At 43.5% G+C, this 115,343-nt stretch carries 107 protein-coding genes and 2 tRNA genes (2 of these 109 cut by a window edge); 61 read left to right on the top strand and 48 right to left on the bottom strand.

All coding sequences use genetic code 11. The features are described 5' to 3' along the window. Both NG798_RS17610 and NG798_RS17605 read left to right on the top strand, forming a co-directional pair. Window positions 1–1,096, top strand: the 3' portion of a protein-coding gene (locus NG798_RS17610; protein WP_261224999.1) for a GTPase family protein. It extends 788 nt beyond the left edge of the window; the window shows 1,096 of its 1,884 coding nt (coding positions 789–1,884); the start codon falls outside the window, past its left edge; the stop codon is at window positions 1,094–1,096. Window positions 1,097–1,253: 157 nt separating this feature from the next. Next, window positions 1,254–2,561, top strand: a complete 1,308-nt coding sequence (locus NG798_RS17605) for an inorganic phosphate transporter (RefSeq protein ID WP_261224998.1) — start codon at window positions 1,254–1,256, stop codon at window positions 2,559–2,561. Window positions 2,562–2,667: 106 nt separating this feature from the next. On the opposite strand, the gene NG798_RS17600 is transcribed toward NG798_RS17605, so the two are convergent. Then, entirely contained in the window at window positions 2,668–2,838 is a 171-nt protein-coding gene (locus NG798_RS17600) for a hypothetical protein (RefSeq protein WP_261224997.1), read from the bottom strand. 365 nt (window positions 2,839–3,203) lie between these two features. On the opposite strand from NG798_RS17600, the gene NG798_RS17595 reads away from it, so the two are divergent. Both NG798_RS17595 and NG798_RS17590 read left to right on the top strand, forming a co-directional pair. After that, window positions 3,204–4,979, top strand: a complete 1,776-nt coding sequence (locus tag NG798_RS17595) for a DMT family transporter (RefSeq protein WP_375338975.1) — start codon at window positions 3,204–3,206, stop codon at window positions 4,977–4,979. 198 nt (window positions 4,980–5,177) lie between these two features. Beyond that, window positions 5,178–6,287, top strand: a complete 1,110-nt coding sequence (locus NG798_RS17590; protein WP_261224995.1) for an endonuclease NucS domain-containing protein — start codon at window positions 5,178–5,180, stop codon at window positions 6,285–6,287. Window positions 6,288–6,479: 192 nt separating this feature from the next. Here the strand turns inward: NG798_RS17590 and NG798_RS17585 are convergent, their stop codons facing one another. Further along, window positions 6,480–6,614: a hypothetical protein gene (locus NG798_RS17585; protein ID WP_261224994.1), complete on the bottom strand. Its 135-nt coding sequence runs from the start codon at window positions 6,612–6,614 to the stop codon at window positions 6,480–6,482. A 77-nt stretch (window positions 6,615–6,691) separates the two neighbouring features. After that, window positions 6,692–6,778: transfer RNA gene (locus NG798_RS17580), tRNA-Ser, on the bottom strand. Window positions 6,779–6,952: 174 nt separating this feature from the next. Between NG798_RS17580 and NG798_RS17575 the strand changes: the two genes are divergently transcribed. From NG798_RS17575 to NG798_RS17530, 10 genes are all read left to right on the top strand, one after another. Next, window positions 6,953–7,321: a 2Fe-2S iron-sulfur cluster-binding protein gene (locus NG798_RS17575; protein ID WP_261224993.1), complete on the top strand. Its 369-nt coding sequence runs from the start codon at window positions 6,953–6,955 to the stop codon at window positions 7,319–7,321. A gap of 16 nt (window positions 7,322–7,337) precedes the next feature. Next, the gene (locus NG798_RS17570; protein ID WP_261224992.1) at window positions 7,338–7,886 is read left to right on the top strand and encodes a thermonuclease family protein; all 549 of its coding nucleotides are present in this window, start codon (window positions 7,338–7,340) and stop codon (window positions 7,884–7,886) included. Between the two features lie 56 nt (window positions 7,887–7,942). Continuing rightward, window positions 7,943–8,758, top strand: a complete 816-nt coding sequence (locus NG798_RS17565) for an inositol monophosphatase family protein (RefSeq protein ID WP_261224991.1) — start codon at window positions 7,943–7,945, stop codon at window positions 8,756–8,758. A 160-nt stretch (window positions 8,759–8,918) separates the two neighbouring features. Next, entirely contained in the window at window positions 8,919–9,989 is a 1,071-nt protein-coding gene (locus NG798_RS17560; RefSeq protein WP_261224990.1) for a J domain-containing protein, read from the top strand. Further along, entirely contained in the window at window positions 9,989–11,191 is a 1,203-nt protein-coding gene (locus tag NG798_RS17555) for an ATP phosphoribosyltransferase regulatory subunit (protein WP_261224989.1), read from the top strand. The genes NG798_RS17560 and NG798_RS17555 overlap by 1 nt, the downstream gene beginning before the upstream one ends. 95 nt (window positions 11,192–11,286) lie before the next feature. Beyond that, entirely contained in the window at window positions 11,287–11,511 is a 225-nt protein-coding gene (locus NG798_RS17550; RefSeq protein WP_261224988.1) for a ferredoxin family protein, read from the top strand. A gap of 56 nt (window positions 11,512–11,567) precedes the next feature. Beyond that, complete coding sequence (locus tag NG798_RS17545) at window positions 11,568–11,834, top strand: hypothetical protein (protein ID WP_261224987.1); 267 nt, start codon at window positions 11,568–11,570, stop codon at window positions 11,832–11,834. Next, window positions 11,821–12,219: a DUF6334 family protein gene (locus NG798_RS17540; protein ID WP_261224986.1), complete on the top strand. Its 399-nt coding sequence runs from the start codon at window positions 11,821–11,823 to the stop codon at window positions 12,217–12,219. Before NG798_RS17545 ends, NG798_RS17540 begins: the two co-directional genes overlap by 14 nt. Before the next feature lie 50 nt (window positions 12,220–12,269). Next, the gene (locus NG798_RS17535) at window positions 12,270–12,518 is read left to right on the top strand and encodes a type II toxin-antitoxin system MqsA family antitoxin (RefSeq protein ID WP_261224985.1); all 249 of its coding nucleotides are present in this window, start codon (window positions 12,270–12,272) and stop codon (window positions 12,516–12,518) included. 41 nt (window positions 12,519–12,559) lie between these two features. Further along, window positions 12,560–12,910, top strand: a complete 351-nt coding sequence (locus tag NG798_RS17530) for a DUF4864 domain-containing protein (protein ID WP_261224984.1) — start codon at window positions 12,560–12,562, stop codon at window positions 12,908–12,910. A gap of 11 nt (window positions 12,911–12,921) precedes the next feature. On the opposite strand, the gene NG798_RS17525 is transcribed toward NG798_RS17530, so the two are convergent. The 5 genes from NG798_RS17525 to fraC all read right to left on the bottom strand — a co-directional run bounded on the left by NG798_RS17525 (window position 12,922) and on the right by fraC (window position 17,116). After that, window positions 12,922–13,605, bottom strand: coding sequence for an SAM-dependent methyltransferase (locus NG798_RS17525; RefSeq protein ID WP_261224983.1), 684 nt, complete (start codon window positions 13,603–13,605; stop codon window positions 12,922–12,924). Window positions 13,606–13,720: 115 nt separating this feature from the next. Beyond that, window positions 13,721–14,533: an ATP-dependent sacrificial sulfur transferase LarE gene (larE, locus tag NG798_RS17520; RefSeq protein ID WP_261224982.1), complete on the bottom strand. Its 813-nt coding sequence runs from the start codon at window positions 14,531–14,533 to the stop codon at window positions 13,721–13,723. Window positions 14,534–14,647: 114 nt separating this feature from the next. Then, a complete protein-coding gene (locus NG798_RS17515) occupies window positions 14,648–15,421 on the bottom strand; it encodes an ABC transporter permease (RefSeq protein ID WP_261224981.1) in 774 nt (257 codons plus the stop codon). Between the two features lie 2 nt (window positions 15,422–15,423). After that, a complete protein-coding gene (locus NG798_RS17510) occupies window positions 15,424–16,536 on the bottom strand; it encodes a DUF5357 domain-containing protein (protein ID WP_261224980.1) in 1,113 nt (370 codons plus the stop codon). A gap of 4 nt (window positions 16,537–16,540) precedes the next feature. Then, entirely contained in the window at window positions 16,541–17,116 is a 576-nt protein-coding gene (gene fraC / locus NG798_RS17505; protein ID WP_261224979.1) for a filament integrity protein FraC, read from the bottom strand. Between the two features lie 115 nt (window positions 17,117–17,231). On the opposite strand from fraC, the gene NG798_RS17500 reads away from it, so the two are divergent. From NG798_RS17500 to NG798_RS17485, 4 genes are all read left to right on the top strand, one after another. Continuing rightward, window positions 17,232–18,365: a cob(I)yrinic acid a,c-diamide adenosyltransferase gene (locus NG798_RS17500; RefSeq protein ID WP_261224978.1), complete on the top strand. Its 1,134-nt coding sequence runs from the start codon at window positions 17,232–17,234 to the stop codon at window positions 18,363–18,365. Between the two features lie 70 nt (window positions 18,366–18,435). Next, the gene (locus NG798_RS17495) at window positions 18,436–19,557 is read left to right on the top strand and encodes an AAA family ATPase (RefSeq protein ID WP_261224977.1); all 1,122 of its coding nucleotides are present in this window, start codon (window positions 18,436–18,438) and stop codon (window positions 19,555–19,557) included. Beyond that, window positions 19,554–20,237: a DUF4276 family protein gene (locus NG798_RS17490; protein WP_261224976.1), complete on the top strand. Its 684-nt coding sequence runs from the start codon at window positions 19,554–19,556 to the stop codon at window positions 20,235–20,237. The genes NG798_RS17495 and NG798_RS17490 overlap by 4 nt, the downstream gene beginning before the upstream one ends. Window positions 20,238–20,876: 639 nt before the next feature. Beyond that, window positions 20,877–23,546 (top strand): PAS domain S-box protein, encoded by a 2,670-nt coding sequence (locus NG798_RS17485; RefSeq protein ID WP_261224975.1) that lies wholly within the window; start codon window positions 20,877–20,879, stop codon window positions 23,544–23,546. A 79-nt stretch (window positions 23,547–23,625) separates the two neighbouring features. Here the strand turns inward: NG798_RS17485 and NG798_RS17480 are convergent. After that, window positions 23,626–23,696 (bottom strand) — tRNA-Cys (locus tag NG798_RS17480). Between the two features lie 258 nt (window positions 23,697–23,954). On the opposite strand from NG798_RS17480, the gene cpdA reads away from it, so the two are divergent. Continuing rightward, complete coding sequence (gene cpdA, locus NG798_RS17475) at window positions 23,955–24,752, top strand: 3',5'-cyclic-AMP phosphodiesterase (protein WP_261224974.1); 798 nt, start codon at window positions 23,955–23,957, stop codon at window positions 24,750–24,752. 83 nt (window positions 24,753–24,835) lie between these two features. On the opposite strand, the gene cofG is transcribed toward cpdA, so the two are convergent. Continuing rightward, window positions 24,836–25,795 carry a 7,8-didemethyl-8-hydroxy-5-deazariboflavin synthase subunit CofG gene (gene cofG / locus NG798_RS17470; protein WP_261224973.1) on the bottom strand — a complete coding sequence of 320 codons (960 nt, stop codon included), beginning with the start codon at window positions 25,793–25,795 and terminating at the stop codon, window positions 24,836–24,838. Window positions 25,796–26,031: 236 nt separating this feature from the next. On the opposite strand from cofG, the gene psbA reads away from it, so the two are divergent. The 3 genes from psbA (at window position 26,032) to NG798_RS17455 (ending at window position 27,814) form a co-directional block, all read left to right on the top strand. Continuing rightward, the gene (gene psbA, locus NG798_RS17465) at window positions 26,032–27,093 is read left to right on the top strand and encodes a photosystem II q(b) protein (RefSeq protein WP_261224972.1); all 1,062 of its coding nucleotides are present in this window, start codon (window positions 26,032–26,034) and stop codon (window positions 27,091–27,093) included. 118 nt (window positions 27,094–27,211) lie between these two features. Then, window positions 27,212–27,421 (top strand): DUF2281 domain-containing protein, encoded by a 210-nt coding sequence (locus NG798_RS17460; RefSeq protein WP_261224971.1) that lies wholly within the window; start codon window positions 27,212–27,214, stop codon window positions 27,419–27,421. Further along, the gene (locus NG798_RS17455) at window positions 27,422–27,814 is read left to right on the top strand and encodes a PIN domain-containing protein (protein WP_261224970.1); all 393 of its coding nucleotides are present in this window, start codon (window positions 27,422–27,424) and stop codon (window positions 27,812–27,814) included. It abuts the gene before it with no gap. Between the two features lie 190 nt (window positions 27,815–28,004). On the opposite strand, the gene NG798_RS17450 is transcribed toward NG798_RS17455, so the two are convergent. Further along, entirely contained in the window at window positions 28,005–28,151 is a 147-nt protein-coding gene (locus NG798_RS17450) for a hypothetical protein (protein WP_261224969.1), read from the bottom strand. A gap of 28 nt (window positions 28,152–28,179) precedes the next feature. On the opposite strand from NG798_RS17450, the gene NG798_RS17445 reads away from it, so the two are divergent. Together NG798_RS17445 and NG798_RS17440 are read left to right on the top strand one after the other, a co-directional pair. After that, window positions 28,180–28,389 (top strand): hypothetical protein, encoded by a 210-nt coding sequence (locus NG798_RS17445; RefSeq protein ID WP_261224968.1) that lies wholly within the window; start codon window positions 28,180–28,182, stop codon window positions 28,387–28,389. Window positions 28,390–28,391: 2 nt separating this feature from the next. Beyond that, complete coding sequence (locus tag NG798_RS17440; protein WP_261224967.1) at window positions 28,392–28,514, top strand: hypothetical protein; 123 nt, start codon at window positions 28,392–28,394, stop codon at window positions 28,512–28,514. Between the two features lie 230 nt (window positions 28,515–28,744). Here the strand turns inward: NG798_RS17440 and NG798_RS17435 are convergent, their stop codons facing one another. Next, window positions 28,745–32,428, bottom strand: a complete 3,684-nt coding sequence (locus tag NG798_RS17435) for an NACHT domain-containing NTPase (RefSeq protein WP_261224966.1) — start codon at window positions 32,426–32,428, stop codon at window positions 28,745–28,747. A 205-nt stretch (window positions 32,429–32,633) separates the two neighbouring features. Between NG798_RS17435 and NG798_RS17430 the strand changes: the two genes are divergently transcribed. Further along, window positions 32,634–32,846: a hypothetical protein gene (locus NG798_RS17430; protein ID WP_261224965.1), complete on the top strand. Its 213-nt coding sequence runs from the start codon at window positions 32,634–32,636 to the stop codon at window positions 32,844–32,846. A gap of 177 nt (window positions 32,847–33,023) precedes the next feature. Here NG798_RS17430 and NG798_RS17425 read toward each other — a convergent pair whose 3' ends face one another. The 3 genes from NG798_RS17425 to NG798_RS28185 are packed head-to-tail and all read right to left on the bottom strand — an operon-like array spanning window position 33,024 to window position 34,216. Then, a complete protein-coding gene (locus tag NG798_RS17425) occupies window positions 33,024–33,737 on the bottom strand; it encodes a Uma2 family endonuclease (RefSeq protein WP_261224964.1) in 714 nt (237 codons plus the stop codon). A gap of 54 nt (window positions 33,738–33,791) precedes the next feature. Beyond that, a complete protein-coding gene (locus NG798_RS17420) occupies window positions 33,792–34,016 on the bottom strand; it encodes a DUF4926 domain-containing protein (RefSeq protein WP_261224963.1) in 225 nt (74 codons plus the stop codon). A 20-nt stretch (window positions 34,017–34,036) separates the two neighbouring features. Then, window positions 34,037–34,216 carry a DUF6883 domain-containing protein gene (locus tag NG798_RS28185; protein WP_375338976.1) on the bottom strand — a complete coding sequence of 60 codons (180 nt, stop codon included), beginning with the start codon at window positions 34,214–34,216 and terminating at the stop codon, window positions 34,037–34,039. 105 nt (window positions 34,217–34,321) lie between these two features. Between NG798_RS28185 and NG798_RS17415 the strand changes: the two genes are divergently transcribed. The 6 genes from NG798_RS17415 to NG798_RS17390 all read left to right on the top strand — a co-directional run bounded on the left by NG798_RS17415 (window position 34,322) and on the right by NG798_RS17390 (window position 42,276). Beyond that, the gene (locus NG798_RS17415) at window positions 34,322–35,137 is read left to right on the top strand and encodes a protein-glutamate O-methyltransferase CheR (protein ID WP_261224962.1); all 816 of its coding nucleotides are present in this window, start codon (window positions 34,322–34,324) and stop codon (window positions 35,135–35,137) included. A 167-nt stretch (window positions 35,138–35,304) separates the two neighbouring features. After that, window positions 35,305–38,211 carry a glycerol-3-phosphate acyltransferase gene (locus NG798_RS17410; protein ID WP_317619611.1) on the top strand — a complete coding sequence of 969 codons (2,907 nt, stop codon included), beginning with the start codon at window positions 35,305–35,307 and terminating at the stop codon, window positions 38,209–38,211. 264 nt (window positions 38,212–38,475) lie between these two features. After that, the gene (locus NG798_RS17405) at window positions 38,476–38,877 is read left to right on the top strand and encodes a hypothetical protein (protein ID WP_261224961.1); all 402 of its coding nucleotides are present in this window, start codon (window positions 38,476–38,478) and stop codon (window positions 38,875–38,877) included. 193 nt (window positions 38,878–39,070) lie between these two features. Then, window positions 39,071–40,243 carry a cysteine desulfurase family protein gene (locus tag NG798_RS17400; RefSeq protein WP_261224960.1) on the top strand — a complete coding sequence of 391 codons (1,173 nt, stop codon included), beginning with the start codon at window positions 39,071–39,073 and terminating at the stop codon, window positions 40,241–40,243. 330 nt (window positions 40,244–40,573) lie between these two features. After that, complete coding sequence (locus tag NG798_RS17395) at window positions 40,574–41,314, top strand: DUF1995 family protein (RefSeq protein ID WP_261224959.1); 741 nt, start codon at window positions 40,574–40,576, stop codon at window positions 41,312–41,314. Window positions 41,315–41,496: 182 nt separating this feature from the next. Beyond that, window positions 41,497–42,276, top strand: coding sequence for a metallophosphoesterase family protein (locus NG798_RS17390; RefSeq protein WP_261224958.1), 780 nt, complete (start codon window positions 41,497–41,499; stop codon window positions 42,274–42,276). Window positions 42,277–42,418: 142 nt separating this feature from the next. Here NG798_RS17390 and NG798_RS17385 read toward each other — a convergent pair whose 3' ends face one another. Then, window positions 42,419–43,288: a M48 family metallopeptidase gene (locus tag NG798_RS17385; RefSeq protein ID WP_261224957.1), complete on the bottom strand. Its 870-nt coding sequence runs from the start codon at window positions 43,286–43,288 to the stop codon at window positions 42,419–42,421. A 195-nt stretch (window positions 43,289–43,483) separates the two neighbouring features. Here NG798_RS17385 and NG798_RS17380 point away from each other — a divergent pair, with 195 nt between their 5' ends. From NG798_RS17380 to NG798_RS17365, 4 genes are all read left to right on the top strand, one after another. Further along, window positions 43,484–44,035: a DUF4330 domain-containing protein gene (locus NG798_RS17380; protein WP_261224956.1), complete on the top strand. Its 552-nt coding sequence runs from the start codon at window positions 43,484–43,486 to the stop codon at window positions 44,033–44,035. A gap of 60 nt (window positions 44,036–44,095) precedes the next feature. Further along, window positions 44,096–44,494, top strand: a complete 399-nt coding sequence (crcB, locus tag NG798_RS17375; protein WP_261224955.1) for a fluoride efflux transporter CrcB — start codon at window positions 44,096–44,098, stop codon at window positions 44,492–44,494. Window positions 44,495–44,524: 30 nt separating this feature from the next. Continuing rightward, complete coding sequence (locus NG798_RS17370) at window positions 44,525–46,834, top strand: tetratricopeptide repeat protein (RefSeq protein WP_261224954.1); 2,310 nt, start codon at window positions 44,525–44,527, stop codon at window positions 46,832–46,834. 75 nt (window positions 46,835–46,909) lie between these two features. Then, window positions 46,910–47,956 (top strand): HEAT repeat domain-containing protein, encoded by a 1,047-nt coding sequence (locus tag NG798_RS17365; protein WP_261224953.1) that lies wholly within the window; start codon window positions 46,910–46,912, stop codon window positions 47,954–47,956. 87 nt (window positions 47,957–48,043) lie between these two features. Here the strand turns inward: NG798_RS17365 and NG798_RS17360 are convergent, their stop codons facing one another. From NG798_RS17360 to NG798_RS17350, 3 genes are all read right to left on the bottom strand, one after another. After that, window positions 48,044–49,030: a M48 family metallopeptidase gene (locus NG798_RS17360; protein WP_261224952.1), complete on the bottom strand. Its 987-nt coding sequence runs from the start codon at window positions 49,028–49,030 to the stop codon at window positions 48,044–48,046. Between the two features lie 114 nt (window positions 49,031–49,144). Then, complete coding sequence (locus NG798_RS17355) at window positions 49,145–50,203, bottom strand: hypothetical protein (protein ID WP_261224951.1); 1,059 nt, start codon at window positions 50,201–50,203, stop codon at window positions 49,145–49,147. Window positions 50,204–50,271: 68 nt separating this feature from the next. Beyond that, window positions 50,272–51,264 (bottom strand): hypothetical protein, encoded by a 993-nt coding sequence (locus tag NG798_RS17350; RefSeq protein ID WP_261224950.1) that lies wholly within the window; start codon window positions 51,262–51,264, stop codon window positions 50,272–50,274. 710 nt (window positions 51,265–51,974) lie between these two features. On the opposite strand from NG798_RS17350, the gene NG798_RS17345 reads away from it, so the two are divergent. From NG798_RS17345 to NG798_RS17335, 3 genes are all read left to right on the top strand, one after another. Next, the gene (locus tag NG798_RS17345; protein WP_261224949.1) at window positions 51,975–52,211 is read left to right on the top strand and encodes a hypothetical protein; all 237 of its coding nucleotides are present in this window, start codon (window positions 51,975–51,977) and stop codon (window positions 52,209–52,211) included. A gap of 84 nt (window positions 52,212–52,295) precedes the next feature. Then, complete coding sequence (locus NG798_RS17340) at window positions 52,296–53,795, top strand: WD40 repeat domain-containing protein (RefSeq protein WP_261224948.1); 1,500 nt, start codon at window positions 52,296–52,298, stop codon at window positions 53,793–53,795. Between the two features lie 65 nt (window positions 53,796–53,860). Next, window positions 53,861–54,958 (top strand): hypothetical protein, encoded by a 1,098-nt coding sequence (locus NG798_RS17335; RefSeq protein ID WP_261224947.1) that lies wholly within the window; start codon window positions 53,861–53,863, stop codon window positions 54,956–54,958. Between the two features lie 24 nt (window positions 54,959–54,982). Here the strand turns inward: NG798_RS17335 and NG798_RS17330 are convergent, their stop codons facing one another. Then, window positions 54,983–56,440, bottom strand: a complete 1,458-nt coding sequence (locus NG798_RS17330) for a DUF4335 domain-containing protein (protein ID WP_261224946.1) — start codon at window positions 56,438–56,440, stop codon at window positions 54,983–54,985. Next, complete coding sequence (locus NG798_RS17325) at window positions 56,437–57,063, bottom strand: DUF3038 domain-containing protein (RefSeq protein ID WP_261224945.1); 627 nt, start codon at window positions 57,061–57,063, stop codon at window positions 56,437–56,439. Before NG798_RS17325 ends, NG798_RS17330 begins: the two co-directional genes overlap by 4 nt. 122 nt (window positions 57,064–57,185) lie before the next feature. Between NG798_RS17325 and NG798_RS17320 the strand changes: the two genes are divergently transcribed. From NG798_RS17320 to NG798_RS17305, 4 genes are all read left to right on the top strand, one after another. After that, window positions 57,186–57,323 (top strand): hypothetical protein, encoded by a 138-nt coding sequence (locus tag NG798_RS17320; RefSeq protein WP_261224944.1) that lies wholly within the window; start codon window positions 57,186–57,188, stop codon window positions 57,321–57,323. Window positions 57,324–57,455: 132 nt separating this feature from the next. Next, entirely contained in the window at window positions 57,456–57,971 is a 516-nt protein-coding gene (locus tag NG798_RS17315; protein WP_261224943.1) for an adenine phosphoribosyltransferase, read from the top strand. 109 nt (window positions 57,972–58,080) lie between these two features. Next, window positions 58,081–59,121, top strand: a complete 1,041-nt coding sequence (locus NG798_RS17310; protein WP_261224942.1) for an ABC transporter permease — start codon at window positions 58,081–58,083, stop codon at window positions 59,119–59,121. A gap of 18 nt (window positions 59,122–59,139) precedes the next feature. After that, a complete protein-coding gene (locus tag NG798_RS17305) occupies window positions 59,140–59,421 on the top strand; it encodes a hypothetical protein (protein ID WP_261224941.1) in 282 nt (93 codons plus the stop codon). A 140-nt stretch (window positions 59,422–59,561) separates the two neighbouring features. Here the strand turns inward: NG798_RS17305 and NG798_RS17300 are convergent, their stop codons facing one another. Both NG798_RS17300 and NG798_RS17295 read right to left on the bottom strand, forming a co-directional pair. Further along, complete coding sequence (locus NG798_RS17300; RefSeq protein ID WP_261224940.1) at window positions 59,562–60,635, bottom strand: hypothetical protein; 1,074 nt, start codon at window positions 60,633–60,635, stop codon at window positions 59,562–59,564. Continuing rightward, on the bottom strand, window positions 60,632–61,750 hold the full coding sequence (locus tag NG798_RS17295) for a DNA cytosine methyltransferase (protein WP_261224939.1): 1,119 nt from the start codon (window positions 61,748–61,750) through the stop codon (window positions 60,632–60,634). Before NG798_RS17295 ends, NG798_RS17300 begins: the two co-directional genes overlap by 4 nt. 215 nt (window positions 61,751–61,965) lie before the next feature. On the opposite strand from NG798_RS17295, the gene NG798_RS17290 reads away from it, so the two are divergent. From NG798_RS17290 to NG798_RS17280, 3 genes are all read left to right on the top strand, one after another. Next, complete coding sequence (locus NG798_RS17290; protein ID WP_261224938.1) at window positions 61,966–62,763, top strand: hypothetical protein; 798 nt, start codon at window positions 61,966–61,968, stop codon at window positions 62,761–62,763. A gap of 32 nt (window positions 62,764–62,795) precedes the next feature. After that, window positions 62,796–65,213, top strand: coding sequence for a WD40 repeat domain-containing protein (locus NG798_RS17285; protein ID WP_261224937.1), 2,418 nt, complete (start codon window positions 62,796–62,798; stop codon window positions 65,211–65,213). Between the two features lie 64 nt (window positions 65,214–65,277). After that, complete coding sequence (locus NG798_RS17280; RefSeq protein ID WP_261224936.1) at window positions 65,278–66,792, top strand: N,N-dimethylformamidase beta subunit family domain-containing protein; 1,515 nt, start codon at window positions 65,278–65,280, stop codon at window positions 66,790–66,792. A gap of 125 nt (window positions 66,793–66,917) precedes the next feature. Here the strand turns inward: NG798_RS17280 and NG798_RS17275 are convergent, their stop codons facing one another. The 3 genes from NG798_RS17275 to NG798_RS17265 all read right to left on the bottom strand — a co-directional run bounded on the left by NG798_RS17275 (window position 66,918) and on the right by NG798_RS17265 (window position 70,912). Continuing rightward, window positions 66,918–67,172, bottom strand: coding sequence for a hypothetical protein (locus tag NG798_RS17275; protein WP_261224935.1), 255 nt, complete (start codon window positions 67,170–67,172; stop codon window positions 66,918–66,920). 201 nt (window positions 67,173–67,373) lie between these two features. After that, window positions 67,374–67,784 (bottom strand): hypothetical protein, encoded by a 411-nt coding sequence (locus NG798_RS17270; RefSeq protein WP_261224934.1) that lies wholly within the window; start codon window positions 67,782–67,784, stop codon window positions 67,374–67,376. Between the two features lie 41 nt (window positions 67,785–67,825). Next, entirely contained in the window at window positions 67,826–70,912 is a 3,087-nt protein-coding gene (locus NG798_RS17265) for an ATP-binding protein (RefSeq protein ID WP_261224933.1), read from the bottom strand. Window positions 70,913–71,006: 94 nt separating this feature from the next. Between NG798_RS17265 and NG798_RS17260 the strand changes: the two genes are divergently transcribed. Beyond that, window positions 71,007–71,669 (top strand): Uma2 family endonuclease, encoded by a 663-nt coding sequence (locus NG798_RS17260; RefSeq protein WP_261224932.1) that lies wholly within the window; start codon window positions 71,007–71,009, stop codon window positions 71,667–71,669. A 5-nt stretch (window positions 71,670–71,674) separates the two neighbouring features. Here the strand turns inward: NG798_RS17260 and NG798_RS17255 are convergent, their stop codons facing one another. The 4 genes from NG798_RS17255 to NG798_RS17240 are packed head-to-tail and all read right to left on the bottom strand — an operon-like array spanning window position 71,675 to window position 74,290. Beyond that, the gene (locus NG798_RS17255; protein WP_261224931.1) at window positions 71,675–72,355 is read right to left on the bottom strand and encodes a DUF4351 domain-containing protein; all 681 of its coding nucleotides are present in this window, start codon (window positions 72,353–72,355) and stop codon (window positions 71,675–71,677) included. A 25-nt stretch (window positions 72,356–72,380) separates the two neighbouring features. Then, window positions 72,381–72,809 (bottom strand): tetratricopeptide repeat protein, encoded by a 429-nt coding sequence (locus NG798_RS17250; protein ID WP_261224930.1) that lies wholly within the window; start codon window positions 72,807–72,809, stop codon window positions 72,381–72,383. Window positions 72,810–72,826: 17 nt separating this feature from the next. Next, entirely contained in the window at window positions 72,827–73,096 is a 270-nt protein-coding gene (locus tag NG798_RS17245; RefSeq protein WP_261224929.1) for a hypothetical protein, read from the bottom strand. 24 nt (window positions 73,097–73,120) lie between these two features. Further along, window positions 73,121–74,290, bottom strand: coding sequence for an FHA domain-containing protein (locus NG798_RS17240; protein ID WP_261224928.1), 1,170 nt, complete (start codon window positions 74,288–74,290; stop codon window positions 73,121–73,123). 285 nt (window positions 74,291–74,575) lie between these two features. Between NG798_RS17240 and NG798_RS17235 the strand changes: the two genes are divergently transcribed. Further along, the gene (locus NG798_RS17235; protein ID WP_261224927.1) at window positions 74,576–76,030 is read left to right on the top strand and encodes an IMS domain-containing protein; all 1,455 of its coding nucleotides are present in this window, start codon (window positions 74,576–74,578) and stop codon (window positions 76,028–76,030) included. An 85-nt stretch (window positions 76,031–76,115) separates the two neighbouring features. After that, complete coding sequence (locus NG798_RS17230) at window positions 76,116–76,832, top strand: M15 family metallopeptidase (RefSeq protein ID WP_261224926.1); 717 nt, start codon at window positions 76,116–76,118, stop codon at window positions 76,830–76,832. 138 nt (window positions 76,833–76,970) lie between these two features. On the opposite strand, the gene NG798_RS17225 is transcribed toward NG798_RS17230, so the two are convergent. The 5 genes from NG798_RS17225 to NG798_RS17205 form a co-directional block, all read right to left on the bottom strand. Continuing rightward, window positions 76,971–78,143 (bottom strand): M20 family metallopeptidase, encoded by a 1,173-nt coding sequence (locus tag NG798_RS17225; protein ID WP_261224925.1) that lies wholly within the window; start codon window positions 78,141–78,143, stop codon window positions 76,971–76,973. Window positions 78,144–78,203: 60 nt separating this feature from the next. Continuing rightward, the gene (locus tag NG798_RS17220) at window positions 78,204–80,297 is read right to left on the bottom strand and encodes a DUF3352 domain-containing protein (RefSeq protein WP_261224924.1); all 2,094 of its coding nucleotides are present in this window, start codon (window positions 80,295–80,297) and stop codon (window positions 78,204–78,206) included. 152 nt (window positions 80,298–80,449) lie between these two features. Continuing rightward, a complete protein-coding gene (locus NG798_RS17215) occupies window positions 80,450–81,127 on the bottom strand; it encodes a hypothetical protein (RefSeq protein WP_261224923.1) in 678 nt (225 codons plus the stop codon). A gap of 422 nt (window positions 81,128–81,549) precedes the next feature. Then, the gene (locus NG798_RS17210; protein ID WP_261225039.1) at window positions 81,550–83,118 is read right to left on the bottom strand and encodes a serine hydrolase; all 1,569 of its coding nucleotides are present in this window, start codon (window positions 83,116–83,118) and stop codon (window positions 81,550–81,552) included. Window positions 83,119–83,328: 210 nt separating this feature from the next. Further along, the gene (locus NG798_RS17205; RefSeq protein WP_261224922.1) at window positions 83,329–84,102 is read right to left on the bottom strand and encodes an RNA methyltransferase; all 774 of its coding nucleotides are present in this window, start codon (window positions 84,100–84,102) and stop codon (window positions 83,329–83,331) included. Between the two features lie 246 nt (window positions 84,103–84,348). Here NG798_RS17205 and NG798_RS17200 point away from each other — a divergent pair, with 246 nt between their 5' ends. Beyond that, window positions 84,349–84,513 (top strand): DUF2256 domain-containing protein, encoded by a 165-nt coding sequence (locus NG798_RS17200; protein ID WP_261224921.1) that lies wholly within the window; start codon window positions 84,349–84,351, stop codon window positions 84,511–84,513. Between the two features lie 33 nt (window positions 84,514–84,546). After that, window positions 84,547–85,464, top strand: coding sequence for an isoaspartyl peptidase/L-asparaginase (locus NG798_RS17195; protein ID WP_261224920.1), 918 nt, complete (start codon window positions 84,547–84,549; stop codon window positions 85,462–85,464). 76 nt (window positions 85,465–85,540) lie between these two features. On the opposite strand, the gene NG798_RS17190 is transcribed toward NG798_RS17195, so the two are convergent. From NG798_RS17190 to NG798_RS17175, 4 genes are all read right to left on the bottom strand, one after another. Continuing rightward, window positions 85,541–85,963, bottom strand: a complete 423-nt coding sequence (locus NG798_RS17190) for a DUF29 domain-containing protein (protein ID WP_261224919.1) — start codon at window positions 85,961–85,963, stop codon at window positions 85,541–85,543. 71 nt (window positions 85,964–86,034) lie between these two features. Further along, a complete protein-coding gene (gene glmU, locus NG798_RS17185) occupies window positions 86,035–87,384 on the bottom strand; it encodes a bifunctional UDP-N-acetylglucosamine diphosphorylase/glucosamine-1-phosphate N-acetyltransferase GlmU (protein ID WP_261224918.1) in 1,350 nt (449 codons plus the stop codon). Window positions 87,385–87,655: 271 nt separating this feature from the next. Further along, window positions 87,656–88,720: a two-component system response regulator gene (locus NG798_RS17180; RefSeq protein WP_261224917.1), complete on the bottom strand. Its 1,065-nt coding sequence runs from the start codon at window positions 88,718–88,720 to the stop codon at window positions 87,656–87,658. A gap of 284 nt (window positions 88,721–89,004) precedes the next feature. Then, complete coding sequence (locus tag NG798_RS17175) at window positions 89,005–89,925, bottom strand: tRNA (5-methylaminomethyl-2-thiouridine)(34)-methyltransferase MnmD (RefSeq protein WP_261224916.1); 921 nt, start codon at window positions 89,923–89,925, stop codon at window positions 89,005–89,007. Window positions 89,926–90,087: 162 nt separating this feature from the next. On the opposite strand from NG798_RS17175, the gene NG798_RS17170 reads away from it, so the two are divergent. The 3 genes from NG798_RS17170 to NG798_RS17160 all read left to right on the top strand — a co-directional run bounded on the left by NG798_RS17170 (window position 90,088) and on the right by NG798_RS17160 (window position 93,924). After that, on the top strand, window positions 90,088–91,356 hold the full coding sequence (locus NG798_RS17170; RefSeq protein ID WP_261224915.1) for a hypothetical protein: 1,269 nt from the start codon (window positions 90,088–90,090) through the stop codon (window positions 91,354–91,356). A gap of 102 nt (window positions 91,357–91,458) precedes the next feature. Beyond that, window positions 91,459–92,274 carry a sulfurtransferase gene (locus NG798_RS17165; protein ID WP_261224914.1) on the top strand — a complete coding sequence of 272 codons (816 nt, stop codon included), beginning with the start codon at window positions 91,459–91,461 and terminating at the stop codon, window positions 92,272–92,274. A gap of 144 nt (window positions 92,275–92,418) precedes the next feature. Next, a complete protein-coding gene (locus NG798_RS17160; RefSeq protein WP_261224913.1) occupies window positions 92,419–93,924 on the top strand; it encodes a pentapeptide repeat-containing protein in 1,506 nt (501 codons plus the stop codon). 63 nt (window positions 93,925–93,987) lie between these two features. Here the strand turns inward: NG798_RS17160 and NG798_RS17155 are convergent, their stop codons facing one another. Together NG798_RS17155 and NG798_RS17150 are read right to left on the bottom strand one after the other, a co-directional pair. Beyond that, window positions 93,988–95,613: an MBOAT family protein gene (locus tag NG798_RS17155; RefSeq protein WP_261224912.1), complete on the bottom strand. Its 1,626-nt coding sequence runs from the start codon at window positions 95,611–95,613 to the stop codon at window positions 93,988–93,990. 125 nt (window positions 95,614–95,738) lie between these two features. Beyond that, window positions 95,739–99,026 carry a DUF1574 domain-containing protein gene (locus NG798_RS17150; RefSeq protein WP_261224911.1) on the bottom strand — a complete coding sequence of 1,096 codons (3,288 nt, stop codon included), beginning with the start codon at window positions 99,024–99,026 and terminating at the stop codon, window positions 95,739–95,741. Window positions 99,027–99,161: 135 nt separating this feature from the next. On the opposite strand from NG798_RS17150, the gene NG798_RS17145 reads away from it, so the two are divergent. Both NG798_RS17145 and NG798_RS17140 read left to right on the top strand, forming a co-directional pair. Next, the gene (locus NG798_RS17145) at window positions 99,162–99,437 is read left to right on the top strand and encodes a hypothetical protein (protein WP_261224910.1); all 276 of its coding nucleotides are present in this window, start codon (window positions 99,162–99,164) and stop codon (window positions 99,435–99,437) included. A gap of 427 nt (window positions 99,438–99,864) precedes the next feature. Then, complete coding sequence (locus tag NG798_RS17140) at window positions 99,865–101,349, top strand: M48 family metallopeptidase (protein ID WP_261224909.1); 1,485 nt, start codon at window positions 99,865–99,867, stop codon at window positions 101,347–101,349. 204 nt (window positions 101,350–101,553) lie between these two features. Here the strand turns inward: NG798_RS17140 and NG798_RS17135 are convergent, their stop codons facing one another. After that, on the bottom strand, window positions 101,554–102,231 hold the full coding sequence (locus tag NG798_RS17135; protein ID WP_261224908.1) for an ATP-dependent Zn protease: 678 nt from the start codon (window positions 102,229–102,231) through the stop codon (window positions 101,554–101,556). 140 nt (window positions 102,232–102,371) lie between these two features. Beyond that, window positions 102,372–103,187, bottom strand: coding sequence for a D-alanyl-D-alanine carboxypeptidase family protein (locus tag NG798_RS17130; RefSeq protein ID WP_261224907.1), 816 nt, complete (start codon window positions 103,185–103,187; stop codon window positions 102,372–102,374). Window positions 103,188–103,511: 324 nt separating this feature from the next. Between NG798_RS17130 and NG798_RS17125 the strand changes: the two genes are divergently transcribed. Beyond that, window positions 103,512–104,474 carry an AEC family transporter gene (locus NG798_RS17125; protein ID WP_261224906.1) on the top strand — a complete coding sequence of 321 codons (963 nt, stop codon included), beginning with the start codon at window positions 103,512–103,514 and terminating at the stop codon, window positions 104,472–104,474. A 62-nt stretch (window positions 104,475–104,536) separates the two neighbouring features. Here NG798_RS17125 and NG798_RS17120 read toward each other — a convergent pair whose 3' ends face one another. After that, window positions 104,537–105,043, bottom strand: a complete 507-nt coding sequence (locus NG798_RS17120) for a phosphoribosyltransferase (protein WP_261224905.1) — start codon at window positions 105,041–105,043, stop codon at window positions 104,537–104,539. Between the two features lie 192 nt (window positions 105,044–105,235). Here NG798_RS17120 and NG798_RS17115 point away from each other — a divergent pair, with 192 nt between their 5' ends. The 4 genes from NG798_RS17115 to NG798_RS17100 all read left to right on the top strand — a co-directional run bounded on the left by NG798_RS17115 (window position 105,236) and on the right by NG798_RS17100 (window position 108,796). Further along, window positions 105,236–106,663: an MFS transporter gene (locus tag NG798_RS17115; RefSeq protein WP_261224904.1), complete on the top strand. Its 1,428-nt coding sequence runs from the start codon at window positions 105,236–105,238 to the stop codon at window positions 106,661–106,663. A gap of 42 nt (window positions 106,664–106,705) precedes the next feature. Further along, window positions 106,706–107,329, top strand: coding sequence for a TPMT family class I SAM-dependent methyltransferase (locus NG798_RS17110; protein WP_261224903.1), 624 nt, complete (start codon window positions 106,706–106,708; stop codon window positions 107,327–107,329). A gap of 105 nt (window positions 107,330–107,434) precedes the next feature. After that, the gene (locus NG798_RS17105) at window positions 107,435–108,109 is read left to right on the top strand and encodes a HEAT repeat domain-containing protein (RefSeq protein ID WP_261224902.1); all 675 of its coding nucleotides are present in this window, start codon (window positions 107,435–107,437) and stop codon (window positions 108,107–108,109) included. 174 nt (window positions 108,110–108,283) lie between these two features. Then, window positions 108,284–108,796 carry a phycobiliprotein lyase gene (locus NG798_RS17100; RefSeq protein WP_261224901.1) on the top strand — a complete coding sequence of 171 codons (513 nt, stop codon included), beginning with the start codon at window positions 108,284–108,286 and terminating at the stop codon, window positions 108,794–108,796. A gap of 83 nt (window positions 108,797–108,879) precedes the next feature. On the opposite strand, the gene NG798_RS17095 is transcribed toward NG798_RS17100, so the two are convergent. From NG798_RS17095 to NG798_RS17080, 4 genes are all read right to left on the bottom strand, one after another. Then, complete coding sequence (locus tag NG798_RS17095) at window positions 108,880–109,611, bottom strand: hypothetical protein (RefSeq protein WP_261224900.1); 732 nt, start codon at window positions 109,609–109,611, stop codon at window positions 108,880–108,882. Window positions 109,612–109,734: 123 nt separating this feature from the next. Beyond that, window positions 109,735–112,029 carry a DUF3769 domain-containing protein gene (locus NG798_RS17090; RefSeq protein ID WP_261224899.1) on the bottom strand — a complete coding sequence of 765 codons (2,295 nt, stop codon included), beginning with the start codon at window positions 112,027–112,029 and terminating at the stop codon, window positions 109,735–109,737. Between the two features lie 125 nt (window positions 112,030–112,154). Continuing rightward, the gene (locus NG798_RS17085; protein WP_261224898.1) at window positions 112,155–112,274 is read right to left on the bottom strand and encodes a photosystem II reaction center protein I; all 120 of its coding nucleotides are present in this window, start codon (window positions 112,272–112,274) and stop codon (window positions 112,155–112,157) included. Between the two features lie 287 nt (window positions 112,275–112,561). Beyond that, complete coding sequence (locus NG798_RS17080) at window positions 112,562–114,097, bottom strand: hypothetical protein (RefSeq protein ID WP_261224897.1); 1,536 nt, start codon at window positions 114,095–114,097, stop codon at window positions 112,562–112,564. A 63-nt stretch (window positions 114,098–114,160) separates the two neighbouring features. Between NG798_RS17080 and NG798_RS17075 the strand changes: the two genes are divergently transcribed. After that, a protein-coding gene (locus NG798_RS17075; protein ID WP_261224896.1) for an alpha-mannosidase crosses the window boundary here: on the top strand, window positions 114,161–115,343 show its 5' portion. It continues 2,402 nt past the right edge of the window; 1,183 of the gene's 3,585 nt are visible here — the first part of the coding sequence; it begins with the start codon at window positions 114,161–114,163; its stop codon lies beyond the right edge, outside the window.

The raw sequence follows: 115,343 nt of genomic DNA, 5'->3' as shown, positions 1-115,343 counted from the left end.
CAAAGCCGAAACCCAAACCCTCAAAGACATCCTCAGCCAAGCCGAACCCATCACAGAAGTCGAACAAAAACCCCTTAACATCATGCTTGTCGGACGCACCGGCGCCGGTAAAAGCAGCCTCATAAACAGCCTCTTTCAAGCCGACAAAGCCGAAGTAGACATCCTCCCCAGCACCGACAAAATCAAAAACTACCACTGGACACAAAACGACCAAACCCTCACCCTCACTGACACCCCCGGTTACGAACAAGTTAAACGCGACGACCTCCGCGAGACAGTGCTAGAGTATGCTACCAACGCTGACTTGCTCTTACTTGTCACCCCCGCCCTTGACCCTGCTTTGCAAATGGACGTAGACTTCCTCAAAGAAATTTATACAGATGTAGAAGACCTCCCCGCCATCGCCATCGTCACACAAGTAGACCGCTTGCGTCCCATCCGGGAATGGGAACCGCCCTACGATTGGGAATGGGGCAACCGGCCCAAAGAAATCTCCATCCGCGAAGCAACAGAATATCGCACAAAAACCTTTGGCGAATTATGTGAGTTTGTTTTACCCGTTGTCACAAGTGATATCAAAATAAATCGCACTTCCTGGGGCATTGATGCCTTATCTTTAGCACTTTTAGACGCCATTGAGCCGGTCAAAAAACTCCGCCTTGCTCGCTTTTTACGCAACCTTGAAGTCCGTACTGTTGCTGCTGCTAAAATCATCGATAATTACACCTTTCAAATGGCAACAACCCAAGGCTTAACCGCACTTTTAAAAAGCCCCGTTTTGCAATTTATTTCAACCTTAACCACCGGCTCTCCCACCCTCGCAAATTTACTCGCCACCCAAATCCCCGTAGAACAATTACCCGTCGTTATTGGCAAACTGCAAATGGCCTATGAACTCTACTCACTTTTAAATAACGGCGATGAAAAAATGCCCAATTTTGACTTATTGACTTTGTGGCCTTTGCTCTTAGAAAATCAAGCCACCCCAGAGCGAAATGCTTGGGCCTTTGGTCACGCTTTGATTGAGTTTTGGACGCAAAATTTAACCGTTCAGCAATTGCGAGAGCGTTTTGAGTCTTATCTTCAACAGCAATAATATTTTTTACGCAGAGAAACTGGCAGATAAGGTGCGATAAAAAGCTATCTTCCTACTCTGTTAACCTCTGCGTAAAAAACTCCCTCTTTTAGAGGATTTCACAGGCTCTTATTTTTCGCTAAACTTTAACCTTAAACTTTTTATTTCCCTACTCACCATGATCATTTTTGCAGCAATTCTCGCTTTTTACGTTGCCTGGAATTTAGGGGCAAATGATGTCGCGAATTCAATGGGAACCTCCGTCGGTTCAAAAGCGCTTTCCTTAAAGCAAGCTTTGCTAGTAGCCGGCATTTTAGAGTTTTTGGGTGCCGTGCTTTTTGGCAAAGAAGTCTCCTCTACCCTTGCCACAGAAATTGTCAATCCAGAAATGTTTATTAATAAACCCGCAGTCTTGATCACCGGCATGATGGTAGTGATGGTAGCCGGTGCTTTATGGGTTCAGGTTGCAACGCTTAAAGGTTGGCCGGTTTCTTCTTCTCATGCCATTGTTGGCGCTATTGCCGGCTTTAGTTGGGTAGCGGCAGGCAAAAGTTCCGTAGATTGGTCAAATATTGGCATCATTTCCATTACTTGGATTCTCACTCCGGTGGTGAGTGGAATTGTTGCATCAGGTTTTTATGCTTGTATTAAAAAATGGATTTTGCAGCAAAATGAGCCGATTAAACAATTGCAAGAATGGATACCTTGGTTGAGTTCTGCGTTGGTCGGAGTCTTTGGTTTTTTAGTTTTGCCTTCGGTTTTGGCACCGGCTCATTTGTGGCTCATAAATCACACGGGTTTAAATTTTCCTGCTCACGATCTTAGCGTGTTGGTGGGGGCCGGTGCAGCAGTCTCTATAACCTTCTTTACCTGGCACAAACTCAAAACTCTCTCCTCTCATTCTGTCGCTGAGTCAAGTAACTCTGGAGAGTTTGAATCTCCAATGGAAAATGTAAATTTTAAAATCGAAAAAATATTAGGCCGCTTTCAAGTTTTAAGCGCTTGTTTTGTGGCATTTGCACATGGTTCTAATGATGTGGGAAATGCTATCGCACCTTTGGCGGCTATAAATTATATAAAAAATACCGGCACCGTTCCTCTGGAGTCTTTTAACTTGCCTTTCTGGGTTTTGGTATTGGGAGGACTGGGTATTGTTGCCGGTTTGGCAGTTTTGGGAAAACGAGTCATTACGACGGTGGGTGAAAAAATTATTGAGTTACAACCAAGCGCCGGTTTTTCTGCGGAGTTGGCGACGGCGACGACGGTTTTGGTAGCCTCGCGGTTGGGGTTGCCGGTTTCCACTTCTCATGCGCTGGTTGGCGGCGTCGTAGGAGTTGGAATTGTGCGGAGTTTGCTCGAAGGCAAAAAGCAGCTTGAGGTGAGTGGCGCGACATTGCGAGGCATTTTGTGGGCGTGGGTAGTGACAGTGCCCATAGCAGCCGGTTTGAGTGCCCTAATATTTACAATTGTGAGCCGGTTTATATAACCCCCCAACCCAAAAAAACACACCCCCGCAAAAATCCCTAAACCCATCCTATTCATCTGTGGGGCGGGCATCCTGCCTGCCTTACCTCTGCGGTTAAATAACCCCATCACCAATCACCAGTTCCCTCCCGATTACCCTTACTAGGATAATCCCGTTGAGGCAAAAACCCCCAACCGGCAGCTTCAGCCCCCCAATTGCGAAATATTTTGATGGCGGCAAAAATTTTTGTAAAATGCCAGTTATAGGTTTGTTTCCAAGCAGCCGGCCAGTTGGGCATTTCATCCGCTGTGCAGCCCGGATCTCTGCTTCCAGTGCTTGAGTGTGCTGGTGAAAAATAGCTTCTAAATCTTTGAAATGTTCTTCTGGTGAGCGCATAACCGAATTTCTTGGCTTGTGACGCCCCAAAGCAGGGATAGAATAATAGCGCTGGGGTGCAAAAGGTTTCAAAGACGCATTTAGCACGAATTTGGAAAAATTTATTTCAAAATCATAGAAAAATGCGTCCAGTGGTAAATTATCACATTTCTTTATGGAGAATTGCAGCAATTGATTAACGCAATTTGCCAGAATACATAGCAAGATTGACGAACGGATTCGATTTGATTAGAACCCAGATAGCAACTAACTAGAGGATAGATACTAATGGGGCCTTTGGACAATAGACCAGATAACTTGGGTGCCGGTGATTCAAAAGCGGCAGAAGCGGCTTTGAAAGCTGTCACTCAGGAGCTCAAACATTTACAGCAAGATTTGATTTTGCATTTGGCGCAAGATTTCACTCGCCTTGTCGGTGAAAAATACCGGCTGAGTGAGGATATTGATAGGCTGCGAGTTCAGCAGCAGCAATTGAGATTGCAGCAAATGGATAGCCTCTCACAACGCGGTTCAGCCGAGCAGCAAGCTCTGGCGCAGCAAGTCGCGGAAATGGTTGCAAGTCAAATGCAAGCGAAGTTGATGTCCCGCTTGGATGAGATTGCCGACGGAATGCGCGGCTCACAGATCGTAAGTGAGACACAACCAACCCCGCGTGATCGTCGGGGTGCGGGGGTATATTTGGCGTCAATTGATGGGACGCTGATGGCTAATTATGAGGAGGTAAAGCAGGAAATCCAGCACACTCAAAGTGTGATGATAGAGCAGCTTAACCGGCTTAATAGTTTGCAGCAACAAGGTGAGGTGATTATTGAGCGGCTGGTTAATCGTTTGATTGAACAGTTGGAGATGGATGCAAGTGCGGTAGATATTGCTCATCTCTCGCCCGAAGATATACAAAGGTTGATGGCGGCTGAGCCGGCTACTCAGTCTGGGGGGTTGGTGCATACGCCGCAATCAGTGCCGGTGGTGCAGCCTCAACCTGTGCAAACACCGGCAACTGCACAGGCACCGGCAAAATCAGCTTCAATGGTGCAAATTGGGGTGCTTTTGGCGTTTTGTTCGGCGGTGGTTTTGTCGCTGTTTAATGTCTGCATCAAAATTATCATCAAGAGCAAAGCTCCTCGGACAATTTTAGGTCTTTTTCAGTTGGAGGGGATTGTTACTCCGGGGTTTGGAAACTCTCTGTTAATTTTGCTATTTCGCACGATTGTTGTTTTAACAATTCTGCCGATTTTAGCAACTTTTTTGTATCCCAATGTTTGGCAAGATTTGAAAAAGTTTGTCACTTCCAAAGATCCGGATCAGTGGTTAAAAGTGGTTGGTAGTGGTTTCTTTTTGTTTTTGTCTCAGGTTTTAATTTATATTGCACTTGGGAATATTCCGACTGGCATTGCCATTACAATTTTCTTTGTTTATCCCATTGTTACGGTATTTGCTTCTTGGGTTCTATTTGGCGACCGGCCTACAACTCTGCGTTATATCTCGATAGGGGTAATTGTGGCTGGGTTAATTTTGGCAACGGTGCCGGCTTTTGGTCAAAAAGCTTTTGGTGATGTTGGTCTTGGGGTAGCGAGTGCTTTAGGTTCTGGTATGACGTTTGCGGTTTATATTTTAACTGCTGCTTTGGGTCAGAAAAAGTTACACCCCATCCCGTTTACTTTTGTTGGTTTTGTAACGATTTTGGTTTTGTGTTCGGTAAGTTTATCATTACCTTTACCAAAGAATTTAGCTGTGCAAATTGCTCCGAATATTTGGCCTCAGTTAATTGCTGGCGGTGCGGTTTTGGGGGTGTTGACTTTGGCGAGTTATTTGCTGAATAATTTTGCGATTCGTTTTGCAGGGCCGGCTTTGGCTTCGATTATTGGTGCAAGTGGGCCGGCTTTAACTGCTTTGTTTGGTTTTCTGATTATTAAGGAGATGATTTTGCCGGTTCAAATTCTTGGTTTGTTGGTGGTTACTTCTGGGGTGGCGGCGATGAGTGTTGAGAAGTTATTGGCTCAGAAAAAGCCTGCTCCTGCACCGGCACCGGCTGCTTCAAGATAACGTTTTGGATGGTTTTTAAAAAGCCGGTTTCTTTAAGGAGCCGGTTTTTTTACCCAGTTCTAAGTGGCAAATTTTTAACCATTCCCGCACAGCAAGGCTTAAAAAATTTTACACAATATCTGGCCGGGTCAAAAGCCCTTGTCATGGTACAATCAGTCTCACACTACAAAGGCAAGCTTTTTTTAAGGCAGGGTCAAGATGGAAAAATACGTCAGTTTAAGAAAAACAGGAGCAGCGTGGGTATTTGAAAGCGAAGCAACACTAGAAGATTTTATCTGGGCGAATTTAGCACAATTATTTAATTTAACTCCTTTAAAGCGGCAATTTTCTATTAGCGGGCAATATTGCGATATTTTAGCTGTTGGAGAAAATAAACAGTTAGTGGTGCTTGAACTAAAAAACACTGAAGATCGATATGTTGTTCAGCAACTCACCCGTTATTATGACGCCTTGCAAGACGAAAAACCTTTCTCCGAACAAATAGACTACTCTCTGCCTGTCCGCCTTGTCGCTGTTACACCGGCTTTTCACCGAGATAATTTTACAGATCGAAAGTATCACCATTTATCTATTGATTTTTGGCAATTTCAAATCTTAGAATCCGCCGATCTTTTTAATTTGCACATCAAAAACATTGATAGTGGCGAAGAAGTATTAAAAGCCGAACTTTTCAAGAAAGTGAAGGATGCCGATGCTAATCTGCCTGAGCCTCCTCGGTTACTTTTTAAATTTATAGACAAGTGTAATGAGGAAGAAAAACAGGCAATATTGAAACTACGCCGGCAGATTCTCAGCTTTGACAAACGAATCAAAGAAATTACCGAATCCGGCAGTATAAAATATGGAAGAGGTAAAACAAAGCTATTTGCTGAGTTGCGTTTTGATAATCAGCGAAACAGTCCAGCACTTTTCTTGTGGCTACCTTATATGAAAGGATTTAACACAAGATTTACTGCTAGGATGAGAGTCTGGACTGATTGGGAAAACGTCTCGGATGTTGCTTATGTTCGTAAGGGAATGGGCATAATTATAAGTGAAACCGAGTTTAGATTAGGAACCGTTTCTCCGCCAGCAAAGTTACTTCCTTCCCGCTATTATGGTCAACAAGCTAGGGATGCTTTTTTAAACGATATAACGTTCCGCGAAAACCACATTAATGCAATTTTAAGACAACCACAAGATTTACGTTACAATGGGGATTTTCCATTAGCACTGAGCATTTCATACTATCTAAAATTGATAGAATCGTCTACCGATTTTAATTCTTTAGAAAAGATAGTTGAGATGGCTTTAGAAACACGACGCTAAAACATAACTCAGCCGTGTTATTCTTCACGGCTGGCGCTTATTTCGAGCGTTTGAAGCGTCTCAAACCGACCCCCATCAACGCACTGGTCAAAATGCTACACTAACAAAAAACAGCGTTTAGGGCTTAAATATATGCCTTTTTCCTATACATAAATTTTAGGCCGGTTTTGTTGAAGAATTCCTACGGCTTTTTCAAACTACATTTGCTTTCACCGGCACCCCATCCCATCCCCACATTTCAGCCAACCCCACCGCCTCAAAATCCTTACAAAAAATATCTTGTTTCTTTACCCGCATGGCTATGACGTTTACTACCAACATACCCATCCTAACGATTTCATAATTCCTTACTTAAAAACCCGGCCTCTTGACGAAACCGGGTTTTTAAAAACTATTTTTTTCAACGGAGAGGGAGGGATTCGAACCCTCGTTGAAGTTACCCCCAAACAGCATTTCCAGTGCTGCGCCTTCAACCACTCGGCCACCTCTCCAGGCGGAAACTAGCAAATTAATTTACTAGCCACAAGATAAATACGTTAGCAGAACTTACCCCATCTTGGCAAGAGCTTTTCCAAAAAAACTTTTTCACCCCCACCGGCAGCTAGACCCAGACCCCCGTTTTATCGTACCCTCTACAAAGTGAACCATCCTTGCCATAACTCAACATGACCCCAACCCATAAAATCACCATCCACCACCGGCAGACCGGTAAAACCTACACCGTCACTGTCCCCGAAGACCGCTACATCCTCCACAGTGCCGAAAATCAAGGCGTAGACCTTCCCTTTTCCTGTCGTAACGGCGCCTGTACCGCCTGTGCTGTGCGTGTCAAAACCGGCGAACTTTACCAACCTGAAGCTATGGGACTCTCGCCCCAACTGCGCGAACAGGGTTATGCTTTACTCTGTGTGAGCTATCCGCGTACAGATTTGGAGGTGGAAACTCAGGATGAGGATGAGGTCTATGAGTTGCAGTTTGGCCGGTATTTTGGTAAGGGTAAGGTGCGGTTTGGTTTGCCGCTTGATGAGGATTAAGAATTTTTAACCGCAGATGAACGCTGATAAACGCAGATGGGTTTACTGTTTGTTGCTGATGTTTTTGTTTTTGGTGGGGGGGTGTCAAAAGCAGGTTAAGCCACAAGGAATCACGGTGCCGGTGCAACGAGTTTTGTCTGGTCAAAGTTTGGAAGTTTCTGGCAGTTTGGAAGTTTCTAATCGAATTCGTCTCATTGGTGTTGATGCACCTGATTTTAGACAAGAACCTTGGGGCGAACAAGCTAAACAACGGCTGCAAGAGTTGATTAATAATCAGCAGGTTTTATTAGAGTCTGATGTGGAAAGTAAATATTGTTTTGAGAACCGCTGTACTCTGCTTGCTTATGTTTGGGTAAATAACAAACTGTTAAACGAAGAACTGGCTAAAGAAGGCTTGGTACTCGCATCCCCACGAGACCCTAACACCAAATATCAAAAACGCCTTGAAAGTGCCCAAGAATACGCAAGAATAATGGGTTTAGGAATTTGGAACCCCGAAAACCCCATGCGACAAACACCGGCAGAATTCCGTAAACAAAGAGAAAATAACACAGGAACAATGTAGGGTCATTACCCCCCTATCGGCCCCTATTTTCACAAATAACAAAGGACAAATAACAAATGACAAATGACCAACTTCAGATATTTTTAGACATCGCTACAGAAGCCGCCTTAGCCGCCGGCACAGTTTTGCAAAGTTATCTGGGAAACCTCAAAAATATTCAAGAAAAAGGCCGCCCTGGCGACTTAGTAACCGAAGCCGATAAAGCCTCGGAAAAAGCTATTTTGGAAGTCTTAAACCGGCATCTTCCCCAACACGGTATCCTTACCGAAGAAAGCGGCAGTCTCGGCAACACCACCGGCCCCTATCTTTGGGCCATTGACCCCCTCGATGGTACCACCAATTTTGCCCACCAATACCCTTTTTTCTCGGCTTCTATTGGTTTATTAATTGATGGCATACCGGCAGTAGGAGCAATTTTTGACCCCTTCCATAACGAACTTTTCCGCGCCGCCAAAGGACTAGGCGCCACCCGCAACCGGCAACCTATTAACGTCTCTCAAACCTCTGATCTGGCAAAAAGCCTCCTCGTCACCGGCTTTGCCTACGACCGCCGCGAAACCTCCGATAATAACTATGCGGAATTTTGCCATCTTACCCATCTTACCCAAGGGGTGCGACGCAGCGGCGCGGCTTCGATTGACTTAGCTCATATCGCCTGTGGGCGCCTTGATGGATACTGGGAAAGAGGTTTACAACCTTGGGATGTGGCTGCCGGTGTGATATTGATACAAGAAGCTGGGGGTAAAGTGAGCGCTTATGATGGCAATAAATTTGATATTCATTCTGGCAGAATCTTAGCCACCAATGGACATCTACACAACAGCCTCAGCCAAGCATTATTAGAAACTCCGCCCCTCAATTCTTGGCAATAAGCCTCATTTACCACCAGTGGGACAGCCATATTGGCTGTGATTGCTCGCCGGCGGGACACCCGCGCCACTGGGGAGGGGGTTAGCAAGAGAGTTTTAATGTCAATCAGGCCACAACCAAGATAAATTAGAAACAACCGGCACCGCACTGGAATAGCGTACTATGTCATTTCAACTCAACCGAGGCTTATTTCAACTCGACTTTACCGATCACCACGCCATTTTAGGCGTTCCTGTCACCGCTGAACCCAGCGAGATCCGCAAACGCTATCTAAAAATAGCCCGCAACCTCCACCCAGACACTTGTAAAGCATCCAGCGAAGAAGAAAAAGAACTTGCCAAGCAACTCTTAGCAAAGTTGGTCAGTCCGGCTTATGATAAATTGCAAAATGAGGGGGAACGTACAGAACATTCTATTCTTTTAGGCCAAATGGCAAAGCGCTGTGTCCAAGACCTGAGCAAAGCGCAAATTCAAAGCGAAACTGCTAAACAATTATTGCAGGCGCATGATTATGAAAATTTCTACAAAACTGCCTTAACAAAACTGGCAGAAAATCAATATCAAAACTTATCGCAAACTCTGGATATCATTACACAAATAAGCGAGTTAAATCTTGTTTATTTGATGAGAAAAGAAGGCAAAGGTGCAGTGGTTGGCGCTCAAGCAGCTGCGCCAAAACCCCCAACTCCGGGGGCTGCGCCAGCGGCTCAAAAAGCGGCTCCACCACCACCGCCGCCACCGCCAGTAAAATCCGCTTCCCAGGTTGAGCAATATTATCAAAGGGCTGAACAATGGATGGGAAATAATGATTTTGATAAGGCGATTTTGGAATTAAAAGATGCGCTGAAGATTGAACCGAAAAATAGCCACTGCCATGCTTTGTTGGGGATGGTTTATCTCAAGAAAAAGCAGCAAGCAATGGCAAAGGTTCATATTAATAAAGCGCTGGAATTAAACCCGCAAGAAAAAGTTGCTTTGGATGCTAAGAAAATTATAGAAAAACCGGCCCAAAAAGCGGGTGCGGCTGGAAAAAAAGCCGCTGGTAAATCACCAAGTCTATCAGAACAAGCGGGGGATTTATTCGGTGGATTGTTTGGCGGTGGCAGCCAACCGGCACAAAAAGGCGGCCAGTCTTCGCAGAAAAAAACGCCTCCTAAACCGGGAAATAAACCAGAGAATCCGGGCGGTGGTATATTTGGTGGGTTGTTTGGAGGTGGCGGGAAAAAGAAATAATGGTTTATCAACCCCCTACAGGTGCTAGAGATTTATTGCCGGTTGATGTTGCTCAAAAATATTGGATTGAGGAGCGGCTGAGAACGGTTTTTCGCCGGTGGGGCTACCACCAGATTATTACTTCAACTTTGGAACGGTTGGAGACTCTGACGGCTGGGGGGGCTGTTCAGCCCTCTGCTGTGATTCAATTGCAGGATAAGGATGAGGTGCTGGGGTTGCGCCCGGAGTTGACGGCTTCGATTGCTCGTGCTGCGGTGACGCGGATGGTAGGGTCATCTCAGCCGCAGAGGTTATACTATGTGGCGAATGTGTTTCGCAGGGCTAGTGAGGGCGTTCACGGCGGGCAACAAGAGTTTTTTCAGGCTGGGGTTGAGTTGCTTGGTGCCGGTGGTTTGATGGCGGATGCGGAGGTTTTGCTTTTGCTGTCAGACTGTTTGCAGCTTTTGGGGTTAAGCCGGTGGCGGTTGCTTTTGGGTGAGGCCGGTTTGATGCGTTCGCTTTTGGCTGAGTTTCCGCCGGCTTTGCAAGATAGAGTTCGTTATGCTATTGCTCACCTTGACCGGCTCAGCCTGGAGATGTTGCCTCTTTCGCCTGAGTTGCGTTCACGGGCTTTGTTTTTGTTTGATCTGCGAGGACGTCCGGCGGATGTTTTGCAGCGAGTTAGTAATTTGGAATTGAATGCACATCAGCGGGAAATTGTCAATAGGTTAAAATCTTTGGTGGAGTTGTTGGCTGAGTGTTCGCCACAGTTGCCGGTGATTTTGGATTTGAGTTTGTTGCAGACTTTTGATTATTACACCGGCCTGGTTTTTGAGGTTGTGACGGATACAGGTAATTGTGTTTTGGGGCAAGGCGGAAGGTATGATCAGTTGTTGGGTTTGTATCACCCTCAAGGTGAAGATGTGCCTGGAATTGGGTTTTGTTTGAATATTGAGGAGTTACAGGGGTGTTTGTTGCCGTCTGGGGTGTTGCCACAGGAGACGGTGCCTTGTGATTGGTTGGTGGTGCCGGTGGATGGTGCCTCGCAGGCGTTTGTTTACGCGCAAAAATTGCGTGCTTCTGGGGATTTGGTGCGTGTGGAGGTGGATTTTGGGATGCGGGAAACGCGGGATGCTGTACGCGAATATGCGCGGGAACGGCGAATTAAAAACATTGCTTGGGTGAAGGATGACGGGGAGGCGGAAATTGAGAGCGTGAATTAGAGATAATGAAGTTATGTAAAGATGCTAGGGGCCGGTAATTTTGATGAGAAATTGCCGGTGGTTTTTAGCGCGATGTTTTGAGAGGAGAGAAGACTATGCCGCATACAATTGTTACGAATGTTTGTGAGGGGGTTGCTGATTGCGTAGAGGCTTGTCCGGTTGCTTGCATCCATGAAGGGCCAGGAAAAAATACGAAGGGTACTGATTATTATTGGATTGATTTTGCAACTTGTATCGACTGTGGAATTTGTTTGAATGTTTGTCCGGTGGAAGGGGCAATTCTTCCTGAAGAAAGACCTGAGTTGCAAATGACTCCTTAGTGAAAAAAAGCCTCCCTTTTTGGGGGGTTTTTAAGTTTTATATAAAAGTTAAATCAATGAATGAGGAAGAAGGAATTGCACTTACACGAGATGCAGAAAGGAAGCTAGGTAATCTTGTTAATATAAAAGATGAGATTATTGCGGATGCTATTCGACAACGGGGGGGCGGGCAAGGTCAAGTTTCACAACTGCGAAGCGATTACCAAAATCTTAGAGTCGGTGAAATTGCTAATTTGGCGGCTGAGGGTGATGAAGATGCAATAACTGCGATTAAAATTCTAAAACAAGCAAGGAAAAAACGTGAAAAATATGGCAATCAATGAATTTCCGATAGGGGAACCTCTAAAAGCTGTATCAATTGTTGAATATAAAGAAGATGGCGGCGATAATTTATGCTTGGATAAAGTTCAACTCTTTTTTGAAAAGACATCTGTTACTCTCTTACCTCTTGCTGATAGCGATGAGATAGAGATTATTCAGGAACACTTAGCTTATTTTGAACCGGCAGTAACTCCCTCTTGGTGTAGGAATTTTTTGGGTAAAAAACTGATGACTGTGTGGGTATGTAAAAATGACCAAGGTTATCAAGATCAAGTTATTTTTGCTTTTGAATATCTGCGTCCTAGTTTGAGTTTTATTGCTGAATGTTCATCTATTTTGGTGTTTCAATGTCAGCCGATTAAACAGGAAGTTTTGCAAGTTGGATAAAACTATGAAAAGTCAATAATTTATAGATCCTAGAACTAGAGGCTAAATTTATGCAAGAAGTGAAATGTAATTTTTGTGGAACTAACTGTTATGAAGAACGAATTATCGAATACCTTTACAGCTATGAAGGTAAATATTTGCTTGTTCCGAATATGCCGGTGGAGGTTTGTCTCGACTGCGGTATGATTTATTATCCAGCTAGTGTTCTTAAAGAAATTGAAAAACTTTTTTTTGCAATTCACAACAACAAAGAAAAACCCGACTCCTACCTGCAAATTCCCATGAAAACTCTTAGTTAGCTGAAGGTTTGATTAACTCTTATACAAGTTTAAATACAATTATGCAGATTACTGAAAATGATCGCAGTGAGATCCGTTCAATAATTGAAAGTCAATTAATCGCTTTTCAAAATGATGATGCGGAAGCTGCTTTTGCTTTTGCCAGTCCGGGGATACAGGCACAATTTAAAACACCGGCCCTTTTTATGCAAATGGTAAAAACGGCTTATAAAGCTGTTTACCGGCCCCGTTCTGTCATTTTTGAAGAAATGACGATTTTGCAAGGGTTGCCGGCTCAACCAGTGCTATTAATGAGTGCAGGAGGTGTGCCGGTGAGGGCGCTTTATATGATGGAAAAACAAGCCGATAACAGTTGGAGAATTAACGGCTATTTTTTGGTGCCGGTGGAATAGAAAAGAATTTTTTAAGCCGGCCGGCAAACTAACATTTGATTGCCATTTTTTTGAAATTCATAAGGTACAAACCTTTTCTCAACTTGATAACCTCGTGCTTTTAATTCTTGCATGGCCGGTTCTACCATTGGGGAGGGTTCATTGTTGATTTTCAACAAAGGAAAAATCCGCACTTCTGCTGCAACTCTGCACAATTCCAAAATTGAGGCAATATGAAACTCTTGCGAGAAAAAATCCGAATAGGAAAATAGAAAATGTCCGCACAAAGCTAAATCAAATTGTTGATTGTTGAAAGGCAAAACCGGCAACTCTGCGGGAATATACCGGCCTTGTTCTATTCCCACCGGCAAATCTTCTAAAAATTGCCGCATTGCCATCATTCTAATTTCTCCTAGATGGGCCGGTGATTTTACATCTTTCCACACATAATTTTCTTTATTTGCCTCAACACCTTCGATAACAGTTGGGTAGGTTTCTTCAATACGTTGGGCAATTTCTGCCGTAGAAAATTGATAAATTGGGTCGCAAGAAATAACTCTATAACCTAACCTTGTCCTTTCACAATTAAAACTGGCAGGCCCACCGGCACAATCTAAAATAGACAACTGCCGGTCTGCGGAAGATAAATCAAACATTCGGAGATATTCTTCCAACCTGCGACCCCAAGGAATGACATTTTGTAATTGAAGTCCCATAAATTTTTTCTGCTTTTATGTATTTTTTTAAAAGCCGGTTTTTGTAGGGCTTAACCCCCAGTGGCGCGGGCATCTTGCCCGCGATTAAACATTACCCGCCCAATCCAGATTTTTCTTAAGCCATTAAACTTAAAACTTGATTAAGTTTACCACTGCGGTAGCCTTCCAAATCCAGCGTCACATACATAAAACCGAAGTCTTGAAAAGCCGCAACCAAAACCGGCAACTCAGTAGTTAACACAAACTGCTTAATTTCTTCTGCCGGCAATTCAATTTTTGCGGTATCTTTTTCTGAACGAACCCGCAAATTTTTCAATCCTAATTGACGCAGATACCTTTCTGCACGTCCGACTCTTTGTAACTTAGCAACCGTAATTTCTTCACCATAAGGAAAACGCGAACTCAGACAAGGTTGGGCCGGTTTATCCCACCAAGGTAAACCTAACTCTTTTGCCAACTGTCTTACTTCAGCTTTACTAACACCAACCTCAGCCAAAGGAGAACGAGCACCGCGTTCTTTTGCCGCTTGAATACCGGGCCGGTAATCGTGTAAATCATCAGCATTTACCCCATCCACAACATAAGGATATCCCCGTTCAATTGCCAGAGGTTTAAGCGTATCGTGCAACTCACTCTTGCAGAAATAACAACGATTAACCGGATTAGAAGTATAATTTGGATTATTCATTTCATGGGTTTCTACCTCCTCATGTAAAATCCCAATTTCTGCTGCTTGAATGCGCGCATCTTCCAAATCTTCAGGCAATAAAGAAGGAGAAACAGCAGTAATTGCCAAAGCACGACTACCTAAAACATCATAAGCAACTTTTGCCACCAAAGTGCTATCAATGCCCCCCGAATAAGCAATCAAAGCCCGATCCATCTCAGCAAAAATCCCTCTTAAGCGAACCAACTTCTCATTCAGCATAAAACCCCATCAAACAAAAAAACAACCCATTTACAACATTACTACATCTGCATTCATCTGTAAACCAGACATCCTCCCTGCGTTTATCTGCGTTTATCTGCGGTTAAAAAACTCCTAAAACTGCCGTCTTGAAAAAATTAAATTAGCAAAAGCCAACAACAAAACCACATAAATCAAAGCATAAAAAGCATTCAAAAACAAATCAGTAACCGGCGGCAAAATCCCATAAACAGCAAGATTTTTCAAATCCAACCGGCCCAAATCAGGCAAAACTAAATACAATGCTTGAGTAACATTTTTGATATTGCTATTTTTGCTAATTTCCCCCAATTGTAATAAATCCTTACTAAGGTGTCCCATCACATACACAGCAGAGGTGAGTAAAGTAGCCAAAAGCGTATTAGTAAAAGCCCCAAAAAATAAAGCCACCGCCGCTAAAAGAGACAATTCAAAAAACAGAAAAACAATCGCCAGTAAAATACTGCCAAAGGAAAATTGTACTTGTCTCAGAATCAGCAAAGCAAAATAAATGGCACTCATCGCCACTAACATCAACCCCAAGACAGCCGATAAACCTAAATGCTTGCCAAGCAAAAATTCTGTGCGGCTGATCGGCTTAGCAATTAACACTAAAATCGTGCGTTTTTCGATTTCCTTGTTAATCAGGGATGTTCCTATAAAAACAATAACAACTAAACCAAGGATTCCCATTAAACCCAAACCAAAATCTATAAAAATTTTATTTTCCGTTCCTACAGAAATTTCTTTTAAAAGGGGGAAGCTAACCAGTAAGACAATCCCATAAAAGAGGATGATATAGAGAACTCGCTGGCGAATGAGTTCGGAAAAGACATTTTTAGCTATCGTTAAAACTCGATTGATATTCACGGCTAATCTCCTAAAACATTGCGACTATTTACTAATTGATTTGGTGAGGTTTCCTTGGGTTTTAATTCTGGCGCTGAACAACTTACCTCACCAACAGAAACTTGTTTCATTTGAGCTTGTTTCTGGCCGGCAGGCGGTGTTACTATACGATAAATTTCCTCCAGTCTGCAAATTTTTTCAATTTCATACCCCCAGGCGGAGGAACTCGGCCCACGCCATAGGGCTTGTAATTTTAGGGTATATTCTAATTGTCCGATTTTCCGGTCGGCTCTGATATACCAAAAAACATCTTCTTCTAAGTCTGGAGTCGTTAGTTGTTGATTTTTTAAAAGCGTTTTTTTCACCTCTAGCCAAGGTTTGCCGGTGAGTTGTTCTCCTGTTTGGGGGTTATTTCCTTTAAGCTCTTTTTCTAATTTGGCAAACACTTCTTGTCCTTTTGCTAAAGGTTCTCCATCCGCTGCGTTTTTCAAAAAAGTGCCTAGCGAATTGAGCATATTTTCTCCCCGTGCTGCATTATTTGATAAGGGGTTCACTTCCACGAAACTCACAAACCCGCTGCGATCAAAGTTATCCCCTCGCAGACTGGGATATTCTTTTAACCAATCTTGAATCATAAAATGAAAGTTTAACCAGCAACTTATGGTAAGATGTAGTAAAATTAAAATTATAATTTTAGGCGGATCTAAAAGAGATTTATACTTAACAGAAGCCGGATAAAGCCGGTGTAATACAGCAATAGTTGCAGAAAATATCGGCCAACACACATAGGGTAAAGGCTCATATAAAATCGAGACTCTTTCAAATAAGAACCCAAAAATAAAGATACACACCACCGCCCCAGTCAGCCATGCTCCTAATAAAAAATTGGCGAAAGAAGTAGAATTTTCGACTGTCCACCAATCCAAACTTAAAACTAAAAAAATCCAGCCCCATAACGTTAAAAGCTCTCGAACAAAAGGACTATAAGTATTATTGCTTCCTTGAGAGAAAAGAAAAGACATGAAAGCCATAAACCAAGAAAACAAGCTAATTATAAATAATGTTTGCCACGAAAAAGGACGCGGCGGTTTGACACGGGTTAAAACTTGTTTGATAAATTCAAGAATTCCTTTCATATTTTTAGCTCAGGATATTTCGTAAAAATAACAGCAGTAAAATAGTGGTATGACTGGTTGCATGACCCCATAATATTGCAATAGCTTGCCGGCGTCCTAACAAAATTTTTTGGCTCTTGCTTTTTTGTTTGAGAGTCTTGCTTTTGATGCCGGTCATTGATAAAATAGGCTCGGCAAGGCTCAAGGGAGTGCCTGGTTGAAAATCATCTCTGACGAGTTCTGGTTTGAGTAAATAACGCAAAATTTCTAAAAGGCGAATTTTGACAAACAAAGAAACAAAAAAACTTATAACTGCTGCAACCACTAACCACAACACAGGCTGGAAGTCGCTGGGATAGAAAAACTTGTTAAAAAAAATATAACTGATAATTTGTGCTTTTAAATCCCTACTAAGCAAGGGAACAAAAAGAAAAAAAACAACCCAGCCAAAAATCGCTGCAAATAAATTCATAGCTGCCGAATATTCAACGCTTTTTTTGCGGCCAATTTTTAAGCGCCAGTACAAAATTGACGCTTCGATGGCGATGACAATTAGTAAAAAAAAAGCTTGAAACAAGATAGCGCGTAAAGGTATGAGCATTTGTGCTTTAAACGGTTAAATAAATAGGCAGATTTTGTTTTTTTGTGTGGGGAGCTACATACAAAGGTACAATACCTTAAGAAAATTGAAAGCGCACCTAAACACAGTTGAAACCATGAGCAGGATAGGGATTGGCATTCGCACCGCTGTTGTCCGTCAGGAGCGGATCGTCGGTCAAATTCACGTTTATGATGGAGCAGGCAAGGGCAAGTCCCAAGCGGCTTTAGGCGTGGTTTTGCGCTCCATTGGCTTAGGGATAAATACAGAACAGCCTACGCGAGTCCTGCTGTTGCGGTTTCTCAAAGGGCCCGAACGGGATTACGATGAGGATGGCGCAATTGAGGCTTTACAGCGCGGTTTTCCGCATTTGATCGACCAGGTACGCACCGGCAGAGCAGAATTTTTTGGCCCAGATGAAATTACTCGGTTTGATCGCTTAGAAGCTCAACGCGGTTGGGATGTCGCCAAAGGTGCCATCGCCTCTGGTTTGTACTCGGTGGTGGTTTTAGATGAATTAAACCCCGTTCTCGACTTGGGATTGTTGCCGGTTGAGGAGGTCATTCATACTCTCCAGCATAAACCAGAGCATCTCGAAATTATTGCCACAGGCCGGTCTGCTCCCCCGGCGTTGTTAGAAATTGCCGATTTGCATTCAGAAATGAAGCCGCATTATCACGAACTTTCTCAACACAATGGTCTGGAGGGAATAGAGATATATACCGGCGCCGGCAAAGGCAAATCAACCAGCGCTTTAGGCAAAGGTTTACAAGCCATTGGACGCGGAATTAGTCAAGATAAATCTCACCGAGTTTTAATTATGCAATGGCTAAAAGGTGGGAGTGGATATACAGAAGATGCAGCCATTGCAGCCTTGCAACAAATTTATCCGAATTTAGTTGATCATCACCGTTGCGGACGTGATGCAATTGTCTGGCGTGGTCAACAGCAAGAACTAGATTATGTAGAGGCTGAGCGTGGTTGGGAAATTGCCAGAGCGTCGATAGCATCAGGGTTGTATAAGACGATTATATTAGATGAATTGAATCCGACAGTGGATTTAGAATTGCTGCCTGTAGAACCCATTGTTGAAGCCTTGTTACGGAAACCTCGTGATACCGAAATTGTGATTACAGGCCGGTGTGTAAAAATTCCTGCTTATTTTGATTTGGCAAGTGTGCATTCTGAGGTTTATTGTCATAAACACTATGCAAATCACGGCGTAGAATTGAAACGCGGTGTAGATTTTTAACGTAATTTATAATAGGCTTTTTAAAAAACCTGGTCTTTTTGAGAAACAGGATTTTTAGAAAATCGTTTTTTTGGACTATAAAATAACTATGCTGAAAAGAATTAAAATAAAAGGTTACAAATCAATTAAAGAACTTGACTTAGTTTTATCACCAATCAATGTTTTAATAGGGGCAAATGGAGCCGGTAAATCTAACTTTATTTCTTTTTTTAAATTACTCCGTTGGATGATACAAAACCCCGGACAATTACAAATATTTATAGGTCAATCTGGAGGAGCAAATGCTCTTTTGTTTGATGGTGCAGCAATCACTCCCCAAATTCAAGTAGAATTGAAGTTTGAAACAGATGTCGGTAAAAATGATTATTTTTTTAGGCTTTTTCATGGAGCAGCCGATACCTTTATTTTTGCTGAGGAAAAATATCGTTTTTCTCGTTCAACTTTTCCGACTTTAGCATCTTGGCAATCGTTAGATGCAGGTCATAAAGAAGCAGCATTAATTAATCAAGCAAATTTAGGAGATTCTACTGCTAAAATAATTTTTAAATTAATTCAAAATTGTGCAGTTTATCAGTTTCATAACACTTCAGAAACGGCTCGAATTAGGCAAAGATGGAATACAGACGATAATCGTTATTTACGAGAGGATGGAGCAAATTTAGCACCATTACTTTTAAGGTTAAGAGAAACAGAACCTATTTATTACCAAAGAATAGTAGAAACTCTCAGACAAATTGCTCCCTTTTTCCTTGAATTTGTTTTAGAGCCTATAAATTATTCTGTAATTATACAATGGAAAGAAAATAATACCGACTTAATTTTTAGCTCGCATCAAGCCTCAGATGGTACATTAAGAACGATGGCATTAGTGACTCTTTTATTACAACCAGAAAGCGATTTACCTGATGTCTTGATTTTGGATGAGCCAGAATTAGGGTTACATCCTTATGCCATTAATATTCTTGGTGGTTTGATTAAAAGTATCTCTCATCATACACAAGTCATTTTAGCAACTCAATCTACCTTGTTAATTGATTGTTTTGAACCGGAAGATATTATTGTCGTTGAAAGAAAAAATCGTGAATCTACTTTGAAACGGTTAGATTCAGACACTCTTCAAGATTGGTTAGAAGAATATTCCCTCTCTGAATTATGGAATAAAAATATTATTGGAGGAAGACCTAGCAAATGATTCGTTTACATATTATTGCTGAAGGCCAAACAGAAGAAGAATTTGTAAACTCCGTTTTAGCTCAACATTTAGCTGATTTTAACGTGCTTACTGATGTCCATTGTGTTACAACTAAACGGACTAAAACCCGCGTCTATCGAGGTGGATTAGTTAATTATGAAAAAACTAAAAACGATATATTGATTTGGCTAAAAGAGGACAAAGCTAAAGAGGTAAGATTGACAACTATGCTTGATTTATATGCTTTACCAAATGAATTCCCTCAATTTGATGAAGCAAAAAAAATATCTGATCCATATCAAAGAGTTACACAATTAGAAATGGCTTTTGCTAACGATATTAATGATTATCGTTTTATTCCTTATATTCAACTCCATGAATTTGAAGCCTTGATTCTAAGTAATCCAAATCTATTAATAGAAAGGTTCCCCGAATATTCAATAAATATAGAGCAATTATCGGAATTTTGTAACAACTATACATCTCCCGAATTAATCAATGATGGAATAACAACTGCACCTTCTAAGCGAATTATTGAATTTATTCCCAGTTATAAAGGTGCAAAAGTTTCTGTAGCACCTTTAATGGCTCAAAAAATTGGTTTAGAAACCATTAGAAGTAAATGTCGTCATTTTAATGAATGGCTGATTAGTTTAGAAAACTTAAATAAAGCGATATAAGATAAAACTTTTATATAGCATTTTCCAATGAAGCATAAAAAAGCATTATATTTTTTGATATCAGCAAAAGAGAACAACTTGAAATCAACTAAAAGCTTAAACAATCGTTCACTTGATAATGGTAAAGTTTTTACAGAAGCGGTAACCCCGTCTAAGTAAGCTTTTCAATGATAACCAAACTGCTTCGATAGGATTTTCTTGACTGAGCATAAGGAGCAAATAAATATAGCGGTTTTCATATTGGTGAGGTACGTTCCGGAACGGGCTGGCACGGGGGCACCGCCCCTACAATAATCGGGGGTGTACTTCATCTGCCTGAAAAGGCTATATATCAGAAGGGTGTCTTTCTAAAAAGAAATCGGCAACATATAAACCATCAGAGTACATCAGCACTTCCATAAAAAGGAGAGTTTATCTTGACAATAACTCCAAGAGGAGGTGAAAATCATTCTACCGCAAGAGCCGGTCTTACCCACCGACCACCCCAACAACCATAAGACTACCCTCGTCTACTAAACACTCAATATTATTTCCAAAAATCTACTTTTCGAGCGGTGCGCCTTTGAATTGCTATCCACTAGAGATAGATTGCTGGCCTCTTCCCACAAGTATTAAAAGTCGCTCAATCAAACACGATCCATGAAAATAAACATCGTCTCTGGCAATTGGGAAAAGTGGACGAATGCCCCCACCGGCCAATCGCCCTCTTTCTTCCGCTGGCTTCCCCTCTTGGTAGGCGCTGGAACCCTTTTAGCCACGTTAGGGCTTTGGCAAGTAGCAAAGCAACAGGTACGCAGCCAAATTGACGGGAAAGTTCAGATCGCAGCGGAGGCTGTCAGAAACGAAGTTCGTGGCCGTCTGGCTACCCGAATTGACGCACTCCAACAACTCAGCAGTTCCTTGGCTAAGTACGATCAACTCAGCGCCTCCGAATGGCAGTTAGCAGCAAAAACTTACTTAAATTTTTATCCCAATTGCCAGACTTTGCAGTGGGTAAGCACCGAGTTTGAACCGCGCTGGACAACATCGCGGCCTGAAATTGAGGCACCCCAAACCCAAGCCCATCAGCAAGTTCTCGCCCCCAAGCCGTCAAAGTGGCGAGATATTATTGTAGTCCCCTCCCTCTCCGCCGAAGGCAGCAGGGAGTTGTGGGCCTATGTGCCGGTACTCCGCAATAATCGTTTGGAAGGGTTCGTCTTCGCCAGCTTTCGCACCGAAGGACTATTCAAAACAATTTTGAATACGCAAATTCTCCCCGACTATCGGTTGAGCGTGTTTGAGGGTCAAACCAAAATTTACAGCCGCGACGAAGCCAATAGCCAAAACGCAGAGATTTGGGGCCAGGAAGAGTCTTTTCCTCTTGACGGTATTACGTTGCGAGTGCGCGTCTGGCCTTCTGCTGAGTTGCTCGCAGATGAACAATCATCAGTTCCCGAATTGGTACTGCTGGCCGGTTCGGTAGTGGCTGGGTGTCTGACGCTGGCGGTTTATCAAGCGCAAAAGGCACAAGCCAAAACAAAACAAGTCGAGGCGATGAATTGGGCTTTAAACACAGAAATTTCTGAGCGAAAAGAAGTGGAGGCGGCGCTGCAACAACACAACCAAATGATTGACTTGGCAAACGATTCTATTATGATTCGCTCCCTAGATGATGTGATTATTTACTGGAATCAGGGGGCAGAAAAGCTTTACGGTTTCACTAAACAAGAAACCATCGGCAAGTATATCCACAGTTTTTTAGAGACAGTATTTCCCCAGCCCCTCGAAGAAATTTTAAAAAGATTTTTGCAACAGGGCTTCTGGCAAGGGGAATTGATTCACACTCTGCGCGATGGCGGGAAAATTACAGTGGCGAGCCGGTGGACGCTGCTGCGCGATGAGGCCGGTCAGCCTTCGGCAATTTTGGAAATTAATAATGATATTACCGAGCAAAAACAATCACAAGAAGCTTTACAGCAAAGCGAGGATCGTTTTCGTCGTGCGGTTTTATACGCTCCTTTTCCGCTGATCGTTCATGCCGAAGATGGAGAAGTTATCGCCCTTAACCAAACTTGGACAGAGTTGAGCGGTTACACCCTAGAAGATATCCCAACAATAGCTGACTGGACACAAAAAGCCTACGGGGAAAGAAAAAACTCTGTGTACGATTATATTGACAAACTTTACAGCCTCGCTGGTAGGGTGGAAGAGGGGGAATATGAAATTAGGACAGCCAGCGGGAATATCAAAATTTGGGAGTTTAGTTCCGCGCCTTTAGGGGAACTACCGGATGGCCGGCGTCTGGTGATGAGCATGGCTGCCGATATTACGGAACGCAAACAGGCTCAGGAGGTGATGCGCCAGTCGGAAGCACAGATCAGAGAAAAAGCTATGGAACTAGAGAAAGCTTTGCAAGAGCTACAACGCACCCAAGCCCAGTTAATTCAAAGTGAAAAAATGTCTTCTCTTGGTCAACTTGTGGCGGGGGTGGCGCACGAAATTAATAATCCGGTTAATTTTATTTTTGGTAATTTGGTTCATACTAAAGAATATACTCAAAATATTTTGAGATTGTTGCAAATGTATGAGGAAAAATACCCTAATCCAGGGCAAGAAATAGAGTTTAAAATTGAAGATATAGATTTGGAGTTTTTGAAAGAAGATTTGCCAAAAATGCTGGATTCAATGAATGTGGGCGCAGATCGTATCCGTGAAATTGTTGCTAGTTTGAGGAACTTTTCACGGATTGATGAGGCGGAAATGAAAGAGGCTGATATTCATTCTGGCATTGAAAGCACTTTAATGATTTTGCAAAACAGGATAAAAGCAAAACCGGAACATTTTCCTATTGAAATCCTCAAAGAATATGGAAATCTGCCTTTGGTTGAATGCTATCCGGGGCAGCTTAACCAGGTGTTTATGAATATTCTTACAAATGCGATTGATGCTTTAGACGATTTCAACAGCCACCGCTCAAAAGAAGTAATTAAAGCCAATCCTCCTACGATTACTATTCAGACGGCGCTGCATATTGGCACAATTGAAAGTGATTGTAAAACTGATAATCAAGTTGTTGAGCCTAACTGTCAATTTGTTCGCATTGAAATCGCGGATAATGGTGCGGGGATGAGGGAATCTGTGCGGCAAAAACTTTTTGATCCGTTTTATACAACAAAGCCGGTGGGTAAGGGTACTGGTTTGGGGCTGGCAATTAGCTATCAAATTGTTGTGGAAAAACACAAGGGTAGTTTGCGCTGTATTTCTGCACCAAATCAGGGGGCGAAGTTTGTGATTGATATTCCGCTACGACACGCCAATTTTGTTAGCTAGGGGGTTTGGCAGTAGTGGCTAGAGACTATAGACGTTCCAGCGGAACGTCTCTACTTAGATTTGGAAGTTTTTGCTTAAAAGGCGGCACCCAGATTTGAACTGGGGGTGAAGGTTTTGCAGACCTCTGCCTTACCACTTGGCTATGCCGCCGGCCTTGTTTTTAACAGCAAAACCTATCATAGCAAATTTTTACTCAATTGCAATAGACCGGCAGAAGTTTTTACAAAAATTTTCCTGACACCGGCCCTCGGCTTTTCCCCAAACTAAATTTACGCAAAAATAGGTGATGCAGATCACTTACAACTCTGTCCTAAATCGCCTATTGATGGCTCTTTTAAAGCTAACCTAGAGAACAAAGGCGTTTAATTCACGTCCAGCCCAATAACCTCTCAACTCGATAGATCAGCTATGAGCCAAGCGTTACCCTTGCTTGTTGCACAACTTACCGATATTCACCTCTTCGCCACTCCTCAACAGGAATTAGTCGGTTTTCCAACCAGTGAATCCTTCCTAGCGGTTTTGCAAACCCTTAAAGAGCTACAACCATCTCCTGATTTATTATTGCTCACCGGCGATCTTTCCCAAGACCATACAAAGGAATCTTACCAACACCTACAACAGTTAATTTCTCCCTTGGGAATTCCCACTTATTGGCTCCCTGGCAATCACGACAGTTTGCCTTTTATGGACGAAGTTTTAACGAAATTTCCTTTTTTACCTGAAAAATCTTTTCAGCAGGGAAACTGGAATTTTATATTGCTGAATTCTGGTGTCCCCGGCTATGTTCACGGTTATTTGTCTGGGTCAACTTTAGAATGGTTAGACCGGCAACTTTCCCAACTTCCACCCCAGCCTACCCTTGTGTCTCTGCACCATCCGCCGTTTTTGGTTAATTCTGAATGGTTAGATAGCAGCACTCTCCAAAACCCTGAAGAATTGTTTACTGTTTTGGCCCGCTATCCTCAAGTTAAGCTGGTTTTGTTTGGTCATATTCATCAAGAGTTTGACCGCGAGTTTCAAGGTATTCGCTATTTGGCTTCTCCTTCTACTTGTATTCAGTTTAAACCAAAAAGTGAGAAGTTTGGTTTGGATGTTGTGGAACCGGGTTTTCGGGTTTTGAAGCTTTATCCTGATGGCAAAGTTGAGACGCGGGTTGAGCGGGTTGCTTTTGCGGGTAGGTTTGATTTGGCTGCTAAGGGTTATTGATTTTTTAACCGCAGATATAAGGCAGGCAGGATGCCCGCCCCACAGATTAACGCAGATGGGCTTTTGGGGGGTTGCGTTAGGTACTATTTATGCAAGTTTAATGTTTGGCTGATGGCTTTTTGGAGGTGGCTGGGTAATGTGTTGATGTGTTGGGGGTACACCGGCAATCTCTGCACGAGTTGCCAGCCAGCAGTTTGTAATATATCTGCAAGTTTTTGATGAGGTGGGTGCGGATAGTCGGGGTTGACTTCATCCCAGGGGCCAATCCCTCCTAAGTCTCTGGCACCGGCTTCTATACAGGCTATTAATAGGGCCGGTTGGCTGATTAAATTCGGCGGAATTTGGATCGTGATTTCCGATGGCAGGATTTGGCGGGCTAGTGCAATAATTTCGGGAAGCTTTTTGATGGGAAATGCTGAAAGCTTATATTCTTCATTGGTTCCTGGGCTATAGGGTTGCAATATCACTTCTTGGATGTTTCCCCACCGGCCATGAATTTCTGCAATTGCTTGAAGGGTGTTTTGCGAGTCGGCGAGGGTTTCGCCTATTCCCAGTAATAGGCCGGTGGTGAAGGGAATTTGCAGTTGACCGGCCCATTGTAGTTGTTGCAGTCGTAGTTGGGGCTGTTTGCTCGGTGCGTGTTTATGAACGCTTTGCAAGAGGGCCGGTGTTAGTTGTTCTAGCATTAACCCCATTGATACATTGACTTGTTTTAATTGCGTCATTTCTGCAAAACTCAGTGGCCCTACATTGGTATGGGGTAAAAATCCCATCTCAAGGGCTAACTGACATATATCATAGATGCGCTGAAACCAGGCAGCCCGTCTCTGGCTTTGGGGGTGGACTTCGCCGCTGAGAATGAGTATTTCGAGGGTGCCGGTGTTTTGTAAGGAACTCAGCAGCTTTTCCGCTTCATCGAGTTCTAGCCAGGGGCTTTTGCTTGGTTCTGTCCGAAAGTTGCAGTAGCTACAGCGGTTAAAGCATTCGTAGGTGGGGACGATGGTGTAGGCGGGGCTGTATGTAACTTTTTGTAAAGATTCCATGAGTGTTTATTTTTAGGAATGTTAAGGGCTGGCTGGGGTTTTGATAGGTTTGCTTCTTTTATAAAAGCTTACTGTTTGGTCATCGGGAATCTTATATAACAAAAACTAATATCTTATATAAGTAAAAATCGAATAAAAAAAGCTTTACATTACTTTACAAATGCTGTAAGGTATTAATCAAGGTAAGAAAAACAACTTACCTGAACCTTGAAAAACAAATAAGCACTCATAAAACGATGACCACCACCTTACAGCGCACAGAGCGCTCTAACGTTTGGGAACGGTTTTGTAGCTGGGTTACAAGCACCGAAAACCGCCTTTATATCGGCTGGTTCGGCGTCTTGATGATCCCTACCCTCTTAACCGCCACCACCTGCTTTTTAATCGCCTTTGTCGCCGCTCCGCCGGTTGACATCGACGGTATCCGCGAACCCGTTGCCGGTTCCTTGCTCTACGGAAACAACATCATCACTGGTGCAGTTGTTCCTTCCTCTAACGCCATCGGTCTTCACTTCTACCCCATCTGGGAAGCTGCTTCCTTGGATGAGTGGTTGTACAACGGTGGCCCTTACCAGTTGGTAATTTTCCACTTCCTCATTGGCGTATTCTGCTACATGGGTCGTGAGTGGGAATTGTCTTACCGCTTGGGTATGCGTCCTTGGATCTGCGTAGCATACTCTGCACCAGTTGCAGCCGCTTCCGCAGTATTCTTGATCTACCCCTTGGGTCAAGGTTCTTTCTCCGATGGTATGCCTTTGGGTATTTCTGGAACCTTCAACTTCATGTTGGTGTTCCAAGCTGAGCACAACATCTTGATGCACCCCTTCCATATGTTGGGAGTTGCCGGTGTATTTGGTGGTTCTTTGTTCTCTGCTATGCACGGTTCTTTAGTTACCTCTTCTTTGGTTCGTGAAACCACCGAAGTTGAAAGCCAAAACTACGGCTACAAATTCGGTCAAGAAGAAGAAACCTACAACATCGTTGCAGCACACGGCTACTTCGGTCGTTTGATCTTCCAATACGCTTCTTTTAATAACAGCCGTTCTTTGCACTTCTTCTTGGGTGCTTGGCCGGTTATCGGCATCTGGTTTACCGCTTTGGGTATTTCCACGATGGCTTTCAACTTGAATGGTTTTAACTTCAACCAGTCTGTTATCGACTCTCAAGGTCGTGTTATTAATACCTGGGCTGATGTTATCAACCGTGCTAACTTGGGTATGGAAGTAATGCACGAGCGTAATGCTCACAACTTCCCTCTTGATTTGGCTTCTGTTGAGGCTCCTGCTATCAAGGGCTAAGGTTTTATGAGGGCTTGTTCCTCGAAAACTAAATAATTACAAAAGGCGCTCTCCAGAATTGGGGGGCGCTTTTTGCGTTTGAGATTTGCTATGCTTTTAATAACGAGGAGGTAAAGCCATGAATGAAACGAAACCTATGCTGGAACTGTGGCAAGAATTGCCGCCAAACTTACAACAAGAAGTTAGAGATTTCGCTGAGTTTTTATTAGAAAAACACGCTAAATCAACTCAATCTTTACAGTTAAAATGGGCGGGAGCATTGCGTGAGGAAAAAGGTGTTACTGCTGCCGATTTGCAACGGGAAGTTTTAGAGAACTGGAGCGATTAAGTGTTTTTAGTCGATACAAATGTTTTTTTAGAGGTGCTGTTGCAACAACAACGTGCGGACGAAGCCCAGAGGTTTTTATTAAATGCACCGGTAGGAAGTATCCATATCACAGATTTTCGTCTTTATTCTATTGGCATTTTGCTTGTGAGACGGAATTTAGGAGATGTTTTTGAATTGTTTGTGGAAGATATGGCTGCTATGCGTTTAGTGAGGCTAAATTTGGAAGAGTTGGCGAGTTTGGGTGAAACTGCACGGAATTTAAATTTGGATTTTGATGATGCTTATCAGTATGTGTTAGCTCAACGTCGTGGTTTGCGTTTGGTTAGTTTTGATGCTGATTTTGACAGGACTCCACTGGGAAGAGTGACACCGGCTCAAGCGTTGGGCAATTAATAGGCTTAGGCAACCAGGCTGCATTCCAGCACACTTAGTTAATATCTGTCAAATTTTAGCTTCCGGTGATTGAGTTTGATAAAGGGTTATTAAAAGATGTACGGCGAATAATAGACGAATTCAAGAAATCATCACATAGCATAAAGCCGGTTTCTTGGCTTGGATTCAGAAACCCGGCTTTCTCAATTTCTTAAATTTCTTTTAACCATGTTTCAATAACTGATATCAAATTAGGTTGATTGGGGGGAAAGTTTTTTAAGGGGGCTTCTAGGGGTTCGCCGGTGAGGAAGGCTATGGCTACGGTGTCGGTAAAGTGGTGAAATAGGATATCATTCAAAGTAAAGCAGTACCGTGAGGCTTAGTCAATGATGACATTTAATGATGTAGTTGAGGTAATCAAAGGTCTTTCTACGGATGAAAAAGAAGAAATTCAAGCCTTGTTGCAGCAGTATCTCCGTGAAGAACGTCGTGACAATATTTATGATAATTTCCAAGCAGCGCAGATGGAACAACAACAAGGAAACCTCAAGTTTTCTAGCCAGATTAAGGAATTGAGACAACTGATTGAGGAATAATCATGGAAGTTAGTTTTAGTTCTGGTTTTAAACGCGCTTTTAAAAAAAGGATTAAAGGGAATGAAGATTTAGAGTTAAAATTTTGGCAGAAATTAGAAATGTTTACTTTAGACCCTTATGATTAGAGATTGAAAACCCATAAACTATCTGGCAAGTTGAAGGATTTATGGAGTTTTACTGTAGATTATGACGAGAGAGTATTATTCTATTTTACAGAAGATGAAAAGGCTGTATTTGTTGATATTGGCAGCCATGATGAGGTTTATTAAGGTAGTAAGAGTCAGCAATGGGGTTTTGTAATTGCATCTTGGATCAGCCGGCAAAATTTTGCCAGAAACCCGGCTTTCTCAAATTCTTAAATCTCCTTTAACCACGTTTCAATCGCTGATATTAAATTAGGTTGATCGGGGGGAAAGCCTTTTAAGGGCGCTTCTAGGGGTTGGCCGGTGAGGAAGGCGATCTTTTCTATTACCCCAGTCAGTTTTTCGCAAAAGGCAATGAGTTCTGGGGTGGGTTGAATAGGTTCCAAAAATATTTGGTCGCCGCTACGGCGATGTTTCGAGAACAGGATGGCGCAGTGGGGGAGGCTGAGGGTGAATTTGAGTTTATCGAGGCAATAACATAGATCGGCGGGGGTGGAAACTCTGGGATACATTTGCTGAGGACAGACTTGTGTCCAAATCAGCCGGCAGAGGGTTTGGGCGATTTCACTTTCGCGGGTTTCGTTGGCGAGGAAGCCGGCGTTGAGGCAATAAATGGGCAGGTGTTGCAGGGATTCGCGGGTGATGGGAGAGGCGAAAGTTTGTCCGCCGCTATGGGGGGTTTGTTCGGTGACTTCACGATTGGGAGTGGTGGGGGGATGATGCCATGCTTGATAAAATTTGGGATAGGGGAGGTTGCCGGCACAGTACCATAATGTAGCATTTAGACGAGGTAAAAATTCCCAGAAATCTTGAAAATTTTCATCCGTAATGGGGGACTTTAAAATACTTGACATCCAATATACTATTTCCTCTGGAGTGAAACCCAACTGTTCTGAGTTATGTAAAATTATTTCTGTCATTGATAAGGAGTCCAGTTTCAATATTCTAAAATTTTCTATACTTAAGATTTTTTTAAAGTATTTGCGTAGTTCATATATATCTATTTCTGTCCTGAAATTACTAAAGTATGTCTGATTTACATAAAGAATCACCATTTGCATAAATAATTTTGTTGAAAAATCGTGTTTTCGGGTTAGCAGTTGCTCAGTCAAAAAATCAATTACTGAGCCCTCATTAATTTTTACGTTTTTAATTTCTAAATTTGCCGATCTGTTAGCCTTCAACTCGGCAATCTTTAACATCACTTCAAACTTGCGATCTGGGAGACAATTGTCTACTAGATTTTCTAGGGTTTTCAATTCTTTAAAAACACTAGCCGCTCTAATTATAATCAATTCATTTTGATGATTTAGTAATCTTTGACTATATTTTACAGGTAACAATTCTTTTGCATTTTGATAGCCCAGTTGAGACAAAAAATTTAATGCCAATATCATTGTATTATCAAAAAAATCTTTTTTGATAAAAAAGTTAACTACATCGTTATAAAAATTTTGTGTAGTTTTCATTTCTATATCAAAAAGATTAAAAGAAGGCTCTAAGACAATTAAAGCATCAATAATATTAGTAATTATAGTAAGCCAGTAGAAGTACAAATAAGATTCTAATTGGCTGTTGATTTGTGAAAATTCTATATCTAATTCAAAATTGCACTCTATCAAATCACTTATTATAACGATTCGGTTAATGTAATCAACCAGCAATTCCACTACTCTAGTTGTATTGGTTTTAAACAAAATTTTAGTGGCTGACTCTCTTATTGCGAACCAGAAAATATTTGTTTTGATTTGTGAGTCATTTCCTAAAATTAGATTATACCCATACACTAAATTTATTCGTTGCTCATTGAAAATATTTAAACGGAATCCAAAACTTAACTCAAGAAGCCAGCCAATAATATCATCGGCAAACTCACTATCAGGAAATTGTGCAATTCCTTCTGCTGCCAACAGAAATGCTCTATAGCTGTAAAATCCTCCACAATCATCTTGAAAGTTTAATAAATTCTTAATTAATTTATCCTTTTGGCTTTTTTTTCTTTGAGTCTGTCCCAGCCAAAGTAAAAAAACCTCTTTCCAGTGTTTTTCAAAAATACGGTAACTGCGACTTAAAAATCCTCTCCATTTTTGAGGCTCGATATGCTCTAAAAAGAACTCAGGTTTATCGATACTACAAGCTGCAAAATACTCCTGAAACGTCGCATGATAAAACGTATAGACCTGTTCGCTGCGATTTTCCGCCGCCACCCCCACCTCATTTAACCAGCCTAACGTTAACGCCTTATCAAACAGGGAATCCTCATCGCGTTCTCCCAAATATTCACACACCAACCGATGAGTTAAGCGAAATCGACTTGTTTCCGCCTCTAGGGATGCCTTCGCCAACTCTCCCAAAGCTGCATTTAACTGTTTCTTTTCCTCCTTGTTCACAGTAAATGCTTTTTTCTTCCACTTATATATCGCCTCCACAAACTTCGCATACAACTTCGCCATCGTTTCCGGTAACGCCTGATCCACTTTCCAAGTCGCACATAACAAGGTTAACCGCAGGGGATTGCGGCATAAATCCTTAATTCGTTCCTTCCCCGCAGCTTGCAATTCTGAGCACAACAATTCTGCTAACTTGACATCCTCTCCCTCCTTAACCAAACCCCGAAACCACCGCCGGATAAACTCCTGCATTTTTTCATCATCAAACGGTTGGGTGAGATAGGTTTGAAACCCCTGTAACTGGCTGGGGTTGGCTTGCCACAAATTCAAGCGACAGGTGACAATCATCCGAGCATCCATCACCCAACCTCGGAAATTTAAAGCCTGTTGGTCGGTCGGGCTCATCTCATCAAAGCCATCCAACAGTAACCAGGCTGCACCCCCTTCAAATTTCTGCTCCCAGTCGGCTTTAATTTCCTCTCTGGACAGCCCTACCGCATCTTTGAGCCATTTTTCTTCTAAATACTCTCCGAGGGGTTTACTGCCCAATTCTGCCAAGGATACCCAAATCACTAAATCATCGGTTTCTTGTAATAACCAAAAGGCTAATTTCTGGAGTAAGGTGGTTTTCCCCGCCCCCGGTTCTCCAATAATAGCAATATTTTTATCAGTGCGTTTCCTAATAACTTTTTCGAGAAACTCTTTGTAAGGAAATTGTTTCTCCACAGTTTCTTCCTGCCTAGTGAACAAGTCGGAACCTTTTTCTGGGTTAATATCTTGGGGCTGTTTTGCGTTCTCACTCCGTTTCGGTTTCACCAGTTCCAAATCGACAAATAAATCTTCATCAATTAAGTTGCGATTTTCTCTATTTCCAACCGCCTGAGTTACGACTGTATTACTGGTTAAGGGTTGCCGGTCAATCAACATCCGCCGGCAGATATCTTGCCATTCATCAATGACATATTCCACCGAAAACTCTTCAATAATTTTTTCACCAATCAGGCGTTTAATTTCCTCATAGCCGGTTTGGGAACTCTGGACAATCAGGATAATACTGCCTTTTTCAACTTTGGCAATAGACAGGGTTTTATCGTTGAGAAGGTTTTGCAGATGTTGGGTAATTTCGGTGAGTTTCTCTTGCGCTTGTTGATAGTTGCCTTTGAGTCCTAGGATGCAACGGTTGAGGGGTTTAAGGCCAATACTAACTTTATCAAATTCATCAATTAGCCATCGACGTAAAATTTCTAACTTCCCACGAGATGGCTGTTGTAGTTCTGCACAATCTGCCTGAAACTTTTTATAAATTTTTTGCATTTGTTTGGTGATTGCCTCAACACCAATCTGATATTTTTTATCAGAAATACCCTCATTAATTATTGTGACAAATTGGGCTTCATTTTTAATATAACGGTCTTTCTCTGGAAATCGCTTCAATAAAGTGTCTGTCTCTTCTGCTGAGAGATCGTGATTTTTTGCTTGTTCGCGGAGAAAGGTTTGCCAATCCATTGCCCTAACCTTGACTCAGTTAATTCTGTTGATAGTCTAGCTTATTTGAAGATAAAGGTCAACAAAAAGCTATTCAAATCATACCTTTACACCATTTTCTACTTAATTACACTTGCTTACAGTTCTGCTTCCAATTCACAGCTTTAGCCTACCTATAGTCTAGGTTTTGTACTTCAAAACCAGGCTAAAAGCAAGGTAATTAGCTATGTCAAATATCGAAAATAAAATCAAACAACGGGAAGCCTTAGAAAATATGTATGGCAATTTTGTAGAACCTCATATTAATCGGTTGATTGAAGTTAACTCCCAGCCTTTACCGAGTAATCCTGTCGCGCTTCCTTGTTTTTGCAGTACATCGGTATGGTTGTTGGTGACGCTGTTATATTGCCGGTGGATGCGTTGGCGGAAAGCAAATTAATATTAAGTTGCCGCAGGGGTACAATCGCCTTTTATTAAGCGATGACTCCCCTGTTATACGGCGGATGCCGGTGAAGGGCGAAACCGTTGCACGGTACAATGCTTTCCGCATCCTACCTGCTTAGCGGGCAAGATGCCCGCTCCACAGATAAGTTACCTTTTTAAACCGGCTTTGGTATTACTCGTCTCGATGGCGATCACCTTCTAATTCCCGTAAACGCGCCTCTAATTCCCGAAGCCGTGCTTCTGCTGACTCAGCCCGCTGCCGTTGTTGTTCAGCCTCCAGACGTTGTTGTTCAGCCTCCAGACGTTGTTGTTCAGCTTGTTTAGCTAACTCTGTGGGGGTGAGAAATGGCCGGCCATCGGGACGGTAGATGGTAAACTGTTCGTCTTGGAGTTCAAAGCGAATCCCTAAACGGGGACTCGTCCAATTTTCCGGCTGCTCAATCACCTCTAAGGAGCCGGCTTCATCGCGTAGCCACCCATTGAAATCCAGACGATCTGGGTCGAAAATATAATATTCTTCAACTCCATAACAGTCATAAAACTTCTCTTTCTTCGCCATCTCCTTGAGGCGATTTCCTGGGGAGAGAATTTCAAATACAACTTGAGGGGCGATGTTTCCTTCTTCCCATTGTTTATAAGAGCCGCGATCACCCTTCGGTCTTCCAATTGCTACCATTACATCAGGAGCTTGACGTATTTTATTATTTCCTTCCTGGGGATACCAGAGTAAATCGCCGGCTACAAAGACATTAGGATCATCATCAAAGAGAATTTCTAGGTTTTCTTTTATGACTACAATCCAACGAAACTGGCGAGTATTATCTGAGATGGGATTTCCGTCACAATCTGGGTAGATTACCTTTGTGGGTTGAGGGGTAGTTACCATAAATTAAACCTGCTTTTTTTCCCAAAACTTTTTTTCTCATTCCACCATTAATGATTATGCCATAACTCGCGCTTGAGCAATTTCTCTGTCACCAATCGCTCGAACTTGAGAACTAAATAGAGAAACAATTGCAATAGTTTCTCCCGTGAGTGTCATAAATTCTACTTCATAGCCTAAACCTTCTTGATGGACTAAAACAACCGTGCCAATATCGCCCGGTTTTAAATCATATTCAGGTAAATCTGCGGTTAAAACAACTCTGTCTAATTCAATAATCATTTTACTTAATTTAAATAATGTTATTCGAGTGGATAGGCGCTGACGAGTTTAGGGGTATCATCGCCGGTAGAAATAAACCAAACAGAACGCACTTCTGGGTTTCTGCCATCGGGGGTGATGACTCTACCTTCAATAACATACCGTGTCCCGAAAGGGGATGCTTCTATTTTAGCTAATTCATGGTCAGCCGCATGATTGATGAAAGCATTATTAAATTAATTTAACCGGCCCGTTTAGTCGAATTGCAGCTAAAATTGATCTGGAAGTTAGAACTAAATTCATAACTTAAAGACCCTTTATAAAAAATGCTTCTCAGTAACGATGATTTTGAATATATCCGCGACTTAGTGCGAACACACACCGGCATCTCGTTAAACAATGCAGAAGCAACTAAACTTCCCCTTCTGTTGGCGTCACTAATCGAACGAACCGGCCTTAATTCCATCACAGAATTAATGATAATTTTGCGGTCTTCTGCTTATAGCCAAATTCATATTCAAGTTATCGAGTCTCTATTGGTTTGCGAAACTTATTTTTTCCGTGATATTTACCCCTTTGAAGCCTTGCAAAACTTCATTTTACCCCTATATTTAAAACAGCGACAACGACCTTTAAATATTTGGTCTGCTGCTTGTTCTAGCGGTCAGGAAGCCTACAGTTTGGCGATGTTAATTCATAAATGTTTTCCTATTCTATGTTCGCGGGGTCTGCAAATAATTGCCAGCGATGTTTCCAGCGAAATGCTCTCCCGTGCAGTGGCCGGTTGCTACAGTCAAAAAGAAGTAGAAAGAGGACTACCGGCCATTTTTTTAAAGCGCTATTTCCAAAAAAACGAGCAGAGTTGGGTTGTCAAAGAAGAAATTAACAGATTAATTGATTTCCGCCAGCTAAATTTAGTAGAAAATTGGCCTATATTACCCCAGATGGATGTTATTTTTATGCGAAATGTGCTTATTTATTTTGATCTGGAAACAAGAAAAGCGATTTTAGAGAAAGTCCGCCAATTGTTACGTCCTGATGGTTATTTATTTTTGGGTGTGGCGGAAACTACAACTCATATTATAAGGGAATTTGAGCCGGTGCAGTTTAATAAAACGGTGTGCTACCGGCGCAAGAAATGACAGCTTACAAACTTTAACCCATTTTTTAGGAAGCTAGAAACCGGATTTATTCTTCGATATCTCCAAATCAAATCTTCAACTTTTATAAAAAACCCCTTCCTTTGCGGCATTGCAGTTTCTCTCCAAAGTTATTAAAATTTAACCCATAGAATAACCTTCGCTTTTCCATGATGACTTTAACTCAGGTTTGGGGTTTGGTGTTGATTTTGCTAGTCTGTCCTATTTTGGGAGGACTGCCTTTAATTGCTTGGATTGTTAAATTTATCACCGGCCAAAATTTAAAACAAATTGGCACCGGCAATATCAGTGTTTCAGCGGCATTTTTTCACGGTGGCAAAACTGCCGGAATTTTGGCCGTTGTCTCGGAAGCAGCAAAAGGTATTCTAGCAGTATTGCTGACAAGAATGTTTTTTCTGCCGGGATCTGCGTGGGAATTAGTTGCTTTGATGGCCTTGGTTTTGGGCCGGTATTTCATTGGCAAAGGTGCCGGTACAACAAATGTGGTTTGGGGTGTATTGGTTCACTCCCCTAAAGCTGCTATTTTTGTTTTTTTAATCACCGGCGTAACCTTTACTTTGATAAGAGAAAAAAACTTAGGAAAGCTGGCTAGTTTAGTTATTTTCCCTGTAGTTTTAGCACTTTTTCACCCCTATGAAGGCGAACGAGTTGCTACCGCAGTTTTGCTTTCTCTCTTACTTGCTTTAATTTATAAAATGATTCCCGATGATTTAAACTTACCCGCAACATCAGGACAAGAGGAGTCTCAAAAAATGTTTCGCTTTTTCCAAGGAAATAAGGCAATTCTTACACTCGACCGGCCTTTAGAAACCCAAAAAGCCGGCCAAAAAGCTGCTAATTTATCTCAGCTAAAATCGTGGGGGTATCCCGTACCGCAGGGGTGGATTTTACCGGCAGGTGATGACCCCCAACCTTTGTTAGATTGGCTGCAACCAAATGTAGAAAAGCCTTTAGTTGTGCGTTCTTCTGCCATTGGCGAAGACAGCGAAAAAGCTTCCGCTGCCGGTCAGTATGAAAGCATTTTAAATATTACCAATAAACAGCAATTACAAGACGCAATTACTCGCTGTTTTTCTTCATATAATAGCCCTGCTGCCCAAGCTTATCGCCGCGACCGGCAACTTCCTGAAAATTCGATGGCAGTGGTGATTCAGCAACAAATTAAAGGCGTTTTTTCCGGTGTCGCTTTCAGCCGCGATCCAATCAATTCTAGCCTAAATTCTGTTGTCATAGAAGCATTACCAGGAGATTGCAATCGAATCGTATCAGGACAATTTACCCCAGAACAATATCGAGTTTTTGTTCCCGAAATTGAAAACGTCGAAAATTGGAAAAAACCCGAAAATTTAGAGTTAATTGTTGAAGGAGAAGGCGATATTCCACCGGCCTTAATTCAAGAAGTAGCCTATTTAGCCCGTCACATAGAAGCCAAATATCACGGCATCCCCCAAGATATTGAATGGTCTTATGATGGCGATCATTTATGGTTGTTGCAAGCCCGTCCTGTTACTACTCTTTTTCCGCTGTGGACACGAAAAATCGCCGCCGAAGTCATTCCGGGGTTAATTCGGCCTTTAACTTGGTCAATTAACCGGCCTTTAACTTGTGGCGTTTGGGGCGATATTTTTAAAATTGTTTTAGCCGAAAGCGCCGCAAATTTAGATTTTAATCAAACAGCAACCCTGCATTATTCTCGTGCTTACTTTAATGCAACATTGCTAGGAGAAATTTTCCTCAAAATGGGTTTACCTGCCGAAAGTTTGGAATTTTTAACACGAGGAGCAAAATTTACCAAACCTCCCCTTTCTTCTACCTTTCAACAGTTACCCGGTTTACTAAGATTGCTCAAGCAAGAGTGGAATTTAGAGAAAGATTTTCAGCGAGATTACGATCTTTATTTCAGACCGGCCCAAGCTCAATTAGCCAACTCTTTACCGACGGAACCTTTAGAGTTATTGCAGCGGATTGATGCAGCCTTAGAAGCATTGAAAAAAGCAACTTATTATAGCATATTTTCACCCCTAAGTTATGCTCTGCGGCAAGGAATTTTTAAAGTGAATGAGAGCGACTTAGATAACAGTCAGTTGCCAGAAGTTGCAGCAGTGCGTTCTCTGCAAAATCTCGCCAATTCGGCCCGCCGGTTGTTACCAAACACCGCCGACTTGCCAGCAGAAAATGAAGAAATTTTTGCTTTATTGGCAAGAGTTCATTCGGGAAAAAATATTTTAGAAAAATTTGAAGAGTTTCTCGAACATTTCGGTTATTTGAGTGATGTGGCAACAGATATCGCTGTACCCCGATGGAAAGAAACCCCAGAGGCAGTTTTAGATTTGCTGGCTGAATATATACGCCAGCCGACTTTGGCTACCAGTAGACCGGCAGAGGAAAACTGGAAAACAAAAATTGTCCAGCGTCGCTTAAATCTCAAGGGGCAAGTAACCGCCATTTACAGTCAATTTTTGGCTGAGTTGCGGGCTTTGTTTTTGGCTTTAGAAAATGTTTTCCTGAATTCAGGATTTTTAGCGGAAAAAGGCGATATTTTTTATCTGGAATTTGCGGAAATCCGGCAGCTTGTGGTGGGCGGAATTGATCAAGAAATGAATCTGGATCATACCATAGAAATGCGAAAAAATCAACTAGAAAATGACCGAAATTTAACGAATATTCCGTTTGTTGTCTATGGTAATATGCCACCGGTGCCAGTGGTTAGGGAGCCGGCTGTGGGTGAGACGATTTTGCGGGGAATTGGCGCTAGTCCGGGGATTGTTGAAGCAAAGATCAAAGTAGTCCGTCAATGGCGCACAAATTTGGAAGTTGACCGGCAGACAATTGTCGTGGTGCCTTATACAGACGCCGGGTGGGGGCCGTTGTTGGCGCGTGCTGGAGGTATAATTTCTGAGGTGGGGGGCCGGTTATCTCACGGGGCGATTGTGGCGCGAGAGTATGGCATTCCGGCGGTGATGGATGTTCCTAATGCAATGGAATGTTTGCAGGATGGACAACAAGTGAGAATTGATGGCAGTGCTGGAATTGTGGAGGTGATTAATGATAAGTAAATGTGTTATGTGCCTGCGGGACACTGATAACGGCTTGAGAATATCTTTTTCAATGGTTTGCATTGAGCAGCGCCACTTAAAACCTTTGCGTCTGAGAAAATAAAGGTATTTAAACTGTTAAACTAGGATAAAAGTTATGAAGTACAAACTTTCAACCATTGGGCAGATTGCACGTCTTATCTAGCTGCATCAAAGAGGCATTGTCTCTTTTGTGCGGCGGCTGGGTTACAGGTGTGTGGGTCTGAACCAGCACGACTGTTTTTTATGCCTAGAAGAAAGAAGACATTTCTGTGTGGACATCAGGGCTATGGTCAAATATGCCATCGCTGCGATCAAACACGCACCCAAAGAGAAAAAGCTGACCACGCTCGTGCGGAAAAAAAACAAAAAAAACAGGAGTGGGAAGCCGCTTTTGCCCAAGATCCCATTGATTTGAGAGATTTGCCGGATCATGTGGTGGTAAAGGCTCGGTCAATTATTGCTGGTTTGATGACGAATACGAATTATAGAGATTTTGGTGGAAAGCGTCTGCGCCACAATCGATTTATTATCAGTATCCCTGTCACCCGGAACTACCGTATGCTCTGTCGAGACTGCGGTAGTTTTTTAGTTCCAGAAGAAGTTTTATCGCACGAAGAGTATAACGTTTGTAAGCCAGGCGGCTAATTTGTCAAAAGTCCTTTGTCATTGGTCAAAAGTCATTGGTCACTAAGAAATAATGAAGGTTTTTTTGTCAAGGGTTTTTTGTTAAGAGTTTTTGCGGCGCTTCTAGGGTTTCTGACATTGGGAAATCGCAAAAGTGACAAAATAAATATGTAGGTGCGATTTTGATGCGCGATTACCGATTCCCCAAAAAATCATGCAAATTTATCTTGATTACAGCGCGACAACTCCCCCTCGTCCAGAAGTGACGGCGGCAATGCAAGCGGCAATGACTCAGCAGTGGGGAAACCCTTCGAGTATTCACGAATGGGGTCAGCGTTCGGCTATGGTGGTGGAAATGGCCCGCTCTCAGGTAGCAAGTTTGCTTAATGCTGCTACGCCGGAGTCGATTATTTTTACGTCTGGGGGAACGGAGGCGGATAATTTGGCAGTCTGGGGGGTGACTCGCGCGTACCGGGAACCTCAGCATATTATTATTTCGAGTGTTGAACATTCGGCGGTGAGTCAACCGGCTGCTTTTTTGGAACAGTGCGGCTGGGAGGTGACGCGGTTGCCGGTGGATGAAACTGGACGAGTTAATCCAAGCGATTTGAAAAATGCTTTGCGTCCTAATACGGTTTTAGTTTCAATTATTTACGGACAAAGTGAGGTGGGCACCCTGCAACCGATTTCGATGTTGGGGGATATTGCCCGTGCTCATGGTGTGCTTTTTCACACGGATGCGGTGCAGGTGGCGGGCCGGTTGCCTCTGAATGTGCAGGAGTTGCCGGTTGATTTGTTATCAATTTCTAGTCATAAAATTTATGGCCCACAGGGTGCCGGTGCGCTTTATGTGCGTCCAGGGGTGAAATTGGTGCCGCTTTTGGCCGGTGGGGGTCAAGAGTTTAAGTTGCGTTCTGGCACTCAGGCGGTGCCGGTAATTGTCGGGTTTGGTGTGGCGGCGGAGTTGGCAGCGCAGGAAATGGCCACAGAAACTCCTCGTTTGATTGGGTTGCGCGATAGGTTGTTTGAGTTGTTGGGAGATGTTCACGGTATGAGTGCAACAGGAAATCGGTTACACCGGCTGCCTCATCATGTCAGTTTTTGCTTGACGGATGTGGCGTGCCCTGAAACGGTGACGGGGAGAAGTTTGGTTAGGCAAATGAATTTGGCGGGAATTGCTATTAGTTCGGGTTCGGCTTGTAGTAGTGGTAAAATTTCTCCGAGTCCGGTTTTGTTGGCGATGGGATATCGTCCAGCGGCGGCGACGGCGGCGGTGCGTTTGACTTTGGGCCGCGATACAACTGAGGCTGATATTGAGTGGACGGCAATGGTTTTTAAGCAAGTTTTGGGCCGGTTATGTCCCCAGGTTGCTTTGTCTTGTTGTTAGTTTTTTAGTTTGGAAAATTGGGGATAGTTGTGGGGATGGAATTTTACACCGGCACCAAAAATCAATGCTGTGCAAAATGCAATTATCTGCGCTATCCCATCGGTCAAAAAGTTGTAGAAAAGAAAATTGTTTATTACTGCCAACCTTGCGCCAACAAGTTTAACCTGACCCTCTCCCCAATTTCTTTAAAATGTGATAAAGAGAGGAGGGTTAGGTAAAAATATAAAAAGGCTTGTTTTCTTACTTTGCTAAACATAAAAAAAGTGTAATTGGCGGCAGGAAATATTTTAAAATAAGGGAAAATAAATTCGAGGATAACCTAAAGAGACAATGGCTGAATTACCCAAGGATTTAGAGGAAGCAATTGCTCAGTCAATAGAAGCGACTTCTTCAGCGCTTGCGGATGGCTACCGGCGTTTGCAGGTGGAAATTGTGATTCCAGAATTGAAGGCGCAGGGGGTGGCTGAGCAATTTTTGCCGGCTGTTGAGAAATATGGGGAAAAGTTGAGGGTGTATTTTCCTGATGCCGGTGCGGCGGCGCTGGCTCGGCGGGATTGGGGAGAGAAACCTTATACGATTCGGGGAATGAGTGAAATTAAGGGGCAAATGCAGCCAGATGATGAGGTTTATTTGTTTGTTGAACCGTCTTCTGTAGAAGTGAATGAAGTTGAAAAAATGTGTCAAGAAGCAGGAGATCGGGCGGTAATTTTGTTGCTTCCACGCTTAGAAAATATTGCTACGATTGGGATAGGCGTAGCGGCAAGGGATTTGAGAGAGCGTTTTTTGAAAACGATTGAGAGTTGTTACTATATTCAGGCAAGAGAAGGAGCGACGATTTTTCGCTGTTATCCTTCACCTTGGCAGGTGTGGTTGGAAGTTGGGGAGGGGTATGAGTTGATTTCAGAGACACCTGAAAAGCCGGTGGGGGATGCGTTGGATGATATTTTGAATAAGGCGCTGGGTGCCGGTGAGACTCCCGAAGGTTCGCCGCAAGGACAACCGCAACCCCAAGCAAAACGTCAAGGACTTTTATCGGGATTAAAAAGCTTTTTAAAAGCGCTGAGCCAATAATTTCGGCTTAGAATGAAAGAAGGGCTCGGATTTTGCGCGTGGCGGCTTCGGGTGGATTTTTTGCTTGAGGTCGTTCGCGCAAAGCTGCTCCGGGTTTTGTTCAAATGTTTGATAGATATTTATCTGTAAAAAGACTTTTTGTAAGACTTTTAAAATTTAAGCTCAAAAACTGAAAACTTAAAATGGTATCCTTCTCTGCTTTTGGTGAACCGGCTGCTATGAATTCAACCAACTCCCGCCGTATTGTTATTGGTGATGTACACGGTCACTATGATGGTTTATTGGTTTTGTTAGATAAAGTTGCTCCAAATAAAGACGACAAGGTTTATTTTTTAGGAGATTTGATTGACCGGGGGCCCCAAAGTTCAAATGTGGTGGAGTTGGTGAAAAAAAATTCTTATACTTGCTTGCTGGGAAACCATGAGCAGTTGTTGCTTGATTCGTTTCCAAATGGTAAACAAAATAATTCGGCGATGGCGGCTTGGCTTTATAGTGGTGGTCGCAGTACGATGGCAAGTTATAAGGGAAATCCTGATCGGTTTGTGGAGCATTTACAGTGGTTTTCTCAATTGCCGCTTTATTTGGATTTGGAGGATGTTTGGTTGGTTCATGCGGGGCTAGATCCAGGGTTGCCTTTGGAAAAACAAACGGCTTCCCAGTTTTGCTGGGTGCGGGAGCTATTTCATAGTAGTGAGAAGCCTTATTTTCCGAATAAATTAATTATTACCGGCCATACAATTACGTTTACTTTACCAGGGGTTGAGCCAGGTGAGTTGGCGCAGGGTGCCGGTTGGTTGGATATTGATACGGGGGTTTATCATCCGATTAGTGGTTGGTTAACTGCGTTGGATTTAACGGAGCGAAAAGTTTACCAAGTGAATGTTTTTAAACATAAAATCCGCACGCTTTCTTGGGAGGAAGCTGTGCGGACTATTGAACCTCAAAAGGTTTTGGCTAGGTAAGGGCTGATTTGTTAGAGGACTTGCTAAAAGAAACCGGATTTTTCAGCAGTATTCACGGGTGAAATCTAGGATTTTTTGAAAAGAACCCGGTTTTTAAGTTCGTTTTTAAACGATATTTTTTTAGGAACCGGGTTTTTAAGTGTTAGTATCTACCGACTAAGCTGCGGATTTTAGATTTGTAGGCTACTGTATCTAAACCGTCGCCTTGGCTTGCTGTGGTAGGATCAAGGGCTTGTTGAATGGAGGCAATGCGGTCGCCGGTGTTGGGGTGAGAGCTTAAAAATTCGGGCATTGAACCGCCTCCTTTTTCTAAAAGCTTGTTAAAAAATTGCACCATTCCAATGGGAGCATAACCGGCATTTACTAATGTATTCAAACCGGATTCATCGGCTTCGTATTCATAGTTGCGGCTGCGGGGTAAGTTGAGGGCAAGTTGTACGCCTAAGCCTACTGCTGTGCTGCGATCCATGCCGGCGGCGGTAACAATTCCTCGCTCAATGGCGGCTTGTTTGATGCTTCTAAGAACGTGCTTATTATTGATGTGTCCAATTTCGTGCGCCATGACGCTTGCAAGTTGGGCTTCGTTTTCGGCGGCTTTAATTAACCCGGCGTTTACATATACAAATCCGCCGGCAGTTGCGAAGGCGTTAATATTATCATCTCTGACGACTTGAAAGGTGTAAGGAATGTTGGGCCGGTCGCTACTTGCGGCTAAACGTTGCCCTATTTGATCGATATAGCTGGCGAGTTCTCTATCTCGGATAATTCTAATTTCGCTTTGGCGAAGTTCGGCGTCTATTTGTGAGCCAAATTCGACTTCATCTTCATCGGACATATTGGCAATTTGTACGCCTTGGATAACTTGAATTCCGCCGCGTATAATGTCTCCAATGGAGATAGCTTTTGTGGGGTTTGCGGAGGTGATAACTAAACTCAGCGCCACAAAGGTAGACAAACAGCCATAAAACCAGCGGCGACGGGAGAGAGACATCAAAGACAGCGGGTTGAGCATATTTTTTGAAGGGAGAGTGGTTTGTTTTTTCAAGAGTTGTTGGTTTGTTTGACGGTTAATATCTAGTTTAGTGTTCCCTAGATGGGGCCGGTTGTATCAATCGTTGATTCTGTCAGAAGTACCTGACTGATTGCGCGGATGATGGTAATCTCTATATAGTTTTAACTACTTGCTCTTCTGGATCAGGATTTGTTTATGAAAGTTTTAGATTCTCAAGGTCGCTTGTTTGGCAAGGTGAGTATCCTTGATGTGGCGGCGGGACTGGTGATTTTTTTGGTGGTGCTGGGGATTTTCTTTTTTCCGGGGACGACGGGTTCGGTGGCTCAAATTGGGGTGACAGAAAAGCCGGTTGAGGTTGATATTATTGTCCGGGGTTTGAGTGTGCGTGATCCTGATTCTTTGGTGAAGGAATGGCAAAAAACAAAGAAGACGAATATTATTATCCGCAATCAACCCTACGGGCAAATTGATATTAAGAATGTGCTGCTTCTTGACAGGCTTTTGGCGGTTCCTCAGCCGGATGGTACGGTTAAACCTTTGCGAGATCCGAGGGTTGAGGAGTCTTACAGTGCGAATTATTTGATTACGCTTACCGGCAAGGCGAAAATTACTAAGGATGGGCCGGTTTTGGGCAATGAAAAGCTTAAAATTGGCACTAATCTTGAGTTGGATGGCTTTACTTATAATTTCAAGTCGAGTGTGATTGATGTGCGGGTTTTGGATGGTAAATCAACGGGAAAAAGTTAAGCAAAAATATTGAAAATTTATCGGAGCGGCGCTACAATCAGGTTGTCCGCTCTTTTTTTTATGTTTATTGATCCTGCGGTTCGTAATCCTATTGCGATTAGTTTGGGTGCTATTGCTGGGGCTTTATGCCGGTATTATTTGACTCTTTGGTTTGCTAAGGTTTTTGGTACGGCGTTTCCCTATGGGACTTTTTTTATTAATTTGACTGGCTGTTTGGGGATGGGGTTTTTTATGACTTTGGTTATGGAAAGGGTGACTGCTATTCCTATAGAGGTTCGTTTGATGGTAACTACGGGTTTTTTGGGGGCTTATACGACTTTTTCTACTTATGGTTTGGAGACTTTTACTTTGTTGAATGGGGGCGCGTTTTTAGGGGCTAGTTTTTATTGGGTGGGGAGTGCTTTTTTGGGTGTGCTGGCGGTGCAGGTTGGGGTTTGGTTGGCTCGTTTGGGGGGGTGATTTTTTAACCGCAGATGTCTAGCCGGCAGGATGCCTGCCCCACAGATAGGTTGTTGTTTTTTGCGGGGGTTTATGGAGTTGAGGGAGGCTTTTGTTGAGGGGTTGGTTTTGTTTCATTCTGGTTTTTTGCGGGAGGCTGTTGAGTGTTTTGAGGGTGTTTTGGTTGGTGGTTTTGAGGATGGGGAGGTTTGGCGATGTTTGGTGATGGGGTATTATTTTTTGGGGGAGTTTGAGGAGGCTTTGGATTGGGTTTATCGGTGGTTAGAGGCGGATAATAAAAGTGCGGTTGCTCGTTATTGTTTGGGTTTGGTTTTGGAAAAATTAGGCTATTTTGAGGAGGCTATTTTAAGTTATCGGGAGGCTATTTTTTTTGAGCCGCAATGGGTGGATTTTTATAATTGTTTGGCGAGTTTGTTGTTGAGTGCCGGCAATTTTGATGCGGCTTTATCTGTTTGTCAGGAAGCTATTGCGATTTTATCTAATTCTACAATTTATCTGATTTTAGGAAATGTTTTTTTAGCACAGCAACAGCTAGATGAGGCGATTTCTGCTTATTATTCGGCTTTGGAAATTCAACCGCGCAACCCAGAAATTGTTAGCAGTTTGGGGGTGGCTTTTCAGGCAAAAGGTGATGGGGTTTTAGGTTGTTTTTATTTGGGTTACGCTGCTTACCGTCAGCAAGATTACGAATCGGCTATTGTTTATTTTAAAAAGTTTCTGGAATCTCAGCAAGGCGATTTTGAGTTTTATCTGGCTTTGGCTGATTGTTATCAAAAATTAAATGCTGTTGAACCGGCAATTTTAATTTACCAAGAAGCGCTTGAGTTATTCTTATCTCAGGTTGAGATTTATTTGTCTTTCATGTTGGCGTTGCAAAGTTTTGGCAGAGTTGATGAGGCGATTAAGGTGGCTAATAAGGGTATAAATTTATTAGCAAATAGCTTGTCTTTGCAGGTGGAGTCTCTGCGGTTGTTGCCGGTTATTTATCAAACACCGGCAGAGATTGATTTCTACAGAAATCGCTTTGCCGCCGAGTTAAACCGGCTTATTAATCAAACGCCTTTTTCTACTCCAGAAACCTGCAAAAATGCTCTTGTAGCGCTGGGATATAACACTAATTTTTATTTACAGTATCAGGGAAAAAATGATTTAGAGTTACAGAAAAAATATGGCGAGTTTGTTTGTAAGGTGATGGCGATAAATTATCCCGAATGGGTGAAACCTCGCTTTATTTCTTCACGGAAAAACAGAAAAATTCGGGTGGGGTATGTTTCAGCTTGTTTTCAATGGCATACGGTGGGAATTGTGTTTTTGGGTTGGCTGCAAAATTGTAACCGAAATGATTTTGAAATTTTCGGTTATTCTCTGGATAATGTAGAGGATAATCTCAATCAACTTTACCGGCTTTTTTGCGATTATTTCTACGAAATACCTCATAATTTAGAGGCGCTTTCTCAGCAAATTTTGGCGGATGAGTTAGATATTTTGGTGTTTTTGGATGTGGGAATGTATGCGCCTATGACACAAATTGCGGGGTTACGACTTGCGCCAATTCAATGTGCAGCGTGGGGACATCCGGTAACTACTGGTTTACCTACAATTGATTATTTTATTTCGGCGGAGTTGATGGAACCGGCAAATGCTGAAAGCCATTATTCAGAAAAATTAATTCGTTTGCCGAATATCGGTATTTACTATAAAAAACCGCAAATTCCAACCGTGAGTAAAAATCGAGAATATTTTGGATTGAAAGATGAAGCGGTGGTTTATGTTTGTTGTCAATCACTGTTTAAATATCTGCCTCAATATGATTATATTTTTGCGGAAATTGCGCGTCAGGTAAGCAATGCTAAGTTTGTTTTTGTTTCTCACGAAAGTTTGGAAATTACGGCTTTGTTTCGCCGGCGTCTGGAAGGTGCTTTTGCCAAGTTGGGTTTAAATTTTGAGGATTTTTGTGTGATTTTACCGCGTTTGAATAAGCTTGATTATTGGAATTTACTTTTGGTTTCAGATGTGTTTCTTGATAGTTTTGATTTCACCGGCTTTCTGACGACTTTAGAGGCAATTTCTTGTGATTTGCCGGTTGTTACTCGCAGGGGAGAGTTTATGCGGGGTTGTCAGTCGGCGGGAATTCTTCAACGTATTTCGCTTACGGAAACTCTGGCGGAAACTGAGGAGGATTATGTTAATATTGCTGTTAATCTGGGTTTGAATGCTGGAAGTAGACAACAGTTCCGAAACAAAATTAGGCAGCAAAAAATTGCTCTTTATGATGATAAAACCTGTGTCGATGCGCTTGAGGCTTTTTACTGTCAGGTGGTAGAAAATAAAAATAAGTGATAATATCAAAAAATACCCGTAAAAAAGCCGGCGCATCTACTCTCAAAGTGTCAACAATTATAAAGAGAGGCCAAAATGGATAGCCAAACTAAACGAAAACTTTTATTAGCCCCAAAACTTGCATTGCTGTGTTTATCCACAGTTTTGATGGGGTTTCCAAACATTCAAACCGAAGCATTACAGCCCGATTTTGAGATTCTTTCCCATATCGAAAAATTTAATACAAATAACCCCCGCGAACGTTTGGAAGCTGTCAAAGCTTTAAAAAATATTGGCGTGGCGGCTATCCCCGCACTCACCGTTGCTTTGCAAGATGACGCGCCTGCGGTACGCGGGGGAGCAGCCTTTGCTTTAGGTTCAATGGGTATTCAAGCGGAAATAGCTATACCTAACCTCCTAGAAGCCTTGGCAGATAGTAATGAACAAGTGCGGATGGATGCGGCTGTTGCGTTGCGGCGAATTGGTGAACCGGCAGTTATATCTTTAGCTGAAGCGTTGAAAAATCAAAATGTTGAGGTGCGACGTGGTGCAGCCTTTGCCTTAGCAGGAGTAGCGCAAGCAGGAACACCAGCCATTTCTAATTTAATGGTGGCGCTGGGGGATGACGATGAACAAATCCGGTTAAATGCTGCGGTTGCGCTGCGCTCAATTGGGGGGCCGGCAGTTCCCCAACTTCAAGCCGCCTTGCAGAATTCTAGTTTGCCGGTGCGATCTGCGGCGGCATTTGCATTAGGAAAAACCACTCTGCCGGTAACAGTTCCAAGCTTAAAAGAAACGCTGCAAAATCAATCCTCAACTACCCGTTTAATGGCTGCAAATGTGTTAGAAAAAATGAATCCTGAAGGGGGAATAATTGCTCGTAATGCGCCGGGGGGTTCCAAACCTACTCCCACACCAACAACTAACCCTTGTCAGCCCTCACCCCAACCCTCTCCCTCCCCTTCTCCTCGCCCTAGTGGCCCACAGCCCAATAGCAAATCTGTGCCGAATGTTTGGCCGCAACAAACACCCCAAAATGTGAATCCAAATGTTTCACCAAACGGGTCTAATTTGCGTCCTAATGTTTGCAATTTAATGCCAAATATAAACCCTTCCAATACCAGGCCGGCTTTCCCTCGTTAAACTAGAAACGATTGGTAATTGGTAATTGCTGGGATTGAAATCAATTACCTCTTACCAACCCTCGTTAGTTGTAACTAGAAACTTGAGTTAACCATCATTCCTTTCTCTTCTTACTCTCTCAATTTCTCGCTGCAACTCTTCAACTTGCCGGCGCAAATTATCCACATCATCACCTGTATTTGATGCCGGTTCTTCTGCCCTTACATTCACCGAACCTTGCGCCCCAACCCGCGTATAATTTCCCCGACGAATTTGATTATAATCCTCTGATTTTGCCCACTCTTGCAAATAGTGAACTCGCTCAACCGTAAAGGGATGACTCAAAAAAACGCCCTGAGAAATATTATTATAAAGCAAAAACTTATAAACCTGATTCAAATTATCAGAATCCAAAGATTGATAGCGTTCCGCTTGACGTAAAAATTCCTCCAAACTCAACTCATTCGTGTGCTTAGAACTTCCCCCCGCCATCTTCATCATCGTTCGCATCACCGGCACCAAATCATCCACCACCAACAACGACGCCCGATCCGCAGATAACTCCGCCTTTCGCATCCATTCATAAAAACCTAAAATCATTCCCCGGCTCAAAATATTACCAATTCCAAAAGTTAAATCGCCAATAAAAAATGCCACTTCCATCGCCCATCGCGCCATCTGAATTAAAGTCGTATGTCCACATTTTAAATGCCCCAATTCATGGGCAATTACTGAACGCAACTCACTCTCATCCACCAAATCTAAAAGCCCCGAATTTAACACAATAGAAGGCTGTTCTTGGCCCAAAGCAAACGCATTAGCAATCGGATTTTGACTTACAAAAAAAGACGGTTCTGGATAAATATCTAAATCCCGTACACACTCTCGAAAAATTTGATAAACGCTACCATATTGACGTGGGCCAACTTGAATACTATTGCCTAACAAAAACACATACTGCGGACGTTCATAAACAAACTCTACAAACTTTCGGGCGACCATATCAAACCCAGGCAAACTCCGCAATGCTTGTTCAGCTTCTCGATCTAAAGGATGACGAAACGCCTCAGCAGAAATTCCAGTATAAATCGGCATAACAGCAGTTTAAATTTATCGTAAATCTCTATACTAATATAACACCGTCAAGAAAAGAAACCCCGGTTGCTTTAAAAAACCGGGGCCATAGCTTGTGGGAAACCTATTAATTTTTTACTTCATTTTTTGAAGGGTTTTAGCTTGTTCTAACGCAATCTCTCGTAAAAGTTGAGATGAACTCAAATTCGATGCTCCATCAATTGCTTTTACCGCCAAATCTTGAACTTGTTTCAGCGCTGCATCTAACTGTTTCGACAAACTTTGAATCCTCGTTTCTTGGCTTTGAATGGTTTGCTCAAGCGATTGAAAACGCAATTGATAAACTTGTTTTTGCCCCTCAATATCTTTGGCATACAAATCAGCTTTTACCTTTGCTTGGTAACTGGCTATTCCTTTACCTTCCTCACTTCCCCGCTTAATCGCGGCTTCTTTTTCTTTGTGGAAATTCTCAACTTTTTCTTTCACCTCAGTAAACGCTTTTTCCCGTTCTGCAATTGATTTTTCCCGTTCGGCCCACTCTTTATCTTTTGCCTGTTTTGCCTCTTCCAATTCCTGATATAAATTCTTCTTCTGCAACTCATACTCATCACTATCAAGCTGTCGTTGCAGTTTCAATTCATACAAATATTCCTGATTATCTCGCTGGCGATTCTTTACTTGTAACTCCTTTTGTTCCTTAACCATCCGCTGATGTTCTTCCTGTTCCTTTTCCCACGCCTTTTCTTGTTCCTCCGCCTCTTGTTTCAAAGCATCCCGTCGTTCATTCAACTCTTCCTCAAATGTCTTTGAGCTTTCCTCATATTCCTCCACCAAATTATCCAGCATACCGTCTGCTACTTGCACACTATGCAACGCCTCCAACTGCTGAATTTCCTCAGCCACATATACTTGAACTTCCGCTAACTTTGACGCCTCCAAAGTCAACTGTTCCGACAACTCACTCACAGCACTAATAAACCCCAATTGCAACTTTTCTAAACTTTGAATTGTTTGTAAAAGTTTCGGTTGATTCATCTTCAATGGGGTTTTCATACTTTGAGACTCTCCTGTGGTTTTACTAGCGCTTGATAAAGCTTTCTTTGTCGCTGTTTTTGGTGCGTTTTCTTCATCTGTTTGCGGAGTTGTTGCTACTTCAGCATTGCTATTTTTGTTCGTGGTTTTCTTGCTGCTCATATTTCCTCTCCTTTTATTATTGTTTTAGATTTGGCTATACCCACCGGCTAAAATTGCTGGGTAAAACATTAATTTTTTGCCGCACCATTCGTACTTGCAAACGCTCGCAAAGCCAACTCTTGCGCTTGTTTAATCGTCTCTTGTAACTGTTGCGAAAGTTCCCCAATTTGCTCGCTTTGCCGCTGAATTGTTGCCTCCAAAGACACAATCCGTAAATCAAAACCTTCTTTGGTTTTTTCCCATTCCTTCTCAGTTAAATCAACCCGCACTTTCGCATCCCGATTTACATCTTCAATCGCTCGTTTCTTCGCATCCTCTTCCGCCTTTTTCAACTCTTCCGGCATCTTCTCTACTCGTTGTTGAAATTCAACAAATAAAGCCTGGTTATCCGCCAAAACTTTCTCGCGTTCTGCCCATTGTTTTTGATAGGTTTGTTCGGTATCTTGCAACAATCTTTCTTGTTGGCGGGCGCGATTTTCGTATTCATCTGTCTCAATTTTTCGCTGACGTTCTAGTTTATAAACAAAATCCTCAGCTTCTTGCTGGCGCTGCTTAATTAATAACTCCCCTTCCTCTTCCACCTGCGCCTCATATTCCTCTTGCTCTTTCTGCCAAATTTTCCGCGTTTCAGCAATCTCTTTTTCCAGCTTCTCTCGCTGCTCTAATGCCTTTTCTTCGATTAATTTTAAGCGTTCTTGGTGTTCCTGCGTCAAAATATATAACGCATCCGCCGCCACCCGAATTTGTTGAACTTCTTGCAAGTTTTGCTTTTCAATCTCAATCGCCTGTTTCAATTCCTCTAACTTTGAGGATTCACTTCCCAGCTTTTCTGATAACCCGTTAACAATTGTTCCAAATTCTAACTGTAGATCCGCTAAGCCTTTAACAATCCCATCGACTGTATATTTACCTGCATTTTCTAGCAAGATTTTGTTTTGCTCTTTGGCAGCTTCTTCTTCTTTTGTCGCAACTTTAGACTCAATCTTTTTTCGCTCAACCAACAAGAAATAAAAGGTTTCCAGAATCTTTGCTTTGCTGTCTTTCTCGGCAATTTTATTCATTTTCCTTTCCTCTTTTGTTTGGGTACAGTACGAGGCCGGTGGCCCACCTCAGTCTGTCTATAGTTGAATTTTTCATCAACTAAACCCATAGTAGCCTTTGTTGATTTATTCGTCAAGAGAGAAGCCAAAAAATCTTTAAATCTTTTCACCGCAAGGACTACAACTGCTGTGCTGCCTTCGGTTTTGCCAAAAACACAGCAGAGCCTTCTCTTTCCCCAATTGTCGAGCGAGTTCTTCTTTATTTAGGCTTGGCGTCTGTTCTAGCAGCCGGCCAAACCGAAGCAAAAATTTTAAAATTCCACACTTAGTTTGCCAGACTTTCCCAAATTATTTAACAAAGAATCCTTCATATTTTTTTAGGCAGCAAAACCAAAATTTTAAAATTTTTTACTTTTCAATAATTCGAGATAAACTTGCTTTGCCAACACCGGCCCCCTCAGCAAGAATTTATCTCAATCATGCCAATATACCCCAAGCAAAATCTATCTAAAGTCCCCTAAAATTAGGGGCAATAGAGAGGAAAACCCCACTTTAAATTAACCTCTAAAAACCCCGCCACAGCCGCCACAAATATAAACTTAATGTCTCCGGGCTATAAAAAATCAAAACCCACTCTTAGCCAGCCCCTAGCCCTTAAAGTAGAGATTGCTTTTCGGTTCTTTTCGCAAAAACCCATACCAAGCAAAAGACGGCGTTTAATGTAAACACGAATGGCACAGGAAATCACCAAAACCCATATATATAAAAAAGACCCTAAAAAATCGAAAGCCCAGAAAAAGTTTTGTCAGCAAACTTTAAAAAATCCCCATACAAAAGCTTGTACAGTGTGGCCCAAATCTTGTATAGTTATGCCCAAATTCAATAGAACACAGGCAGCAATAGACCCTCAAATCGATATAAAATTAAAAATAGAGCAGTTGACTAAAACTTCGGCAATAGTGCTATGATTCAAAGCAATTTTTATTGCACCGAAAGCCAAAGTTACACTCACACTCGCCCCAAAAATACCTAACGCTATCAGAATCATCAAAATGTGGAACACTCCTCACCGCGTCGAGATAGCAGAATATACAGCCCTCGCTTGCACCATCATAGGTTTAATCGCAGCAGCAATATCCGGGCAAGCAAAATGGGCTCTTTTTCCCCTCACCATATCCGTCGCCCTCAACCTGATCACCCGTTACCGCGTAAACCAAGCTAACTGGCGGCGAACCTCAGCCGCCATAGCCCGCATCCAGCAACAACTTTCCGAGGAACTGGTAACTAAGCAAACCCCAACCGAAGTTAAACCCAGCGAAACAGAAACCCCAGCAGACAACACCCTGATTTATCAAAACCTCAAAAGCCTGCAAGAACAATGCACAACCTTGCAAGAATCAGTGAGTAGCGTTATTCATTACCTCAACACCTCCGCCGTCATCGAGCGAGTAGACCGCCTCGAACGCAACCTTAACCAATTCTCAGAACGCCTTGCCGGTTTAGCAAACAGCCTCGAAACCTTGCAACAAAGACGGAGAGAAGAAACCAAAAACAGCCCCCAACTCCCCAGCCCTCAAGTCAGCGTTCAACCGCACTCTACAACCCCCGCCACTACCGCCAAACCCGTACTCCTGCCAAGAATCGCTACCTCAACCCTCACCCCCCAAAAATGGCAGTGCAAAACCACCCACAACGCCCACACCGACTGGATAAGCGCCCTTGCCATCAGCCCCGATGGCCAGCATCTAGTATCCGGCAGCTTTGACAAAACCCTCAAAATTTGGGATCTCCACACCGGCCTACTTTTGCACACCCTCACAGCACACCTGCGAGGCATCTTTTCAGTCGCCATCACCCCAGACAGCCAAATGTTCGCCAGCGCCAGTTGGGATCAAACAATCAAATTTTGGAACATCACCAGCGGCGAAATGCTTGACAGCATCGTTGCCCACAGCGGTTCAGTTCGAGCCATCGCCATCAGTCCCGACGGCAAAATGCTTGCCTCTGGCAGCTTTGACGAAACCATCAAAATTTGGCAAACCGGCACCGGCATCCTGCAACACCGCCTCACCGACTATAGCGGCCCCGTTTACGCCCTCAAATTCAGCCCGGATGGCCAAATTCTCGCCTCCGGGGGAGGAGACGGACTCATTCACCTCTGGAGCCTTCCTGAAGCCAGCCAAATTGCCAGCCTCAGCGGTAACTTAGACTTCGTGTGGTCACTTACCATCAGTCCCGACGGCGAACTTCTAGCCTCCGGCAACGGCGACGGCACCGTAAAAATTTGGCAACTTCCCAACCGCGAACTACTCGGCACCATCGCCGAACACACCGGCCCCGTCTATTGCATCACCTTCACCCCCGACGGCAACACCCTGATCACCGGTAGCGCCGACGGCACCGTTAAAATGTGGGATATGATCACCGGCGAATGTGTCTGCACCCTCTCAGAAGACAACCAACCCGTCATCTCCCTCGCCATCAGCCCCTCCGGCCAACTGCTCTCCACCGGCAGCGCCAACGGCACCCTCAAAATTTGGCAACGCGAGTGATTTTTGTCATTCTCATTAATCCCTAAAAAAATGACAAATGACAATGGAAAATGGAAAATGGAAAAATGACAAAAAACCGCCACTGGCTACAAACAATTGAATCCCTATCCTTGGTTGGTTGCTTTGCCGGTTCGGTTGCAGCCGTCCTCAGCGAGCAAATTCTTTACGCTGTCGCGCCTGTTTCCCTTTCCCTAGCCCTTAATTTAAGCAACCGGCGCTTTTTTGAGCAAAAAAATACCCAACTCACTACCACCGCACTGCAACAAATCAACCAACAAATTGAGCGCCTAGATAGCGCCAAAAAAGAATGGTCTGGCGCAATTCAAATACTCATTCAACAACTAGAAACCCAAGCCAAAAATATCGACCCCACACAATATATAAACCGGCAAAACACTGATATCGATATCCTCAAAAATAAACAAGATAGCCTAGAAATAGCGGTCGGAACACTAGGAGAAGAAATACATCTGCTCAACCAACAATTTAAAAACCGGCCCGAACTCCAACAAATAGAAAACCTAGCCGAAATTATCCTCGCCTTACGACAAACCATTGACCGGCTACCCAGCCCCCAAAACTCCCAACCACAAATCGAAACTAAAACCAGCCATATTCCCAGCAAAATTGAAACTACCGATATCAGCTTTATTGCAGAAATAAACCAACAATTGCAAACCCTACAAACACCCTATGAATATGAGCTAGTAACGTCGCCAAACCCGCATCAAACCGTCATCGAAGAAGCCTTGGAAACGGCTCAAAACCGGCTGATTATTGCCTCTCCTTGGATGAGACAACAACCTATCCCACCCGAACTTTTAGAAAAAATTAAAGCCTTTTTAATTAAAACCTTTTTAAACCGCTCTATTACTATTCAAATAGGCTGGACAAACGGCGAACAAAACTTGCCTCTGCAACAATTACAAGAACTTGCCCAAGAATACCCAGGAAAAATTGTATTTAAACAAATAGAAAGCCATGAAAACTTCATTGTTTGTGATGAAAGTTTTGCTTGGGTAGGAAGTCACAGCGTCCTCAACAAATCTGCGGCCACACATGAGCCAGAAGTCGTAGTCCGAACCACTGACCCCCTGATTATTCAAGAACTCATCCAACGCTTTAACGAAGCCAAATCAAACTTAGAAACCGGGTTTATTTAAGCAACCCGGTTTATTCTTTGTTTCTTACCTAAAACCTTTCCAGGGGCTAACTTGCAGCACACCTTGGGGGGTAAAAACAACCCGATAATGAGCCTGTTGTGAACCGCCTGGTGTCAGTTGTTTTAAATTACCTAAAGGCGTTTCATTAACATAATCAGAAGCCGGTTGATTGAGAGGCTCATACTCAACAATTTTGCCGTCCGAAGAAATGCCAACTTTAAAAGTTAACTCCCGCTCAAAAGAAGGTTTGGTTTTCCAATTGTCGTGAATTTGTCCGTAAAGTTGCTGTTGCAAAGATTCAAGCTGAGCAGGATCGGTAATTTCTGAGCCAGAGGAGGAAGTGGTCGGCGTTGGAGATGGCGCGGGAGAGAGGCTTGGAGAAAGCGTGGGTGTGGGTGTGGGAGTGGGGGCGGGAGGGGGGTTAAAACCTTTCCAGGGGCTTACTTGCAGCGCACCACGCGGCGTAAATACTACCTTAAAATCGGCATAGGATTCGGGGGTTGCTTGACCGCCACCCGGAGGTAGATAAAGCAAGTTTAAGAGGGGGGTTTCTTTGGCATTGGTGGCGGCGTCGTTAACCGGCTTATAGCCAATAATTGCCCCATCTCCACCGACTGTAACGCGATAGCTTAATTCTTCAGCAAGATTTCTTTGCTGCCATTCTTTGTCTAGTTGGTCAAAAAGTTTGCTGTTGAGGTCTTCGAGTTTAGCCGGCTCGGTAATTTCGGGAACACTGGCCAGAGTAGTTTGGATATCTGAGGCCGGTGGTGTAGAAGAAGTTGGCTCTGGAGTGCCGGCTTCTGAGGCCGGTGGTGTAGAAGAAGTGGGATCGGGAGTACCGGCAGCCACAGCATTTGGGGTATTTTGCGTTTGGCTGGAGGTTTGGGGCTGAGGTTCTTCGGGCCGGCGTACTTCTGGTATTGGCATGAAGGAAAAAGCGATAGCTGCTGCTGCTAAGCTGGAAACACCAATGGCTGCCGGTATGGCTCGCTTGGCGAGGGGTTCGCTGGTTTGAATGTCGCGTTTGGAAACCGGCACCAGAGGCACTGATAATTCTGGTAAAGTGCGGGTGTCGGCTAGGAATTGATCGATGGCTTCGACTAAATCAAATAACTGTACTGTAGTTAAATCAAGTTCAATTGGAGAACCGCTACCGACTTTATCGGTGGGTCGAACAATGAGCCGGTGTAAATTTCCGCTACTTGGCCGTAACTCTACAGGTGCCGGTAAATTGTTAGATTTGTCTAGGTGAGGAACGCCGCTTAAGAATTGTTGAGCATAGGTTGAGACAGCTTTAACAAGACCTTCAAAAAATTCTCGGCCTCCAGAAAGACTTTGTGAGACACCGGCAAACCGGCATTCGGCGTTGATCAGCATCGACATCAAAGGCCGAAACTCAGTAGGGTTAGGGGCCGGTGCGTCGCTGAGTCCTTCGAGAAATAATGTGCAATTTGGTAAACTATACTGGCGTTGAATGGTCATAGCACCTCACCGTCAAACAGACTGATCCAGAAACGCTGCATTCCAGACGTGCCGGTGCAGAAAAGTAATTTTGCTAGTAATTCTAGGGCTAATTCGTTTAATTTTTCATCGGTTTTGTAGGCCAGCACTGCGGTACGGCGGGGGTTCATCCGAGAGCGAAAATGGACTCGAAAGCGTTCGAGATAGTCTGATAAGCGCAGATGATGGTCTAGGGGGAGTTGTTTTTGGCGTAGTTGTTGATAGTCCATCAAAAGCTGACGGATAGGAACGGTAAGCCGCTTGGTTAAATGACAACCGATGAGGACGAGGGCTTTGGCTTCTTCGAGGGTGAGGGGCCGGCGTTGACTAAACCGGCGCAGGGGGTTAGTGCTCCGCATCCGCCACAGGGTGACGCGGTTTTTGATAATATCGTCGAGTTCAAGTTCTTTTGCCGCTGCCAGAATATCTTCGGAACCTCTGAGGTTGAGGGCTTCAATTGCCAATAACATCAGGTCAATTTGCATTCGGGTACGGCGGGGTGCACCGTCATCTGAGAAGGGCAGGTTCGGCAAACTGTCTAAAATAAACGGGGTTGACCGGTGTGGCGAACTATTGGATTGCATTAGGGTTACGGGACTGTTCATATTGACTGCCTGGGATGGTCAACTGGTCTTTTGGGGGCGAAATTTATAAGGGTTTTCACACAAAAATATTTCACTTCTAGTATTTAGCTTATTCTCTCATTTGCGTTGCTTGGGATCTTCCTTTGGCTTGGTTTTACCCAAATTCGGAGGGGGATTTTCCGCATCCGGGGATAAACAAAGACATTATCTTATCAAGATTTTGGCAGTTTAATGACACTGTTTTGCGGCGGATGGTTGCCTTTTTGGTGGAGGATGTGTGAGGGATGTCCATTGTAGTGTAGGATTTTTCTTTGCACGACGTCTGGGGTGTGGGTAGGGTTTCACTACCGGCACGCCTGGGCTAGTCAGTTTTAGGCATTTTTTTTCTGAACCATCCCTAAGCGAATAAACTCATGGATCTGAAGTCTGTTATCCGCGATATCCCTGATTTTCCTAAACCGGGTATTTTATTTCGAGACATTACGACGCTGCTAGGCAACCCCCAGGCTTTGCGTTATACGATTGATATTTTGGCCGATAAGTGTGCGGATATGGGGGTGGATTATATTGCGGGGATGGAGTCGCGGGGCTTCATTTTTGGCACGCCTCTGGCTTATAAGATGGGTGTGGGTTTTGTGCCGGTTCGCAAGCGTGGTAAGTTGCCGGCGGCTGTTTACGGGGTTGATTATGCGCTTGAATATGGTACTGACCGGCTGGAAGTCCATCAAGATGCTTGGGCACCGGGTAGTCGAGTTTTGATTGTGGATGATTTGATTGCAACTGGGGGCACGGCGGCGGCTACGGCGCAGTTAGTGGCGCAAACCGGCTCTCATTTGGTTGGTTTTGCGTTTATCGTGGAGTTGGTAGATTTAAACGGACGCCAAAATTTGCCGGCTGATGTGCCGATTATTTCTTTGGTTCAATATTAATTTGGTGATTTGTAGAGACGTTCTGCCAGAACGTCTGTACGGTGCATCTTGTGGCGCGGGCATCTTGCCCGCAATACTCCCCCTAGCTTAATTTCTAGTGAGTAATAATATGGCGAATTTAGATTTTAGGTTAAATAAAGATGCTGTTCGCGGGCTGCTTGCTAGTGAGATGTTTCTCTATGTGCTGAAGCGGCTTTTTCAGGCTTTGATTACGCTATTTTTGGCTTCTATTCTTTGCTTTTTTATTATTCAGTTGGCGCCGGGGGATTATTTGGATACGTTGCGCCAAAATCCAAAGATTTCTCCTGAAACGTTGGAGTTATTTAGGCGGAATTTTGGTTTAGATAAGTCTTGGCCTGAGCAATATTGGCGCTGGCTTTGGCGTATTCTTAGCAGTGGGGATTTTGGTCAAAGTTTTGCAACGCAGCGTTCTGTTTCTTCTCTTTTGGCGGAACGAATTCCGGCGACTTTGTTGTTGGCTATTTCTTCGTTGATTCTAACTTGGGCGATTGCAATTCCGCTGGGAATTTTGGCGGCGGTTCAACAAAATAAAACGGTGGATCGGGTGTTGCAGGTTTTAAGTTATGCCGGCCAGGGTTTCCCTAGTTTTATTACGGCGTTGTTGTTGTTATTTTTTGCTCAAAATACGTCGCCTCTTTTTCCGGTTGGGGGGATGAAGAGTATTAATTATAATGATATGACGTTTTTGGGTAAGATTTTAGATGTGGGTTGGCACATGATTTTACCAACTATTGCGTTAAGTATTACGAGTTTTGCTGGGTTGCAACGTATTACGCGGGGTCAGTTGTTGGATGTGTTGCGCCAAGATTATATTCGCACGGCTAGGGCGAAAGGTTTGCCAGAAAATCGGGTGATTTATGTTCATGCTTTGCGGAATGCTGTTAACCCGTTAATTACGTTGTTGGGGTTTGAGTTTGCGGGGTTGTTGGGGGGTGCTTTTATTGCGGAGTTTTTCTTTAATTGGCCTGGTTTGGGCCGGCTTATTTTGCAGGCGGTGACGGCGCAGGATTTGTATTTAGTGATGGCGAGTTTGATGATGGGTGCGTTAATGTTAATTGTGGGTAATTTGTTGGCGGATTTGTTGTTAAAGGTTGCTGATCCGCGTATTAAGTTGGAAGATTTGAAGTAAAAAGATAGGGGTGTTGAAATGTCGGATTTTTATTATTTGATTCGTTCAAAGGTTGATGGGGCTTATGTGGCGGCGCATCCAAGTTTGGATGATGCGAAGGGGTTTTTGTTGATGTTTAAGGAGGATTATGATGCGTTGAGTTATTTGAATACGCATGGTAAGGATGTGGCGGATAAGTTTGCGGTAGAGTCGATTTCGACAACTCAAGTTAAGGGTTTGTTGAAGCGTTGGGGGTTTGCTGGGGTGGGTATTGTGCAAGATCCTTTGGTGCCCAGGGTGGAGTTTTTGGTGCAGGAGTGAGGGTTATTTGAAATTGAGGCCGGTAAGGGAGATGGTTTGGTAGATAAAATTGTCAAATATTGTGGAGGTTTCTTTGATATTGGCGTAAGTTATGGGGATGTTGTGAGGGCCGGTTTCGACGAATGGGTATTTCTGATTTTTTAAGAAGCTGCTAAAACAGATTCTATATAACAATCGAGGAATTCTTCTGTGACTCCTCGCAATTTTCGGCGATGGCAAAGTGCATACAATTCTTCTACGGCTGAATAGGGAAAATATTTGATATTCAGGGAATGAAATTGAGGCCGGTTGCCTTCTTTGATGACTTTTTCTCTATCTTCATCAGGCGCAACAATAACATAGCGAGTTTGAAAAGGCGGTAAAGCATCTTGTAGGTTTTTCATGCGAGTTAAACCGCTGGTAACTCCTGTGGTGTGTTCGACTTCAATAACAGCGGGCATGAATTTATCGCTTTTAAACCAGATGCAATCTATTAATTGAGCTACTTTCCGCGCTTCTTCAAATATGGAAATGAGTTTTTCATTTTTAAGCGAGGGGATGACGGTTTCCATTTCGCCAATTTTTTGATTATTATAGAGAATACTTCGGTCATTCTGTGCAATCCAAGTTCTATAACCTAATTGCTTGCCGATCATAATTAAAGCAATTTGCATCTGAGAATGCCGACGTTGAACATTAATGTCTATTTTTTGAATTGAAGATTCAGGAAAACTTAAAGAATCATAAACGACTTCCACCGGCACTTCAGAAATAACAAGTTGTGTTTTTTTCTCCCGCATAATGGCGAGTTCGTGGGGATTTTCTGGGCACCAGATTAAATGTTTATGACCGCTTTTAATTTGAGAGGAAGAGTTGATTATTTCAACTCTCCCTGGATAGCAAAAGTAGAATTGTGGGGTGTGAGCAAGGAGTGCTTCTAAGACTGACCGAGTGTTATAACTAGATCCAAGCACTCGGTCAAATTGTATGGGATAATTGGGGGTAAAAGCATTTGCGATCCGCCAAATCATTTGAGAAGAAATAGACTCTTCTTTTGCTGTCAAGGATGATTGACCTTTGGCTGGATCGTAACGCTTTATAACTATTGGCCCTTCTGGGTAAACAACATTGAAAATTTCAATGTTCCCTTTAGTTTGCGGGTTGATATAATGATATACCCGGTTTCTTGGCAAATCCCCAATCGCTCTTACAATATTAGAAGCAGTGAGTTTCATTTGTTTAGCGCCAAAAAGTCAAGGATGGTTTCAGCCAGTTTCTTTGATGCTAAATAGGGTACACCATTGCCTACAGTTTTGAATAGGTTAGTGAGGGATAAATGGGGAGGTAAAACAAAGTCTTTGGGCAAAGATTGAATGGCTAAAACTTCTGCAACCGAAAGCCGGCGAATTTTGTAAGGATGTAGGTGTACTTCGTTATTTCCATAACACGCGGTGGGAGAATAGCGCCAACGGTGAAGGCGTTTGTAGGATTTTTTGGAGTCGTCGCCTTCATCAACGGAGGCAAAACGTTTAATTCCTGCTCTTGGTTGGAAGTATTGCTGAGCGTTGGGATGGTTTAAAACATCATTTTTTTTAAACCAGTATTCAACGGTTAATTTTTCGGGGATATTTTTAGGAAAAGGTAGGGTTGAATTTTCTTCAAAAGTGTTAGTTTGGGGCCAAGAATAAGTGAAAACTTTTTGTCTGGGGTAGAGGATGTGTTTTTCCCAAGGAAATGCTCCGACCTGTAAGGTTTCCATGCCTTTGCTGGTTAATAATTCTTTTTTGAAGCCGATTAAAATGATGCGTTCTCTGTCTTGGGGTGCGCCGTATTCGATGGCGTTGATGAGTCTTTCTGTTAAGAGGTAGCCGGTGTTTTCTAATTCCTGTTTGAGTTCGTCATAAAAGGCGCGATGAATTTTTGTACGCCACAACCCTTTGACGTTTTCAAATAAGAAAAAATCGGGTTCTAATTGACAAATTAAGGCAATATAGGAACCGGTAAGTTTTCCGTGATCGCCTTCTCTGCCTTTGTTTTTTCCACCAACTGAAAAATCGGGGCAAGGAGGGCCGCCAATAAAGCCGATTATGTCGCTATTTTGTTTAGCATTCTTGATGTATTTTTTGAGTTTTTGCTGGGGTTCTCCTGTGAGAAAATCGGTGATGCTTCCTTGGTAGTAACCGTATTTTGGTAGAGGTTGGTTTAGGTTTTGTCTTGAATATTTATAGGCTTCCATAAATGGGGGGAAATATTCGTTGACGAAGGCGATATTATAACCGCTGTTTTCAAAGCCTAAATCTAAAAAGCCGGTGCCGGCAAAAAAAGAAAAGATTGTGGGATGTTGACTCATGGATTAAAGTGTGATAAACAAAAGGATATCTGTTACTAAGAGTTGGATTTCTAGCTTAACGCTTTGGGTGAACTTGCGGGTGAGGGAAATTTGGCCGGCAGACAGAAAGAGTTCAATGGGGGAATTTGAATCTTTGTGTGGTTTTTAAAAGGGAAAGTAAAATTAATGACGCATTCGGCTTAAAATTTTGGGGAAGCACTACCAATTTTGAGATTATGGAAAGTACAGAAACTCAGAAGTCTTTAACTCATCCGCACCACCGGCACGCGCCTCTGGAAATTGCCGAGTATGCTTCGGTGTGTTTATCTGCTGTCGGAAGTGTGGCGGCGGCTTTTTCTCAGCAGGTTATTTTGGCGGCGCTTCCTCTGACGATGGCGGTTTCTTTGAATTTAATTAATCGTTCTCGAATAACGCAAAAATCTCAACTTCCACCAGTGACAAATACGGGGGAAATTACTTCTAATTTTGATGCGTTGTTTCCTTTTTCTCCGACACCGGAATTGTTAGAAGCAACTCCAAATTTTCAAGAGGAAATTATACAGTTGCAGCGTTCGGTTGCTGAGTTGCAAGATAGTACGGCGGTGGCGTTGGCGGAAATTAGGCATTATTTTGCAGAACAAGTGCAAGGAATAAGTCATGGGGAGCCGGTGGATCTTAACCCGATTCATCAATCCCTTGATGAGTTGCGCTCTTTGACAGAACGTTTGCAAACTGATGCTCTGACTCATGCAGACTGGGAAAGAATGAATGTGCAGTTTTTGCTGATGCAAGAAAGAATTGCTCAGGCGAGTAATGCAGCGACAATTTCATCGGCAGAAAATAATGGCGAGGAAATTCAGGAGTTTCTTACGCAAATTCAGGCAAATCAACAAGAACAAATTGAGGATTTACGCCGGCGTCTTGAAGAGTTGGAAGAGAAAAACCAAAATATTGTTAAGCCTTATTTACAGCGGTTAGTAACGCAGGTAAAACAATTACAAACTGAGCAGCAAAACTCGGTAAAAACAGTTTAAAATTACAACTGGGGATAAGTTAAATAAGATAAATGCAAAATAATGGTAATTGGCTAATTATTGCTGAATATGCTTCGATTGCCGGTTCAATTATCGGGACGGCAATTGCTGTGGCAAATCAGCAACTTCTCTATGCGGCTACTCCGATTTCTTTGTCATTGCTATTGAATTTGGCAAACCGGCGTGCTTTGGAACGTTTGCCGCGTGGCGGGGGTGAAATCGTGCAGCTTCAACGCCAAATTCTTGCGGATATGGAATATATGCGCCGGCAAGCTGCCGATCCGGCATCTGGTGAACCTGTGCGTATAGCTATCTCTGACTTGGCTCAGGCGATGTCTTACTTGCAAAGTGAAATGACAGTGCAGGGGCGCGAGTTACGAGCTTTGCAGAATAATTTGCAAAACCTTGCAAGTCAACGTCTGCCGTCTTTGGCGCCGGTGCAAGCGCAACTTGAGGAGTTAAATAGCCGGTTATTGAAGAGTCAACCAGCCAATTATACAGCGACAGTGGGGGAGTTGAATTCTAATTTTGGAAGCCAAATTGAAGAGTTAAGAATTGCTGTTTTGGGTGTTTTGGATGCGCTGGCACAACAAAGGCAAGATAATCAATCTTTGGAATTCAGGGAAGATTTAACCCGTTTATTTGCAGAAATTGAAAGACTGCAAAGCCAGCAAACAATTTTATATCAAATGCTGGGAGGGTTACAAAATTCAATGGCTGGGGGTGCCGGGGTAGAAATCCAGCGAGAAGCCTTACAAATTAGCGATTTTGCAGATAGCCAAGATTCGCTGGATAAATTGGCAGAATTGGTTAATACAACGTCATCACGGCAACTGGAAATGATTGGCGCTGCTTTTGCTCAGTTGCAGCAACAATTAACGCAACAAAGCCGCAATTTAGAAGAAAGTTCTATTTCTACACCGGCTTTTGATTTTAACCGGCTTGAAGCTGCTTTAGTTTTGCTTTCAGATGGAGTTGCTGCTGTCTCAGGAACTTTGCAAAGTCGTATTATTGAGAATTTTCAAAAGTCGGTTATTCAGCAATTAGAAGAAATTAATACAAAGCTTGCTCAAATTCAAGAGCGTTTAGAAGCTGAGCCTCAGAACGTGCAGCCGGAAATAGATTTAAGTGAAATCCAAGCTGCGTTAGAGAAACTTTCTACGCCAAGTCAAACTTCGTCTCCTGTAGATTTAAGCGGCATTCAATCTGCATTAGGACGGCTTTCCGCAGATATTTTAAACATTCCTGAACTAATAAAAAATCGCCAAATTATGGCGGAAATGCCAGACTTAAATCCTATTCGGGAGGGGATTATTAAACTGCGAAATCAAATGCTTGATTTACAAGAATCGGTGGATGGTTTCCCAGAAAAGGCCGGTAGCCAGAAGAGGAAAAAAGCTGAAGAAAAAATAAGCCATCAAGAAGAACTAGAAAAACTTGAAGAAATGGCGGAAATTTTCGAGGCTGAGGAAACAGAAGAAATAGAAGAATACTCAGAACAGCCAATTTATGCAGAGCCTTCTCACAGAGGCAGAGCTTGGCGATTAACCAATATTTTGAGAGGGCATAAAAGCGCGGTAACTTGTTTGGCGATTAATTCTGCCAGTAAAATTTTGGCATCGGGAAGTTGTAAAGAAATTAAACTTTGGAATTTGGAAAACGGGACAGAATTACATAATTTTGATATTGATTCTGAGGCGATGGCAATTGCGGATCTTGCTATTCACCCCGATGGAGAATTATTAGCTGTTGCTAATGCGAATATTGAACTGTGGAATTTACGCACTCAAGAAAAAACTCGCACCCTAGAAACATCTTTTTGGGCTTCTTGTGTGACGATTAGCGCTGATGGTAAAATCATGGTAAGTGCGGGGGAAGATCCGGTGGATGAAACCGGCTCAATTCAAATTTGGAAACTGCCGAAAGCGGAATTATTAAATGATTTAGGGCCGGATGTCATTTACGCGGTGGCCATTAGTCCTAAAGGCGATATTTTAGTCACGGCAGGAATGGCATCAAGTGCAGAAGATGAAATAGAAGAAGAGGGTTTAATTCAGTTACGCCGGCTTCCTTCGGGAGAGGTTTTTCATACAATTAAAGAACCGGCAAAAGTTTATGCAGTGGCGATAAGTTCGGATGGCAACAATTTAGTAACTGGCGGGGAAGATGGAAAGGTGAAAGTTTGGTATTTACCCACCGGCCAATTGTTGCGAAAATTAGAAGGTCATCCCTCGGCAGTTCATTCAATTGCTATTAGTCCTGATGGAGAAATTATAGCGACGGGGAGTAGTGATCATACTGTAAAACTTTGGGAAATGTACACCGGCGCGTTGCTACAAATTTTAGATGAACATACAGAAAAAGTGTCAAAAGTTGCGTTTAGTCCTGATGGGAAAACCTTGGTGAGTGCGAGTAGTGATATGAGTGTGAAGGTGTGCCGGTGTGGTTAAATAGTGTCGGTTGGGTTTCGTTTTCCCGCCCAACCCACTCTCATAAATTTAAGTAAAATTTTCTATGATCCCCTCTCGCCGCACCTTCCTAAAATCCTTCCTTTTCGGACTAACAACCCCCTTCCTCTCCAAAATTCCCGCCTATACCCAACCAAAACCCAACAACCCCATAATCCTAGAAAACCAAAAAGCCGGCACCAAAGAATGGCAACTCACCAACCCCGCCATCAACCACGAAATTGAAGGTTACGCCAACCTCACCAGCGTCAATATTGGCAAAGAAATTCAACTATTTGTTAACACCAAAGACCCTAATTATACCCTGGAAATATTCCGTATGGGCTGGTATAATGGCGATGGAGGCCGGCTCATCACCCAACCCATAAACCTCACCGGCATTCAACAACCGCCACCCCTCGAAGATGAAGGCTCAGCCTTAATTGAATGTGACTGGAAAAACCCTTATATTTTAACCATTCCTGATGATTGGGTAAGCGGCGTTTATTTAGCTAAACTCACCGGCAACAAATCCAACAAACAAAGCTATATCATGTTTGTTGTTCGTGACAATTTTCGCCCCTCAGATATTTTATTTCAATCCAGTGTTACCACCTTTCAAGCTTATAACAATTGGGGCGAAAAATCGCTTTATCGCTGGAATAGTACCGTGAAACAAGCTTATAAAGTTTCCTTCAACCGGCCCTACGCTGCAAGCCCTAATTATAAAGCAGCCTATGGTGTCGGTGCGGGGGAATTTTTAACCAATTTGCAACCGGCAAATAAAGTCTCAAGTGCCGGTTGGGAATACAACATGGTGCGCTGGCTGGAAAAAGAAGGCTATGATGTAACTTACTGCACCAACATCGACACCCATTTTAATAAAAGATTGCTCTTAAAACACAAAGTTTTTCTATCTGTTGGACACGATGAATATTGGTCCTATGATATGCGAGAAAACATCGAAAATGCCAGAGATCAAGGAATTAATTTAGGCTTTTTTTCTGCTAATACTTGTTTCTGGCAAATACGCCTCGAACCTAGCCGCATCACCGGCGAGAGTAACCGCACTATTGTCAGCTATAAAGAAATGGCTCCAAATGACCCATTTTGGCGAGTTCAAGACGAATTTAGCGAAAAAAGAATCACCACCCTTTGGCGAAAGGAACCCCTCAACCGGCCCGAAGATGCCCTCATTGGAGTTATGTATGAAACCTTCCCAGTTGATGCAGATATCACCCTTGATGATGCACCCGAATGGCTATTAGCAAATACCGGCCTCAAAAAAGGCGATAAACTTGCCGGACTTTTAGGTTATGAAGTTGACAGAATCTATGGAAATGCTCCTAAAAATTTGATTCGCGTTTGCCATTCTCCCTACCCACATAAAGGCGGTACAAGATACAGCAACACCACCCTTTATACCGCTGATTCAGGAGCTATTGTTTTTGCCACCGGCACTATACAATGGAGTTGGGGATTGGATGATTTTAATGCCCCCCAATTACGCACCTCTCGCCTTAATTTGGCTGCTCAACAAATTACCCACAATGTGTTAGATAAAATGCTCAATCGTTCTTAGTTATGGGTCATTTTTAACCGCAGATGAAGACTCCGAGTGGAGCAGGCGTCTCGCCTGCTTTTGATGTAGCAATCGCAGGCGGGACGCCTGCTCCACTGGAGATTGCCAGCCGCTACCTTCACAAATTAAAGCTCAGATGGCGTATCCGGCGCCACTTCAATTCCGCCTCTTTGGATCACCGCTTGTTGATCTGTAATTAAATCACTTAACTCGTGAATTTGCACACCAATATTATCGCAAGCGTGCTTTAATTCACCCTTAAACGTATTCAAATCATCTCCATATCCGCATAATTCGGCGGCGGCTTGTATTCCCTGTGCGGCATTTGCTTTTGCACAATCAATTAACTCTAAACCTTTGAGTTTTGTTGAGGAAGCCATAATTTTTAAGAGCGTTCTATTGTTATTGTTTTTGAGTTTAACAAACCTCGAAAATAAACTCATCCACCTTTCGATATAAACCGACAGGCGGATTTGTGAATCTTGATTGTGAATAGATAAGGAATGAATGATTAATTTAATGCTCAAAATATCCCAGTCATTCCTCTTATTTCAATAAAAAAATCGGCTTTTTATCTAGCTTTAAAAATTACTGCCGGTCTCACTTGTATCCTCACCGGCATCATAGCTACCCTCATCATATCTATTACCATCACTGCCATAAATTGAAGCCAAATCATCATAGTTTTGCTCACTAGGAGAATGTGACTCAGATTGATTGCCGGTGCCTCCATATTCGTTTCTCATCTCCTCAAATAATTCTGGGGTGAAGTCTCCAGGCTGATCTGTGTATCTTATTCTCGAATCTCCGGTATCATTTGCAATGGGAGAAGCGCCGTTTTCCCCAATTCCTTGCTCTTCATTTTGCTGGATAGAATCGTCAATGTTTGGCTCTACTGCGGCTGGTGGTTTGGGTTCCCCCGGACTTCCTTCGGCTGTCGTTGGGTTTTGTTCTGGCGTTTTTTTCGGTTTGGGAAAGCTTTCCATAGACATGAGTTTTTCTCCTAATTAAATTTGGATAAATTAGCGACCAATCAAGACAGAAAAGCCTTTAAGTGTTGGCTAGGTTTATTTTCAGTTAACTGAATTGCTAAACAAGTTAACAAAGAACGTTGCAAAGGCTCACTCAAATAAGGAAAAACTGGGGCTGTAGCTACCCATTTTTTCAAAGCAAGATCCGGGGTATTTGCCTTATCGTTCATGGCCTTTTTAAAAAAGCTACGATCACCGGCCAGCATGATTTTATTTTCATACCGAAACACCCCCGGAGCCTCACATTTAGCATACTCTGGATGCGGTAATCCTAAGTCTAACAAATGATTAGGAATTCGGCAAAGATTCACCCACCTGCCCGTATTTTCAGGCGTGGAATTAAAAATTGCATTCACCAAAAGCCGGTGAGCGTGTTGAGTTTGCCGGCCCAACCATCCATGCACTTTTGCTTTTTCTTGTACCGCTTCCAAAGCTAAAAACGAAATCGCACTTTTAAGGATATTTTCCACTTGTTCTGCATTGAGATGATTAGCTCCCCGTTCTATTAAAATTTTACCCAAAATTGGCCGTAATATCTCCATCACCGACAATCCAAAAGGAGCCGCCAAAAGTTGTAAAATCAAGCTTGATTTGATAGATTTATATTGCGGTTCTTCCCACAAAGCTTTTACCAAGTCTGCGCCTTGTTCGATACAAAAAGCTGATTCTTCATCGGCTGGACAACCGGCAGGAGGAGCATAAATTGTCGGCTGTTTTGCCATAAATTCTTGCTGGAAAAATTGCCTAATTTCTTCATCTTGCAGACGGGGATTAAACTTGTTATTGGGGTGATCTTTAAAATTGGGACTGCTGGTGAGGCTGGGTTCAGGTTGACCGCCAATATAATACAGCATTTGGCCGGTTCCTAGAGCCGCTAGAGATTTTTCTTGCTGGGGAGTTAGCAACATCGAACGCCCCAAAGCTTCCCGATTTTTTGCCTCTACAATGCGATGAGCTATTTTGATATTTGTGTTGACCATAATATCAGGAACTAACCCAGATGGATTTTGTTCAGCGATAGCAATTCCTTGACCAAAGCCTCGCACTTCTGCTAACATATTAGCAAAGTTTTTTACTGCTTTTCCTTTGGGATTTGCTTGTTCTTGATTTGTAAATTCAGAAGCATTTGCTAAGAGGTTATGGGCTTCTTCTATTAACATTAAATGTTTGAGTTCGCCGGTGGCTTCATGTCGTCTTGTCATCCAATATTGATAACAACGATTGAGAATTAAACCCATAATAAAAGCCCGGTCGTCGCTATTAGTAATTTGGCTCATTTCTAAAACCACCGGCTTTTGCATCAATTCATCAAAAGAAATCGATTCTGTAGTGTTGAGCATCCGCCCCAAAGCACCGCGACAAAATTTGTTAAGTCGCACAGAAATAGCAGCCGTTATGTCATCAGTGGTTTCTTTTTTGTAGCCTAATTTCGGCACAATTTCAGAAATCAAAGATGCCAGATCAGAAAAGCGAGGCGGTGTAAGTTGGCTGTTATCTCCTAAAATTGTAAAACCTTTACGTTTGTAAGCTTCTTGAATTAATTGTTCGACGACATTTGGCAGGGGTCCCCACATACTCATGGAGACAGAAAATAAGTCTAGCAAAGCTCCTTGATGGCTGTCTAAATTTATGCCTTTTGGCACTTCAAAAGGGTTAAATCTAAAAGGGGCAATTCTTTCGTCTCCCAAAGTAAAAATTAGCAGGTCATTTTTAAAAGCAGGAACGGTTTTGAGGCCGCGATATTCGGTTTTGGCCGGCTCTAAAACCATCCAAGGAATGCCATGTTGTTGCCATAAAGTGTTTAATAAATAAAGAGAAGTATTGGTTTTACCACTACCCGGAACGCCGCTAATTAATAAGTGCTGAGTGAGTTGTTTTTTGGTTAAATGTAATGAACCAATAGAGATTTCTGGTTCGGTTTCACTGATTTTTTGAGGCCGTCTGGCATCGGTGGCACCGGCAGCAGATGGTAAACCCCAAACGCCGTTTCTATCAGCAATTGGAAGCCGAAATAAACTATGCACTTCTTCGGGGCTAAATAGCCAGGGAAGCCGGTCTAATTCATAGTTATTTGCCCATTTATTAAAAGTTAGATCAGCCCAATTTTGTAGCACTGCCATTTTTTGAGCTTCGCTTTGAGTGAGGATAATAATTCCCGTCCCACGCGGCTGATTTTCTCGCTCAATTTTGCCATCTATGGCGCTTTGAAAGGCGCTGATTACTGATTGGGGTAAGTCAGTTTCAGAGATTAAGCTGACGGTCATTTCAAAGCCGGTTTGCCAGCTTGTTTGTAAGCGTGTCCAAGCTTGAGAGGCGAGTTCGGCTTCCACAAGTTTTTCTTGATAGCTAATGTTGCTGGAAATAATGCGATTTTGTGAGCCTTCGCTGCGGGTTATTGTGGCAATATTGGCATATAAACGGGCTTGTTCGGCAAGATAAAGGGCTTCGTTTCGATTGAGGGAAGTGGGTTGCAAGTTAATAGCAATTGCGGCGGGTGTGGGGTGGGAAATAAGGGCGCGGAAGAGTTCTTGAAAGTTGCCGGTGTTGGGTATCCAAGGGTCAATTCTTACACCAATGCTGTCGGGAATATCGGCGCTGGTGATGGTTGGCATTGGGGTGAGGGGCCGGCGAAATTCTCCGCTATTTTCCGGCAAAAATGGTAATCGTAATTCGGTTAATTGTTCAGGTTCGCGGCATGGTTGTAGGGGGTAGCCGGTGGGGAAGGTATCGCGGATTTTGTTATAAAAATTTCGGGCTGCAAAAAGAGTTTCGCTTTCGTTTTGGCCGGTGGTTTTACCAAGGATGCCAAAGATTAAATTTTCCTCTGGGTTGCCGGTGGTGATTAGGCGTAGGGAAAGGCTAAACCGGCTTTCTCCATGTAGTTGTTTTATCCAGCGTTTTTGGGTTTCTAAAAGTTGATTTAATGCTGTGTCATAACTCATGCCGGTGCGGGCAATTTCCAGGGATATTAAATCGGGAATCGCTGGAATAATTGCCCCCCAAAATACTGCTATTGTTTGCTGTTCTGTGGGTTCAATTGCCACAGCAGGAGCGCTGCTTGTTTCCCATTTTGTTAAGGCTAATACCATGAGATTAAATTTTCCTTTGGTTTGCTTTTAATTTTACAGCTTTTGGGGTTATAATAAATAAATAAAATCTTAAAAATTACCGAGGGCCGGTAAAATGGTAACAGCAGTACCAAATCCAGAAGTACAGCAAATTGACTCTCCAAAAACAGTGGTTTTAATGGGAGTTAGTTGGCAAACTTTTATGGCATTATTAGCAGAGGTAGGCGAAGACCGCGCCACCAGATTTGCTTACGATAGAGGAGTGTTAGAAATCAGGATGCCACTTATACAGCATGAAATTCCTAAAGGGTTATTAGAAAGCTTTATTGAAGCCATAGCTGATGAATTAGAAATTGAGGTAATGAAAGCCGGTGCTTTGAGTTTAAAACGCGAAGATTTAAGCCGTTTTATCGAGCCTGATAGCTGCTTTTATATTCAAAATGAAGCTTTAGTCAGAGCTAAAGATGACATTAATTTACCGGCAGACCCCCCGCCTGATTTAGCAATAGAGTCAGATTTTACCAGTTCTTCTCTGAACAAATTCACCATTTATGCTTCTTTGGGAGTTCCTGAATTGTGGCGATATCGCAATCAAAAGCTGGAAATTTATCAACTCATAGAAGGCGAATATCAACCCTCAGAAAAAAGCCTGGCGTTTCCCTTTTTGCCGGTGGCGGAAGTGGCCGGTTTTATTGAGCAAAGTAAAACCCTAGGACAGCGTTCGGCGGTTCGGGAATTCAAAAAGCGAATTAAAGAAATTTTAGAGAGTCAAAATTAGCTGAATTATTCCGCCGGTGCTTCCTCAGAAATTTGCTGCAACCAATTAACTAAATCAGCCTCATTTGAAAAATCTAGCAACGCCTCTGCTAATTCCTCTAACTGCGGCACCGCTAAAGAGCGAATATGACGCTCCAATTCAGGATTAATAGCACCTATTCGGCGGGGAAGTTGGCGGAAAATTAGCGCCAAAGTTTGTGATTGCTTTCCTTGCTGTAATCCTTGTTCTATCCCTCTTTCCATCCAACTTGTGACGATTTCCATAACTACCTCTTGCTGAACTGGTTCCATTGTAGCAATCTCAGATTCTAACCGGCTTTCTTCCTCAGCACTCAGGCGTAAATAAGTGTCAATAAACCCAGAAATTAAGGTCATTCTTGCCGGATCTAAACGCAAAGTTGCCAGCAGACGCAGACATTCTAACTTCACCTGAAGACGATCACTCGGCTCTATATTCATTTTAGCCATCAACGCGCTGGCTACGGGGTTTTGTTGTCGCAAAAAATCTCGCCAATTCAAACGATTTAACTGAATTACATCATAGTCAAATTGCAACACCACCTTATTAGGAAAAGCTACTTGATAAACTTTCGGCTGCACTGTGCGCGGCGAATTAAAAGAAAGCACAGCAATAGGATAAACCGGCAACCTATATTTCTCAGTCAAACGAGCAAAATAACGAAACATCACCCGGTTTCTAAAACCATAACTTTCACCCCTTCATTATCTGCTGAATTTTACTCAACTGCATCCGTGCTTTTTGATGACTCGGCACCACTTCCAACGTCCGCAAAAGCGCCCTTTCCGCACCCCCATAATCACCTAAATTTGCCTTCGCAATACCCAACCCATACCACGCCTCCCCATCTTGAGGAACCTGTTGGATTAACTGTTCCCAATAATAACTCGCCCTTTGATAATCTCCGATTTCTTCCGCAAATTCAGCCCCCAATTTAACCGCTTCAATATAATAATTTCTGTAAAGTTGTGGCTGATTTGGGTCTTTTTGTGCTGCACTGTAAGCCAGCGTCAGCGATTGATTAATTCTCCCTAATTTTAAACAAAGTTTTGCCGCTTGCCACAGTTGGGAAGCAGGGGTATTAGGTTCAATTTGCTGAAGGGAAAAAAGAGGTGACAGCATTGTTTATATATTTCTCCTCATCGCCGAAATGGTTTACCACCCAAAGAAGTCCGAGTTAAAATTTCCTTGATTTGCTCCTCGTTGTAGCCCTTATTTTGTAATAGCGGTTTCAGGTATTCTTCCACCTGTTTTGCCACCATGTCATCCAGTTTTTTCGCATCCACTAAATCCAGTGGCGGAATATCTAACTCTTGCCCTTTGCGCTGTCTCAAAAAGAAAATTAGAAGCACAGCCGCAATTATTGGAACCAAACTACCTAGTCCAGCCAACCAACTGATTATTTCCATTTGATCTACCTCTTCAAAAATAAACTAAGCTATTGTATTTTGTTCTCTTAATTGTCTTATTAAGAGCAAAAATAATATGGGAGGAATCACAAAAGGAATAGTTAAAATAAAACCAAAAGTAAGAATTATAAAAAACCTTCCATTGGATTTTTTAGGAGGTACTCCAGTTTCTTGCATAAGAGCAGGGACTAAAAGATAATATATTAGCCATAATAAAAAAGCTGGAAAAGCGATTATAAGAAGCGGGTTTCCACCAGGAATAAAAAGAGCAATAAAATTAAAAAACAAGCACAAAGCCAACCACAAATACGGCAACACCGGCGTCGGATCAGGTTCAAAACGAGTCACCCAACTCACAAACAAATCCGACCCATAATTTTCAACCAGTAAATAAGTCCTAACTCGATGATAAGACAGAACACCAAACCGCCGATAATCTCCTCTTCCCCCGCGCTGAATAGGAAATAATTCCACCCCTAAAAAAGATTGCGTCGCTGAATCTGCAATATGAGCATCCGTTAATTTAGCAACCAAAAAATCGGTATCTTCGTATTTCTTTAACTGGCCTAATTTTTCCTCAATTCCAAAGGCTATATTTGCCGCCGGCTCTTTAAAATCAGGAATAATATAACCATCAAACGCATTAAAGCCGGTTTCTCCATAAGCGCGTACCCAAGGCGTATTACGAAACCCCGTTACTAAGTAAAACCTTTTAATAAAACGGACAAAAAAATTCTCCTCTTTCTCCACCTGTTGATTCACATATTCTTTCCAAGTCAAAACCTTTGAAGAAACCGGCTGATTATTAACTTGTGTTCTCGGTAAACTACTCCCAGAAGATGTCGGCTGCGAATAAATCGGCTGCGAATAAACCGGCGGTGGAGGCGTAATATTTCCCCCCTGCGGCGTCGCCACCAAAAAAATCCCACCAGCAACAGCTATTCGCGTTTGCTCTCTAATTGCATATTCAGTAATTTGTTGATTGTTTACAAAAGTCCCCCTACTACTTCCCAAATCGTAGATATACCAAACATTTACCATTTGATTAAAACTAAACTTTAAATGTTTAGGTGCCACCACACTCGCATTAGCCAAAGGCAAATCGCAATCCGAACCACTCCCTACCACATATTCCTTATTCGGATTCAGAGTATAGGTTTTTTGTATTTCTTCTACATAAAGCTTTAATTGCATAACTGCCTCTCACAAATACTGCGCCAGAATGGTCAGAAACCGGCTTTCTTCCCAGATATCTGCTTGAAATCAAAGATTTTTCTCAGAAACCGGCTTTCTTTGCCCAGCAGCGAAAACCAAGTATAGAAACATAGTATCAGAAATTCTCAGCCCGTCAATCCCTCAACATCAAAATATGTGTGAATTTTTATTGCAACCAAATCTTAAATTTTTCCAAAGATAAAAACTTACTTTTCTGAGTAGTGCTAAACTACCAAGCAAAAATAAAATCTAACGGAAATACCTATGTCTAGCCCCCTTGAAATAAATTCAATTTTTCACGAAAACTATCAAATACAACAGCTTCTCAAAGAAAGCAATTTTGAGAGAATTTACCTAGCCACAGATTTAAACCACAGCGAAAATTATCAGATCAAAGAATATATTGCCAGAAACCCAGATGCAATACCGGCAGCCCAAAACCGCTTTCAAACAGAATTAAACCACCTAAAAAACCTGCAAAACCCACAAATTCAAGCCTTAAAAGATTACCTTTGGCAAGAAGACCGGCTATTTCTCATCTTACCCCATATCCCCGGACAAACCTATCAAAATTACAACCACCCCCCCATATCTGAACAAGCAGCCATTCAATTATTCAACGAAATTTTACCAATTTTCACCTACATTCACAGCCAAAATATCGCTCATGGAAATATTTCCCCTAACACTATCCTCTTAAAAAATTTCGACAATAGGCCGGTTTTAACCAACTTTGGAACCCTCCAAAACCTCCTCACACAGCTAGGAATAGAAACCCCAGAAACTCCCCTAATAAATCAAGTCAGAAACCTACAAATTCCCCCACCACCGCCACCCCCCCAAGGAGATATCACCATCGAAAATGACCTATACAGCTTAGCAATAACTATAGTAACACTCCTCACCGGCAAACCCCTACAAGTGCTATACCAACCGCAAACCCAAACCTGGGACTGGGAAACCTGGAAACTGGTAAGCGACCAACTCACACAAGTCTTAAACAAAATGCTCTCACTCAACCCCTGGGAACGTTACAACAGCGCCGAAGCAGTCCGCCAAGCCCTCAACACCGCCCCCACAATCATCCCACCGGCACCCGCACCCCTACCACCCCCCTCACCCTACCTCACCCCAACCGTTATATCCCCTCCACTCACAACACAACCCCAAAAAGATAAAACCCCCCTAATAGCATTTGCCATCGGAACATCACTCACCTTAATAGGAATAGTCGCCATATTTGCTACAAACAAATCCCCCAACAACTCCTCAACAGTTAACCAAATTCAAACTCCCTCACAAAGCACACCCACAACCCCAAATTTAACCCCCCTAACCCAACAACAAGCCCTCAATTTAATCAACCAATACTTACAAGCAAAAAGCCAAATATTTGCCCCACCATATAACCGGCAACTAGCCGCCACATTAGTCACCGGCAGAGCCTATCAAGACATCCTTGGGCCAGACGGCACAATCGATTGGCTGCAACAAAGGAACGCCTACTACCGCTATGGTAGACAAAACGCCAACCCCACCGGCTACTTTAACGCCACAGAAACCACAGCCGAAATAGAAATCATAATTACCGAAGAACTTACCCTCTACGTTAATGGTAATTTCGACAACTCAAAACAAAATTCCAATGCCTATCGCTTTAGCTTCTTTCGAGAAAACGGAACCTGGAAAATAGCCAACCGAGAAGTTATAAACCAATAACACCCTATCCAGTAAAAAAAATAACCCATCAGCGTTCATCAGCGTTCATCTGCGGTTAAAAAAAACCATCAAAATCCGTTCTGGTATGAACATCCTAAAAAACCTTAAACAACGCTGGCCTTTTATCCTAGCCGGCCTCTTAATAGTAGTTGGAATCACCCTCAACCTTTACGCCGCCAGCCACTTTTTAAAACCCAACACCAACCCCCTACCCCCACCGCCACCACCAACCGCCATACAACCCCCAAACCCCCCAGAAACTCTCCCCCCACAAACCGAACCAAAATACGGACATTTTCCCTATCCAGAAGCCAACCAAAATAACCTAATAATCATCAGCAGCTACGCCCAAAAACAATATCAACGCTTTGAAAAAATGCACACAGAAGCCGCCTTAGCCCTGATGAAAATGATTTATGCAGCCAGAGATGAAGGAGTCTGGATAGTACCCGTTTCAGGATTTCGCACCATTGCCTATCAAGAAACATTATTTCAAGCACAAATACAGCGCAGAGGTTCCCCAGAAGAAGCAGCAAAATTAAGCGCCCCAGCCGGTTATAGTGAACATCACACCGGCTACGCAATAGACTTAGCAGATGGCAATTTTCCTAAACAAGATATTACCTATGAGTTTGCTAATACAAACGCCTTTCGCTGGTTGAATAAACACGCTAAGGAATATGGGTTTGAGTTGTCTTTTCCTGAAAATAACCCCCAAGGTATTAGTTATGAACCTTGGCACTGGCGTTTTATTGCTTCTCCTAGCGCCGCGAAAATATTTGCCGGTGCCAAAAACCCCTAATATCACATCCGTTAGCATCCGTCGCGTAAAAAAACCTTTTCTTATCTGCGTCCATCTGCGTTTATCTGCGGTTAAAATTTAACCCTTAACAGTAGCGCAGACATCCCGCCTGCAATTGCCCGCCCTCATAAAAAACAACTAATTCCAATACTTATAAACAGCATAAGCCATTGTTACAACCCCCGTCACAATCGCCTGCTCATCCACCTCAAACTTAGGATGATGAAGCGGATAATTTCGCTTATCCTTAAACCCTACTCCCAAGCGAAACATCATCCCTGGCGCCTCTTTTAAATAAACCGAAAAATCCTCAGCCCCTAACGACGGTTCCGGTAAAATTGTTACCCCTTCATTTCCCCAAGCTTCCACCGCCGCCGACTCCACCAACTGCGTCAAAAAAGCATCATTTTGCACCGAAGGAACCCCTCGTTTATAATTCAACTGATACCGCGCCCCATAAGCACTACAAACATTCGCCACAATCTTCTCAATCCATCCAGGTAACTGCTCACTTGTCTCAGGATGCAGCGATCTCACAGTACCCAACATTCTCACATTGTCAGCTATCACATTTGGCGCTCTTCCCCCCATTATCTGACCAATAGTGAGAACCACCGGCCTCAAAGGATTTTGTGTGCGACTAATCGCCTGCTGTAACATCGTTATCACTTGTGAGGCAATCCAAATTGCATCAACCGCCTCATGGGGGCGCGCCCCGTGCCCCGACTCCCCAATAATTATTATCTCAATATCATCCGCCGCTGCTGTTAGCGCCCCATGCCGAATTCCCACACAACCGGCCTCAATTGTTGGGAAAACATGAACACTCAAAATACTATTCACATTCTCCATCACCCCATCCTTAACCATCCACTCAGCACCCTGTGCAATTTCCTCAGCCGGTTGAAACAAAAAACGCACATTTCCCGGTAATTTTTGCCCCAAAGAAGCCAACACCATCGCCGTTCCCAACCCGACAGTTGTATGCACATCATGCCCACAAGCGTGCATCACCCCATCCTTACGCGAAGCAAACTCTAACCCCGTCCTTTCAACAATTGGCAAAGCATCCATATCCGTGCGAATTGCCAACAACCGCTCATCCTTTCCACCGCCAATTAATTCTCCCACAACGCCGGTTTTTCCCACCGACTCTTTAACATGAATTCCACAGGAAGATAACACCCCCGCCACATAAGCAGCAGTCTGGTATTCCTGTCCGCTTAACTCTGGATGGGCGTGTAAATGCCGGCGAATTTCAATCAAACGCGGCGCAAGAGTTAACGTTAAATTTTTAATTTCATTCAGCATAAATTCAATTTTTCTCCTGTAGCTATGCCCACCCATTTAAGCCGGTGGGCACAGCCAAAACTACTTTCTTGCCGGCGCAATCATAATCATAAAATCAGACTGCTCCTTTTCTGGCGTTGTCAACCAAGAACCACTTAAACTGCGAATACTTCCCAACGCCTGCTTCCCTATACTCGCAAACTCCGACTCCAAATACACTGGAGGAATCAACGTATAAGCAAACGACAGCGCCGCACCCCAATTAATAAAATAATACCCAGAATTTGGACGCTGAAAACTATTTGTTGCCGTTTGGAAAAGATAAGTATTTGCTAACGAAGGGTTAGGAGTCGGAGTCAGCCTTGCCATTGGGCTAGTTCCTGTTGTAATAATCAGCGTATTATCCTCTGTCCAACGATAAGATAAAACACTTTGATTGCCTTTTTCTGGGTGAATTCCTTCCCAACTAACTACGGTTTCATTACCCACAGTCCGGGTGTTTTTAGTGAAAAAGTCATTACTCGAAGTTCTCAAAACTTCTTCCAATCTCGCTATCGTTTTTTCTGCCGTAGCCCGATCACTCGTTTGCACCATAAAAGACAAGCCAATCTTTAATGGTTCAAAAATAGTCGGCAATAAACCCCCTTCCGAAGGAAACAACAACAGCGCATATTCTCGATCCATCCAACCGAAAATATCTTTATCTAAATCGAGGCCGGTGTTATTCAAAACCCCTTGACGCATTGCATCAAAAAAAGGCTTTCCTTCTTCCCCACTCCGCTGCACAACCAAATCCCACTGACGTTTCAAATTTCTGCTATTTGTCGAGATATAAGTAGCCCCCGGCAATCTCGTCAAAACCTTATTATCATCCGGGCTTGCTTGCGTTGCTAATTCAGGTTGCAGTTTATTAAAATAAGCATTCGATTGACTGCGAACCCCCTGCTCATCTATCCAACCCAAAGCATCAATACTGTCATATTCTTTGCCAAGCTCTTGCAGAACTCGGTTAAAAACTTCGCTAAATGACGGCACATTTTCTGGGGGGAATTCTTCTGCCGGAATTTCTTCTGGAGGTAATTCTTCGGCGGGAATTTCTTCTGGGGGGAATTCTTCTGTCGGCATTTTTTCTGCTGGCATTTCCCCTGGTTTTTCTTGTTTTGGAGAAATTTCTGCCGGCATTTCTTCTGCTGGCATTTCAGCCGGCCCTAACTTAATCCAAGAAGGCAAAGACTGAGAAGGCATCACCGGCACCACTTTAACCGCTTCCGCCACATTACTATAACCAACCAGCACAGACTCCCCAAATTTTGGATGTTTCAAAGTCCGCTGAAAACTCGCATCATTTGCCACCGAAGAAATACCCGCTTGACTATCAATTAATTGCTCCAAAACCTTAGCCTTATTTGCCGTCACCACATATCCCGGTAACAAAGCAATAGCATAACCCGGCTGAGTCACTGTTAACTCAATATCTGGAAACGTCTCCTCACTTTCTGGATCTGGAGGCATCGAAGGTTCAATTTCCGGTGCCGGTTCTGCCGGCGGGCTATTTTCTTGAGCTAATTTTCTTTGATTCTGATTTGAAGTAAACCCAAAAAAACGGGGTAAAAACCGAGAAATAGGCGCAAAAGCTTGCGGTTCTTCTTCACTTGGCGGCATCGGATCAGGGTATTCTTCCAGAGGAATTACTTTTTCCTCCCACTCAATAACTTGTACCCCTTTATATACCCTCTCAATTGGAGTTTGGGGCTGAACTTCTCTCACTTTTGCCACAAAATTATTCGCACCGGCTTGATCGCGCACCGGCATAACCATCACCGCACTATCCCACAGTTCACCAAACATCCCATCCGCTGCCGGTTGCGGCACAAAAACACCCACCGCCGCCCAATCAGCGATCCAAGGTTGCACATTTGTTTGATAATCAATTCCACTCGGCAAAAACGGCAAAAAACCCGGCCCAGAAATATCAAAAGGAAACGGATTAAACCGATTAAACTTACCCCAATTCTCTTTACTCGTATTAAACAAAACCACCCCCGCCATAGAAGAAGGTAAAACCTTAGTCACCGCAGGAGGAGCCGACGTACTAGGAGGTGTAACAGATTGGGCAAAAACCCCAACCGGATTAAAACCCACAATAGCAACCAAAGGAAAAACAAAACGATTCAACAAAACACTCCTCCCCAAAACAATAAAACTCTCCAAAACAGTATGCCACCAAACCCGATTAATGCAAACACCCCCAAACCCTGCCAAAAACCCTCAACACATCAGCATTCATCTGCGTTAATCTGCGTTAATCTGCGGTTAAAAAACCATCCCTAATCACAAACCGTTAATTGCTTCAACATCCCCTTGTCATCAAAATAAAACAAATCAGAACAATAAGCCAACGTACTCACCTCCAAACTTTTAGGCAAACCATCCACATCAGTATCCAAAGCACGCCATAACTCAATAGCCGGCTTAGACTCAAAAATTCGTCGTTCTTCCGTCCCAACTTTCAGAGGAAAATTATCGCGCTCAGCCACACCGGCCACCCCCTCCGGCTTAAACAACATCGCCGTATAAACAATTGCCTCCTGAGAATCCACCGGCGGCTTAAAACTTCTCACCGCCGTCCTTCCAAACTCGCCATTTCCGCGATTAATCAACATCTCAAACCGAAATTCTTTAGAACTTTGATTCACCAATAACAGCGCATAATCTAACCTATCATCCTGATTAAAATCCGCCGTAAAAATACTACAAGTCAAATTCTCTTTTAATTCCGAATCAGCCTCACGAATAGCCACCACAAAATCGGACGGTTCGGCCAATCGAAAATCCTTAAACTGCTCCTTAAGAACTTCCGGCATATCCCCCGCACACTGAACCGCCTTCACCGGCCTTACTTTTGCCTGGGGAACAGATTGTGATTGAATAGGAGTACGATAAGGGCCTTCATCCTTGCAAGCCACAAGCAAAAACATCAGAACCACAAAAAAAATCTTTTTCATTTTAGATTTTAGATATTAGACTTTAAACTTTAAATTTTACATTCACCCCACTCTACCCCCCACCCGCCAACATCCCCACCCTCAAACAAAGCAGCTAAGCCGCCAAAGCCCCAATCAAAACCGCCATAACCAAGCCTTAAGCAAAACTTGCACCAATCCCCCCCAAAGTCAAACAGGCTATTGACTTGTACCCAAAAAACTGCTATCGTTCCCTGCAATTACCATTTCCAGCCCAAAAACCATTGGCTTGCTTAAAAAAAGCAAAAAGTTGGAAATGAGGTCAGGACAGATAAACACCTATGGCAAAAGCCATGCTACCGCTTCAAAGTTGGGTAAAAAGACCACATCCGCCATAGCCGGGCCCTAAAACAGTAACAACAAAGAAAAAATTGTGCGTTTTGGTTTAAAGGGCCGGCCCCAACTTACTTACTAAAAAACTGATAAACCTTGCGGGAAAACTGGCGAATCAGTTCCGTAGAACGGGGGTCATTATGGGGCCCCTTGACAATCACAGCCGCCAAATAGCGCTTACCAGTAGGCATATCAATCATACCAACATCCCCCACAAAGGTACCAATATCGCCGGTTTTGTGAGCAATAATCGCCCCCTCGCCCAAACCTTGCGGTAGCAGAGAATTATTTACAGTCCGGCGCATAATTTCTAACAAGCGGTCACGAGAGCGCAAAGACATCAACTTGCCTTGCGTCACCAACCCCATCAATTTCACCATATCCTCAGCGCTGGTTGTATTTGTTCCCTCCAAATCTGGTAAAACATTCCGAATCATCGTTGAACTCAACCCCCAAGACTGGAAACGCTGATTAAGCGCTTCTGCGCCCCCTAAGCGGTCGATCAACATATTCGTTGCCGTATTATCGCTAATAACAATCATCTGCGTTGCCACCTCCAACGCCGAAAATTTCGTTCCTGGTGGTTTATATTGCATATCACCGGCCTCTTTGGCAATTAAATCGGGGCGCATCGTTAGCTTCTCATTAAGCTCAATTTTGCCGGCATCCACATCTTGAAAAAATGCCACCAAAATCGGTACCTTAATTGTACTAGCTGCCGAAAATGCCATGTTGCCGTTTAAATTCACATACTCGCCACTATCCACATCAACAAACAAAGCCCCAGCCACCAAGTCTGTCTGTTGTTGGGCTAAATTTTGTAACTCGGTTTTCAACGCCGTTATTTCCTGCTTCATTTCCAAAGCCGGTAACTCGCTGGCGACGGCGAACTGTTCACCGCTTTTAACGCTTGTTTGCTGAGTCTGACCGGCACTCGCCTGCTCAGTTGTTTGGGCTGGATATTGACTAGCTGGGTCAAACATTGATAAAAACGTCCCCGCCATCACCCCAATTCCCACCCCCAAAATCAGCAACCGCGCCCCATAAATCAGCGGCGATGTTGAGCGTTTTTGGGCGTTTTTCGGCACTGATTTTTGCGGACTGCGCGAGCGTGTTTTTGGCCGGTTCTCCTCCACAGACGAGCCTGCACCCCCCTCACTTGGCCGCCGGCCCCGGAATGAAGAAACCGGTTTAAGAGTTCGCTCTACCGTTAACTTCCCGCTTGGATCAGCCCGTAGCCCCGGATCTGCTGTCAATAACGACAAATCACGCTCCGACCGTCTGCGCTCTTCAGCAGCACCCCGGCCCACAAACGGTTTCTGTGAAGTCGTCTCAATAGGCAACTGCACCCGATTTCCCGGCGGTTTTGACTCCACCGGCTGCCGGCGGCGATTATTTCCCTTTTCCGTTAGCGGAAGCGGCGCGTTAGCGCTAGCAGTTTCAAAAGCGGTAGAGTTTTTTTCTCTCGATTGTCGGGACGCCGGTGTTGGCTCAGAACTTTTCTTGCGAGAAGCCTCTCGGCGGCGAGATCCCGGTTTTTTCGGAGTTTGTTTAGATTTTGGCATTTCCGTCACCCCAGACACGGGTATCTCTCCAGAAGCCGGTAACGATTGTCCGCTGGCGTCAGCATCTCCGGGCACTGCCGACAAAAAAGACCTTTTCGGTTTTTTATGAGCCACACTCGACTCCTTTTGTATAAAATCAACAACTTAATGGCACTACTTAAAACGAGAATTTCGGGAAAAATTTGTCCCCTTCACGACTAAAGCCGCGAGTCATCCCTAGTTATTTGTCCTGTGTGATTCGTGTTTTGTCAAGTCTGGACTCAGGCAAACAACCCAAAAGATTTTTCACGGTTCTTGATGGGGAACCGACCCCCTAGCGGTGCCATCCTCCACCCCCGTCACCTTTAGCGCCCACTCCATTTGTCGCAGAATCCCTCGCAGCATGGCAATTTCAGCTTCCCTGGGCATGGCTCGATTCAATAAAATCCGAAATTTTTCCATCCGACTCGCGGCTGTGTGCGGATAAAAATAGCCAATTTTGAGTAAGACTTTCTCTAAGTGTTGATAATAACCTTCCATTTCTTCGATAGGTGCGGCTTGGCTTGGTTCTGATGCCGCTGTTTTTTCTGTTGTTTCACGGGCTAGTTGATACAGTTCATAACAGCAAATTCCTACCGCTTGGGCCAAATTCAGCGACGGGTAAATCTCTGATGAGGGAATGCGGATAAACCGCTGAGCATATTTCAGTTCATCGTTACTTAGTCCTCTGTCTTCGGGGCCAAAGATTAAGGCGGAGGGGGCTTCTAGCAGCCAAGGCAAACACTCTTGGGGATATGACAGCGCCGTTGCGGTTCCCCGTTCGCGGGATGTGGTGGCGGCGGCTCTTTCACACCCTGCTAAGGCTGCCGGTATGTTATCGACTTGGGTTGCGGCTTCTAAAATATCGGCTGCATGGACGGCCATTTTTCGCGCTTCTTCTGAGAGTACATCACATTGCGGATTCACGATTACCAGTTTTTTTAGCCCCATATTTTTCATCACTCGCGCTACTGAACCCACGTTCAAGGGGCCGGCCGGTTCAACTAACACAATCCTTAAGTTTGATAGCATTTTTGTCATAAGTTATTTGTCATAAGTTATTTGTCGAGGCAATTCTCTCCAAAACCCTCACCGGCATAGCCTCCCCTAGGGAAACGGTGGCTGTGCTTGCCCTGGCTGGAAGGCTCTTGATTGTCATTTCAAGAGTTATTTTTCTTTACCAGATTATCTATTTTTTGTCAAGGACAAAATAACAAATGATCATTGACAATTGACTCTTGAGCAATGAGAATTGAGTCAAGACTCCTGAGAGTTGACTGCTAACCAATGAGAAATAAGTCTGATTTACCCTCAAAAGTTTGTCCCGTTTGTCAGCGTCCTTTTACTTGGCGAAAAAAGTGGGCCGATTGCTGGGATGATGTGAAATATTGCTCAGAACGATGTCGGAGGCGCCGGTCAAATGCTGTGCCGGATAATTCCGACGGTCGTTAAGTCAAAATCCTCTTAATTTTTTTCTCACTCAAGATGGTACAACCTAAATTAATTATTCATGGCGGCGCCGGCAGTTCTCTTAAGGGTGGTAAAGATGCTGTGCGGAAGTCTCTTTTTAAGGTCGTTGAAGAAGTTTATGCTTTGCTTTGTTCTGGTGCTTCTGCTAAAGATGCGGTGGTAAAAGGTGCTCAGTTACTTGAGGATGATCCGCGTTTTAATGCCGGCACCGGTTCGGTTTTACAATCGGATGGTCATATCCGTATGAGTGCTTCGCTGATGGATGGTTTTGCTCAACAATTCAGCGGTGTAATTAATGTTTCGCGGGTTCAAAATCCTATTCTTTTGGCGGAGTTTTTACAGTCTTCGCCGGATCGGGTTTTGTCGGATTTTGGTTCGGCTGAGTTGTTGCGAGAGTTGAGTGTGCCGGTTTATGATCCTCTGACTGAACAACGTCTCAAAGAGTGGATTGATGAACGTAATCATAATTTTAGCCGCGAGATGGCTAATGTTGTCGCAGAACCGGCCGGCACGGGTACAATTGGTGTGGTAGCTTTGGATAGCGAAGGTCGAATTTGTGCAGGAACTTCCACCGGCGGTAAGGGTTTTGAAAGAATTGGTCGCGTGAGTGATTCGGCAATGCCGGCCGGTAATTATGCTTCAGCAAAAGCGGGGGTGAGTTGCACCGGCATCGGTGAGCATATTATTGATGAATGTTTGGCTCCGCGTATTGTAATTCGTGTGGGGGATGGTTTATCTTTAGCGGAAGCTATGGAACGTTCTTTTACGGAAGCCGGCAACAATAACCGCGATTTTGGTGCAATTGCTCTGGATAATTCGGGGACAATTGGTTGGGGAAAAACCAGTGAGGTTTTATTGGCTGCTTATCACACCGGCTCGGAAATGGGCGATACTTTGGAATTGCCGGATGGGGTGATTACGGGTTGCCGGTAATTAGTTTTTAGTACGCTGTTGAATTGTTAAAATTTTGAGTTAAAAGCCCGATTCTTTAAAGAAAACGGGTTTTTTTTTATATTTTAAAAAGTTCGATGGCTTGCGATAAAATTGCTGGCCGGTTGACCATTGTGGCTAGTTCTTCTGCTTCATATCTTCCTTCAAATGCTTCTAATGCAGCGCGTTTGATGGCGATTGGATAGCCTTCTTCTAAAATTTGGAGAAGTTCTTCGTTAGTAAGATAATAACCCTCGGTTTTTTTGCGTTTATTAATTTTGTTTATCTCTCGGACAGAGTTTTGAATGGAAATTTCCCAAGAGCGAGTTGAGCGTTTTTCTGCATTTTGCTTAATTAAGTGAATCAGAAGAATTACACCATAGCTATCAATTTTGTTAATTTTATCACTGAGACTCATTTCTTCTAATTCATCGACAATTTGTAAGGCTTCATTTAGTTTGCCTTGCTGGATAAATTGGCGTATTTGTATAAGTTCTTCCATATAGGGAGTGGGGAATAAAGGGAGGGCCGGTAATTGGATTAAACCAATTACCTTTGATAAGTAGCTTTAAATCAAGATTTCATCCGCCAACCTTCTTTGACAACTTGACGAGAACGAGCTACAACTAAACTATCATTAGGAACATCTTCAGTGACAACAGAACCGGCTGCAACTGTGACTTGTTCCCCCAAAGTTACAGGCGCAACTAAGACGCTGTTGGAGCCAATTTTGCTGTTAGATCCGATGTGGGTGGGATGTTTATTTACGCCGTCGTAATTAGCGGTGATAGTGCCGGCCCCAACATTAACCCGATTTCCTAAACTCGCATCACCTAAATAAGATAAGTGAGCGACATTTGTTTTTTCGCCTAACTTTGTATTTTTTATTTCAACAAAGTTACCAATGCGACAACCGGCACCCACATCTACATGACCGCGTAGGTGAGCATAGGGGCCAATTCGAGTGTCAGACGAAACTTTGCTATCAGTAATAACTGAATACAAAACGTTAACATTCTCGCCAATTTCGCTATTTTCAATCAAACTACCGGGGCCAATGCGACAACCGGCACCGATCACAGTGTTTCCGCGTAAGTGAGTTTGCGGTTCTATGACAACATCTGGGTGTAGTTGTACGGTATCATCAATTGTCAGGCTATCGGGGTCAATGAGGGTGACACCGGCAGCCATCCAATCATCTTTAATTCTGGTTTGTAAAATTTTATAAGCGGTGGCAAGCTGTTTGCGGTCATTGACTCCGAGAATTTCCTGATAGTCGTCCACATCGACTACCCGCACTGGGTCGAGATAGTTGACGGCATCGGTGAGGTAATATTCGTTTTGGTCATTGTTGGCCGAAAGTTTTGGTAAAACTTCAGCTAAGGCAGACCAACGGAAACAATAAACACCGGCATTAATGCGGCGGTTTTGCTTTTGGGCCGGTGAGCAGTCGCGGTCTTCAACAATTTCTTTCAGGAGATTTTGACTATCGCAAAACACGCGCCCGTAGCCTTTGGGATCGGGTAATTGTGCTGTTAGTAAGGTTGCTGCATTGCCGTGATTTCTGTGCGTTTCCAGCAGCATTTTAATCGTTTCTTTTCGCAGTAGCGGGACGTCGCCGTTTAAAACGAGTAGATCTCCCGTCATACCTTGCATATAGGGGATAATTTGCTGGACGGCGTGGCCGGTGCCTTTTTGTTCGGTTTGTTCGACGAATTCGATGCCGGCCCAATAATTTAAAGATTGTTTGACTTTTTCGCCGCCATACCCAACAATCACCAAGTGACGGGACGGTTCAACGGATAAACAACTATTGAGAACTCGCTCTAAAAGCGTGCGTCCTCCCAAGGAGTGCAAGACTTTGGGGAGGTCTGATTTCATCCGCGTACCGCGTCCAGCCGCTAAAATTGCTACTGCTACCATTCGCTTAATTGCCTGTATTTGGGAGTGGAGTGTATTTCAAACAAACATGGTACAGTTTACCATGCGTTTTTTTGGCGAGTTTTGCCGGTGGGGCTGAGCTATTTTTATTTAGGGTGCGGGATCAATTAATCATCGTGGGCGTAAAATTTGGCAGGATTTTTTTTATTGTTTCATCGAGGTAAGGATAATTTTTAGGTTGATTTAGCCGCGCTTTTTTAGCAAGAATTTTTATGCCTTATAGCGGGTTGAAATTTACAAATACACCGATTGTTTAGGATGCCCGCGAGATCATGCTGTTCTCACACGAAGCGGCACCGAGGGCTGGGGAAAAGAAGGCATTTTGCTCTTCTGATGTTGGCAAGGCTTTTAGATAGTTTTGACTGATAAACTCTGTAAATTGGGTAATTAGTTTGGGGTTGCGCCAGCCTTTGTTAGTTTCCTCGGCCATAATTTTGAGGGCATCTTCTGGGGTGAAGGCGCGTTTATAGGGGCGTTCGCTGGTGAGGGCGTCGTAAATGTCGATCATTTGAAATACTTGGGCGATGTAAGGAATTTCATCACCGACTAAACCATCGGGGTAGCCGGTGCCATCCCAGCGTTCGTGATGGTAGCGAATGATTGGTAATACTCCTCGCATTGTCCGCAAAGGTGAGCAAATTTTTTCGCCGATTAAAACGTGCTGGTTCATAATTTCTCGTTCTTGTTCGGTGAAGGGGCCACGTTTTAGTAATACGGCGTCAGGAATGCCTATTTTGCCAATATCGTGTAGGTAACTTCCCCACATTAAATCTCGCAATTCACTGCGTGATAGCTGGAGATAAGCTCCGAAGGCTTTGCCCAAGGCGATAAGGCGTTCGCAATGATCGCCTGTATTGGGATCACGGCTTTCGACGGCTCTGGCTATGGAAAATAAAACTTGCTCGGCGTGATCTAAGTCTTCGTTGAGGCGTTTTTGCCCCACTAAAGACTTAACACGAGCCGCCAGTTCGAGGTGGTCAAAAGGTTTTGTCAAAAAGTCATCTCCACCGGCTTCGATGCCTTTTATCCGCGAACGCCTGTCGTTAAGTGCTGTAATGAATATGACTGGGATTAGTCGTGTCTGCTCGTCATGTTTGAGCCGACGACATACCTCAAATCCGTCCATTCCTGGCATCATTACGTCCAGTAAAATTAAGTCGGGATTTGTTTGACTGACGCATTTAAGAGCGGCTGGCCCGCTTTCTGCTTCAAAGACTTCGTAGCCTTCTACCGATAGCAGCGCAACGGCGGTCATCCGGCTGGCTGGGTGGTCGTCTACCACCAGAACTTTTGGGGATTCTGTATCGAAGAAACTCACTGCAACACCTTGTGAATGAAAAGTTTAAAGAATTTGATAGTTAAAGACGGAATGTTTAACTTTTGCGAGTCCTAAGTGGGCTTTTACTACCTTGAGATTATCTTTGATTTACCTTGCTGGTAAATCAGTTATTCTACGGAGATGCTAAAAGGCTCGATTGACTGTTTTGAGCCTTGGTGTTTGGGTGTTTGAAAAAGCCAGCATCAAAGGGGGAAATTTTTTGCTTACTCGCTTCTTTATTTTATTGTTACAGGTGTTTTATCTAGTCGGGGTATTTTTTAAAGTTATGTTACGTTTCCCGTAGGGGAATCTCTTGCTGTTACCCACCGCTTTTTCCATGCTTGAGTTGGCTCAAGCTGAGATGTCTGCTGTTCAAGTTTTCTCCGTAGAATAATCTCTTGAGCATTGTCTCGTAGGTGGGGGTCACGGTAGGGAATGGCGGCGCGGGTGCGTAAATGCTCGCTTTCTTGGGCGGAAAGTTTCAGTGAATTTACATAGATGTTGTTGCCGTTTTGTAATGTTTCTTTACAAGCGACGGTACCCGGAGAACGCCGGCCCACTGGGGGGGTAGAACCAATGTTTAAACCGGCTGCTTTCATGGCGTTGCGTGCGGCGGCTGAGGAGGAGTAGGTGGCCAGCAAACCGTCGGGTTTCAGACAACCGGCTACAAGGGTTAAAAATTCTACTGTCCACAATTGCGGGCAATGGGGCGGCGAAAATGGATCAAGAAAGATAGCATCGGCTTTAAATCCTGTTTTTTGCACTTGCTGGATGCTTTGTCTGGCGTCGCCTAAGAGCAAGTTGGCTTTGATTTTTGGTGTGTCTAATTTTTGCTCGGTGGCTAATTCAGCTAAAAGTTCGGGAATTGGCGATGCCCACCCATTGAGGAGGTTGTGCGCTAGGGCGCTTGCTGGTACGCTTGGCTCTAATTCTAAACCCACCCATTCTACTCGGCAGTTGGGGTTTGTTTTCCAAATTGTCTCTAAAGCGGCGGCTGTGTTGTACCCTAATCCATAACAAATGTCGAGTAAATAAAGGGCCGATTGTTGGGCTCTTTGCCTCAGTTGAGTCGGCTCGACAAATTTCAATTCTGCTTCTTGCTTGGCTCCATAATGTGAATGGAAGCTTTCGCCAAATTCTTGTGAAAAAAAAGTAAAGGAGCCGTCTGCTGTTTGTTGGGGGGTAAAATTGCCGGTGGGCTGCATTTTAGTTTTGGGTTGGGAGGCGGAAAATAAGTGTTAGTTTCTGTATTAAGATGATACTTTTTACTCAAAAAGCTCATTTTGCTTGTCCGGGCAAGCATTTAATTGATTTGTTTTTTACTGAAGGCTAAGCCGAGATTATCATAATTTAATCCTATGAGGCAATTGACAAACCAAGGAATCGCAAAAACGTTTTTGTGGCCGGTATGGTTTCCCTATCCTAGTTCTTGGCTAAAATCTGCGGGTTTATGTGTATTGCTAACCGCAGTTTTCTATTCTATCGGCATAATAGCTAGTCTCAATTACCAAGGTTTCAAAAGTTTCTCGGATAATCCAGAGTTATTGACGGTTTTAATGATCTTGGCCTTGCTTTTTCCAATTCCCGTGATAGCTTTTGGACAGGAAATTTTTCAGTTATTTTTAAAGGGCTTTTTTAAAAAAATTCCACCGGCCCAAAACCAAGGACTTTTACCCAGTCTGCTTAGTTGGTGGGAAGGCTTATATAGTTGGTTGGTTTTTCTTATTTCTAGTTTGATAGTTACGGCTTTTATAGAAATAATTTTGCAGCTTTTTAATCTTAATTTAAGCTGGCTTTGGGAGCCGAGTTGGTTGGAAATAAAAGTTGTTTTAATTGGGTTGTTTTGGGTAGGAGTGGCTGCCGGTTTTTACCAAATTGAGTTTTTAGTAAAACAGTTTTTAATTGCGGGGGGTGTGACTGAACAGAAAAGACTTTATTCTCAGCATCAAGAAAAGGAAAAAGTTGCTGACAGTGTAACTGAGCCTGAATTAGAGGCCACTTCTTCCAAGGCTGAAAAACTAATTCCAAGCCCACCAGCTTTTAGGTGGCGTCAATTTATTTGGTTATTTTTCCAAAAAGCTTTTATTCCTTTAATTATTATTTTGGGAATTTTGAGAAGTTATAGCTCTACCCAACTGACACAAATTACTAAAGGTTTTGATCCGATGGGGATGGAAGTTATTTCGGGTTTTCCTGTAAGTTTTCCCTGGTTTGTTTCTACTACTTTTTTTTGTCCCCAAACGCCTGAAATTTTGACATCAAAGCCAACTTATACAACTTTTGCTAAAAATCCGATTATTTCGGAAGCGCCGCTGCCGGTGCCTTATGCGCCTCCTTTGCCGGGAAAGCCTTCTAAAATTAAAATCGAAGCGCCGCAAGTTTCGCTGCAAATTGATCCTTTTCAGCAAGCGGTTTATCGAGCAACAACGGCGGCTAATTTAGCTAAACTGGCAAAAACTGAGGATGAGTGGAAAGGCGTTTCTCGTCAGTGGCAAGATGCGATTAAGTTAATGCAAGCGGTGCCGGTTGAAAGTCCTCAATATAAGGTGGCGCAAACGAAAGTTAAGGAGTATGAGCAAAATTTAATTTATGCCCAAAAAGCTGGGGGGGTGAAGGTTAAAGATATTGGAGGATGAGAAGATAGCTAGAAAAGTGGAAAAATTTTAAAGGTGGTGCTGTCGATTGCAGGCTAAACAAGGTAAAATTTGTTTTAATCTGCGATGAATAATTTTTGAAGTATGACTAATTTGGTGATTTCTCCTCAGTGGTTGTTTGAACATTTGGATGATGCAAAGGTGGTAATTGTTGATTGCCGGTTTTCGCTAAATGATCCGCAATGGGGAGAAAATGAATATAAGGCTAATCATATTCCTGGGGCGTTTTATTTAGGCTTAAATCAGGATCTTTCCAGTCAAGTACAAAAACATGGCGGACGTCACCCTTTACCCAATGTGGAAAAATTGGGAGGAAAGTTATCTTCTATGGGAATTGATGGGGATACTTTGGTGGTTGCTTATGATTCGTCTCGCTTTGCTTTTGCGTCGCGTTTGTGGTGGTTGTTGCGTTATTTAGGACATGAGAAAGTGGCGGTTTTGGATGGTGGTTTTTCGGGTTGGTTGGCGGCGGGATATTCGGTGACAACAGAGTTGCCAAGTCGAAAACCGGCTGTCTTTATTCCGCAAGTGCAAGGGGATAAAGCTGTGGATATTGAGTATGTGAAAAAGCAGAAATATTTGGCAAATTTTATGTTGGTTGATTCACGGGAACCGGCCCGTTATCGAGGGGAAACGGAACCGATAGATCCGGTGGCTGGGCATATTCCGGGGGCGGTTAATTTTCCTTGGCAGGAGGTGACAAATAATGAGGGGATGGTAAGGCCGGTGGATGAGCAAAAAGGCCGGTGGGAAAAGGCGATTAACGCGGATGAAATTGTGGTTTATTGTGGTTCGGGGGTGACGGCTTGTGTTAATTTGCTTTCGCTGGAAATGGCGGGGGTTAAGAATGCTAAATTGTATGCGGGAAGTTGGAGTGATTGGTGTTCTTATTTGATTTAAAAATGTAGTTAATGCCGGTGGTTTTCAATCGGCTTTTACACAGAAAAAGCTTCGGGCCGGTGGCTATTTGAAGGGATGATTTTTTGTGGGGATAAGTGATAAAATTCGATCAAATAACTCCAGCCGGCACCCGGTTTTTGCTATATGTCAGACTTAGAACGGGAATTCGCATCTTTAGCCTCACGGGTTTTGCACTTGGAAACTCAGCAAATCGCCATTAAAAAATATGTGGCCGATATTGAATTTCGCTTAGATGTTCTCGCAGAAAAATTTAACACGATTTCTTCTGCTAAATTGCCCGCTAATTTGCAAAACGAGTTAGATGCTTTGAAAGCTGATTTTGCCAAAATTATCCATTATTTAAAAAACAGCGGCGATGGGCGTCAGTCTTTGGCGAATGGCGGTGATTTGGGGTTTTTGGAAGGAGTAAAAGTTGAGGAAGAGCAAATTTTAAGGCAATTTAATAATCGGGTTGAAGGGTATCTCAATCAAAACATTATTGAGGGCGAATTTCCTCAAGAATCTGGTAAGGTAGCAGAAAGAATTGAAGAAATACGAGAGGAAAATCAGGAACAATTTGTCATTTGTGAAGAATTTTTAAAAAAGTATAAGGAAGGAAAACGCAATTTTAAAGGCATTAACTTAGCGGGTGTCAACTTAAGTGGAAAAAATTTAACGATAAATCAGGAATGCAACTTAAGTAAAGCGAATCTTTCAGGAGCTAACTTAATAAATATTAATTTGGTAAACCAAAATTTGACTCAAGCAAACTTGACGAATTGTTACTTATCTAAGGCTCACTTACAAATGATTAAGCTAGAGGGAGGTATTTTGGAAAATGCCGACCTTTATCAAGCCAACTTATGCCTAGCTCAACTCGCTTATGCTAATTTTAAAAGGGCAAATTTAAGGGAAGTGAATCTAATGCAAGCAGATATGCGTAGCGCAAAATTAAGCCAAGCAGATTTATTGAAAGCGAATCTGCAAGAGGCGATTTTGATTTCAGCCAATCTCAGCGAGGCAGAATTATCTGAAGCTAAACTTATTCGAGCAACTTTGAATAATGCTAATTTGAGTAAAGCAAGACTCATAGCCGCAGATTTAACCTCAGCCAATCTCAGAAACGCTAACTTAAGTGGTGCCAATTTAACCAGAGCAGATTTAAGAGGTAATGGCGTTGACCTTTACGGTGCTAACCTGGAAAATGCAATCCTAGAAGGTACTTTATATGATAGCGAGGCTCGATTTCCTATCAATTTTGATCCCGTTAAAGCAGGTGCATATTTGATTGCCCCTAATGCGAACCTTGAAAAGGCTATTCTATGTGGCGTTAACTTGGATAGGGCTAATTTAACTACGGCAAACTTACATGGTGCAAACTTAAGTAAGGCAAGTTTTAAGAATGCAAATCTCACCAATGCAAATCTGACCAATGCAAACCTAGAGGGTGCAAACCTAGAGGGTGCAAACCTAACTGACGCAAACCTAGCGGGTGCAAATTTAATGGGCGCAAAACTCCATTGTCCAGATACAGAAGGGATCTACAAAAGAAGCTTACCCGGCGCCTTCAACATCAGAGTAAATCCAGCCATCCTCAAAAACGCAAAACTCACCGGCGCGATCATGCCAGATGGCACAAAACATGAATAAATTATCTGTAAAAAATTACCCCAATAAAAATGTAGAGGCCGGCCCCCTAAAAACGACAAATAACTAAAAATCAAAATAAATAAAAGCCGGCGTACCTTGAGGCGCCAACAACCAAACCACAAAGAAACAAACCGGCACTAACAACATCTTCAACGGCCAATTTAACTCTAACTTTAACCCCCGATTAATCACAAAAGAAATCGTCATCGCCGCCGCAATACTCGCTAAAATCATCGAAATTTGAAGCCGGTCTAAACCAAACGTATCAAAATAAACCTTTTGAGTAAACTGAGCATCACCCCGATGATTTAAAAAATGCAGAATAGCCCAACTTGAATCTTTCAAATTAGGCAATCTAAACCAAATCCAAGACCCAAAAACCAACCCTTGAGTCAACAACCAAGCCATCAAAATACCCGGTAAACTTTGCCACCAACTTTTAAAAATTGGAACCCGACTAGAAACCGCCTCAGTCAGCCGGTGAATTACCAAACCCACCCCATGAATTAATCCCCAAACCACAAAACCCCAAGCCGCACCATGCCAAATTCCGGCAATTAACATAATAATTAATAAATTCAAACAAGTGCGTTCTAAACCCTTGCGAGAACCCCCCAAAGGAAAATAAAGATAATTCCGCAACCAATCACCTAAAGTAATATGCCACCGGCGCCAAAAATCCGCAATACTCGTCGTGAAATAAGGGAAATCAAAATTTTCTGGTAACTTCAACCCCATCAACATTGCACTACCCCGCGCAATATCAACATAACCACTAAAATCTAAAAATAACTGCAACCCATAAGCAATTGTTGCCAGCCAAATATCGCCACTTCCAGCCCGTTGTAAATTGCTGAAACTCAAATCAACCAAAATCCCCAAACGATCCGCAATTAAACCCTTTTTTACCGCCCCACAAGCAATTAACCAAAGCCCATCCGTCACCTCTTCTGCCATTGGCAATTGCAAAGACTTTAACTGATTAATAAAAGTGTGATACCGCGTAATGGGCCCCGAAAGCAACTTTGGAAAAAAGAACTTATACGCTGCAAAATCAATAAAATGCTGACTTGCCGGTGCCCCCCGATAAACATCAATCAAATAAGCCACACACTCAAAACAGAAAAAACTTATCCCCAAAGGAGCAAAAACATTAGCCCTAAACCAACTTGCATTTTCCTCAACCGGCACTAAATTAAACAATTGCCCCACAGTATCCAACAAAAACCCCACATACTTAAACCCCACCAGCAAAGCCACATTAAAAACAATTCCAAACCACAAAACCGCCAACCGGCGAGGGTTCCAACTGGCCTGAGCTAACTCTAAATCTTCCGATAAAATCGCCCCCGAATCGCCCGATGGTGCTAGATCAATCGGACAAGATGGATAAATCGGTTTTTCCGGGTTTTCCGAATCTTTTAAATCCTTAGATTTTCTTTGCTGACGCGGTTTTGCCCCCAACTCTCGCCCCAACTGAAAATTAATAAAAACCACCACCAAAAGCAGGGGAATATACCTTAATTGCGAAGTAATTGCATCAGGCGAAGCTTCGGTTAAAAACGCCGCATAGAAAACCAAACTCGCCAACAAAATCAACCAATAACGAAACTGAGTTACCCCAGCCGTCCAATAAACACCGAGAAAAGTCAGCAAAAATATGGCGTAAGAAATTGAAAGAAAATCCATAGGGGTTAAGTAATTGCAATGATGGCGCTCTTGGTTCTTAGTAGCATTTTGGCGCTCTTGGTTCCTAGTAGCGTTTTAGAGCTAAAGCACTACTACAAACCAAGAATTTATTTATTTTAACCGCCTTAATTACCAGTTAAAGAAACCGGCAACCCTTCAGACTTCTTTTCAGAAGAAGGCCAAGGAATCAGCGGATCTTTAGCCAACCGTTGTGACACCTCAAACGCCCCATAACGGTTTAAATGGCTAGGGTCGGAAAAATACTCATTTTGTAAAGGCCACAACAAAGACAAATCCCTAAACACAAAGCTTTGTTCCGCCGCCAAATTTTGCATATATTGGCGAAACTGGGATTCATAATTTTTCCGAGTCGTATCCAAATAATCCTCCGTCAAAGGCATATTAACAAACACCAAACTGATGTTATTTGCATTCGCATACTCCCTTAAATTCTTAAACGCCGCACTTTGCCGGCCAATCAATTGAAAAGACTCATAATCTCCATCATAACTTCCCGAAACCCTCGGATGTTTCTGATAATAACTAGCGGGATTAAAACGCACCGCCAACCGCAAAAACCCATTAGCATCACTCGTACCCACAGGAGCAACATCAGCCGTCGCTTCTGTCTGCTGATTGGGTGCAGTTTTAGAAAACTTCGTTGTTAGTCCCGTCCCCAAATTAAGAGCATTTGCCCACTGTTGAGTTAACACCGTTTGCAGTAAATCCCGTTGAGGATAACTCGCCGAAATTGAAGCCAATTTTCCATTCAAAGATTCGCTAATTTCTTGATAACTAGATACCCACGACTTTTGTAAGTCTTCCACCACACCTCCTGGTACGTTCCCTGCATTTTCTGTAACAACATCATTACCTGCTGGACTCTTAATAGGATATTTCCCAGCCGCCAATTGCTTAAAACCTTCCGAAACCGTCAGCCCATTATAAGTAACATCAACCCGACCACTATTAAACGCCCTAGCCCCATCTGCCCAAATAATTAAACGCGGCAATTGAGAAGGTTTTAAAATTTGGCGAATCAAACCATCGACAACTTGAGCGGTTGCCCCATTAATTCCAAAATTAAATATCTTTAAATTGGCAAAACCTTGTTGTTTTAAGGCCGTTTCTAAGGTTGCTGGATCAATCCCCCGTAAAGCCCTAGAACTACCCACCACCAAAATATCAGGAGTGCCATTTTCTGCCAGATATTGCTGATAGCGTAAAATCTGTTCATCGAGTTGTCGGCTATTAAAACTCGGCAGAGAGTTTGGGTCTAAAATGCACTTTTCTGGATCAACTTGTCCCTCAGAAACTTGACATTTTCCTGAAAATGTGATATCTGTTCCGCCCTGAGTAAACCCAGAAGAGTTAAAAACATCACCTTCGCCAGAGGGGGCCCGTTGCAGAGAGACTTCCGGCAATTGCAGAGCCACATTTGCCGGCCTGGGGTTAAAAGGCAAAAGCGCATTCGGTTGGTCGGCTATACCATCTTGACCTCCACCGCTATTACCGGCCCGCAAACCCGCAGCCGGTCGAGGAATATTAGCAGTTTTGAGGAAATGCCCCAGCAACCAGTCAGATTGAACAGTAATTAATAATCCCAACGTCCCCCAAATAATCGCAATCCACATCCCATGGGGAGTAGCTTGAGCCGCTAATTGATTTTTTGGTGCAAACAATTGTGAACCGACTAAAACTTGCTGCAAACCCCAACCAATACCCTCTCCCAGGCGGCGAGTTAAACCCGGTGTCTCTGTAGATTCTTTTGGCTTAATGTCGGGATGGCGGACAAGATCGCCTGGTTGAGGCAGATAATCGGTGAGTTCGCGTTCGGTAGGGGCGAATTCTGGGGCCGGTTCTGGGATAGTGGCGAGACGACCGGCAAAGTCAGCACCATAACGCCAGAGAGGTTGTTTGGTACCGGCCCTGCGGCCATAAACCCGTACCCCTTCTATCCCCGGAATTTGCAATTGCCGCAAGAACTTGACCACCGGTGGGCCTACGCGAATTTGGGGCGGTGGTATCGGCGCATCTGTAATAACGTGCAGCAAGTTGCCTTTTTGCAAAATTGAAACATTCGCGCCGCCGGTGGCTAGTTTTGCCTTGATTTGCGGGTGAATCAGCCGATCCAGTAAAAACGTTAACGCCTCAATATCTCCGCGTTTACCTAACTCTAAGGCCGATTCTGATAAAGCTGGGTGTTGGCTTGCCGGTAGCTTTACCCAATCAACCCAGCGGGGCGCGGATACGGCGTCTGCGGAGCCTTCTTCCTCAGTTTCTTGTTGTGGCGTGACTCCATAAATCGTTGCCGCATGGATACCTTGGGGGGAAAGTTCCTCTAATAACGGTTTAATCGCCGCCACACAGGCTTGTTTTTCCGGCACCGAATCAATGCTGCTCTGGCCGGTTGCTACGAGTGTTCCGTCAGCCAACGCTTCTCGAAAGCCGGTTTCGGTGGGGTAACTGCAAAACAGGTGTAGGGTTGATTCTTTAATCGCCGCCCGCACCGTCACACCGAGATCCGCCAACATTCGCTCCAGCAGCAAGGCAATCGCTTGGATATCTCCCCATGCTCCCCAAGCTTTGAGGATTTGCTCTGGCGGTGTCAAGTCTACTCGCAAAATCCATTCTGGACGATTTTCGCCGCTGACTTGGCCTAAAATCACGGCATCGCGGAATCCTTCGAGGCAGACTCCTTGACGGTTTTCGAGTAATTTTCTTAGCCTTTGGGTGATTGGTTCGCCTAGTAAGGAAGGATCGGGGCTATAGGCGGATTCTGCCCATACCCACAATCGCTTTTTGCTGACTATGGGGCTGTCTTTGCCAACCGTCTGGGGGTTTATGTCTTTGACTGCTACTTTAATGCCTACTCCCAGCGAACTCAGGCTCTCGCTAACATATCGGGCTATGGCGTCTGGGTTTCCCAGTCTTGCTTCGCGTTGGTTTGCCTGGCTTTGCGGGCTTCTTAGGGCTTCAAACTCGGCGGCTGGTGCAATCTTTTTCTCTGCCGTTTGTTTCTTTGTTTCCCTACTCTTGACCGGCTCGTTTGCTTGTTGGGCTGGCGGGGCCGGTTTTTCTGGTTCCAAATAGCGCTCAAGTTGGGCTGGATCAAGTCTCACTGTCCAGTCGGGTCGGTTATGGCCGGTTTCTCTCCCCGATAAAAAAACTTGATAGATTTTTGGCTGATTTGGTGGGCTGAGGTTTTCGATAGGTTGATTTGCCAGCGACCGGGCGAACCTAGTCACGGTCACTGTTACGTCTGGGCAGGGGGAACCTTCACACAACAGGTAGAGGTTATTCCCGCGCAGTCTTACTTGCACCCTCGCTTCTGGCATGGCGAGGGTGGTGGTTGCCCATTCTGCTAGGCTTGGCCGGTTGACTGGCCGGACAGCAAGATCGAGTTTCAGCATCAGCCTGGTTTTAAAGGTGGGTTGTTCTGCTCTGGGTTAGAAATAGCACACCGGCTCTCGGTTTTGTCATAGTTATGGATGATAAAGTTTATTACTTTTTCAGCCAAATCCGCACAATTATTTTTACAGGAGTCCATGATGCTATTCTCTAGCCAAACCGTATCAAAAAGTCAGCCATTTGACACGCCCCCCTCCAGTGGTTCTATTCCTATTGTTGAAGATGTACCGGCTTCGGTGTTGTTGAGTTTGGCAACTATGCCTTTGATTGTTGGTTTGTGGGGTGTTAAGGCTATGGGTGGTTTTTTACGCGATCTTGGTGAGGCTTCGGAAGAGGTTTTTCGCGGCGAACGTCTCCCTGTTCTCCATTTTCCTCAAGATTCCCCGCTTTCTGATGATTCTGCTTCTGATTAACCGGCTTTTTTGGATACCCAAATAGGGTATCTTTTTTTTCTTCAGGCCGGTTGCTCAAAAAAAATAATTGTAAATTTTGGTAAACTTATACCCCCAATCAGAAAAGCCTATGCTAACTTACAAATAGGACATCAAAAGAGTGTCAAACAAAGTTGTTGCACAATAAAGGAGTCAATGAAAAAAGCTTCTCGTTTGTGGGGCTAGGCCCGATGTCCCCTGTCTAAAGTCCCCGATAACTTGTTCACCCTAGTTGTTGACTGTTTACACTCAATTTATCCGTCTTCTTTGGTTTAGTTTTTTGCACAATCTGTCTCTGATTCTCAAATGAGCCTAGCCACTTTCCGCTAGGCTCTAACCGTTTTCGGGGGAATTCACCAAACGCTACAATTTTTTCTAAACTATAAGCAAAATATCTTGGTCGGAAAGTATGAAACGACTCTGGAATTCTTTGCTGATTGTTTTGAATTTGGCAGTTGTGCCGGTGGAGGCTGTTTTTGCTCAAGTTTCTCCTCCCGAAAATCCACCGGCTACTCTTCAAACTCCCACAGCACAAAAAAGCCGGTTACAGCAACTTATTGAGGCTGACAGACTCTTCCTTTCTGGGGATAAACAAGCCGCCGAACAACTTTATCGCAGTGCTAAAAAGCCTTTTTCTGCTGAAATAGAAGCCTCTTCAACTCCGAGGATCGAAGCCATCACAGATCCAGAGTTATTACCGCCAGATGGTAGGGTTTATTGGCGGGAAGCTAAAGATGGTTTTGAGCAAAAATTGGCGACTAAAGTTATGGTTTCCCTACAAATGTTGGTGGATAGATATCCGCAATTTATCCCCGGAATTATTTTATATGCTGAATCGTTGAATTATTATGGCGGTTATGATGATCCGCTGACGGTTTTAGAAAAGGCTAGTGTTTTATATCCCGATCAACCTGATTTGTTGAAGGCTAAGGTTAATGCGCTTTCTCAAAATCAAAAATGGTTGGAAGCTTCGGTGGCGGCGCGTCAATTTGCTGTTTTAAATTCTAATCATCCCCAGGCGGCTGAGTTTGCTGTTCTTGCTGATGAAAATATGGGCCGGTTTCAGTCTTCTTTACGGGAACAATTAACCGGCAATGCTATTGCTAATGGTTTGTTTGGGGCTTTGAATGTTGCGCTTACCGGCAATCCTTTCGGTGCTCTTTCTGCGGTACAAACAACGGCTTTGTTGCTGGAAGGTGAATCTTCTTTAGGCGAAAGAATTGCCGGTTCTGCTAAGCAACAAATGGAGATGGTTGATGATAAGGAGGTGAATGCTTATGTGAATGAGTTGGGGCAGAAGTTAGCTAAGTTAAGCGGTAGAGATTTTGAATATCAGTTTTATGTGGTGAATGATAAAAGTCTTAATGCTTTTGCTTTACCAGGGGGGAAGGTTTTTGTTAATGCCGGTGCGATTAAACATACGAATTCGGAAGCAGAATTAGCCGGTTTGTTGGCACATGAAATTTCTCATGCTGTGTTATCGCATGGTTTCCAACGGGTGACAGATGGCAGTTTATTGGCTAGTATTGCCCAGTATATTCCTTTGGGTGGGCCGCTGACTGATTTGGTGATGTTAGATTATAGTCGTGATCAAGAACGTCAAGCGGATATTTTGGGGACGAGAATTCTAGTGGCGGCGGGTTATGCTTCGGATGGGTTATATAATTTGATGGTGACTTTGAATGAGCAAAAAGGGGATGGGGAAAGTCTGAGTTTGTTGTCTTCTCACCCCGCTACACCGGAAAGGATTAGTTATTTGGCCGGTTTGATTCAGCAAAATGGTTATAATCGTTATGCCTATGAAGGGGTGGAAAAACACAGTCGCATTCAAGCACGAGTTGAAAAGTTGCTGTTAGGTTTAGAACCTGATGGGGAGAAAAAAGAAGGTTTGTAGGTTGATGCGGTGCCGGTTTTTTTGCTTATAATCCCTTTTTCCAATTCCTGCCAAAAAGTCTATCTGGGAGTTTTTAAAAACCTGAATTTGCGTCATTACAGGCTTGGGGTTTTTATATTCCCTATTTTCCGATTTCTGCCAAAACAGTCTATCTGGGAGTTTTTAAAAACCTGAATTTGCGTCATTACAGGCTTGAAGGGCAGCTTAAGACCGGCGTTCATCAATTAACCGGCAACACTCCTCAACACTTAATTTTTTCGTCATTGCTTCAACTAAGGCTTGATAGGCTTCTTGATGGGTTTGAATTAAGTTTAAGGCTTGTAAGGCGCTTCCTCTTTCTTTGATTTGGGCTTGAGATGCCATGCCTATTTGTGTATAAATGGCGCGGACTTTCTGCCGGTCTTCAGCGCCGCCTTGGGCATTTCCATAAACAAATTGTTCGGCGGCTATTCCTGCCATCCAAACTTTAGAATAGCGTTCTAAAATAAGAGCAGAAATTTGCCCTTGTTCAAGTTCTGCATTTAATTTTTGGTCGTCAAATCGTACACCGCCTTGGGCTGATTGCCCTTGCTGGAAGGCTTCCCAGGCGCTTAAGGCATAACCGGCAACCGGAATTTCTAACAAATGGGCAACTAAAAAATGACCGGCTTCGTGGTGAATGATCCGCTGCCGGTGTTCTGGAGAAATAGCGCTGATTTTTTCAATAATTAAGGTTCCCAGTTGTCCTCGCCAATTAAAACTATCGATGGTGGCGAGTCCTAAAATGCAAAAGGCAAGAACGGCGGGGACGGCTGGGGGTAAATTAAATAAGGGCCCTAATAAGCTGGAAATAGTAAGGCTAAAAACTGTGATGGCGATTAAGTTAATTGCGGTTTGGTTCATGGTTTATTCAAATTTTTATATCAGTTGATTTCGTTGGAAATTGACCGGCCAGCCCTTAATCACCTTTTCACCTTTTCACCCCTTCCCCAGTGGGGCGGGCGTCTCGCCTGCCTTCCATTTAATTATTGATTTCCTCTTAATTATTGATTTCCTCTGGCTTTATAGAAAGTTTCTAGGCTGTGGGTATCGCCGACAAAACGCCAGTGCCAAGGTTCGTAACTAACACCTTGGGGGTTGTTTCTTGGAAAGGAAATTTCAAAACTGTAGTGGGCGGCGTTCGCTTCTAACCATTTATAGGCGGGGGTGTTTTCAAAGTCGGGGCTGAGGTTGGTTGCCGGCACATTGCCATCGCCAATATCGACAGCGTAGCCGGTGTGATGTTCGCTGTATCCAGGGGGGGCGCTGACGTTGGCTCTGGTTGAGGCGGTTTGTCCGCGTTCGGCTTTGACTTCAAAAAATAGGTAATCTTGGTCCTTGATGCTGCGAAATCCTGAAATTACTACTAAGTTTATACCTTCTGCTCTCGCTGCTGCTTGCATTTGGTTGAAGGCTTCGGCTGCGGCTTTCCGCATTTTGATGCTACCGTCGGAGGTGATGGGGGCAAGTTCGCTAAGGGGCGCTTCTTTGTAGGGAAAATGCCCTAAAAGTGCTTCTGGCTTGGGTTGAGTTGTTGCTGGAGTTGTGGCTGTGGCTGTTGGCTCGCTTGGGGCCGGTGTGGTTTGTGTGGTTATGTTTTCTTCGAGTTGGCGTTTTGCTATGTTTTGGGTTTCCATGAGGGCAAACCCTAAGCCGGTGAGCAATGTTAAGATAATTCCGACTGTTCCACCAATCAGCCACACTCTCCCGTTAAGCGGTTTTTTTTGGGCTTGGCGTGTGTCGCGTAATGCTATGGGAATATCGTCAACACCGGGTGTTGAGTTTTGGAAGGGTTTTCCAGACGATCCTGCCTTAGTCAAGGGTGCCACTCCTGCACGAATCCATTACTCAATTTTACAGATTATTTCTGCAACTTAGATTACTCCTTAGCTACAGTTCTGTTTTGGCAATTCCCGCATACTCTAAAAAGATGGGAATCGTTACTGTTTGTAAGTTAATAACAAAATGTGAAAATTGTCAAGTCTAATTATAATAATACAAACGGGGCTGTAGTGGGTAAAATAAATGCCGTTTGGTATGGCAGGCAAGATGCCTGCACTACAGATACTAAAGCGGCTTTTTTATAAGTGATAATTTTGGTTTTTTTTAATCTCATTTAGCTAAAATTAGACAACCAATGACTTATGAATGCGTTTTTTATTGAATTATTCTTTTTGTATGGAAAGCTGGCCGGTGGGGTGGTTTTGGGTTGGATTCTTGGTCGGTTTCTTCCGAACAATACAGCGGCTTTTTTGGGTAAGTTTTTGTTTTGGGTTGGGGTGCCGGTGAGTGTGGTAGCTTTTTTACGTCATGCTGATTTATCGGGTTCTATTTGGCTGGCGGCGGTGGTGGCTTGGGTGGCAATTTTTTTAGGTTGGGGATTAGGCATTTTGTGGTTAAAGATAGAAGGGCTAAAGTTTCAGAAAAAAACCAGCATTCCTACTTTTTTTGCTTCTCCTCCCTCAAAATTAAGTCAAGGCAGTTTTTTATTAACGGCAATGGTGGGAAACACCGGCTATCTTGGTTATCCTGTTGCTTTGGCTTTGGTTGGCCAAAAATATTTTGCTTGGGCGTTGTTTTATGATTTACTTGGTACGATGTTCGGCGCTTATGGGTTGGGGGTTGTGATTGCTGCACGTTATGGCACCGGCCTCAAAAATCCCGTTTCCCTTGGTTTGGAAATGTTCTATAATCCGACACTTTGGAGTTTTGCTTTCGGCTTACTTTTTCGCAATGTTTTTCTCCCCTCTTTTTGGGAAGAAAGTTTACAATTTTTTGCCTGGTTTATTGTCGCTTTATCGTTAATTTTGATAGGAATGCGTTTAAGTCAGTTATCATCTTGGCGCAGCCTTAAACCGGCCTGTATTAGCTTACTTATAAAAATGATTATAGTGCCGTTAATTGTGGGGGTGTTTATCTCGTTTTTAGGCATTAGCGGTTCTCCCCTTTTAGTCATAGTTTTACAAATGGCAATGCCGCCGGCTTTTGCGACGTTGGTTTTAGCAGAAACGTATAACCTCGACCGCGAATTAACTGTTACTGCTTTAGCTATTGGTTCGGTGGGGTTATTATTTACTTTGCCGGTGTGGTTATGGTTATTTGGTTAGTAATGATTTTCAGTTTTAGGGGCCGGCGGTAGTCGCAGGCAAGATGCCTGCGCCACAAATGACTAATGACTAATAACTAACTCTTCTGGTTTAATTTTTTCATACTGCTCAAAAGGTTGATGAATCCAGGGATTTTCTGGGAGATAGTCAACATAGTAATCGGGGGCAATAATTGAGCAAGCTTTATACCACAAAACAGCACTGCGTATATCTTCAATTTCTTCTGCATAATGGGATTTTAACCATTTAAGGCTTTGCTGCAAAGAAACTCCCGAATCTACCAAATCATCAACTAATAAAACACGACTACCCAGGTTAGCAGTAGTCATAGAAAGGTGATTTGCAATGGTAATTTCGCCGCGAATTTGACCGCCGGCACCACTATATGAGGAGGCTGATAAAATCGCTAGGGGCAGGTCATAAATGCGAGAAAGAATGTCTCCCACCCGTAAACCGCCTCTGGCGATACAGACAATTTGGTTAAATTGCCATTGAGATTGATAAATTTTAGCAGCAAGTTGTTCTATGCTGTGATGGTAATCGGGCCAGGAAATAAAGAGGTCTGCCATATCTGGATTTTTTTCGCGCTTGAGAGAATAATACAACTGGAATGGGTAGCGGCGCTTTTAAGCGTTGCTACAAAAACTAAAGTCCTTTTGTGGCAACTGCGTTGCAATTGGATGGCCGCAGGTGTGCAACTAGGTTATCAAATTGATGCGTGCTAATTGCCAGGGCTGATTTTTATTTTGAGTTAAATTACTATGACACCTTCTTTTCCGTCTGCTGAACCGCCGGCTACTTTGCCATCTGAAAAGTTGAATCTGAAAACTAAGCTGGCTTTTGGTGCCGGTGATATGGGTTCGGCAATTACTGCAAATATTTTGATTTTTTATTTGTCGCCTTTTTTAACCGATGTGGCAGGTTTGACGCCCAGTTTGGCCGGTTTGACGCAATTGGTAGGGAAATTTTGGGATGCCATAAATGACCCCATTGTAGGCGTGATGAGTGACCGCACCTCTACTCGCTGGGGACGCCGGTATCCTTGGATGATTTTTGGGGCTATTCCGTTTGGTTTGTTCTTTTTTCTCCAGTGGATTGTTCCTTCTTTTAATCAGTGGGGTTTGTTTTGGTATTACACGATTATTTCGATTTTATTTAACTCTTTTTACACGGTCGTTAATGTTCCTTATACGGCTCTTACTCCTGAGTTAACTCAAGACTATAATGAGCGGACAAGTTTAAATAGTTTCCGATTTCTGTTTTCGATTGGCGGTAGTATTCTCTCAGCAATTTTTGCTTTTTTTATTTTCCAAAAAGTTGCTGATAAAGGGGCAGCTTATTTGATTTTGGGAGGAGTTTGTACTGTTCTTTCTGTTGTTCCTTTATATTTATGCGTTTGGGGAACTAGCGCTCGTGCTAAAGAGGTTGCTCAGGCGCATCCAGAAGAAGATCAGCCAGTTTCTTTGCCGATTCTTGAACAAGTTAAAATTGTTTTGGCAAATCGCCCTTTTTTATATGTAGTGGGCATTTATCTTTTTTCTTGGTTGAGTGTTCAGTTAACAGCGGCAATTATTCCCTATTTTGTTGTTAGCTATATGCGCTTACCAGATTCGATGGTTGCTTTGGTTATTTTGGCAGTTCAAGGTACGGCGTTGGGGATGTTGTTTGTTTGGAGTGCTATTAGTAAACGCCTCGGAAAAAAGGCGGTTTATTTTATGGGGATGGGGTTGTGGATTATTGCTCAGGCAGGTTTGTATTTTTTGCGGCCTGAACAAGTAGTTTTAATGTTTGTTTTGGCTATTATGGCAGGGTTTGGGGTTTCTGTGGCTTATTTAGTGCCTTGGTCAATGTTGCCTGATGTTATAGAGTTGGATGAACTTCAAACCGGCCAGCGTCGAGAAGGCATTTTTTACAGTTTTATTATGTTTTTGCAGAAGATTTGTTTGGGAATTGCCGTTAATTTGGTTTTGCAAAGTTTGGAGTGGGCCGGCTATATTCAACCGACAAAAGATGTGCCTGTGCCGGTGCAACCTCCGGCGGTTTTAGATGCAATTCGTCTTTCCATTGGGCCGGTGCCAACTGTGGCTTTAATTCTGGGCATAGTTTTGGCCTATTTTTATCCCCTTACCCGCGAAGTGCATGAGGAAATTTTGCTTAAATTACATGAGCGAAAAACTCGCCCAAGTTAAAGTTTAAATGCTACAATTTGCCTCAGTTACAGGAAATAAAAAATGGTTTCTGAGGCAGACAATTCAGTTAATTCTGTGGAAGTTGCTAGTTTTTGGCAACAGCGTTACGAGGAAAAAAGAACCGGTTGGGATCTTGGACAACCGGCCCCTCCTTTTGTAAGTTTTCTCGATTCTGCTGATAGCATCCCCCCCGGACGAGTGGCAGTTCTAGGCTGCGGCAGGGGTTATGATGCCCTTCTTTTTGCTACTAAGCAATTTCAGGTAATTGGCTTCGATTTTGCACCGGCAGCTATCTCTGAAGCGCAGAAATTGGCAGCCGAAAAAAATGTTTCTGTGGAATTTTTGCAACGCGATATTTTTGAATTAGAACCGGCTTTTTTAGGCAGTTTTGATTATGTGGTTGAGCATACTTGTTTTTGTGCTATTCCTCCATCAAAACGTGCAGATTATGTGCAGTTAGTCAAGAGTTTGTTACGTCCGTCTGGTGAATTGATAGCTTTATTTTTCACCCATTCTCGTCAAGGCGGCCCGCCTTTTGGAGTCAGCCCAGCGGAAATTAAAAGTTATTTTGCTAAGGATTTTGAATTGATTTCTTTACAACCTGTCACGAATTCCATACCGGCCCGTCAAGATGAAGAGCATTTTGGCCGGTTTCGGCGTCGGTGAAACCTCACTCCAACTGCCACAAAGCAGTAGGGTTTCCCACTCACCAGTCCCCAGTCCCCTGTGATAACATGAGAGCAATGTAAAGATTTGTAAAATAAGGCGTGTATGAGTCAAGTAAATTTAGAACAAATCTCAGCCAAATTAGAAAGCGAGAACTCGGCAGATCGGATGCTGGCGCTGGCTTCGTTGCGTCATGTGACAGCCCAAGAAGCAGTACCATTAATTAAAAAAGTTTTGGAAGATCAAAGTTTACAAGTGCGTTCAATGGCCGTATTTGCGCTGGGAATTAAGCAAACAGATGAATGTTATCCAATTTTAGTAAGGTTGTTAGAAACAGACCCCGATTATGGCATTCGAGCAGATGCTGCCGGTGCCTTGGGATATCTCGAAGATTTGCGAGCATTTGAGCCTTTAGTGCGAGCATTTTATGAGGATACAGATTGGTTAGTGCGTTTCAGTGCGGCGGTGGCGTTGGGCAATTTAAAAGATAAACGCGCTTATGATGTTTTGGTGCAGGCTTTAGATACCGATGAGATGGTTTTGCAACAAGCCGCCATAGCTGCTTTGGGTGAAATAAAAGCAGTGGAAGCTGTAGATAAAATTCTCCGTTTTGCTCAGTCGGATGATTGGTTAATTCGTCAGCGTTTGGCTGAATCTTTAGGAAATTTGCCTTCAGAAAAGAGCGTTTCTGCACTCAAATATATGGCAAAAGATAGTCATCCCCACGTTGCTGAAGCAGCAAAGATTTCTCTGCAACGTTTGGCTGATGCTGGGTTTTAGAAAGATGGGGGATAGCCAGATGCTGGGATGGGGGGATCAGAAGGCAGGCGGGACACCAGCCCCACTGTGGAGCAGGCGTCTCGCCTGCTTGCCGGCCTGCTTTCCTCCCCACATCCCCCCTTGCCGTACCATAGTAAAAAGACAAAAAAACATAGACTCCCAATCTACCCAGCAATGGATATCAAAGAATTTTTTACTCAAAGCACCGGCAAATGGTTTTCCCAACGCACCAATCACCACCTTAACCCCCCCCACCTCGAAGCCGGTAAAACTGACCTTTGGATCGACACTCTCCCCACCTCAGATCCCGATGTCATCAAACTTTGTGAACAACATAAAATCGATCCTTCCACAGCATCTTTTGGCGTTCGTGTCAAGTGGGATGCCAAAATTGGCCCCAACGAAATCAAACAAACCGGCACCACTCTCCTCATCCCCATCCCCAACCCAGAAAACCCAAAAACCGGCCAAATTCTCCAACAAAGTGCCGGCATTGGCGACTACAATTTAGGCAATGATCAAGCCCTAACAATCACCCTCAAAAATCCCTCATTCTCCGTTGAAGAACGCATCTGGTTTGAAAGTCCAAACCTAAGACTGCGTACCAGTACAGTCAATCATAGCAACGGTTCTAGTGTCGCCTCCTTTTGTTCAGAAATACGCATGGGAGGCGCACCGGCAAAGTAAACGGATAATCAGTAATCTGTCAAAATTCCCCCCTTTTTAAGGGGGGTTTGGAAGTATCTTTGTACAGGCAGTATCCTAACAAATTACTCATCCCATAAATCTCTCTGCACTTCCTCCACATCTTCCACAGAAACAACACCACCACCCAGAGAATATAACTCCTCATTCGGTTTAGCAACTGCCTTTAACTTACTATAAAACTCCGAAATTTCAGCATTAGGCACAAAGCAGTTTATCGGAGTAATAATTACCTCCTCTTTCTCACCGGCTTTTTCCGAAACAGGCACATGAACTTCCTCAATAGGTTGCCTTATTTCTGCCCTTTCATTTTCAACCTTTTCGATCTTTTGCTGCTTACCAACCGGTTGCCAAGGCGGAATAGCCTGGCTGTTTTCTATTCTATTTTGACTTGGCAAAACAAACTCCTCCCTCATTTCTGGCACAAATTCTGCTACCACCACCGGCGTTTCTAGCGTTTTTTCCTCTTGGGTTTTTTCAACAGCACTATTTCCGCCATCTTCCGTAAAAATTTCCAAAGGAAAATTCCGGCAAATTAACCTTTCAAACTCATAATTAAAATGATAAAGCAACTCCCCCCTGCGCTTCCACATGGCCAAAAGTTGCGTCACAGAAACCGCCTTATAACGACCTTGATAAAGCGCCTCAATTACCGCCAAACGCAACCAATTTCCGGGGTACTCTTTTTGCCACTGAATTATTAATCTTTCAGCGGTGGAACCACCCAAGTCAAAACTATAGTGAGTTAATAAAGCAGCCGCACAGGCAACTACTGGATCTTTTATTGCTTCTTTCATCGCTGTAGCGATTTTTAAATTTTAGATTTTAGATTTTAGATTTTAGATTTTAAAGTTAACTTTTCTGATTTTGGGATAGTTTGACCCTCCCAAACTGACTGTAAAATCTATTTTTATCCTGCCTCAATCATAATCGCGGCGGACACCACCTTCCACCGAACGGACGTCATCAATCCCAGAAAAAGGTTCAGGGCCACCCGTCCAGTTAAAATCACTGATTCGTAAGGTAACAGACCCAGTTTCCCGCACTGGATTGTAACGCAAGATGATGCCATAAGTACGACGGCTGTACTCTAAAATATAATCGGTGCTAATTTGTTGACTGGTATCTAAATTAATCGCCGTTTGAATACCCAGCCGAAACGGCCCATAAATTTGTTGAACAATACCGGCCCCCAAAACGCGCACATCGGCGACCCTATCAAACAAAAATGGTGATTCGCCGGTAGGGAAAATTTGCGAGTAACTTAAATTAAAGCCGGTGTAATCTAACCAATCTCTCGAAAAATTGCCAATTTGTCCAACAATTCCCACCGTACCTGTCAGGGAAGATTGATTTTCGCCATTGCTATAATAACCGGCCACCCCGCGCACACCTAAGACGAGTTGTAAATAAGGCACGATTGGTGTGGGGGTATATCTTAATCCTTCGGTGGGTGTGGCGGGTAAGCCTTGACCTCTCCAAAGGCGAATACCGCGAGAAAGTGCGGCGCTTGCTTGAAACCGGCCTAAGTTGATACGGTTATTATCTCGAATTGGCTCAAGTAAATCTAAGCGGTCTGTATCGGCATTAATATATTGTGCAGCGGCTTGGTAGCTGAGATTAATGCCGGTGTTTCCAAGCGGAATGGCGGGGGAAGTTAAGATCGCCCCTATGGTTTGTTGGACGGTTTGATATCCCAGAGATCCGTTAAATAAACGGTCGCGGTAAGAGTATTCTCCGGTGAGGGTATGGGTTCCCACGAGTTGACGCAGGCGTAAACTGGCCCTTAAATTTGTGTCTATTTCGTTTAGGTTGAGGCTGGTAAAAATGGCTGAGCCTCTCAGGGTGGTGCGGGGGCCAAGGGTGGCGTCGAGTCTGGCTTTTAAGCCAAAAATTGAAAGAGGGTCGTTGAAGCCTTGAGATATGCTGCGTTGAATATAGTATTGGGGCGTAAGGGTGAAGCGAAACCCCGGTTGAGAAAAGATGGTGAAGTTGGCTTCTGCGTAGAGTCCGCCTCTGTCTGGTTCGTCGTAACCAAAGCTGATCAGTGAAGGTCTACGTTCGCGGCGGTCAATGGTGAGGCGGTTGGGAAACACCGGCAAGCTAAAGCCTTGGTCGAATACTAGGCGGGGATTGTCTGCTACGATTTCATCAATTAATGGGCTTACGCGGCGAAATCGGGCTGTATTGGCTCTGATTTCGAGTTCGGGGGGTGAAAAGGGGTCGTTGGTGATGCGGATGTTTGTAGCTATTCCGCCTTCGGGGGTGAAGTCGAGTTTTTCGGCTTGGTAGCGGAGGCGGCGGAGTTGGCCGGTTTGGCCGGCTGTCTGGCCTTCCCCGGAACCGATGACGGTGGTGATACCGCCGGGGACTTCGGCGACGTTTTCGAGGGGTTGGTTAGCGAGGATGCGGTCGCTTAGGGGTCTTTCGAGGAAGACTCCGGGGGTGACGTCGGTGGGGAGGCTGGGGGTGAAGTCGCTACCGCTGGTGACGGTGTAGAGTTCGCCGCTGGCGCCGCCAACTGTGCCGGTGTTGGCGATGAAGTCGTATTCAAAGCGGTTTCCGCGTAGTATTTGTTGGCCGCGTCTAAAGGCGACGTTGCCGGTGGCGATGGCGGTTCGAGTTTGCAGGTTAATAATAGCGCGGTCGGCGTCGAGTATGGAACCGCGAACGCGCATGATCACGTTGCCTTCGGCGGTTACGAGTTGTCTTTCGACATCATACTCTTGCCGGTCTGCTGTGAGTTCTACGACGTCTTGATATCCGAGGGGTAGTTTGGTTTGGGTGGGGACGGTCTTTTTATAGGGGCCGGTTGGGGTGATCTGCGCTACAGGGATGGGGACGATGGGTTGGGTAAATGTTGCGTCTGTAGCAGCAATTTTAGTTTCTAGGGTGGTTGAAGAGGGAGGGGATGAGGGGGAGTACGAGGATTTAAAATCTGTTGTTATTGGCTCAAAATTGGCTGTTGCGGGTGGCAATGAAGGAAGGGCAAAGGCCGGTTTTGTCCATTCGAGGGTTATTTCTTCGGAAGGTTTGAGGTTGGCGGCGGTGGTTTTTTGGAGTGCGGGTAGTTGACTGTTTTGGAGGGTTTCGGGGGGAGATGGGATAAATATCCCCGTCGCTGCTGGGGTTGCCGGTGCGGCGGCGGGGTTAGGGTTATATTCTGAAATTTTAACCTGTGCCGGCGGTTCGGGCGGCATTACCGGATAGGGCATATATCTGTTTTTTGTTATTCAACGGACAGCCCAGACGGATAGCCTCAACCGCATGGTTTTGTTGCGGGCGTTCGCTTAAGCGATCTGCCGGTCTGAGGCATTTTTAAGAATGAGATAAGACTGGTTTATTCAGACAAGTCGCGGCGGTTGGGGTTCCGTGAAGGGTCGTTAGACAAGAAACCAAAGACGAACAAGCCAACAAAGAAAGATACTACGATATAAACGATGATTTTTAGCGTGATCATTGAAATTTCTCCGAGCTGATGATTTCTGTTTGGGGTTTTACCGGGATGCCGGCTTTTTTATAATACCGGAAGATGGTGCTCTAAGAGCTAGGACTTGTCACTGAAACAGTTAAGTTGACAAAAACAGAAAAATGTGCTAAGTAATTCTTTCCTATTTATAACCTTCCACCCCCGTCAACCCCCAACAAATAACCTATCTGTATTCATCTGCGTTCATCTGCGTAGCGCTACGCGCGGCTACGCCTAACATCTGCGGTTTAAAATCCCCTCCTCAATCAAAAGTAGAATTACCTAGATTTTTTAATCCACTGCAAAACAGCAAGGATAACCTCTTCCAAAAAGAGTAAAGCCTTGTCTACCCATTCCAGCAAAGATTCTAGGGGATGCTTAACATAACCGATAGAAGTAGCTTTGATATCTATCCAGTCGGGGGTATGTTCGACTTTGGTTGTTTTTTTGGTTTCAATAGTTTGGCTGGTTTCAGTTTTGGTGGTTGGTTTTTTGGTGGTTTTTAAAGCTGTGGTAGCTTTGGGTTTTTTAGCGGTTGTTTTTTTGCGGGTAGTTTGGTTAATTTTTTGTAGAGTTTCTCCAAATTCAATTTTTTCTGGTTTGGGGTAGATTAGGGAGGGTTTTTCTGTGAGGGGTATTTGGGTTGAGTTTGTTGTGGCTAAGGTTGGGGTTTTTCCAAATAAGTCTTGGAAGGATAGCCAGGGTTGGGTTAGGGGTTGCGAACCGGCTAAGTTTTGGCTTTCTTTTTTATCAAGTTTGGCTAATTTTGTCAAGTCTTCTTGGCCGGTTTGAAAAAGTTTTTCGCGGTTTTCTCCTAAGAAGTAATCAACGGTGGTTTGCAGGAATGTTTGGATTTTAGGGCTTTCTGTTTCGGCGGTTGTTTCTGGGTTTGGTAGGGGATCTGTTACTAAGTCTACTGCTATTTGTTTGATTTGATTTAGGATGCTTTGGCTGGTTTGGCTAAGGCTGGTTTGCAGGCTTTCAGGACTTGGTAGGTTAAAATTTTGTATGGCTTGGATCGAGTTTTCTATGGCTGCTTTTGCCGGCGGTAGCAAGTTTTGTTTAATTGTTTCGTAGGGGTTAATTTCGCTCTTGCTGTTTTGGGTTTCTTCGAGGATATTTTTGGGATTGGCTATGATTGCTGCATCTTGGATAATATTAAAAGCAACTCCTATCGGGCCGGTTTTTACCCAAGTTTGAATTTCGTTTAAGGGTGAGGCTGGCGCAAGTTGTTGAGTTTGGGTTGGCTTTGGAGAATTTTCTGGTAATTTTTGAATTTCGTTTTGGCGCCGGTGACGAGCATAGTAAGCGGTTTCGGCTAAGATTTTTTGCCGCAGTTTTTGCTGTTGGCTGTGGTTGAGGATGTCTAAAATTTCGTTGTCGGCTGAAATTAAGACGAGGGTTTTTCTTTCCCGCAGTGAGGCGACTGCTTGAATGGGGTTTTGGCTGACACCGGCTTGTTTTGTTACGGAAAATAAAGTCTTCTTGACAAAATCTTCGTTAAGTGGTATCTCTCTGGCTGCTTCTATTACTTTTTGAATCGGGTTATCGGCGGCGAGGGGTTCGTCGTTTTGGCTTATTTTAGTTTCGGGTAGCTTTGCGTTTTCTGGTTGGGGAGTGGTTGGGAGTTGTTTCCCGGCTTGTTGTACACTTTCTACTATGGCTTGCAGGGAATACACTACGGCTTGAATTCCCCACTCGGCGGCAATTTTGAAATGTCTGGCTGCTTGCTGACATTTCTCGGCGAGCCGGTGCGTTTGCTGATTGAGAAAGTTAAATATTCTGCTTTTATAAGGGCTAGTTGAGTCAATCATATTTTTTACTGGCCTATCCTCAGCCGACTATTCTATTTTGAGGCATCGCAGGGGTTTTTGGAGATGGTTTTTACTGATTTTTCGGAAATTATCGACCGCTTACGCCGGCTTTCTGTTTTGGATGTCCAAGCCGGTTGGCGTTTTTCCCGCAATGATCTAACTATTGCTGAGGTTGCATCGAGTTTTTCTTCTTGGCCGGTTGTTTGCTTAAATGAAAAGGGTCATGTCGCTTGGGAGTCAAACCGGCAAGTTTTTTGGTTAGCTCAAAAAATTACTGTTCCCCCGGATCTCCATAATTATCCGCTACACAATTTATGTTTACGCTTGAGTCTCGCTTGGTGGGCTGAAGATGCTCAAGTTTATGTAAATGGGGCTTTGGTACAACAGGGTGATTTGTTTGATTGTTCAATTAGACTTGTTTTAAGTTCTTCGGTAACTCCGGGTGATCAGTTCGTGATAGCTTTGAGGTTGGTTAGCCCCGGACATGATAAGGGTGCCCTTGTTCGTTCAAGCTGTATTTATGAGAGTTCAAACCCTAATTTCCTCGATCCTGGCTTCCTTGCTGATGAGCTAAACTGCGTTTACGCGGAATATGAGCAAAATTTGGTAAACTGCGCCGCTGAGAATACTCTACGGGATGAGGCAAAATTTGTCAAGCTTGAATTACTAACAGTTTTGGCGGAATTAATAGAGTGGGAAAGTTTGCCAGATAGGGATAAGTTTAATGAGTCTTTAAGTTTGTTTCGCCGCAAAATTTTAGAAGCAGAGACGGGGAAAGAAGAAGAGGAAAATAAAGGGAAGATTGAGATAAACATTGGTTTACCGACACCGAAAAAGCAGAAAATATCCTTGGTAGGGCACGCACATTTAGATTTAGCTTGGTTATGGCCGGTTTCTGAAACGTGGATAGCGGCGCAAAGAACGTTTGAATCGGTGTTAAGTCTGCAAAAAGATTTTCCAGATTTAATTTTTTCTCATTCTACACCGGCACTCTATGAGTGGGTGGAAAAAAACAGGCCAGATTTATTTTTGCAAATTCAGGAAAAGGTAAAAGCCGGTGTTTGGGAAGTTGTTGGAGGGATGTGGGTTGAGCCAGATTTGAATTTAATCGGTGGTGAGTCTTTGGTGCGGCAAGTTTTGTATGGGCAGCGTTATTGTTTGGAAAAATTTGGCCGGTTGATGTCCGTTTGTTGGGTTCCTGATACGTTCGGGTTTTGCGCTTCGCTTCCGCAAATTTTAAAACAAG

The sequence above is a fragment of the Ancylothrix sp. D3o genome (genome assembly GCF_025370775.1).
GTDB lineage: Bacteria > Cyanobacteriota > Cyanobacteriia > Cyanobacteriales > Oscillatoriaceae > Ancylothrix.
This window is presented reverse-complemented; position numbering and strand designations above follow the sequence as displayed.

Bases quoted from the DNA above. Each gene is read 5' to 3' on its own strand.
- NG798_RS17605 (WP_261224998.1), top strand. From the start codon at position 1,254: ATGATCATTTTTGCAGCAATTCTCGCTTTTTACGTTGCCTGGAATTTA.
- NG798_RS17600 (WP_261224997.1), bottom strand. From the start codon at position 2,838: ATGCCCAACTGGCCGGCTGCTTGGAAACAAACCTATAACTGGCATTTT.
- NG798_RS17595 (WP_375338975.1), top strand. From the start codon at position 3,204: ATGGGGCCTTTGGACAATAGACCAGATAACTTGGGTGCCGGTGATTCA.
- NG798_RS17590 (WP_261224995.1), top strand. From the start codon at position 5,178: ATGGAAAAATACGTCAGTTTAAGAAAAACAGGAGCAGCGTGGGTATTT.
- NG798_RS17585 (WP_261224994.1), bottom strand. From the start codon at position 6,614: ATGGGTATGTTGGTAGTAAACGTCATAGCCATGCGGGTAAAGAAACAA.
- NG798_RS17575 (WP_261224993.1), top strand. From the start codon at position 6,953: ATGACCCCAACCCATAAAATCACCATCCACCACCGGCAGACCGGTAAA.
- NG798_RS17570 (WP_261224992.1), top strand. From the start codon at position 7,338: ATGAACGCTGATAAACGCAGATGGGTTTACTGTTTGTTGCTGATGTTT.
- NG798_RS17565 (WP_261224991.1), top strand. From the start codon at position 7,943: ATGACAAATGACCAACTTCAGATATTTTTAGACATCGCTACAGAAGCC.
- NG798_RS17560 (WP_261224990.1), top strand. From the start codon at position 8,919: ATGTCATTTCAACTCAACCGAGGCTTATTTCAACTCGACTTTACCGAT.
- NG798_RS17555 (WP_261224989.1), top strand. From the start codon at position 9,989: ATGGTTTATCAACCCCCTACAGGTGCTAGAGATTTATTGCCGGTTGAT.
- NG798_RS17550 (WP_261224988.1), top strand. From the start codon at position 11,287: ATGCCGCATACAATTGTTACGAATGTTTGTGAGGGGGTTGCTGATTGC.
- NG798_RS17545 (WP_261224987.1), top strand. From the start codon at position 11,568: ATGAATGAGGAAGAAGGAATTGCACTTACACGAGATGCAGAAAGGAAG.
- NG798_RS17540 (WP_261224986.1), top strand. From the start codon at position 11,821: ATGGCAATCAATGAATTTCCGATAGGGGAACCTCTAAAAGCTGTATCA.
- NG798_RS17535 (WP_261224985.1), top strand. From the start codon at position 12,270: ATGCAAGAAGTGAAATGTAATTTTTGTGGAACTAACTGTTATGAAGAA.
- NG798_RS17530 (WP_261224984.1), top strand. From the start codon at position 12,560: ATGCAGATTACTGAAAATGATCGCAGTGAGATCCGTTCAATAATTGAA.
- NG798_RS17525 (WP_261224983.1), bottom strand. From the start codon at position 13,605: ATGGGACTTCAATTACAAAATGTCATTCCTTGGGGTCGCAGGTTGGAA.
- larE (WP_261224982.1), bottom strand. From the start codon at position 14,533: ATGCTGAATGAGAAGTTGGTTCGCTTAAGAGGGATTTTTGCTGAGATG.
- NG798_RS17510 (WP_261224980.1), bottom strand. From the start codon at position 16,536: ATGAAAGGAATTCTTGAATTTATCAAACAAGTTTTAACCCGTGTCAAA.
- fraC (WP_261224979.1), bottom strand. From the start codon at position 17,116: ATGCTCATACCTTTACGCGCTATCTTGTTTCAAGCTTTTTTTTTACTA.
- NG798_RS17500 (WP_261224978.1), top strand. From the start codon at position 17,232: ATGAGCAGGATAGGGATTGGCATTCGCACCGCTGTTGTCCGTCAGGAG.
- NG798_RS17490 (WP_261224976.1), top strand. From the start codon at position 19,554: ATGATTCGTTTACATATTATTGCTGAAGGCCAAACAGAAGAAGAATTT.
- NG798_RS17485 (WP_261224975.1), top strand. From the start codon at position 20,877: ATGAAAATAAACATCGTCTCTGGCAATTGGGAAAAGTGGACGAATGCC.
- cpdA (WP_261224974.1), top strand. From the start codon at position 23,955: ATGAGCCAAGCGTTACCCTTGCTTGTTGCACAACTTACCGATATTCAC.
- cofG (WP_261224973.1), bottom strand. From the start codon at position 25,795: ATGGAATCTTTACAAAAAGTTACATACAGCCCCGCCTACACCATCGTC.
- psbA (WP_261224972.1), top strand. From the start codon at position 26,032: ATGACCACCACCTTACAGCGCACAGAGCGCTCTAACGTTTGGGAACGG.
- NG798_RS17460 (WP_261224971.1), top strand. From the start codon at position 27,212: ATGAATGAAACGAAACCTATGCTGGAACTGTGGCAAGAATTGCCGCCA.
- NG798_RS17445 (WP_261224968.1), top strand. From the start codon at position 28,180: ATGATGACATTTAATGATGTAGTTGAGGTAATCAAAGGTCTTTCTACG.
- NG798_RS17440 (WP_261224967.1), top strand. From the start codon at position 28,392: ATGGAAGTTAGTTTTAGTTCTGGTTTTAAACGCGCTTTTAAAAAAAGG.
- NG798_RS17435 (WP_261224966.1), bottom strand. From the start codon at position 32,428: ATGGATTGGCAAACCTTTCTCCGCGAACAAGCAAAAAATCACGATCTC.
- NG798_RS17430 (WP_261224965.1), top strand. From the start codon at position 32,634: ATGTCAAATATCGAAAATAAAATCAAACAACGGGAAGCCTTAGAAAAT.
- NG798_RS17425 (WP_261224964.1), bottom strand. From the start codon at position 33,737: ATGGTAACTACCCCTCAACCCACAAAGGTAATCTACCCAGATTGTGAC.
- NG798_RS17420 (WP_261224963.1), bottom strand. From the start codon at position 34,016: ATGATTATTGAATTAGACAGAGTTGTTTTAACCGCAGATTTACCTGAA.
- NG798_RS17415 (WP_261224962.1), top strand. From the start codon at position 34,322: ATGCTTCTCAGTAACGATGATTTTGAATATATCCGCGACTTAGTGCGA.
- NG798_RS17410 (WP_317619611.1), top strand. From the start codon at position 35,305: ATGATGACTTTAACTCAGGTTTGGGGTTTGGTGTTGATTTTGCTAGTC.
- NG798_RS17405 (WP_261224961.1), top strand. From the start codon at position 38,476: ATGCCTAGAAGAAAGAAGACATTTCTGTGTGGACATCAGGGCTATGGT.
- NG798_RS17400 (WP_261224960.1), top strand. From the start codon at position 39,071: ATGCAAATTTATCTTGATTACAGCGCGACAACTCCCCCTCGTCCAGAA.
- NG798_RS17395 (WP_261224959.1), top strand. From the start codon at position 40,574: ATGGCTGAATTACCCAAGGATTTAGAGGAAGCAATTGCTCAGTCAATA.
- NG798_RS17390 (WP_261224958.1), top strand. From the start codon at position 41,497: ATGGTATCCTTCTCTGCTTTTGGTGAACCGGCTGCTATGAATTCAACC.
- NG798_RS17385 (WP_261224957.1), bottom strand. From the start codon at position 43,288: ATGCTCAACCCGCTGTCTTTGATGTCTCTCTCCCGTCGCCGCTGGTTT.
- NG798_RS17380 (WP_261224956.1), top strand. From the start codon at position 43,484: ATGAAAGTTTTAGATTCTCAAGGTCGCTTGTTTGGCAAGGTGAGTATC.
- crcB (WP_261224955.1), top strand. From the start codon at position 44,096: ATGTTTATTGATCCTGCGGTTCGTAATCCTATTGCGATTAGTTTGGGT.
- NG798_RS17370 (WP_261224954.1), top strand. From the start codon at position 44,525: ATGCCTGCCCCACAGATAGGTTGTTGTTTTTTGCGGGGGTTTATGGAG.
- NG798_RS17365 (WP_261224953.1), top strand. From the start codon at position 46,910: ATGGATAGCCAAACTAAACGAAAACTTTTATTAGCCCCAAAACTTGCA.
- NG798_RS17360 (WP_261224952.1), bottom strand. From the start codon at position 49,030: ATGCCGATTTATACTGGAATTTCTGCTGAGGCGTTTCGTCATCCTTTA.
- NG798_RS17355 (WP_261224951.1), bottom strand. From the start codon at position 50,203: ATGAGCAGCAAGAAAACCACGAACAAAAATAGCAATGCTGAAGTAGCA.
- NG798_RS17350 (WP_261224950.1), bottom strand. From the start codon at position 51,264: ATGAATAAAATTGCCGAGAAAGACAGCAAAGCAAAGATTCTGGAAACC.
- NG798_RS17345 (WP_261224949.1), top strand. From the start codon at position 51,975: ATGGCACAGGAAATCACCAAAACCCATATATATAAAAAAGACCCTAAA.
- NG798_RS17340 (WP_261224948.1), top strand. From the start codon at position 52,296: ATGTGGAACACTCCTCACCGCGTCGAGATAGCAGAATATACAGCCCTC.
- NG798_RS17335 (WP_261224947.1), top strand. From the start codon at position 53,861: ATGACAAAAAACCGCCACTGGCTACAAACAATTGAATCCCTATCCTTG.
- NG798_RS17330 (WP_261224946.1), bottom strand. From the start codon at position 56,440: ATGACCATTCAACGCCAGTATAGTTTACCAAATTGCACATTATTTCTC.
- NG798_RS17325 (WP_261224945.1), bottom strand. From the start codon at position 57,063: ATGAACAGTCCCGTAACCCTAATGCAATCCAATAGTTCGCCACACCGG.
- NG798_RS17315 (WP_261224943.1), top strand. From the start codon at position 57,456: ATGGATCTGAAGTCTGTTATCCGCGATATCCCTGATTTTCCTAAACCG.
- NG798_RS17310 (WP_261224942.1), top strand. From the start codon at position 58,081: ATGGCGAATTTAGATTTTAGGTTAAATAAAGATGCTGTTCGCGGGCTG.
- NG798_RS17305 (WP_261224941.1), top strand. From the start codon at position 59,140: ATGTCGGATTTTTATTATTTGATTCGTTCAAAGGTTGATGGGGCTTAT.
- NG798_RS17300 (WP_261224940.1), bottom strand. From the start codon at position 60,635: ATGAAACTCACTGCTTCTAATATTGTAAGAGCGATTGGGGATTTGCCA.
- NG798_RS17295 (WP_261224939.1), bottom strand. From the start codon at position 61,750: ATGAGTCAACATCCCACAATCTTTTCTTTTTTTGCCGGCACCGGCTTT.
- NG798_RS17290 (WP_261224938.1), top strand. From the start codon at position 61,966: ATGGAAAGTACAGAAACTCAGAAGTCTTTAACTCATCCGCACCACCGG.
- NG798_RS17285 (WP_261224937.1), top strand. From the start codon at position 62,796: ATGCAAAATAATGGTAATTGGCTAATTATTGCTGAATATGCTTCGATT.
- NG798_RS17280 (WP_261224936.1), top strand. From the start codon at position 65,278: ATGATCCCCTCTCGCCGCACCTTCCTAAAATCCTTCCTTTTCGGACTA.
- NG798_RS17275 (WP_261224935.1), bottom strand. From the start codon at position 67,172: ATGGCTTCCTCAACAAAACTCAAAGGTTTAGAGTTAATTGATTGTGCA.
- NG798_RS17270 (WP_261224934.1), bottom strand. From the start codon at position 67,784: ATGTCTATGGAAAGCTTTCCCAAACCGAAAAAAACGCCAGAACAAAAC.
- NG798_RS17265 (WP_261224933.1), bottom strand. From the start codon at position 70,912: ATGGTATTAGCCTTAACAAAATGGGAAACAAGCAGCGCTCCTGCTGTG.
- NG798_RS17260 (WP_261224932.1), top strand. From the start codon at position 71,007: ATGGTAACAGCAGTACCAAATCCAGAAGTACAGCAAATTGACTCTCCA.
- NG798_RS17255 (WP_261224931.1), bottom strand. From the start codon at position 72,355: ATGTTTCGTTATTTTGCTCGTTTGACTGAGAAATATAGGTTGCCGGTT.
- NG798_RS17250 (WP_261224930.1), bottom strand. From the start codon at position 72,809: ATGCTGTCACCTCTTTTTTCCCTTCAGCAAATTGAACCTAATACCCCT.
- NG798_RS17245 (WP_261224929.1), bottom strand. From the start codon at position 73,096: ATGGAAATAATCAGTTGGTTGGCTGGACTAGGTAGTTTGGTTCCAATA.
- NG798_RS17240 (WP_261224928.1), bottom strand. From the start codon at position 74,290: ATGCAATTAAAGCTTTATGTAGAAGAAATACAAAAAACCTATACTCTG.
- NG798_RS17235 (WP_261224927.1), top strand. From the start codon at position 74,576: ATGTCTAGCCCCCTTGAAATAAATTCAATTTTTCACGAAAACTATCAA.
- NG798_RS17230 (WP_261224926.1), top strand. From the start codon at position 76,116: ATGAACATCCTAAAAAACCTTAAACAACGCTGGCCTTTTATCCTAGCC.
- NG798_RS17225 (WP_261224925.1), bottom strand. From the start codon at position 78,143: ATGCTGAATGAAATTAAAAATTTAACGTTAACTCTTGCGCCGCGTTTG.
- NG798_RS17215 (WP_261224923.1), bottom strand. From the start codon at position 81,127: ATGAAAAAGATTTTTTTTGTGGTTCTGATGTTTTTGCTTGTGGCTTGC.
- NG798_RS17205 (WP_261224922.1), bottom strand. From the start codon at position 84,102: ATGACAAAAATGCTATCAAACTTAAGGATTGTGTTAGTTGAACCGGCC.
- NG798_RS17200 (WP_261224921.1), top strand. From the start codon at position 84,349: ATGAGAAATAAGTCTGATTTACCCTCAAAAGTTTGTCCCGTTTGTCAG.
- NG798_RS17195 (WP_261224920.1), top strand. From the start codon at position 84,547: ATGGTACAACCTAAATTAATTATTCATGGCGGCGCCGGCAGTTCTCTT.
- NG798_RS17190 (WP_261224919.1), bottom strand. From the start codon at position 85,963: ATGGAAGAACTTATACAAATACGCCAATTTATCCAGCAAGGCAAACTA.
- glmU (WP_261224918.1), bottom strand. From the start codon at position 87,384: ATGGTAGCAGTAGCAATTTTAGCGGCTGGACGCGGTACGCGGATGAAA.
- NG798_RS17175 (WP_261224916.1), bottom strand. From the start codon at position 89,925: ATGCAGCCCACCGGCAATTTTACCCCCCAACAAACAGCAGACGGCTCC.
- NG798_RS17165 (WP_261224914.1), top strand. From the start codon at position 91,459: ATGACTAATTTGGTGATTTCTCCTCAGTGGTTGTTTGAACATTTGGAT.
- NG798_RS17160 (WP_261224913.1), top strand. From the start codon at position 92,419: ATGTCAGACTTAGAACGGGAATTCGCATCTTTAGCCTCACGGGTTTTG.
- NG798_RS17155 (WP_261224912.1), bottom strand. From the start codon at position 95,613: ATGGATTTTCTTTCAATTTCTTACGCCATATTTTTGCTGACTTTTCTC.
- NG798_RS17150 (WP_261224911.1), bottom strand. From the start codon at position 99,026: ATGCTGAAACTCGATCTTGCTGTCCGGCCAGTCAACCGGCCAAGCCTA.
- NG798_RS17145 (WP_261224910.1), top strand. From the start codon at position 99,162: ATGATGCTATTCTCTAGCCAAACCGTATCAAAAAGTCAGCCATTTGAC.
- NG798_RS17140 (WP_261224909.1), top strand. From the start codon at position 99,865: ATGAAACGACTCTGGAATTCTTTGCTGATTGTTTTGAATTTGGCAGTT.
- NG798_RS17135 (WP_261224908.1), bottom strand. From the start codon at position 102,231: ATGAACCAAACCGCAATTAACTTAATCGCCATCACAGTTTTTAGCCTT.
- NG798_RS17125 (WP_261224906.1), top strand. From the start codon at position 103,512: ATGAATGCGTTTTTTATTGAATTATTCTTTTTGTATGGAAAGCTGGCC.
- NG798_RS17120 (WP_261224905.1), bottom strand. From the start codon at position 105,043: ATGGCAGACCTCTTTATTTCCTGGCCCGATTACCATCACAGCATAGAA.
- NG798_RS17115 (WP_261224904.1), top strand. From the start codon at position 105,236: ATGACACCTTCTTTTCCGTCTGCTGAACCGCCGGCTACTTTGCCATCT.
- NG798_RS17110 (WP_261224903.1), top strand. From the start codon at position 106,706: ATGGTTTCTGAGGCAGACAATTCAGTTAATTCTGTGGAAGTTGCTAGT.
- NG798_RS17105 (WP_261224902.1), top strand. From the start codon at position 107,435: ATGAGTCAAGTAAATTTAGAACAAATCTCAGCCAAATTAGAAAGCGAG.
- NG798_RS17100 (WP_261224901.1), top strand. From the start codon at position 108,284: ATGGATATCAAAGAATTTTTTACTCAAAGCACCGGCAAATGGTTTTCC.
- NG798_RS17095 (WP_261224900.1), bottom strand. From the start codon at position 109,611: ATGAAAGAAGCAATAAAAGATCCAGTAGTTGCCTGTGCGGCTGCTTTA.
- NG798_RS17090 (WP_261224899.1), bottom strand. From the start codon at position 112,029: ATGCCCTATCCGGTAATGCCGCCCGAACCGCCGGCACAGGTTAAAATT.
- NG798_RS17085 (WP_261224898.1), bottom strand. From the start codon at position 112,274: ATGATCACGCTAAAAATCATCGTTTATATCGTAGTATCTTTCTTTGTT.
- NG798_RS17080 (WP_261224897.1), bottom strand. From the start codon at position 114,097: ATGATTGACTCAACTAGCCCTTATAAAAGCAGAATATTTAACTTTCTC.